Source organism: Pseudomonas sp. zfem001, from assembly GCF_032621725.1.
GTDB lineage: Bacteria > Pseudomonadota > Gammaproteobacteria > Pseudomonadales > Pseudomonadaceae > Aquipseudomonas > Aquipseudomonas sediminis.
The window spans coordinates 54323-164783 of sequence record NZ_JAVYJI010000006.1; the positions used below are offsets into that span (position 1 = coordinate 54323).

Here is a 110461-nt window from a genome sequence, read left to right on the forward strand (position 1 = left end):
AGCAGGTCGAGGTCATTCATGTTCAGGCGCACGCCATTGGGGTCCAGTCGCGCCAGGGTCAGAAGTTGGGCGACCACGCGGGTGGCACGGTCGACGCCGCTACCCAGCTGTTTCAGCGCTTCTTCGCGGTCACCGGGGTCCGGCGCTTCCAGGGCGTTCTGCGCGTGGATGCGCAGCACCGCCAGCGGCGTGCGCAATTCGTGCGCGGCATCGGCGATGAAGCGCTTTTCCTGCTCGAGCAACTGGTTGACCTGCATCAGCAGGCGATTAAGTGCGGCGGCCATCGGCTCCAGTTCGTTGGGCAAGGGCGGGAAGACCAGCGGCGCCAGGTTGTCCGGCGCACGGCCGCGGATGGCATCGGCCATGCGCTTGAGCGGATACAGGCTCCAACCCACGGTCAGCCACAGCAGCAGGCCGACGATGGGCAGGCCGATCAGCAGCGGTTGCAGGCTGCGTCGGGCGATCTTGCCGATCAACTCGCCGCGTACGTCCTCGCGCTCGCCCGCCAGTACCCAGTGGTAGTCGCGGCTGTCATGCAGGACGAACACCCGCCAGTTGTGCTCGCCGATGGTCAGGTTGTGGTAACCGATCAGGTAGCGAGCCAGCTGCGCCAGGCGTTCGCGCATCGGTTGGTCATCATTGGGCAGAGCCAGGCCGAGCTGTTGGATCATGTCGTTGAGCAGGCCGGGCGGCGCGCTGGCAGACTGGAACAGCAGCTCGCCATCGTCGTCGAGCATCTGGAAGGCCAGCTTGCCTTCGTACTCGTGGCCGAACAGGTTCTCCGGATTGCGCGAGCTGTGCAGCAGCAGGGCTTCGTCGAGTACTGCCTGCATCTCACGGCGCTCGGTCTCGCTGAGGTCGTGGCGTACCAAGCCCATGAGCAGGCGGGCGGTCTGCGCCAGCTGCGCATCGAACAGCTCGCGTACTTCATGCACCGAGTCGTTGTAGATCTTGTGGCTGATCAACCCAAAGCTGGCCGCTACCAGCAGTAGCAGCAGGGCGAGCAGACGGGTGCGGATGGAGCCGAAAGTTTTCAGCAACCTCATTTGTCCACCAGATAACCGACGCCGCGTACCGTGCGGATCAGTTCCGGGAAGAATTTCTTGCGTAGGTGGTGCACGTGCACTTCCAGGGCGTTGCTTTCCACTTCCTCATCCCAGCCGTAAAGCGCCTGTTGCAGCTTGTCGCGGGTCAGTACGCGACCGGGCTGGATCAGCAACTCGTGCAGCAAAAGGAATTCCTTGCGCGGCAGGTTGATGGTCTGGCCTTGGTATTCGACCACCTGGCTGGCCGGGTCGAGGCTGATGCCGCGGTACTCCAGCGCCGGTTGCGGGCGCTGGAAACTGCGTCGTAGCAAGGCACGCAGGCGGGCCTTGAGTTCGGCGACGTCGAAAGGTTTGATCAGGTAGTCGTCGGCACCGGCATCGAGGCCAGCGATACGGTCGCTGGTGGCATCGCGTGCGGTCAGTATCAGCACCGGCACCGGATTGGCCGCGGCGCGCAGGTGCTTGAGCACCTGCAAGCCGTCCATGCGCGGCAGGCCAAGGTCGAGAATGGCCAGCTCGAAACTCTCGTGGCTCAGCGCATGCAGCGCGCTGGCGCCATCTTGCAGCCAGTCCACGGTGTAGCCTTCGGGTTTCAGTGCGGTGCGAATGCCTTCGCCCAGGGCCTGATCGTCTTCGACGAGAAGAATGCGCATGGCAACTCCTGTAGGGATGCGTCCGAGTTACTGGAGTTTACTCTCGACTTGCCGCAAAAGCGCCGTGGCTTCTGCGCGGCGGCCCTTGTCAGCCAGTTCGCGGCCAGGACGATCCTTGGCGGCCAGGGCTTTCTCCAGGGCTGCGCGGGATTCCTCGTAGCGTTTCTGCCGTTGCAGGAAGTCGCCATAGAAGTAATTCGGGTCGAGACCGTCCGGGTTGATGGCCAGGGCCTGGGTAAGCATCTTCTCGGCCTTCTCGTCATCGCCGAAACCGATCGGCCAACCCGGAACCTGGTAGTACAGGCTACCGAGGCTGGTGTAGGCCGAGCCGGCCAGGGCTTGCGGATCGATGGCCAGGGCCTGTTCCAGGCTGGCCTTGGCTTCCTTGACCAGGCCCAGGGCGCCGAGGCCACCTTTGGCGCCAGCCTCGGTGCTGAGGATGATGCCGCGCCAGATCAACAGCTCAGCTGCCTTGGGCTCGCTGACCAGGGCCGCGTCGGCTTGCGTGACGAGCTTGGCGAAGGCCTCTTCACGCTGCTTCTCCGGCGTCTGGTAGTTGATCTCTGCCCAACGTGTCTGCAACTGATGCAACTGAGCTTGGCCGTTGTCACTGAGGGCGAAGGCGGGCAGGGCGGTGAAACCGAGGGCGGCGATGATCAGGGTGCGAAATGCGTTCACGGGAAATCTCCTCAGTGCTTGTGGCGGGCAAAGCGTTGAATGATCGGCAACTGCTTGCGCAGGGCCTGGTCGACCACGCGTGGCAGCAGGCCGTTGAGGCGCACGAACAGGCGTTCCGGCCAGCCCAGGTGACGTTCCTCCTGCTCGCGGCGGATGGTATCGAGCAGTTCCTCGGCCACCTGCGCGGGGTCGTCCATGGCCACGCCAAGCTCATCGTTCATCGCCACCACGCTGGGGGCGTTCATCGACGTGCGGGTGGCGCGCGGTGCGAAGTAGAGGACGCGTACGTGAGTGTCGGCCAGTTCGCGGCGCAGCGCCTCGGAGAAGCCGCGCACGGCGAACTTGCTGGCGCAGTAGGCGGCAAAGCCGGGGTAGCCGATGGCGCCGAAGGTGGAGCCGACGTTGATCACCAGCGCACGCCGTTGCGCGCGCAGCAATGGCAGCAGACGTTGGGTCAGCTGCAGCGTGGCGGTGACGTTGAGGCCGATCAGCTCGGCGATCTGCTGCTCGTCCTGCTGGTCGAGCAGGCCGAAGCGGTTGACCCCGGCGGCGTTGATCAGGCAGTTCAGCCCACCGAAGTTCTGCGCCGCGGCGACCAGTGCATCACGGCCGCTGCGGGTGGCGATGTCGGCCTGCACCAACTGTACGTTCTGCGGGAAGCGTTGCAGCAGCGGTTGCAGGGGCTCCAGGCGACGGCCCACCAGCAGCAGATGGGCACCCTCGCTGGCCAGACGATGCGCCAGGGCCAAGCCGATGCCGCCACTGGCACCGGTGAGCAGGGCACGGCAATCCGTCGGTTGCATGACCTTACTCCTCGCTCGACAGCGGCAAGCTGCGGAACATGTCGCCATACAGGCGGTAGACGACCTTGGCGGTGTGCACCACGGCAGCCTTGTCATCGTCGTTGTCCAGCTGGTTCATCAGCTTCTTGAAGAACTCTATGTGCTCCAGGTCCAGGCTGCCGTGGGAGTTGAGGTAGCTGAAGGCCTTGTTCGGCAGTTGCAGCTTGTCCTGAATGATGCCGGCGGCCTGGGTGGCCAGGGCGATGCTGGTGCCTTCGAGCACGTTGACCATGCCGAAGAAGCTCACCGGGTTGTGCCGCGCGATGCGGTCGTAGACATAGGCCACCATCAATTCGGTGGACATGTGCGGCGTGCCATGGCGCACCGCTTCTTTATCGGCACCACAGGCGGCGATGTCGTTGAGGATCCACTCCTGGTGGCCGGTTTCCTCCTCGATGTACTCGGCGATGGCCTCGCGCAGCCATTCCAGACGTTCCGGCAGGCGCGCACCGCAGGCCATCAACAGCGGCACGGTGTGCTTGACGTGGTGGTAGGCCTCGGTAAGGAAGGCGATGTAGCTGCGCAGGGCGACCTGGCCGGTCATGGCCTGCTGGATGATCGGTGCGCCGAGCAGGTAGTTGCGCTCGGCTTGGGTCTGGGTCAGCAGGGATTCGTAGAGGCTCATGCGTGTACTCCTTCTGCCACCAGGTCATGGATGGCGCTTTGGTAATGGTTGAACAGGGCAGCGCGGCGCAGGCGGCCATTGGCTGTAGCCAGGTCATTGCTCGCGCTGAAAGGGGCATCGGCGCGCAACCAGTGGTGCACGCGGGCGTAGTCCGGCAGGCCGTGATTGACGGCGTCCACGGCTTCCTGCAACTGCGCATCAGGGGTATTGGCGAAGCGCGGCACCAGCACCGCGACGTTGGCCGGCAACGCCTCGCCGTGCAGCCAGGCCTGGGCGATGGGCAGCTGTTGCACCAGCTCGGACTCGACCCATTCCGGGTTGACGTTGCGCCCGAAGGCGGTGATGAACTGATGCTTCTTGCGCCCGTGCAGTACCAGGAAACCGTGCTCGAGATGACCGAGATCGCCGGTGCCCAACCATTCGCCTTGCGGCGCCGGTTCACCGAGGTAGCCAAGCATGCGGGCGCCCTTGACCAGAACTTCGCCGTCGGCTGCCAGGCTCACCTGCAGATGGCCAAGCGGCTGGCCGGTGCTGCCGATGCGGCGCTGTTCGGGCGTGTTCAGGCACACCACCGAGGCGCATTCGGATAGCCCGTAACCTTCGAAGATCGGCAGACCTAACGCGTCAGCCCGCTCCAGCAATTGTGCGGAAACCCGCCCACCACCGACGGCTACGAAACGCAGCGAATGCGGTACCGGCAACTTGCGCTCGCTGGCGCTGACCAGCGCCAGCAGCAGTTGTGGCAACAGGATCAGGCTGTGCGGTTGAGCAGCGTGCAGCGCCTGGAGAAAGCGCGCCAGGTCGAAGCCACTGGCCCCGGTCAGGCCGATCTGCGCCATAGGCATCAGTTCCACACGCGCGCCGGCCAGCAGCGGCGCATAAACCCCGGCGATATTCTCCAGCAGGGTCGCCAGCGGCAGGATGCACAGGTGCCGCTGCACCTCGCGGCTGGCGCTGGCCTTGACCAGGCTTTCGGCCACCGCCAGTTGCGTGTCCAGGTCCAGGCACACGCCCTTGGGTTGACCGGTGGTGCCGGAGGTGTAGGTGATCTTGCAGGTGCCGGCGTGCAGCTCGGCCGGTTGCGCCACCATGCGTCGATGGATGTCGTTCTCGACGGTAGCGAAACCAGGAGCGCCGTTGCCGATCAGGCAGTCGATGCCGGCACTGTCGAGCACATGGCGCTGCTGCTCGGGGGAGAAGAACGCCGGCACCGGCACGCAGACCAGGCCAGCGTGTAGAGCCGCCAAGTCCCACAGTACCCAGTCGATGCCGTTGTCCAGGGCCAGCGCCACGCGATGGGCGCCGAGTGCCCGCAGGTGCCTGCCACGCGCCGCGACCGCGCCGAGCATTTCGGCATAGGTGAGGGTACGTTCGCCTTCGGCCAGGGCGATGTGCGTACCGAACTCACCGAGACGGTTGAAGAAGGATTCAGCTGCAGACCACATCGGGCATGTCCTCCGAGGCATACAGCGGTTGATGACCGAGACGCGGATAGGCTCCCAGTTGCAGCAGACGCTGATGGCCGCCGTGAATGTCGCCGGCCATGACCAACGGACGGTTGTCGTAGTAGCTGCCCCAGTCGGCCAGCTCCTCGCCCATGCGCGCCGGATCGGCTTCACCGAGGGCGATGGGCGTCAGGCCCAGGCGTTGGAAGCTGTTGAGCAGGGTCGGTGTACCGGTGAAGGTGACCCAGCGAAAACCCAGGGCCACCAGCAGATCGGTCAGTGCGACGATAAGCAGGCGCGCGGCGCCGGGACTGTCGGCGGCCAGGTTGCCGACCTCCACCAGCTCGCCACGGCCCGGCACGCTGTTGCCCAGGCGTGCGCCGATGGCGCTCTGGATCGGCTCGTCCAGGTAACGTTCGAGAAACAGCGGGCCGCTGTTGCCGCTGCGCACGCCCACCGCGCCGAGCAACTGACCGGTCTGGTTTTCCAGGCCGAACAGGCAAGGCATGAAGTGACGGATGCGTGCGCCGTGCTGCAGTTCGAAGCGCTGGCAGACGAACTGCTCCAGGGCAACGCGACGTGCGCTGCCGGGAGACGCCAGGTGGAGTTCGTAACTATCGCCGCGCCCGATACGGGCAACGGGACGATCATGATGCGCCCAGGGTAGTTCCATGCTCGGAACCTCGGTGATGAACCTGGGGCCAATTGTGTGAGGGGTTGGCTTAACGCTGTATTAAGCCTTTGCAGAATGTTTCGGGCTTGTGGTTTCGGCGTTGACCATCGCGGATGAATCCGCTCCTACAACGGGCTAGAGCACTGGTTCATGGCCGAACGAGCGGTTAAGGTTCGCGAGCATCAGAACTTGGCTAGCAGGGTATGCAGTGCTAGGCGCTTCAGTCTTCAACGGAGGAAGTATGACATCGACTCAGACGCAAGCGGCGCTGCGTCCCTTGCTCGCGGAGCTAGCCGAATTGATCCGTCAGGCTCGGCAACAGGCGGTTCGTGCGGTGGATGTGATTCAGGTGCAAACCTGCTGGGAAGTGGGTCGACATATCGTCGAATTCGAGCAGGGTGGGCAGGCCCGAGCCGCTTACGGCAAGAAGCTGCTGGCCAACTTGGCCAATGGGCTGACGGCTGAGTTCGGCAAGGGCTTCGACGAGCGCAACCTGCGACATATGCGCGCTTTCTATCAAGCGTTCCCGATTTGGAACGCACTGCGTTCCGAATTGAGTTGGACGCACTATCGCTCTCTGCTCAAGGTGGACAGCGACAGCGCCCGCCAGTGGTACATGAACGAGGCCGCCGCGCAGAATTGGAGCACTCGTGCGTTGGAGAGGCAGATCGGTACGCTGTATTACGAGCGCCTGCTGGCCAGCCAGGATCGCGCAGCGGTCGAACAGGAGGCGGCGAGCAACCTGCAGGCGCTGGGCAAGAGCCCACGCGAGCTCGTGCGTGACCCGGTGTTGCTGGAGTTTCTCGGCTTGCCCAATGCAGGCACCTTGCTGGAAAGCGAGCTGGAGCAGGCGCTGATCGACCAGTTGCAGCAGTTTCTGCTGGAGCTGGGCAAAGGCTTCGCTTTCGTTGGTCGGCAACAGCGCCCGAGAGCAAGGATTTCTACATCGATCTCGTGTTCTACAAATAACTGCTCAAGTGCTTCGTGATTTTCGATCTCAAACGCGGCGAGCTGACTCATCAGGACATCGGCCAGATGGACATGTATGTGCGCATGTTCGATGACCTCAAGCGCGGCCCGGAGGACGGCCCGACCGTAGGCATCATTCTCTGTGCGCAGAAGGATGCCTCGCTGGTGCGCTACTCGGTGCTGCAAGGCAGCGAGCAATTGTTCGCCAGCAAGTACAAGTTGGTATTGCCCAGCGAAGAAGAGCTTCGTGCCGAACTGGATCGAGAGCGTGCGAGGTTAGCCGAGCAGCGTGGGTTGTACTGGGTTCACTGAGCCGAGCGACTCATAGGCTTGGACCTATACGGCAAAGGCAAGGCCTCCGTGTTGTCTGAGCCTGTGTTGGCTATTTTCAGCAAACCTGCACAACCCAGTCGTTGAGGTTGTAGTAGTTGCTGATGCGCGCCACCTTGCCGTTCTTGATCTCGAAGAAAGCACCGGCCGGCAGCACGTACGTCTGGCCGTTGGCGGGTGGCAGGCCCTCGTCGTTGGCCAGGTATTCGCCGTGTACCACGAACTCGGCAGCGGCGCGGCTGCCGTCAGCGTTCTGCATCACCACGACGTCGCTCAGGCGCTCGCGGTAGCAGCGGTTCATCTTGTCCATGAAAGCGGCGAAGGTGGCCTTGCCGACCTGGCGCTCGCCCTGGTTGATGTCGTGCACCACGTCGTCTGCCAGCAGGTCGAGGAAGGCGGGCATGTCGCCGGCGTTGAAGGCGGCATAGTAGGCCTGAACCAGTTCGGTGGCGGTCATGGCTAAGTTCCTTTCGTAGCGTGGTTAGTGGTTCGTTGGCCCGCATGATAAGTTCGCCGTTTACCGCTGGTATAGCTGCCGGCGTCACCCTGTTGCTGGCGAGCGACTGCAATGGATATCCGACTGCTCCGGGGCGCGGAGATCGAACCCCATATCGACGACCTGGCGCGCCTGCGCATCCAGGTGTTCCGCGAGTTTCCCTACCTCTACGACGGCAACCTCGATTACGAGGCCGAGTACCTGGCCACCTACGTGCGCAGTGCCCATAGCCTGTGCGTGCTGGTACATGACGAGGGCCGTGTGGTCGGCGCCTCCACGGCACTGCCGCTGGCCGATGAAACCGAAGAATTCCAGCAGCCGTTCATCGCTGCGGGTTGGAGCCCGGCGCGCATCTTCTACTGCGCCGAATCGGTGGTGTTGCCGGCCTGGCGCGGGCGTGGCCTGGGCGTGCGCTTCTTCGTCGAGCGCGAGGGCCATGCACGCGCGCTAGGCGGCTTCGAATGGTGCGCCTTCTGCGCCGTGCAGCGCCCCGTCGATCATCCTCGTCGGCCTGCCGACTACCAGCCGCTGGACGCCTTCTGGGCGCGGCGTGGCTATCGCCATCACCCCGAATTGCACACCTATTACCACTGGCGCGATCTGGATGAAGCCGAGGAGTCGGCCAAACCCATGTCGTTCTGGTTGAAGGAGCTTGCTTCATGATCAAGGTCGCCGCCTGCCAATATCACATCGACTTGTTCGTCACCTGGGACGACTATGCCGAGCACCTCACCACGCTGTGTGAGGACGCAGCCGGGCAGGGCGCCGAGCTGCTGCTGCTGCCGGAATACGCCGGCCTGGTGCTGACAGGCCAGTTGCCGGAAGCCGAGCGCGGCGATCTGCACGGCTCCATCGCCGGCATACAGCCGCTGCTGTCACGCTGGCTGGAACTGTGCGAGAGCCTGGCGCGGCGGTTGAATATCTACCTGCAGCCCGGTTCGGTGGCGGTGCTGGATGATGACGGCATTTACCGCAATCGCGCTTGGCTGTTCGGTCCGGACGGCTGCCTGGGCACTCAGGACAAGCTGATCATGACCCGCTTCGAGCTGGAGCAGTGGCACATCGCAGCGGGTAACGGCCTCAAGGTGTTCGATACGGCACTGGGCAAGTTGGGCATCCTGATCTGCTACGACAACGAATTCCCCTTGCTGGCGCATACCCTGGCCGAAGCCGGGGTCGACCTGATCCTCGCGCCCAGTTGCACCGACACCGTGGCCGGTTTTCACCGCGTGCGCATCGGCGCCCAGGCCCGTGCGCTGGAGAACCAGATCGCCGTGCTGCATTCGCCTACCGTCGGCCTGGCGCCCTGGTCGCCGTCGCTGGACGAAGGCTATGGCCGCGCCTCGCTGTACGTACCATCGGACTACGGCATGCCGGCCAGCGGCATCGTCGTCGAGAGCGAGGAGCTGTGCCCCACGCGCAGCCACTGGCTGATCTGCGAACTGGATCTGGATGAAGTACGCCGCGTGCGTGAGCAGGGCCAGGTGTTCACCCGTCGTGACTGGCCACGGCAGTTCGATGACGGCCGGCTGGTGTTGCGTTGAACGCCCCGCAGGCCCTGCCTGACTCGCCCCAGGCCTCCTATCAGCGTGCGCTTGCTGCCGGCTTCGTGGTCGATGCAGCGCAGCGCCGTGCGGTCGATGCGCTGCAGTACTGTCATGAGGCTGTCGAGCGAGGCGACCGGCCCCTTGGCGTCTACCTCTGGGGGCCGGTCGGGCGTGGCAAGACCTGGCTGATGGACAGCTTCTACAACGCCTTGCGCGTGCCGGCGCGGCGGCAGCATTTCCACCACTTCATGCAATGGGTGCATCGCCGGCAGTTTCAACTCACTGGCAATGCCGACCCGCTGCGCCTGCTGGCCGAGGAGTTGGGGCGTGAGGTGCGCGTGCTGTGTTTCGACGAGCTGTTCGTCAGCGATATCGGCGATGCCATGCTGCTCGGTCGCTTGCTCAGCCTGGTGGTGGAGCAGGGCGTGGTGCTGGTGGCCACTTCCAACCAGCCACCGGATCAGCTCTACGCCGAGGGCTACAACCGCGAGCGCTTCCTCCCGGCTATCGCCGCGCTCACTGCGCACATGCAGGTGGTGGCGGTCGACGGCGAGCAGGACCACCGCCTGCATCCCGGTGCTGAGGTGCAGCGCTATTGGGTGCGGCAGCCGCAGGCGTTGGACGAGCTGTTCGCCGGTCTGAGCGAGGGGCAAACCATCAGCCGCGAGCCGATCGAGCTGGCTCACCGCCGCGTCACAGCCCTCGGTCATAGCCCGGCAGCGCTATGGTGTCGCTTCACTGATCTGTGTGAACAGCCGCTGGCCGCGCCCGACTTCATCGAACTGTGTGAGCGCTTTCCGGCCATCCTGCTCGGCGAGGTGCCATGCCTGGGTGGTGAGCAGCGTGAGGGTCGCATCGCCCGTGGCACCGAGGATGGTGCCGAACGGGTCGATGCCGGGGATCGGCAGTTGCCGGCGCTGTCGCTAAATGACGATGCGGTACGACGTTTTATCGCCCTGGTCGACGAGTGCTACGACCGCCGTGTGCCGCTGTATATAGAAGCTGAGGTAGCCCTGGATGAACTCTATATCCAGGGCTACCTCGGTTTTGCCTTCCGCCGCACCTTGAGTCGCTTGCGTGAGATGCAACTGGAGCGTTTCGGCCCCTCTGTTGACGGGATGGACTAGACCGAATCCTCTGCCGCCAGACCCGCTGGATTATCGCGAGTAGGCATGGCAAGGATCTCTGGCAGTACTTCGCGGGCGAAGACCTTGTGCAGGCGGCGCAACTCGGCCACCGGGTCGAGGTTATGGTCGACGCGGATATCCCACAGCGGATACTCCTCCTGATCGACCACGTAGATCACCGCGGAGGATTCGCCATGACGGTCGCCGCCGCAGCGGTCGCCAGCGGCCAGGGCTTCGATCAGGCGCTCGATCAGTGGGCGTTCCTCTGCGTGGCGGAAGGCTTCGGCCACGGCGTCCAGCACCTGTGGGCCGACCAGGCGATTGCCCTGCACGGAGAACTGTTCGCCGCTCAGCGAGCCGGCCCAGGGCAGGCACTTTTCACCGGTCCAGCACAGGCTGTCGCCCTGAGCGTCGATCAGCGCGCATTGGCGCAGTTCCATGCATGGATCGGTGTCTTTGAGCCGCTCCAGCACTTCCTTAGCCGACAATCCTTGACGCAGTAGCGCCAGTCCATCCAGACCCAGATAGGGGTTGACCTGCGCCTGGGTGGCTACCGCTCCTGCACCGGCGGCAGCATGGCTGAGCAGTTTGCCGACGGCGGGCATGGCAGTGGCCGCTGCGACGCCGAACTGTCCGCTGCGCGGGCAGCGGGCAACGATGGAAAAGGTCATGGCAACTCCTTGGCGGTTTCCCGGTTAGGCCGCGCCTGGTCAGGTATCGTTCCGCTTGCCTGCCGCTCGCGGCCTTTGCCAGATGGCTGTCAGCGTCATCTAATGGGCGTTGTTAACGGTCTGCAATGAGGAAACTGCCGATGATCCTTGGTCAGACGCTCGCCCAGTGGCGTGCGCAATACCCGCTGCTCGACGAGCTGATCGCCCTGCGTGAAACCAGCTGGTTCAACCCTGCCGTGGCACCTGTCAGCGAGGCGCTGGGCGATGTGGGCTTGAACGCAGCAGGCGTGGCCGATGCCAGCGCCCGTCTCGCGCGTTTCGCGCCTTATCTGGCTCGCGCGTTCCCGCAGACGGCCGCCAGCGGCGGGGTTATCGAGTCGGACATCCTGCCCCTGCCGCAGATGCGCAAGTTGCTTCGCGAAGAGGCCCAGGCAGACGGCGAGATCGGCGCCCTGTGGCTCAAGCGTGACAGCCATCTGCCCATTTCCGGCTCGATCAAGGCCCGCGGCGGTATCTACGAGGTGCTCAAGCATGCCGAGGACCTGGCACTGGCCGCCGGGCTGCTGAGCCTCGACGACGATTACGCCTGCCTCGACAGCGAAGAGATGCGCGCCTTCTTCGGTGGCTATCAGGTAGCTGTCGGCTCTACCGGCAACCTGGGGTTGTCCATCGGCATCATCAGCGCGCGGTTGGGTTTCCAGGCCACGGTGCACATGTCCGCCGATGCGCGCCAATGGAAGAAGGACAAGTTGCGTGCCCATGGTGTGACGGTGGTCGAGTACGCCAGCGATTACAGTGTTGCGGTGGAGCAGGGGCGCCGCCAGGCCGAGGCCGATCCGCGCTGCCACTTCGTCGATGACGAAAATTCCAGGCACCTGTTCCTCGGCTACGCGGTGGCCGGTGAGCGTCTCAAGCAGCAACTGGCGACAGCCGGTGTGGTGGTTGATGCCGAGCATCCGCTGTTCGTCTACCTGCCCTGTGGCGTGGGCGGTGGACCGGGTGGCGTGGCCTTCGGCCTGAAGCTGGCCTTCGGCGACGCGGTGCACTGCCTGTTCGCCGAGCCGACCCATTCACCGTGCATGCTGCTCGGCGTGCATACCGGACGGCATGAAGAATTGGCGGTTCAGGATTTCGGTATCGACAACCGCACGGCTGCCGACGGACTGGCCGTGGGGCGACCATCTGGCTTCGTCGGCCGCGCCATGCAGCGCCTGATCGATGGCTATTACACGGTCAGTGATGAGCAGCTGTTCCGTTACCTGGCACTGCTTGAGCGCGCTGAAGGTCAGCGCCTCGAACCTTCGGCCCTGGCCGGTATGCCGGGTGTGCTGCGGGTGTTGGGCGAGCAGCAGGGCTATCGTTCGCGCATCGACCTGACGCCTCAGCGCCTGGCGCGGTCCACCCACCTGGTATGGGCGACCGGCGGCAGCATGGTGCCGGAAGCGGAGATGGATCATTACCTGGCGCGTGGCAGGCAGCTGCTGCAGGACGTCTAAAAACGCAGAAGCCCGGCACTTGGCCGGGCTTCTGCTTTGCAGCGTCGACGCTTATTTCACTTCCACTGCCAGGCTTTCGGCGATCTTCTTGTTCCAGATCGCCGGGCCGGTGATGTGTACCGATTCGCCGTTACTGTCGACAGCCACGGTAACGGGCATGTCTTTCACGTCGAACTCGTAGATCGCTTCCATGCCCAGTTCGGCGAATGCCAGCACCTTGGACTTCTTGATTGCCTGGGCCACCAGATAGGCAGCGCCGCCGACGGCCATCAGGTACACGGCCTTGTTGTCCTTGATCGCTTCGATGGCGGTCGGGCCGCGCTCGGATTTGCCGATCATGCCCAGCAGGCCAGTCTGCTCGAGGATCTGCCGGGTGAACTTGTCCATCCGCGTGGCGGTGGTCGGGCCAGCCGGGCCTACCACTTCGTCACCGATCGGATCGACCGGGCCCACGTAATAGATGAAGCGGCCTTTCAGATCGACCGGCAGCTGTTCACCCTTGTTGAGCATCTCGACCATGCGCTTGTGTGCGGCGTCGCGGCCAGTGAGCATCTTGCCGTTGAGCAGGATGGTCTCGCCCGGTTTCCAGCTCTGTACGTCTTCCGGGGTGAGGGTGTCGAGGTCGACGCGACGCGCGCTCGGGCCGGCTTCCCAGACGATTTCCGGGTAGGCGTCCAGATCCGGTGCTTCCAACTCGGCCGGGCCGGAGCCGTCGAGCACGAAGTGGGCGTGACGGGTGGCGGCGCAGTTGGGGATCATGCACACCGGCAGCGAAGCTGCGTGGGTCGGGTAATCCATGATCTTCACGTCGAGCACGGTGGTTAGGCCGCCCAGGCCCTGGGCGCCGATGCCCAGTTGGTTGACCTTCTCGAACAGCTCCAGGCGGATCTCTTCGATGCGGTTCTGCGGGCCACGGGCCTGCAGTTCGTGGATGTCGATGTGCTCCATGAGCACTTCCTTGGCCATCACAGCAGCCTTCTCGGCGGTACCGCCGATGCCGATGCCGAGCATGCCGGGCGGGCACCAGCCGGCGCCCATGGTCGGCACGGTCTTGAGCACCCAGTCGACGATCGAGTCGGACGGGTTGAGCATGGCCATCTTCGACTTGTTCTCGGAACCGCCGCCCTTGGCCGCGACGTCCACTTCCACCTTGTCGCCAGGGACGATGGAGTAGTGGATGACTGCCGGGGTGTTGTCCTTGGTGTTCTTGCGGGCACCGGCCGGGTCGGCCAGGATCGAGGCGCGCAGGACGTTCTCGGGCAGGTTGTAGGCGCGACGCACGCCCTCGTTGATCATGTCGTCGACGCTCATGGTGGCGCCGTCCCAGCGCACATCCATACCGACCTTGATGAACACGGTGACGATGCCGGTGTCCTGGCAAATGGGGCGGTGGCCGGTGGCACACATGCGCGAGTTGATCAGGATCTGCGCCATGGAGTCCTTGGCGGCCGGCGACTCTTCCTTCAGGTAGGCCTCGTGCATCGCCTGGATGAAGTCGACGGGGTGGTAATAGGAGATGAACTGCAGTGCGTCGGCAACGCTCTGAATCAGGTCGTCCTGCTTGATCACGGTCATTGGGGCGCTCCTCTATCAGGGAACATCAACAAGGAAGCGCCGGACAAGACCCGGCGCAACGGTGGAAGGGCAGCTCTGAAAATTATCTTTGATATTTTTCAGAGCTGCCCAAAAAGGCGCGGCAGTATACCGCAGCCAGCCGTGACGGGCACAGCAGCCAAAGGTCGATGGCAAGCCCAGTGGGCGGTTATCGGGCGTTTGCAGGACGACCTCGGTTTTGGCTTTCTGCGTCGCTCTGCCTCCTGCTTCCATTCGGTCGTGGCTTGTCAGCGTTACTTGAAAATTGGCAGGACGCCAGCCTGGTCACATGCTCATTCGCCGCTTGTAACGTCGAGCATGCCTGTGAGCGTTTTCGATCGTTCTTTCTTGCGCAGACTGGCTCGCCGCGATTTTAGGCGGCCCCCTACTGCGGCCTAGGTTTTTCGTGATCACAGGGGTAGAGTACGGCCAGATGCCAGTATGGGATGGAGCCCATGAGCTCAACGACTCGCCGGGGAACGCAACGCAGCCTGCAGAGCCTCCTGCTCAAACGCTTCGCCATGGCCTTCGCTACTTACGCGATGATGGCGCTCGTCTGCTGGTTCGCTGTATTCAATGGCCTTTTCATCGGTGAGATCAGTAACGCCGTCTGGTTGACCTTGGGCGTGTTCGGCAGCCAATTGGTGTTTCTCTGGCTGTTTCTGTCCGGCCGCAACCTGCGATGTGAAGATCCCAGCCTGACCGAAGCCCAGGTACTGGTGGCGCTGGCCTGGCAGCCACCGGTGCTGGCGTTGTTCGACAGCGCGCGCGGCGTGATGATGGTCTTCTACGTACTGATTCTGCTGTTCGGCGTGTTCCAGCTGCCGCCGCGGGTGTTCGTGCGTTGCGCCGCGTTCGCTTTCTTCGGTTTCACTGCGATGATATTGGTCGAGGCCTACCGCATGCAGTTGGTGGACCCGAGCATGGCCTGGCTACAGGTTTGGGTGCTGTTCATCCTGCTGGTCTGGCTATGTCTGTTCTCCAGCTACGTGCAGGTCATGCGCAAACGCATGCGCCAACGCCGCTTCGCCCTGCAAGCGCACCAGGACACCCTGCGTGGGATGATGCGCCAGCTTGAGGACCTGGTCGCCACCGATGAGCTCACCGGCCTGTTCAATCGTCGTCATTTCCTGCGTCTGGCCACCCGCGAACTGGGGCATCTGGACCACGGGCGGCATCACGGTCTGGCGCTGATCGACCTGGACCATTTCAAGCGAATCAACGATGCTCATGGCCATGCTGCGGGCGATCGGGTGCTGCAAACCTTCGCCGCTGTGGCCCGTGCCTGTCTGCGTGACGGCGACATCATTGCCCGCTATGGCGGTGAGGAATTCGTGCTGCTATTGCCCAATACCGATGCTGATCAGTTCACCGCCTGCTGCGAGCGCTTGCGCGAAGCCTTCGCCAAGGCCGAGCCAGTGGGCGTGAAGGTCGATAATCTGAGCCTCTCCGCCGGCATGACACTGTTGGTCGCCGGTGACGATCTCGATGAAGCGCTGCAGCGTGCCGATCAGGCGCTCTATCAGGCCAAGCGCGGCGGCCGCAATCGTTGCGACGCCAGCTGGGAGAACGCGGGTGCCTGAGCTGCGCGTCGGTGACCAGCTACTGCAAGTCGCCCAGCAAACCAACTTGCTCGATGCGTTGCTTAGCGGCGGTGTGGCGGTGCCCTACAGCTGTCGTGCCGGCTGCTGCCATGCTTGCCTTGTGCGTTGCATCGCTGGCGAACCGCTGGATCGTCAGCCTGAGGCACTGGCGGTCGACAAGCGCGCCGAGGGCTGGCGCCTGGCCTGCCAGTGCCAGGTGATCGAGGATCTGCAGGTAGAGCCCTTCGACCCGCAGCGTGACGGCCTGTCAGCCAAGGTGCTCGCACTGGACTGGCCCAGCCCGCAGGTTTTGCGCCTGCGCTTGCAGCCGGCCAAACCACTGCGCTATCGCCCCGGCCAGCACCTGCTGCTTTGGAATGAGCAGGGTGTAGCGCGTCCTTATTCGTTGGCCAGCTTGCCGGGTGAGGACGACTGGCTGGAGTTTCACATCGACTGCCGCCTGCCCGGCGCGTTCTGCGATGCTGCGCGGCGCTTGCAGGTTGGCGACACGCTGCGGCTCGGCGAGCTGCGCGGTGGTGCTCTGCATTACGACGCCGATTGGCAGGCGCGACCAATATGGTTGCTTGCCGCCGGTACGGGGCTGGCGCCGTTGTACGGGGTCTTGCGTGACGCGCTGCGTCAGGAGCACCAGGGCGTCATCCGCCTGCTGCACGTGGCGCATGAGCCGGCCGAGCATTATCTGGCGCACGAACTTCAGGCACTGGCTGCGCAGCACGCCAACCTGCAGGTGGAACTGGTGACGGCGGCGCAGTTGCCGGCTGCTTTGGCCGAACTGCGCCTTGTTTCGCGGCAAACCCTCGCCTTACTCTGCGGCCATCCCTTGACGGTCGACAGCTTCGCGCGGCGCCTCTACATGGCCGGTTTGCCACGCAGTCAGATGCTCGCCGACGTCTTTCTCACTCGCGCATAGGCTGTGCCGGGCCGGTCAGGCCTGGCGCCGGTGCGTATGACGCATCCATTGGAGCCGTGGCATGAGCGAGCACCTGCATATCGAGCGCGACGGCGGTCTGTTGACCCTGCGCATGCACCGTCCGGACAAGAAGAATGCGCTGACCCGCGCCATGTACGCCGGCATGGCCGAGGTGCTGGACGAGGCCGAGCGCGACCCGAGCGTGCGCGTGGTGTTACTCACTGGTGGTGAGGCGTGTTTCACCAGCGGTAACGATGTCGCCGACTTCATTCAGGCGCCGCCCACCGGCCTGAACAGCGAAGTGTTCCAGTTCATGCGCGCGCTGTTCGAATTCAGCAAACCGGTGGTCGCCGCAGTGGCTGGTCCGGCGGTGGGCATTGGTACCACCTTGCTGCTGCATTGCGATCTGGTCTACGTCAGCCGTGATGCGCAGTTGAAAATGCCCTTCGTCAATCTTGGCTTGTGCCCCGAGTATGGCTCCAGCCTGATTCTGCCTCGCTTGCTGGGGCATGCACGCGCCGCCGAACTGCTGTTGCTCGGCCAGTCCTTCACGGGGGAGCAGGCCGCGATCTGGGGTATCGCCAACCAGGCACTGGACGACGGCGCCGCGACGCTGGGCAAAGCGCGTGAGATGGCACTGCGTTTTCTCCAGCTGGCACCCTCAGCTGTCACCGACAGCAAACGCTTGATGCGCGCGCCGGATCGCGAGCAGCTGCGCCAGGTGATCGAGGAGGAGGGGGCGTTGTTCGGGCAGCGCCTGCGTTCGCCAGAGGCTATCGAGGCGCTGACGGCCTTCATGCAGCGCAGAAAGCCGGATTTCTCTCGGTTTGCCTGATTTATTCCCAAGGCGGTTCGAGCAGGCGCTGCTGGAGAAACTCGCAAAGCGCCACGACCTTGCGTGACGCCCGCCGGGAGCGCGGGTACATGGCATAGATGGAGTAAGGTTTGGGCCGCGCCTGAGGCAGTATCTCGACCAGCGAGCCGTCTTTCAGATGCTGGTGGACCAGGAAGCTTGGCAGCAGCGCCAGACCCTGGCCGGCCAGCACCAGTTCGCGCATGACTTCGCCGTTGTTGCTGGAAAACCGTCCGCGTGGTGCCACGTTCGCCAGTTCGCCTTGCTCATCGTCGTTTTCGAAGGACCAGAATTGCCGTGAAGCGACGTTGCTGTAGCCGATGCAGTCGTGCTCGCGCAGCGCGTCGACATCCTCTGGCGTACCTTGTCGTTGCAGGTACTCCGGGCTGGCGCAGAGTATCCGGGCGCTGCTGGCGAGCTTGCGGGCGATCAGCGCGCTGTCACCGATGCGTGAGATCCGTACACAGAGGTCATACCCTTCGCGCTCGAAATCGCTGATGCGATCCTCTAGATACAGGCTGACTTCCAGCTGTGGATGCAGACGCATGAATTCGGCGATCAGCGGCGCCAGCCAGAGCGTGCCGAAACTCATCGGCGCCAGCATGTTCAGGCGCCCGCACAGACCACTGTCATTGAAGGCTGCCGCCTCGGCTGCTTCGCTCAGTTCCAGCAGTGCCTGCTTGGCCTGCTGGTAGAAGGCCAGGCCAGTGTCGGTCGGCGTGACCTTGCGGGTGGAACGATGCAGCAGATTGCTACCTAGACGTTGTTCCAGATCGCTCAAACGCTTGCTGACCACCGACTTGGATAGCGCCAGGTCTTCCGCTGCCCGGCTTACGCCACCCAGTTCCACCACGCGCAGATAGGTTTCGATTTCCTGCAGATCAAGCTTCATATGCGGGTGTCCCATCGATTCGATGAGGTGAGGGTAATGCCTTCGCCGCGGTTTTTTGTTCGGTTTTTTCGAAAAGCTATTTTCCCTCTGCGCGGTCGATTGTCAGCGGCCTTGGCCACTAGGCTGAGCGTCCTTCGAGATTGCAATGGTCTCGAGGTTCAGCCTCATCACCGTACAGGAGTTTTCCCATGGCTTTCACTTACAAGCGTTTGGACAAGGACGATGCCGTCGTATTGTTGATCGATCACCAGGCCGGTTTGCTCTCGCTGGTACGCGACTATTCGCCCGACGAGTTCAAGAACAACGTCATGGCGCTGGCGGATATCGCCAAGTTCTTCAAGCTGCCGACCATTCTTACCACCAGCTTCGAAACCGGGCCGAACGGGCCGATCGTGCCGGAGCTAAAGGCCATGTTTCCCGACGCGCCCTATATCGCTCGTCCGGGGCAGATCAACGCCTGGGATAACGAGGACTTCGTCAACGCGATCAAGGCCACTGGGCGCAAGCAACTGATCATTGCTGGTGTGGTTACCGACGTTTGTGTGGCATTTCCCACTCTCTCCGCACTGGAGGCTGGTTATGACGTATTCGTGGTGACGGACGCTTCCGGCACCTTCAACACCGCGGTGCGCGATGCTGCCTTGGCGCGTATGGCTCATGCCGGTGCCCAACTGCTCAACTGGTTCAGCGTCGGTGGCGAACTGCATCGTGACTGGCGTAACGATGTCGAGGGGTTCGGCGGCATTCTTGGTGGTCACCTGCCGGCATACGCCAACCTGATCCAGAGCTACAACCAGAAGTGAAACGAGGCTGCTGAAACGCAAAAGGCCGCTCGATGAGCGGCCTTTTGCGTTCAAGGGTGGATCACACCATCTGATCGCCGACGTGGAGGATCTTCATGGTGTTGGTGCCGCCGGTACCGTGGTAGCTGTCGCCCTTGGTCAGGATGACCCAGTCGCCCGGCTCGACCACGCCGCGCTTGAGCAACTCGTCCACCGCCGCCTGGCTGACCTTGTTCGCTGGCAGCGAGGCCGGGTCGAACGGCACGGTGTAGACGCCACGGAACAGTGCCACGCGGGCCTGGGCTTCACGGTGCGGGGTGAAGGCGAAGATCGGGATCGACGAGCGGATACGCGACATGATCAACGGGCTGTAGCCACTCTCGGTGAGGCTGATGATTGCCTTGACGCCCGGGAAGTGGTTGGCGGTGTACATGGTGGCCAGGGCGATGCTTTCGTCGCAGCGCTCGAAGGTGCGGCCCAGGCGGTGGCTGGACTGCTTGCTGGTCGGGTGTTTCTCTGCGCCGAGGCACACGCGTGCCATGGCTTGCACGGCTTCTACCGGGTATTCGCCGGCAGCGCTCTCGGCCGACAGCATCACTGCGTCGGTGTAGTCCAGCGCGGCGTTGGCCACGTCGGAGACTTCGGCGCGAGTCGGCATCGGGCTGTGGATCATCGATTCCATCATCTGCGTGGCGGTGATCACTGCTTTGTTCAGGCGACGGGCGTGGGCGATGATCTTCTTCTGGATGCCGACCAGCTCGGCGTCGCCGATTTCCACGGCCAGGTCGCCACGGGCGACCATCACCGCGTCACTGGCGCGGATCAGGCCGTCCAGCGCTTCGTCATCGGCCACGGCTTCGGCGCGCTCGATCTTGGCCACCAGCCAGGCGGTGCCGCCGGCTTCGGTGAGCAGGCGACGGGCGTAGTCCATGTCGGCGGCATCACGCGGGAAGGACACAGCCAGGTAATCCAGGTCCATTTCGGCGGCGACCTTGATGTCGGCCTTGTCTTTCTCGGTCAGCGCTGGCGCAGTCAGGCCGCCGCCACGGCGGTTTATGCCCTTGTTGTCCGACAGCGGGCCGCCGATCAGTACGCGGCAGTGCAGCTCGTCGGCGCCCTTGAGTTCGACGCGCATGACCACGCGGCCGTCGTCGAGCAGCAGTTCGTCACCGACATCGCAGTCCTGGATCAGCGCCGGGTAGTCGATGCCGACCACTTCCTGGGTGCCGGCCGTGCGCGAGTGGCTGGAGGAGAGGCGGAACAGGTCGCCGTCCTTGAGCTCGATACGCTTGTTCTCGAACTTGGCGATGCGGATTTTCGGGCCTTGCAGGTCGCCGAGCAGGGCGACATGGCGGCCGTGCTTGGCGGCCAGCTCACGAACCAGGGCGGCGCGCGCCTTGTGGTCGTCCGGCGTGCCGTGGGAGAAGTTCAGACGGGCCACGTCGAGACCGGCGAGGATCAGTTGCTCCAGCACTTCCGGCGAGCTGCTGGCCGGGCCCAGGGTGGCGACGATTTTGGTGCGGCGAAAGGTCATGCACGAACTCCCTAGTGAACTATGACCGGGAGGCTACTACGGCGTCGGGCTGTAGTCATTGTTCCTGTGCACTACCCTTTGCGCTCCGGTTTGATCACCAGCAGATCGCACTCGACGCGTTCCAGCACCAGCTCTGCGGTGTGGCCGATCAGCAGGCTGTCCAGATGGCCGCGGGCGATGGCGCCCATTACCAGCAGGCCGATATTGTGCTCACGCACGAAACGCGGGATGACTTCCTCGGCAAAACCTTCCTGCAGGTGGGTTTGCGCTCTATCGATGGCGTGCTGGGCGATCAGCTTGTCGAAGGCCTCGCGATGTTCTCGGCTGCACTGGATCACGTAGTCTTCATATTCCTGCGCTACCTCGGCGTCGAACAGCAGCGAGCGTGGCAGCGGTGCCTGCGCGTGCAGGTACTCAGCTTGCAGGCCAAGCGCAGCCTGCAGAGCCTGGCTGGTGCGAATCAATTGATGATCGAGGGCGGCAGGTTTATCGGCACTGTGCAGCGGGTCGAGTGCAGCGCACAGGCGTTTGCCGCGAGATTCGGCGTCGTGCACCAGCCACAGCGGCACCGGACAGCGGCGGATCAGCTGCCAGCTGGTATCACTGAATAGCAGACGGCGCAGCGCACTGCTGGGATAGGTCGATTTAAACAGGATGTCCGGTTGCAGCACCGCGACGCGGGAAAGTATCTCCTCGTGGCGGCGTTTGCCCCAGCGCACATCCACTTCGATCTGGAGTCCTTCAGCGCTCAGGTGGGCGACGCTGGTACGCAGTGCCTCGCAGCTTTGCCGCAAGATGGTTTCGCGGGCGCGGTCGAACAGGCGGCTGTCCAGCAGGCCGCTTTCCAGGCTCGGGTGATACTCGACCTGCAGCAAGAGCAGGGCGGCGCCGGTCTCGCGCGCCACTTCGACGGCCCGCTGCAGGGCCGGTTGTTGCTGGTGTTCGGCGTCGATGACGACCATCAGCCGTTGCAGTTTCATGGCAGTGTCCTCACCTGGAGTCTGTGCCTGCATTACAGGCCATGTTCAGGCGAGCGGCATTGATATGGATCAGCGATTTGGCGCTGGTTCGAGAGGGCGAGTGGTCGTGGCGCTGGCGCGGACAAAAAGGTGAGGCAATGGCGTCATGCGGGGCGTTTCCAGAACAACTATCGCTGTTCAGTTTTTCCCTCGGCTGTCGATACACTGCTCATTGGAGGAATTGCCCATGCGTACCCTGATCATTCTGGCCGTGGCTCTGGTTGCCACGGGCTGTACCCGCGTCTCGCTCGACCATCATCTGAACAACGCCTACCGCGCCTACAACGAAGGTGATTGTGCGCAGGTCGCGCTGGAGCTGTCGCAGGCCGAGCGCAAGAGCCGCTCGCGCAATTACCTGCAGCCGGAGATTTCCCTGTTGCGCGGTCAGTGCCTGGAGCGCGAGAGCCTGTTCGTCGATGCCGCGCAGACTTACCAGTTCATCATCACGCGCTATCCGGCCAGCGAGTACGCCTACCGCGCCCGCGCGCGTCTGCAGACGCTGGAACAGCTGGGGCATCACAGCCCGGCGCCGGCGGCCAAGGTCAGCCCGGCCACACTCTGAGCCTTCGGTCGTTCGGCGTTCTTCAGGGGCGCGTGGCGGTATAAGCTGGCGTATGTCACTCATGGAGGATGAACATGCGCTACTGGTTGTTGATTGCTGCACTGCTGCCCACGCTGGTCACGGCGGAAATCTATCGCTGGACGGACGAGCAGGGGCGGGTGCATTTCGGCCAGAGGCCCGTTGCCGGGGCTGAAACCGTGCAGGTGAAGCCGCAGGTGATCGAGCGCGACGAACACACGCGTGAGCGTGAGGAGCGCCGTCAGCGTTTCTACGATGCGCGGCGTGAAGAGCAACAGCAGGCGGCGGCGACAGCAGCTGCGCAGCGCGAAGAGCGGGCCAGTGAATGCCGTGATCTGCGCCGACACCTGGCGCAGATGCCGGAGGGCTTTCGCTACTATCGCGAAGGCGCCGGCGGCGAGCGCATCTACTACAGTGATGAAGAAACCGACACCGCTCGTCGCCAGTTGCGCGAGCGGATAGCCCAACGCTGTTCTTGAGGGTGGTTAAGTGGTCGTAGTAGGGCCATACTCAAGTCCCTTTGTAGCGATTTGCCACTATGCGTAGCCAGCGCCGAATCGAACGCCATCAGTTGCCCTACTACCTGAAGGTGTTCAATCGCATTACCGACAAACCGATGGGCTCCATCGGCAATGTCTCCCTCGACGGTCTGATGCTGATCAGTCAGTTGCCGATGCTGGTGGGCGCACGCTTCGACATGCGCCTGAAGATTCCAGGCCAGCATGGCATGCATTTCATCGACTTCTCCGCCAACTGTCAGTGGTGCCGTGAAGACGTCAATCCCGGTGTCTACGATTCCGGCTTCGCTCTGGTGGCGCCACCTGCCGATTACGTCGAGATGATCGACGCGCTGCGTTACTACTTTAGCTTTCACAGCCTGGCGGCGTCTGCCTGATATTTCGCTGGTTCGAGGTTGTCGTACGCGGCGGCGTCAATGCATCGCTGGCGCACGTGCCAGGCTGCGCAAGCGCTGGCTCAACTGCAGGCGCAAACCTTCCTCCTCGCAGAACAGCAGCGCGTGCTCAATGTCATAGCGCTCACCCTGTGGGCAATCCAGTTGCCGATAGACGTCCGCCCGAGCCAGATGATCGACCAGGTTGGGCGGGCCGAGCTGCAGGACGCGCTCGGCATCCTTGAGCGCTGCTTCCGGGGCATCGTGCTGCATGTGCAGCAGGCGCAGGTTGCGCGACAGGCGTCGCAGCATGTCAGCGGCGTCGGCTGTCTGCAGGTGCACCGCGCTGAGTTCGACATCCGGGCCCAGCTGGCGATAGAGCTGATCACGGCAGTCGCGGGTGTACAGGCGGCGTCCGCCGCAAGGGTCGAGCAGGTGATCGGCGCCAGGTACACGGAGCATGAAGTGACCAGGGAAATTCACGCCCTGGAGTGGAATATCCAGGCGGCGCGCCAACTCCAGTGCAATCAACGCCAGGGGCAGCGGTTGGCCGCGTCGGCGGCGTAGCACTTCATGCAGCAGGGCATGGCGCGGTCGTGTCACGCCTTCGTCGTCTTCCTGATAGTCGAGTTCTGCCAGTCGGCGCAGCAGCGGCTGTGCCAATTCGCGAGCGGGCAGGGCGGGTAACCCGGCGCTGACCTGCAGTAACAAACTGTGCAGGTCGCTCAGTATCTGCGCGGGCTGAAGCTGATCATCGTGTTCGGCAGCGATCCACAGAGCCGCCTCGAACAGGGCGGGAGGGTCGCGTTGCAGGCACTGCAGGCAGGCTTGGCGTGGGCTCATCGCATTCTCCGCTGACTTCTGCTCTTTTAGCTCCTGGCAAGGTCGTCGTCCAGTGTGGCTCTCCTATACTGAGGCCTGAAGTCCAACCGGGAGCTCGCCCATGTTCAGCATGATGGAAGCCGCCCGCCTCGAGGCCCTGCATCTGGCCGAGGATCCGGCCAGCGGTCTCAAGGCCGTTATCGCCATTCACAACACCCGTTTCGGGCCAGCGCTTGGCGGTTGTCGCTACCTACCCTATGCCGATGAACAAAGCGCCATTGGCGATGCCATCCGCCTTGCCCAGGGTATGAGCTACAAGGCGGCGTTGGCTGGGATCGATCACGGTGGCGGCAAGGCGGTGATCATCCGCCCGGCTCATCTGCAAAGCCGCGCCGCGCTGTTCGAAGCCTTCGGCCGTTTTATCGAAACCCTCAATGGCCGTTACATCACCGCCATCGACAGTGGCACTTCCAGCGCCGACATGGATTGCATCGCCCAGTACACCCATCACGCTACCAGTACGACCAGCGAGGGTGATCCGTCACCGCACACCGCCTTGGGTGTGTTCGCGGGCATCCGCGCTACCGCCCAGGCGCGTCTTGGCAGCGATGATCTGGAAGGGCTGCGAGTCGCTGTTCAGGGGCTGGGCAATGTCGGTTTCGCCCTGGCCGAATCGCTGCATGCCGCGGGCGTGGAACTGTTGGTGAGCGACCTCGATGCCGGGCGTGTGCAACTGGCCGTCGAGCAACTGGGGGCGCATCCGATTACCAGCGATGCGTTACTCACCACGCCCTGCGACATTCTCGCGCCCTGTGGCCTGGGTGGTGTGCTGAATGCGCAGACGGTTGCCCATCTGCGTTGCGCTGCGGTGGCTGGAGCGGCCAACAATCAGCTGGCAAGCCCTGAAGTGGCCGATCAGCTGGAAGCTCGCGGGATTCTCTATGCACCGGATTACGTGCTCAATGCAGGAGGGCTGATCTACGTGGCGCTGCGTCATCGCGGCGAGGAACTAGCGGCGATCACTGCGCACCTGGCGCAGATCAGCCGGCGCCTCACCGAAATCTACGCCCATGCCCAGGCTGAAAAACGATCCCCGGCGCGAGTCGCTGACTACCTGGCAGAGGGCCTGCTTTATCGCACCTAGCGGTTGCCGAGCCCGTTCAAACTGCGGGAGCGCGAAGGTAATCAGTAGGCGGCGCCTGGTCGAACTGATGGGTGCACGGTGCAGCGACCTGCGGCAACGCTGCACTTGGCGCTACATGCGAGCTCGATTAGCGTGGTGGAAGGAGGTTCACCATGGACTATTTCATTATCGTCGTCACCACCACCGCAGGCCTGTACTTTCACTGGTGGCTGTTTCGCCGCATTCGTCAGTGGAGTGATCGCGATCTGGCGCTTTCTCTTGCCGAAGGCGATGAGCGCAAACGCCAGTACATGCTCGAGCAACTGCTCCGTGCGCGACGTGAGGGCATCAAGCGACGAGATTTGCCAGCCTGGCTGGAGCAAGCTGCGATGCACTATCCAGTCAGCGATGCCTGACGCGCCAGGCCCTGCGCAGGGCGCGCGGGGCCTGTGAGCTCGGTCATTCGCTGGCTGCGTCGGCCTCGAGTTCGTCAAGTGCGTCTGGCTGGCTCTTGAACGCCTTGGCGAAGACGTCGCGATTCTTGGCCATGAAAATACCCAGCTCCTCGCCCTGTTCCTCGCTCAAGGACGGCACCGCCTTGTGCAGAACCTCACTCAGGCGCTCGGCCAGCTCCAGCATCTTGTCGTAACGATCGGCTTCGGCCTTATCCATAAACAAACGCTCCGGATCGCGACTGCTGCGGTACACCACTTCGACGGCCATTCATCACCTCGTCTGCCTTCATACGTGTCGATCAGTAATTAACTGGTTTTTTGTACAGTGTTTGCGAGAATAAAGGACTCGCTTCTCTTTTGCCAGCATTGGGCTTGATGGGCAGCTTAGATGACTCGATTTGCAGCTGCATTCAGCGGCTGGCGGCGTTTGGTTTTCTGCTATGGCCAACGGCAGAATCAGGTACGTTTGTACAATTATTGTATATGTTGAGTCTGCTTCGGATTCTTTATCAAACGTTTTGCGGGGCGGCGCTTGTGCAGCTGTTTGGTGGACATCTATAGTCACTGCAGGCGCATGGTATCGGCCTTTGCAGTGCCCAATCATGAGGTGTTCACCGTGAACTCAGTCGGTCGTGTAGAGCGCAAGTTGCTCGCGCTGGTGGCACTGTTTTACTTGAGCCTGATGCTGCTCATTGGAGCAATCTGGGGGAGTCAGGCCAGCCTCTCCAGCGGTCGGGATGTACAAGATCTGTATCGATCTCTGTACCGGCTCTCCTCACTGCTTTCGATGCTCCAAGATGCCGAGATTGGTCAGCGCGGCTATTTACTCACGAGCGACCCTCAGTACCTCGAACCTTATGAGCGGGCCACCGAACAACTGGACGAGCACCTGTCATTGCTTGTTGAAAGCCATATCCTAAGGGCTTACAAGCCTGATATTGACGCTATCACCAGACTCAGCCAGCTCAAGCGCAGCGAACTGGCACAGACCATAGCCGTGCGCAGAGAGCAGGGACAGAGCGCTGTACAGCGGACGCTGGATGAGGACGTCGGTAAGCTCTACATGGATGAAATGCGTTTACGCATCGGCAATATCGAACGTGGCGTAAAGGCTTCCCTTGCCGAACAGAAAGCGGATCTGGAGTGGCGTTCGTATCTGGCGCTATGGGGTGGCGGTGGCGGTGCATTGTTGATGCTCGGCCTGCTCACGCTGCTGTTTGTCGACTTACGTCGTGACCTTAGTGAGCGCGCCGAGTTGCTCGAGCGACTGGCCTTCGAGTCGCAGCACGACAGTCTCACCCAGATACCCAATCGACGAGCCTTCAACGAGACGCTGGATCAGGCTTTGGCGCTCGCAAGGCGCGGAGAGCGCCAGGTGGCGTTGCTCTATCTCGATCTCGATGGCTTCAAGCCGATTAACGATCAGTATGGCCATGCTGCTGGAGACGCGACACTCAAGGCAGTGGTTGCACGGTGGCAGGGTTTGATGCGTGAAGGTGAAGTGTTGGCACGGCTGGGCGGGGACGAGTTCGCAATCATTGCGGCAGGTGATGCAGATGCTGTCGAACGCCTGGCACGGCGTCTGATCGAGGCGCTTGATACGCCTTTGCTGGAGCACTTTCCCGAGGTGCGGGTGGGCGTCAGCGTTGGTCTGGCGCGTTATGCCGAACATGGCGAAGATCGCCGCCGGCTTATCGCGGCGGCCGATACGGCCATGTATCGCGCCAAGGAAGCGGGCAAGCACTGCTTCGCCTGGCCTGAATCGCGTCAGCCGGTGCTGGCGGTAGTCTGAGCGGCCTGTGTCTTTCCGTCACATCCCCGCATCATCCTCAAGTTGGTGTTTTTCCTGCATGCTCGTCGGTGTGCATCCATGTCGGATGCACGGGGTGATGTTGGTTTGGGGAGAAGTGACACGATGAATTGGGCGGAACGTCTGCGAACGGGCATGCATGGCCTGGCGGAATCCTTGGGTAATCTGCTGATGGAGGCCTTCCATTACCTGGCGCTGTTCGCCATTGGTGCGATCACGGCCTGGGCGGGGGTGATGACCTTTATCGGCATGCTGGAGAAGGGACACATCACGGTCGATGACATCCTGCTGCTGTTCATCTACCTGGAATTGGCAGCGATGGTGGGGATCTATTTCAAGACCAACCACATGCCGATTCGCTTCATGATCTATGTGGCGATCACCGCATTGACCCGTTTGCTGATTTCCGACATTTCCCACACCCACAAGCCGAGCTGGGGTGTGGTGATGGTGTCGGGGGCGATCCTGCTGCTGGCGCTGGCGATCCTGGTGGTGCGTTACGCCTCGTCACGCTTTCCGGCCGTGGCCGGCCCGCACCCCCGCAACAAGGCGCGTAACCGTGCGGATGCCGAGTCCGAGCGTGACGATACGTCTGATTGATCTGAGGTGGATGACACTCGTTTCATCCGCCATTACTGGCGTGATGGCGGATCATTGAGGTGAGGTGTCAATCGAGCGGTGCAAACAGCGCCGCCAAGTCTTCCTCATCCAGCTTCCACTGGCCCTGGCTGCCGCCGTCCAGCACGCCTTTGGCCAGGCTGGCCTTGGCCTGCTGCAGTTGCTGGATCTTTTCTTCGACGCTGCCGCGGGCGATCAACTTGTAGACGAACACTGGTTTGTCCTGGCCGATACGGTAGGCGCGGTCACTGGCCTGGGCTTCGGCGGCCGGGTTCCACCAGGGGTCGAAGTGGATCACGGTGTCGGCGGCGGTCAGGTTGAGGCCGCTGCCGCCGGCCTTGAGGCTGATCAGGAACACCGGAAACTCTCCCGCCTGGAAGCGCTGTACCGGTGTGCGTCGGTCCTGGGTGCTGCCGGTCAGCTTGGCGTAGGCGATCTTGCGGGCCTGCAGCTCTGCCTCGATCAACGCCAGCATCGAGGTGAACTGAGAGAACAGCAGCACGCGGCGGCCTTCGTCGACCAGTTCCTGAAGCATATCCAGAAGGGCGCTGAGCTTGCCGGAATCGTTTGCGCCCAACTCGCCGTTATCCTCTCCGAGCAGGCGCAGATCGCAGCAGCTTTGGCGCAGGCGCAGCAGCGCCTCAAGGATGACGATATGGCTGCGTGCCAGGCCCTGGCGGGTGATTTCCTCGCGTACCTTCTGGTCCATCGCCAGGCGCAGGGTCTCGTAGCGGTCGCGCTGCAGCTGGGTCAGCTCGACCCATTGGGTGATCTCGGTCTTCGGCGGCAGTTCGCTGGCTACCTGTTCCTTGTTGCGGCGCAGCAGGAAGGGGCGGATGCGCCCGTTCAGATGTGCGAGGCGATGGCCGTCGCCGCGTTTCTCGATGGGCGTGCGGTAGTCGCGGGTGAAGGCCTTGGCGTCGCCGAGCCAGCCGGGCATGAGGAAGTGGAACAGTGACCACAGCTCGCCCAGGTGGTTTTCCAGCGGCGTGCCGGTCAGGCACAGGCGCAGCTCGGCCTGTATCTGAGCCGCTGCGGTGGCGGCCTTGCTGCGCGGGTTCTTGATGTTCTGCGCTTCGTCGAGGATCAGCAGGCGGTAGCGGTGTTGATTCAGCGCCTTGAGGTCGCGTGGCAGCAGGGCGTAGGTGGTCAGGATCAGGTCGTGCTCGGTGATCTCATCGAACAGCGCTTTGCGCTTGCCCCCATGCAGTGCCAGTACGCGCAACTGCGGGGTGAAGCGCGCCGCTTCGTCCTGCCAGTTGGGAATCAAGCTGGTGGGCATGACGATCAGCGCGGGCTTGTCGAGACGACCCGCCTGTTTCTCGCAGAGGACATGCGCCAGGGTCTGCAGGGTCTTGCCCAGGCCCATGTCGTCGGCCAGCACGCCACCGACGCGCAGCTCGGCCAGGGTCTGCATCCAGTTCAGGCCCTGCAGCTGATAGCTGCGCAGTTCGGCCTGCAAGTCCGCGGGTGGTGAGACTTCACGCACTGCCAGACTCTGCAGGCGTTGTGCGAAACCGCGCAGTTCATCGCCGCCTTGCCAGCTGAGTTCAGGACCCTGCGCCAGTTCGGCCAGGCGCGCGGCGTCGGCGCGACCCAGGCGCAGCGGCAGGTGGTCTTCGCCGGGGTCGCGGAAATACAGCTCGCCGAGTGTGGCCAACAATGGCTTGAGGCGGGCGAAGGGCAGAGCGATGCGTTTGCCGCTTTGCGGCAGGTTGACCAGCAGGCGATCTTCGTCGGCGCGCTGGGCCAGTGCCTCGGGCGCCAGCAGCCAGGGCGTGCGGCGAATGGCCTGGAGCAGGATCGGCAGCAGGCTCAGGCGCTGCCCTTCGACTTCGATGCCCAGCTCCAGATCGAACCAGTTCTGCTGCGGGTCTTCCTCGACCTCGGCATACCAGTCATCGACCTCGGTGAGGTTGTACTGGAAGTCGGGGCGCATGTGGATCTGCCAGCCTTCTGCGCGCAATTGCGGCAGTTGCTGCTGGACGAAATCCAGCCAGTCGCGCTCGCGCTCCAGCTCGAACGGCTCGCCAGCTTCGGCCGGTAGCGCCTCGCTCTGGCGCAGGGCTACCTGCAGACCGAGGCTTTCCAAGCGTTTGCGCAGCGTGGCTTCGGCTGCGCCGTCACGGATCAGGCGCAGGTTGGTTTGCTCATCCAGGCGCTTGACCAAGTCCTTGGCCGGCTTGCCGAAGACCTTGTGCCCGGCATAGTCGAAGGCCAGCGCGGCGCGGTGCTGGGTTTGTTCCTGCATGCGTCCCTTGCGTGCGTCGAAATGCACGCGTACCTGGCTGCCGAGGCTGAGGACGGCGGTGGGGGCGATACCTTCGAGGCGCGTTTCGGCCAGCTCCTTGTCCAGTACGATGATGTCCGACAGGTCGCTGCCGGCGCGCTGCTGAGCTTCAAGGGTGAGGAGGGCGGCAACCACGTGCTTGCAGTTGAAGCCGACCGGGCAGTTGCAGTGGCCGGTCACGCTCCATTTGCGCCCATAAGGATGCAGCGTGATGCGCTGCTGGTAGGTCTGCCCACCTGAGCCTCGGCAATTGGCGAGCAGGCTGTGGTCCTTGAGACTGAGCAGTTTGCTGCGTTTTTCTTCGGCGTAGCCGATGCCACGGCGCAGGTCGCCCGCGCCGAATTCGGAACGCCAGTCTTCCTGGCGTAACAGGTGGATATCCAGAGGCATCAGCGAAGCCTCGTGGCGAAAAGGAATGGGCGCATGACTGGGCCGTGGCAATGCAAAGCCGCAGATTTTCGCATAGCCGCGTGACGATTAGCAGGCGTGGTGCAGAGATTGCCGACGGCAGGGCGGGTGGCGGCTTTCTCCCGCCCTACACGAACGCAGCACGGTACTGTCTGGGCGTTGCACCCAATGCCTGGCGAAAACGGTTGCTGAAATGGCTGGCGCTGGCGAAGCCGCAGGCCAATGCCACCTCGCTCAGAGCAGGGGCTGGCCGACGTAGCATCTTGCAGGCACGCGCCAGACGCCGAGCCAGCACGTAACGATGAGGTGGCAGGCCAAAGCTGCTCTGGAACATGCGCGCGAAGTAGTATTCCGACAGCGCGCAGAGTGCGGCCAGTTGGCTCAGCGGTAGCGGCGTGTCCAGGTGCTGCTCGATGAACTCGCGTACACGTCGGCGTTGCAGCGGTGCCAGGCCGCCCTTTAGGCGCAGGCCCTGGCGCAGGCCAACCTGGTTGAGCAAGGCGTGGTCGAGTAGTTGGTGCGCCAGGCTGCTGGCCAGCAGGCGTTCGCCCGGCTCCTGCCAGTCGAGGGTGCACAGCTGGCGAAAGCGCGCGGACTGTTCGGCGTCTTCGAGGAAGGTCGCTTCTTCCAGTTGCAGGCTGCGCGGCTCGCGATCGAGCAGGGCGACCGCGCCAAGGGCGAATTGCTCCTGCTCTATATAGAGGTGGGCAAGCTGAATCTCGCCATTGATGATCCAGGCCGACTGGTGTTCGGCCGGCAGAATGCACAGTTTGTCTGGCGCACCCTTGTTGCCGGGCTGCTCGCGGCGAAAGGTGCCAGTGCCGCCGCTGAGGTAGCACGACAGCGTGTGATGGCTGGGGGCAAGGTAGTCACGCGCATCATGAGCGTTGCTCCAGCGGGCCACTGCCATGCCGTTGCCCAGCTCGGCCATCGCGTGTAGCCGAGCGTTGGGCGAGCGGCTCATGCTCTGGAATACCTGCAGATGTTCGAATTGCGCCATCACCTTCTCCCGAATGCAGCCATGCTACGCCTGCCAGTAGGCAAAACCAGAGGCGAAGAAAAAAATGCGCAAGTTTGTGAAATTCTGGGGTCGTAATTTCTGGAACGCCTTTCAATGGTGCTTAAGTTTTTTTGCGCCAACTCGCGGCGCGGCACGAGGACTCGGAGTATCGTGGTGGCCATTCAAACAATGATTCGCATCCCGGTGCCGCTCCCGATGAAATACCTGCGTCAGTTCGCTCTTGCCTCTGCCTTGATCACCCCCAGCCTGCTGGTTGCTGCGCCTTCGATTGATGACAAATCGGCCTTCATCGCCGACCTGGTAGGTCGCATGACCCTTGAGGAAAAGGTCGGCCAATTGCGCCTGATCAGCATCGGCGGCGACATGCCGCGTGAGCGCATCCGCGAGGAGATGGCGGCGGGTCGCATCGGCGCCACCTTCAACTCGGTGGTGCGACCGGAGAATCGCCCGATGCAGGAGGCTGCCCTGCGTAGCCGCCTGGGCATCCCGGTGTTCTTCGCCTACGACATCATCCATGGTCATCGCACTACCTTTCCCATCGGCCTGGGCCTGGCGTCCAGCTGGGACATTCCAGCCATCGAGAACAGCGCCCGGATCGCGGCTTTCGAAGCCAGTGCCGATGGCCTGGACATGACCTTCGCGCCGACCGTCGACATCTCCCGCGATCCACGCTGGGGACGCACTTCCGAGGGCTTCGGCGAAGACCCCTACCTGGTTTCTCGTATCGCCACGGCCATGGTGCAAGGCTTCCAAGGCAAGGACCCCAGCGATCCGCAACGCATCATGGCCAGCGTCAAGCACTTCGCCCTGTACGGCGCGGTGGAGGGCGGGCGCGACTACAACGTGGTCGACATGAGCCCGATGCGCATGTATCAGGACTACCTGCCGCCTTATCGCGCCGCCATCGATGCTGGCGCCGGCGGGGTGATGGTGGCGCTGAACGCCATCAATGGCGTGCCAGCTTCGGCCAATACCTGGCTGCTGCGTGATCTGCTGCGCCGCGACTGGGGCTTCAAGGGTGTGGCGCTCAGCGACCATGGCGCGATCACCGAACTGCTACGCCATGGTGTGGCTGCCGATGGCCGAGAGGCGGCAAAACTGGCCGTCACGGCAGGTGTTGGGATGAGCATGGCCGACACGCTCTACGATCAGGAACTGCCAGCGCTGGTGCGCAGCGGCGCGGTACCACAGAGCGTGCTGGATGAGGCCGTTACCCATGTGCTGAACACCAAGTACGACCTCGGCCTGTTCCACGATCCGTTCCGCCGTATCGGCCGCGCCGAGGACGATCCCGCCGACGTCAATGCCGAAAGCCGGCTGCACCGCGCGGATGCGCGGGCCATGGCGCGTGACTCCCTGGTGCTGCTGGAAAACCACGGCGATACGCTGCCCCTGAGCAAGAAGACCACCGTCGCGTTGATCGGTCCGCTGGCCGACTCGCCGGTGGACATGCTCGGCAGTTGGTCAGCGGTGGGCGTGGCGGAGCAGGCGGTGACCCTGCGCAAGGGCATGGAAGCGGCGCTCAACGGGCAGGGCAAGCTGCTCTACGCCGTTGGCGCCAACGTCACCGACGATGCCCATGTGATCAATTACCTCAATCAGCTCAACTGGGATCGCCCGGAAGTCGTGCTGGACAAGCGCACCCCGCAGGCGATGCTGGAGGAGGCGGTGCGTGTGGCTTCCCAGGCCGACGTCATCGTTGCCGCCGTGGGCGAAGCGCGCGGTATGTCCCACGAGTCGTCCAGTCGCACCCGGTTGGACCTGCCGGACAGCCAGCAGGCGCTGTTGCGCGCACTCAAGGCCACCGGCAAACCGCTGGTACTGGTGCTGATGAACGGTCGGCCGCTGGCGCTGGGCTGGGAGAAGGAAAACGCCGATGCGATGCTGGAGACCTGGTACAGCGGTATAGAGGGTGGCAACGCCATCGCCGATGTGCTGTTCGGTGAGCACAACCCCGCCGGCAAACTACCGATCACCTTTCCGCGTTCGGTCGGGCAGATTCCTACCTACTACAATCATCTGCGCCTAGGCCGCCCATACACGCCCGGCACGCCTGGCAACTATACCTCGCAGTATTTCGAAGAGCCCAACGGTCCGCTGTATCCGTTCGGCTATGGTTTGAGCTACAGCGATTTCCAGCTGTCGGCGCCGAAGCTGTCTGCCGAGCGCATGGCGCCGGGCGAGAAGATTCGCGTCAGCGTCACGCTTAAGAACGCCGGGCCAAGGGCTGGCTCCACTGTCGTGCAGCTGTATCTGCACGACGAGGCCGCCTCGGTGATCCGTCCGGTGAAGGAACTCAAGGATTTTCGCAGGGTCAAGCTTGGGGCAGGCGAGACACGCGAGCTGAGTTTCGAGATCGACGAAGCCATGCTGCGTTTCTACAACGCCAGCCTGCAGCATGTCAGCGAGCCAGGTGCCTTCCGTGTCCAGCTAGGGCTGGATTCGGAGAGCGTGCAGGAGGCGCGTTTCGAATTGTTGCCACGCCAATGAGGGTGTGGCCCTAGGAGGCGAAAATATACTCGCTCGAGCACCTGTGCCGGACTTCACGATCTGGTAATAATGCGCAGAAAGAATCCGCGCATGCGGAGACGTCACCGTTCGGTTGGCTGTCTGCATTGTGCTCGCGCTGTATTTGTACCATTCGCCCGTTTTTAACTCTCTGCAGCGGCCGCCCCCGGGCTTGCCGCTGCTTGTCAGTACGTGTTGCCCTGGAGGCTGTGTGTCGATGAGTCGTTGTTCTGGAGCCCGTATGGGCAAGGCCGGCAAGCTGGCCCTTTGTGTGCTCCCCCTGCTGTTCGCTGCCCAGGGCTGGGCCTTCGATCTGGATGATGTGGCGGTAAAGGCCAAGGCGCTTGCTGCCGAACGCTACAATGCGCCGCAAAGCAATCTGCCGGCTGCGCTGCGCGAATTGCCGTTCGCTGGCTATCAGAAGGTGCGCTTCCTTGAGGAAAAAGCACATTGGGCTGATGGCAAGACGCCGTTCCGGCTGTACTTCTTCCACCAGGGCATGCACTTCGATGTGCCGGTGAAGATCAACGAAGTGACCGCCGAAGGCACCCAGGAAATCAAGTACGACCCGTCGATGTTCGACTTCGGCGATCTCAATCTGAACCCGGATGACCTCAAGGATCTCGGTTTTGCCGGCTTCAAGGTGATCAACGAGATCAACACCAACGGTCGGCACGATGAGGTGATGAGCGTGCTGGGCGCCAGTTACTTCCGCATCGTCGGCAAAGGGCAGGTGTTCGGTCTTTCCGCGCGCGGTCTGGCTATCGACACCGCGCTGCCATCGGGCGAAGAGTTCCCGCGTTTCAGCGAGTTCTGGATCGAGAAGCCGCAGCCCGATCGCCGCAGCTTGGTGATCTACGCACTGCTCGACTCGCCGCGCGCCACCGGCGCTTACCGCATGGAAATCAAACCGGGGCGCGACAGCGTGCTCGAGGTGCAATCGAAGGTCTACCTGCGTGAGAACGTCGAAAAGCTCGGCATCGCGCCGCTGACCAGCATGTACCTGTTCGGTGCCAACCAGCCCTGGCCGCGCCCGAATTACCGCCCGCAACTGCATGACTCCGATGGTCTGGCCATCCATGCCGGCAATGGCGAGTGGATCTGGCGTCCGCTGAACAACCCGCAGCGCCTCAACGTCAGCAGCTATCGTATCGACAACCCACGTGGCTTCGGCCTGATGCAGCGTGGTCGCGACTTCAACCAGTATCAGGATCTCGACGACCGCTACGAACTGCGCCCAAGCGGCTGGGTGGAAACCGTCGGCGATTGGGGCACCGGTCATGTCGAACTGGTGGAGATCCCCACGCCGGATGAAACCAACGACAACATCGTCGCCCTTTGGCGCCCCGAGAAGCTACCGGCACCGGGCGAGTCGCTGGATGTGGCCTATCGCCTACACTTCAGCCGTGACGACGCCAAACTGCACGATCCGCAACTGGCCATGGTCAGCCAGACCCGGCTGTCGGAGGGTGATATCAAGCAGGCCAACCTGATTCGTCAGGCCGATGGCAGTACCGCGCTGGTGGTTGATTTCGTTGGTGAGGAATTGGCCAAGCGTTCGTCTGATGCGGCGCCGAGTGTGCAGGTCAGCGTCGATGGCAACGCCGAACTGCTGGAAGACAGCCTGCGTTACAACCCGGTCAGCAACGGCTGGCGTTTGACCCTGCGGATCAAGGTCAAGAACCCGGCGCAGCCGGTGGAGATGCGCGCTGCCCTGGTCGAGGACGGCAAGCCCTTGTCGGAAACCTGGAGCTATCAGCTGCCTTCCCATGAATAACACTCTAGACCCTACGCAAATCCAGGAGTATCTGGGAGAACTGCCGCTCGATCATGAGCGGCAGCAGGCCTTGGCTGATCGCGTCGAAGAGGAGGGCGGCGATCTTGCGACACTGCATCGCGCCCTGCACGAGGACGATCAGCTAGCGACCGAGCCCCAGGAGGAAACCCGCGAGATGCTCGACTCGGTGCCAGCCCGCCTGGCATTGGGCTGGCCGGATGCGCTCGAGCGCGGTTGCCGTATCGTCCAGGATCATCAGGGCCGTCCGACCATCGATTCGACGCCGCCGATCAAGCGCACGCGCATGGTGCCGGAGCCTTGGCAGATCAACATCCTCGATCGTGGCTGGCGCCGTCTGAAAGGCGAGAAACCTGCGCCGCGGCCGCGTACGCGTGAGAGCGAAGACTTCGCCGAAGAACGTTGGCGGCATGTTGCGGCGGTGCGCCGAACCGCGCTGCTGGTGCTGATGATCACGCAGACGGTGGTCGCCACCTGGTACATGAAGTCGGTGCTGCCTTATCAGGGCTGGTCGCTGGTCGATCTTGGCCTAGTGTTCGACCAGCCGCTGCGCGAGTCAGCGCGGCAGATCCTGCCGTACGTGGTGCAGACCAGTATCCTGGCACTGTTCGCCCTGCTGTTCTGCTGGGTGTCGATGGGGTTCTGGACCGCGCTGATGGGCTTCTTCCAACTGCTCAAGGGGCGTGATCGCTATAGCATCTCCGCGAGCAGCTGCGGTGATGAGCCGATCTCGCCACGGGCGCGTACCGCGCTGGTGATGCCGATCGCCAACGAACACGTGCCGCGCGTGTTCGCCGGCCTGCGCGCGACGTTCGAATCGCTCAAGGCTACCGGGCAACTCGATCATTTCGACTTCTTCGTTCTCAGTGACAGCAACGACCCGGATATCTGCGTGGCCGAACAACAGGCCTGGATGGAGTTGTGCCGCGAAGTGGAAGGCTTCGGCCATATCTTCTACCGCCGCCGTCGGCGTCGGGTGAAGCGCAAGAGCGGCAACATCGACGACTTCTGCCGGCGCTGGGGCAGCAACTACCGCTACATGGTAGTACTCGATGCCGACAGCGTGATGAGCGGCGATTGCCTGACCCGCCTGGTGCGCCTGATGGAGGCCAACCCCGGGGCTGGCATCATCCAGACCGCACCCAAGGCATCGGGCATGGACACCCTGTATGCGCGCCTGCAACAGTTTGCTACCAGCGTCTACGGACCGCTATTCACCGCAGGGCTCAACTTCTGGCAGCTGGGTGAATCGCACTACTGGGGCCACAACGCGATCATTCGGGTCAAACCCTTCATCGAGCACTGCGCTTTGGCGCCCTTGCCGGGCACTGGCTCTTTCGCTGGCGCGATCCTCTCCCACGACTTCGTCGAAGCCGCGTTGATGCGCCGTGCCGGTTGGGGCGTGTGGATCGCCTACGACCTGCCGGGCAGTTATGAAGAGCTGCCACCGAACCTGCTCGACGAGCTCAAGCGCGATCGCCGCTGGTGCCACGGCAACCTGATGAACTTCCGGCTGTTTCTGGTGCGTGGCATGCACGCCGTGCATCGCGTGGTGTTCCTCACCGGCGTCATGTCCTACTTGTCGGCGCCGCTGTGGCTGTTGTTCCTGGTGCTGTCGACCTGTCTGCTGGCGATCCATACGCTGATGGTGCCGGAGTACTTCCTGCAGCCCAACCAGCTCTACCCGTTGTGGCCGCGCTGGCAACCCGAAGAGGCCGTGGCGCTGTTCTCGGCGACCATGACGCTGCTGTTCCTGCCCAAGCTGCTCAGTGTGCTGCTGATCTGGATCAAGGGTGCGGAAGCCTACGGTGGTCGTACGCGGGTGCTGCTTTCGATGCTCCTGGAGGCCTCCTGCTCGGTGCTGCTCGCACCTGTGCGCATGCTGTTCCACAGCCTGTTCGTCACCGCTGCTTTCCTCGGCTGGTCGGTGCAGTGGAACTCGCCGCAGCGTGTGGATGACTCGACCCCCTGGAGCGAAGCGTTCCGTCGTCACGGCACCCAGGTGCTGATCGGTATCAGCTGGACGGCACTGGTGGCCTGGCTCAACCCGGACTTCCTCTGGTGGCTGGCGCCTATCGTGGTGTCGCTGGTGCTGTCGCCTGTGGTGTCGGTGCTGACCAGTCGTACCGCGCCAGGATTGGCAGCGCGGCGCAGCAAGCTGTTTCTGATACCGGAGGAGCACAAGGTGCCAGTGGAGCTGAGCAACACCTCCGAGTACGAGCAACTGAACAGTTCGCGTGCGCTGCGCAAGGGCTTCCTGCGTGCCGTGGTCGATCCGCTGTACAACGCTCTGGTCTGCGCAATGGCCCGGGCCCGCCATGCCAAGGTGGTGGCCGCCGCCGAAGCGCTGCGCGAAGCGCGTATCGAGGAAATCCTCAGCGCCGGGCCTGAGGGCAAGGTCGAGGCAACCCGCTGGCGTCTGCTCAACGATCCTGACGGCATGGCGCGCCTGCATGCGCGCATCTGGCAGGAACCGCAATATCACGCCTGGCGCGAAGCGTTGCGCGACGCCTGATCATCACCGCAGGCTTCAGTCTCGACTGGAGCCTGCGGTGATGCCTTTCTGACATCCCTGCTAACATCTCTTCTGATCATGACGCCTGCTGGCGCGGCACCATTGGCTCTGGAACGGGTCTTTGGCTCAGCTGGCGGCATGAGGCCGCAGAGATTTCATCATGACACTGGAGAGGAAGCACCATGTCGAATCTGCATGATTCCGCGCAGCGCTACGGTGCTGTTACGCGCTGGCTGCACTGGGGGATGGCGGTACTGCTGGGCTGGCAATTCTTGACCGTACTGGCGCACACCCTGATAGAAGAAAGCGCCTTGGATAAATTCCTCTGGGGCACGCACAAGGCGACGGGGCTGTTGCTCATGGTGCTGGTGGTGCTGCGCCTGCTCTGGGCGCTGTACAGCAGCAGCCGTCGGCCTGCGCCAGTCAGCACGCTGGCACGTTTCGGCCATCGGGCATTATACGGTCTGCTGTTCGTGATCCCCTTTATCGCTCTGCTGCGCCAGTACGGCTCAGGCCGGGAGTTCGTCGCCTTCGGCATGACCATCATGCCGGGGTTCAGTGACGGCAAGATCGATTGGATGATCGCGCCCGCCAGCTTGCTGCACGGCAATCTGGGCTGGCTGTTGTTGTTCATGGTGATTGGTCATGCGGCGATGGCCTTCGTCCATCGCCGTCAGGGCGGTGAAGACGTATTGGCCCGTATGATCGGTCGTTGATCTGGCTACATATAGCGAATGTCTTACACACCGTGGCGGTAAGCGTCGCTTTTGCCCTGTCGGTCCGGGCAGTAATCTACACACATCCCCTGCAGCGATGGAGCGCTGAGGATCAAGGAAGATGACCAGGCCAAGATGGCTACCGACAGGATGTCGGATGGTTGGGAGGAAACCCGCTTCGGCGGGTTTTTTGTTGCCTACGATTTTTATACTGTGCCGGCGTCTTCACTTCTCCTTGCCGATGAATGCCAGCAGCGCGAGCAGCGGCAGGCCTGCCGCCAGCAACGCCGTGCCTGACCAACCGAAGCGTTCGTAGATCGGGCTGGCCAGTGCCGAGCCGATGGCGCCACCGACGAAGATGCTGGTCATGTACAGCGCATTGAGCCGCGCGCGGCTCTGCGGCTCGAGGGCGTAGATGCTGCGTTGACCCAGCACCATGCTCATCTGCACCGCGAAATCCAGCATGATGGCGGTGACGACCAGGCCGATCCAGCCCAGCCCGGCATTGAGCAGATTGGGGGCAAAGGCCAGTGGCGCGAGGATCAGCGCCACCAGGCTGGCGCGCCAGGTATGGCCGGCATCGGCCAGGCGTCCGGCGATAGGCGCTGCAACCGCGCCGATGGCGCCGGCAAGGGCGAACAGGGCGATGTCCTGCTGGCTCAAACCGAGGTGGCGCGACAGCTCCAGCGGCGCCACTGTCCAGAACAGACTGAAGCTGGCGAACATCAGGCCCTGATAAAGCGCGCGGCGACGCAGTGTCGGGTAGCGGCGCAGCAGGTGGACGAGCGATGCCAACAGTTGCCCGTAGCTGGCGCGGTGGCTGGGGGCGTGGCGCGGGATGGTGGTGGCGATCACCAGTGTAATCAGCAGCATCAGGGCGGCAGCCATCAGGTAGACCGCGCGCCAACCGAATTCACCGGCTACCAGACTGGCCAGCGGCCGCGCCAGCAGGATGCCCAGCAACAGGCCGCTCATGATGTTGCCCACCACGCGGCCACGGCTGGCTTCCGGTGCCAGGTTGGCCGCCAGGGGAATCAGCATCTGTACCGAAACCGAGCTGAGACCGATCAGCAGTGCCAGGCCAAGAAACACATCCGGCTGACTCGCGAAGGCCGCCGCCAACAGGCAGAGAAGCGCTGCCGCGGTGGTGATCAGCATCAGCCGACGGCTTTCCAGCAGGTCAGCCAGGGGTACCAGAAACAACAGACCGAGGGCATAGCCGATCTGCGTCAGCGAAACGATCAGGCTGGCGCGCTCGGCGCTGAGGCCGACGTCCGGGGCGATCAGCTCGATGATCGGCTGGGCGTAATAGAGGTTGGCGACGATGGCGCCGCAGCAAAGGGCGAACAGCAGCACCAGTGCCTGCGGCAGGGCTGGCGACTCGCTCGTCAGTGAGGAGGTCTGGCTAGTCATGATGAATCTCGATGAGAGGAAACGACAGGCGCAAGGTTAGGCAGCTAACGCCTGGCGGAGAATCCATCGAGCCGGCAACGCTGCGTTGCGCGCCATGCAAAAGCTCTCAGCCTTGCAGCAATCCCTGGAGAAACTCGCTGAACGCGGCGATGCGCTTCGAACCCCGATGGTTCGGCAGGTAAAGCAGGTGAATAGTGCCTTCGTGCGGGCCGGGTGCGACTTCGTAGTCGGGCAGCAGGCGTTGCAGCTTGCCACTGTCCACATCGTCGCGTACCAGCCAGTCCGACAGCAGAGCGATACCCTGACCATCCAGCGCGGCCTGACGCAGGATATCGGCGTTGTTGCTGCGCAGGCGTCCGCTGACCGGCACCTGCACGGTCGTTCCCTCCTGCTCGAAGCGCCAGTAGTGCGCCGGGCTGCCGTAGTCGTACTGCAGGCAGGCGTGCGCCTGCAGTGTGTCCGGATGGTCGATGGGCGAGGTGCGAGCCAGATAATGTGGACTCGCTACCAGCCAGCGGCGAAAGCTGCCGACACGCTGACTGACCACGTCGTCGCTGACGATGGAAGAACCCAGGCGCAGCGCCAGGTCGACCCGTTCGCTGAGCAGGTCGACCACTTCGTCGGTCACGCGCAGGGTCAGCTCCAGTTGCGGGTGGCGCTCCAGCAGTTCGCCCAGGCGTGGGGCGATGATGCGCCGAGCGAACTCCACCGGCACGCTTACCGCCAGACGACCACGCACCTCTTCGCCGTTGTCGGTCACGGCGGCATCGGCCTCGTCGAGTGCGTCGAGGATGGCCAGGGCACGTTCGAAATACTCGCGTCCGGCCTCGCTGACGCTGATCTGCCGTGTGTTGCGGTTGAGCAGCACGCAGCCCAGCTCCTGTTCCAGGGCGTTGACCGCGCGGGTCACCGACGAGGTGGCCAGGCCCAACTGCCGCGCCGCAGCGGAAAAACCACCGCAGCGAACGGTGGCGACGAAGGTGCGCAGAGCCAGCAGTTTGTCCATGGGAACGCCTGAAGTGCCGATCAGCCTGAAGCTTGCGCGATTGGCCGGCTCGCTGCCAAGCACTGCGTGGCGCCCTGGGCCTTGCGCGTGTACCACAGTACACGGCTCACGCCACGGGTGATGGCCACGTAGGCCAGGCGCCGGGCTTCGTCCTGCATGGCCTGGTCGTAGCTGCCAGCGAAGAAGCCACAATGGGCGTAGAGCGCGTTGCGCAGCGGGTGTTTATCCGTCGGCAGGCAGTCGTCGAGGATGATCGCCACCTCGGCCTGCAGACCCTTGGCGCGGTGGATGGTCAGGGTTTTTACCGGCAGCGCCTTGTCCAGATGCGCGCGCACCTGCTGCAGCGGCTCGTTGCGTCGGCTGAGCAGCAGCACAGCGGTGCGATCGGCGTTGGGGCGTTGGCTGACGTGCTGGCACTGCGCGCTGATTTCCTTGAGCAGCGCCGGCAGGCCGCTGGCCAGGTTGAAGCGCTGGATCAGCCTGACGCCATGGTCGCCCGGCTGCATTGCCTTGGCCGCGACGCAGGTCTTGGCCTGCTTGCTGTGTACCTCGGCCAGCACTTTCTCACCGTCGCGGATCACCGGCTCGATGCTGCGGTAGTTGGTGCCCAGCAGCAGGGTGGTGCTTTTGCCGCGTCCACGGCTGGGGAAGTGGCGGTCGAAGTCGATGAACAGCTCCGGCGAGCTGCCGCGCCAGCCGTAGATCGACTGCCAGTCGTCGCCGATGGCCATCAGGCTGATGCGTTCGCCCGCCGCGTGCAGGCGGCGATGCACGGCCTGCAGCCACAGCACGATCTGCGGCGAGATGTCCTGGAATTCGTCGATCAGCAGGTGGCTCAGGGCAAGCAGGGCGGGGCCGGGTTTTCCATTGTCGGCGTTTTGCAGTCGCTCGCTCAGCTGCGCGAACGCGCCGTTGAAGCTGATCAAGCCCTTGCTCTGTAGCTGCGCGCTGAAGTGCTGGTGAAAGCGCTGCATGGCCTCGATGAAATCACGCTCGCGGGGCGCGCAGCCCAAGGCCTTCACGTCCAGGCGCTCGAGACGAATCCCCAGGCTCTCGGCGAAGCCGATCTGCCCGTGTAGCAGCTCGAACAGCGGTAGGGCAGCGAATTCACCGGGCAGTTTGCAGGCGTCCAGTGGTGCCTTGGCCTTGCTTTGTGGCGGCTCCTCGGGCGGCGGCAGCTTGAGCAGGCGGTGAGTCAGGGCGCGAAAACGGGCGTCCTCCGCGTAGGCGTTTTGGTAGGCCTGCTTGAGCAGGCGCTGCTGCGCGGGACGCAGGCGTCCGCCGGCGAGCGGGTTGTCCGGTTCGTCGCTGGGATCGTCCAGTTGCTCGAACCAGCGCGGGTTGCCCAGGCTTTCCTTGGCCAACGTCGCCATGGCGGCGTGGAAGGTGCGCACGCATTGGCGCGCATCGTGCGGGTAGTGCCAGAAGTCGAGCAGGCGTTGCAGTCGCTCGCGCAGCTCGTGGCAGGAGGCGTTGGTGAAGGAGATCACCGTCAGGCGTTTCGGCTCGACCTCCAGGTGGCAGAGCAGGAACACCACGCGCAGTACCAGGGTGCTCGACTTGCCCGAGCCGGCGCCGGCGAAGATGCGCGCCAGCGGGGCGCGGCAGAAGATCATCGCCCACTGTTCGTCCGACGGTGCACCGATCAGCCCGGCGCTCACCGCTTGGGCCACGCGCTCACGCATGGCCTGTACCTGGGCGTCTTCGATCTTAAGCCGAGTGGCGGGGTAGATGCCGGCGGGGCCAGGCTTGCCGCTGGCGGCCTTGCGAGTGCCGGCTTTCTTGTTGCCGGCGGACTTCTTCTTGCTCTGCTTGCGTATGGGCTTGCGCGGTTGCGCGGCTTCGCGCTCGGCACGCAGATAGGCGGTGGTGCGGGGGAAGTAGCGGGCTAGGGCGCTGGACAGCAGTTGTTTGTAGCGCGCGACGGCGGAAAGCATGCGGTGAGAATTACCTGACAGATAAAGTCCGCATGATAAAGCCTGCAGCGCGATGGCAGGCAGTGATGGCGCAGCGATAAATGCGCAACTTTGTGCAAGCGCCTGGCGCATATCGCTTCCAGACTGTGCTCAGTCTTGGGAGATTCTCGATGAACCTGTCGCTTTACCTGCTGACCGTACTGATCTGGGGCACGACCTGGATCGCCATCAAATTTCAGATGGGCGAGGTGGCCGTCGCCGCCTCCATCGCCTATCGCTTCGCCCTGGCCTCAGCAGTGCTGTTCGCCATGCTCTGGTTCAGCGGCCGCCTGCAGCCGCTGGATCGCCGTGGCCAGGGCATTTGCCTGGTGCAGGGGCTGTGCCTGTTCTGCCTCAACTTTCTGTGCTTCTACACCGCCAGCCAGTGGATACCCAGTGGCCTGATCGCGGTGATCTTCTCCACTGCCACGCTGTGGAACGCGATCAATGCACGGTTGTTCTTCAAGCAGCGCATCGCCGCCAACGTGTTGCTCGGTGGCGCGCTGGGGCTGGTCGGCCTTGGCTTGCTGTTCTGGCCGGAGCTGGCCGGGCACGAAGCCAGCCGCGAGAGCCTGATTGGTATCGGTCTGGCAGTGCTCGGCACCTTGTTCTTCTCGGCTGGCAACATGCTCTCCAGCTTGCAGCAGAAGGCCGGCCTCAAACCGCTGACCACCAACGCCTGGGGCATGCTCTATGGCGCGCTGATGCTGGTGGGCATCTGCCTGGTCAGCGGTACGCCGTTCGCCTTCGAGTGGAACGCGCGCTACGTCGGCTCGCTGCTGTACCTGGCGATTCCCGGCTCGGTGATCGGCTTCACTGCCTACCTGACCCTGGTCGGGCGCATGGGCCCGGAGCGCGCGGCCTATTGCACGGTGCTGTTCCCGGTAGTGGCGCTGAACATCTCGGTGTTCCTTGAGGGCTACCAATGGACGACCCCGGCGCTGCTCGGCCTGGGTTTGGTGATGCTGGGTAATGTGCTGGTGTTTCGCAAACCCAAACCGGTGCTTGCTGAGGCCAGAGCCTAAGTGCGGCCAACCCGGTAAGGTGCGCCGTGCGCACCGTCGATCAGCTCCCGCGAATCAGCTTGCGCAGCATAAAGCGATTGGGATGGCTGGCCTCCGCTACCTCGCGTGGCACTGGCAGCGGCTCGTCCTCTAGCCAGGCGGCGATCAGCTCGCCTGACAGTGGCGCGGTGATCAAGCCACGTGAGCCGTGGCCACTGTTGATGTATAGGCCGTGCAGCCAGGGGCAGGGGGCATCCGGCACCTGGCGGGCGTCCTTGGCCAGTACCGCATAGGTCTCGGTAAAGGCTTCGGCATCAGCCAGCGGCCCGACTATCGGCAGGTAGTCGGGGCTGGTGCAGCGGAACGCGGCGCGGCCTTTCAGCGTTGCGGGGTCGACATGCTCGGCCTGCAGGCGCTCGGCCAGGTCAGTGGATATCTCCCGAAGTAGCTCCAGGTTGCCGGCGTGCTCGGCGACGCTGGGCGTGAGGTCGTAGCTGTGGAAATCGAAGCTGGCGCCCAGAGTGTGTTCGCCTTCGCGCGGTGGGGCGACGTAGCCTTCGGCGCAGACCACGGTGCGCAATTGACTGCTGAGCGAGTTGGCCGGCAGGCGGCTGATCTGCCCGCGAATGCGCTTGAGCGGCAGGTTGGTATCCGGCAGCAGGCGGGAAATTTCAGCGGCACAAGCCAATACCAGTACCGGTGCTTCGGCCAGTACGCCGCTCTGCCCGTCGACGTGCCAGCGATCATTGTGCCGACTTAGGCTCAGCGCCTCCTGATAGGGACGTAGCTCGATCAGCGGGTGTTGCACCAATTGCCGGCACAGCGCCGGCGGGTGCACCCAGCCAGCATCCGGGTAGAACAGGCCGCCGGCCGGTAGGCCGATGCCGGCCTGCTGCTCGGCTTCATCCTTCGTTAGCGCATGCAGCAGATCATTCGGGAAGGCCGCAGCCAGCTTGCTCTGGCGCTCGGCTTCCTTGGTGTCGAAGGCCAGTTGCAGCACGCCGCAGGCATCCCAATCGACGCCACGCTGCAGGCGTTCGAGCAGGCGGCGGGTGTGGCCGAAGCCGGCGACGATCAGCTGCGACAGTGCGGTGCCGTGAGCCGACAGTTTCAGGTAGAGCACGCCCTGGGGATTGCCGGATGCCTCGCGGGCAACATCGTCATGCCGCTCCAGCACAGTCACGCGCCAGCCGCGCGCGGCCAGGCTGGCGGCCGTGGCGCAGCCGGCCAGGCCGGCGCCGATCACCACTGCGTGTTTTTCCTGAAGGCGAGCGGGGCGGGCGAACCAGGGCTTGCCGATAGTTTGCGGCCCACCGATGAACTGCCCTTTAGCCACCTCCCATTTCTTGCCCAGGCCGGGCACGCGTTTCATCTTGAAGCCGGCTTCATTCAGTGCGCGCCGTACCCGGCCGGCGCTGGAAAATGTGCCGATGGTGGTGCCGGGGGCCGACAGGCGCGCCAGTTCGGCGAACAGCTCGGGTGTCCACATCTCAGGGTTCTTCGCCGGGTTGAAACCGTCGAGAAACCAGGCGTCGATGCGCGCATCCAGTTGCGGCAATTGCTCCATCACGTCGCCGATCAACAGCGTCAGCACCACCCGACCACCGGCCAACAGCAGGCGCTGGAACCCGGGGTGAATGGCGCGGTATTGAGTCAGCAGTTCTGCGCTGAACGGTGCCAGCTCTGGCCACAGGGCCATTGCGCGCTGCAGGTCGTCGTGATGCAGCGGATATTTTTCGACACTGACGAAGTGCAGGCGCGCGTCAGCGGGCGCCTGTTGCTCGAACAACTGCCAGGCGCAGAGGAAATTCAGCCCGGTGCCGAAACCCGTCTCGCCGACGTTCAGGCATTCGCCGTCGGCGAGAGCGGCGAAACGCGCTGCCAGCTCGTTGTTGGCGAGGAAGACGTAACGCGTCTCTTCCAGGCCGTTTTCCTGGGAGAAATAGATGTCGCCGTAGCTGCGCGACAGAGGCTGGCCGCGCTCGTCCCAGTCGAGCTGGGCGTGATGGGTGTCTGACATGGCTGGGGTCCGCTGGATCGTCCGGCGATTCTACCGTGCACAGGTGCCATGGCGCTGGTGTCAGCGGGCAAAGCATTGGATGTTCCGTTAGGCTGTGAGGATCATTCCAGGGAGGTTGCTTTATGTTCGAGTCCGCCGAAATCGGCCGCAGTATCGACAAGGCCACGTTCGAGGCCGAAGAGCCGGCGCTGCGCGAGGCGCTGCTGGAGGCGCAGTACGAGCTCAAGCAGCAGGCGCGTTTTCCGGTGATCGTGCTGATCAACGGCGTCGAGGGCGCCGGCAAGGGCGAGACGGTGAAACTGCTCAACGAGTGGATGGACCCGCGGCTGATCCAGGTCAGCACCTTCGATATCCAGACCGATGAAGAACTGGCGCGGCCGCCGGCCTGGCGTTACTGGCGCCAACTGCCGCCGAAAGGGCGTATGGGCGTGTTCTTCGGCAACTGGTACAGCCAGATGCTGCAGGGCAGGGTGCACGGCAAGTTCAAGGACGCGGTGCTGGACCAGGCCATCGATGGCGCCGAGCGCCTGGAACGCATGCTCTGCGATGAAGGCGCGCTGATCTTCAAGTTCTGGTTTCACCTGTCCAAGCAGCACATGAAGGCTCGACTGGAGGCGCTCAAGGACGATCCGCTGCACAGTTGGCGCATCAGCCCGCTGGACTGGCAGCAATCGAAGACCTACGACAAGTTCGTGCGCTACGGCGAGCGCGTGCTGCGCCGCACCAGCCGCGATTACGCGCCCTGGTACGTGGTCGAGGGCGTCGATCACTATTACCGCAGCCTCACCGTCGGGCGCATCCTGCTCGAAGGCTTGCAGGCAGCATTGGCTAATCCGCAACGCACCCAGCTGCAACCGCATGCCGCGCCGCTGGTTTCCAGCCTGGACAATCGCGGCTTGCTGGCCAGCCTGGATATGACCCAGGCCCTGAGCAAGGACGACTACAAGGAGCAACTGGCTACCGAGCAGGCGCGTCTGTCCGGGCTGATGCGTGACAAACGCATGCGCAAGCACGCGCTGATCGCGGCATTCGAAGGCAACGATGCCGCCGGCAAGGGCGGCGCCATCCGTCGTGTCACCGGCGCGCTCGATCCGCGCCAGTACCGCATCGTGCCGGTGGCGGCGCCGACCGAGGAAGAGCGCGCTCAGCCCTATCTATGGCGCTTCTGGCGGCACATTCCGGCGCGCGGTAAGTTCACCATCTTCGACCGCAGCTGGTATGGCCGTGTGTTGGTGGAGCGGGTCGAGGGCTTCTGCAGCCAGGCCGACTGGCTGCGCGCCTACGGCGAGATCAACGATTTCGAGGAGCAACTGGCCAATGCCGGAGTGATCCTGGTGAAGTTCTGGCTGGCCATCGACCAGCAGACGCAGCTGGAGCGCTTCAATGAGCGCGAGGAGATTCCGTTCAAGCGCTTCAAGATCACTGAAGAAGATTGGCGCAACCGTGACAAGTGGGACGACTACGCCGACGCTGTGGGCGACATGGTCGACCGCACCAGCACCGAGATCGCGCCCTGGACGCTGATCGAGGCCAACGACAAGCGCTTCGCCCGGGTCAAGGTGCTGCGCACCATCAATGAGGCCATCGAGGCGGCGTTCGCCAGGGATTGAAGCGTTAATCGCGGCTAAAGCCGCTCCTACGAGTCGTCGCCATCGGCAGGAACGTGGGAGCGGCTTCAGCCGCGATGCTTTTGTATCGTTCCCGGTGGCGCCGACATCGTCCCGTATACGCCAGATCAATGATGGTCGCACCCGGGGATCGGCTGGATTTATCTTCACGCCATTCGCCATCCAATAACAACGAGGTGCGTCATGCGTGAAGTGGTGATCGTCGATAGCGTCCGGACTGGCCTGGCCAAGTCTTTCCGCGGCAAGTTCAATATGACCCGGCCAGACGACATGGCCGCTCACTGCGTTGATTCGCTGCTGGTGCGTAACGGCATCGACCCGAAGCTGGTCGATGACTGCATCGTCGGTGCCGGCTCCAACGAGGGCGCGCAGGGCATGAACATCGGTCGCAATGTCGCCGTGCTATCGCGACTGGGCAATCCGGTGGCGGGTATGACCCTCAACCGCTTCTGCTCCTCGGGCCTGCAGGCCATCGCCATCGCTGCCAACCAGGTGGCATCCGGCTGCAGCGACATCATCGTCGCTGGCGGTGTCGAGTCCATCACCATGACCCTGAAAAGCATGAACATGGACAACCTGTTCAACCCGCTGCTGCAAAAGGACAACCCCGGCATCTACTACCCCATGGGCAAGACTGCCGAGATCGTCGCCAACCGCTACGGCATCACCCGCGAAGCACAGGACGCCTACGCCCTGCAAAGCCAGCAGCGCACCGCGCGGGCTCAGGCCGAAGGCCTGTTCGCCGATGAAATAGTGCCGATGACGGTGAAGTATCAGCTCGAAGACAAGGCCACCGGCGAGAAGAAGATCGTCGACGGTGTGGTGGAGGCCGATGACTGCAACCGCCCGGATACCACCATCGAATCCCTGGCCAAGCTGCAACCGGCATTCGACCCGGCTGGTAGCGTGACGGCCGGCAACGCCTCGCAGCTTTCCGACGGCGCTTCCATGACCCTGGTGATGAGCCTGGAAAAAGCGCTGGAGCTGGGCCTGACGCCCAAGGCCTATTTCCGCGGTTTCACCGTGGCCGGTTGCGAGCCGGACGAGATGGGCATCGGCCCGGTGTTCTCGGTGCCCAAGCTGCTCAAGGTTAAGGGCCTGAGTGTGACCGACATCGACCTGTGGGAGCTCAACGAGGCGTTCTCTTCGCAGTGCCTGTACTGCCGCGATACGCTCGGGATCGACAACGATAAGTACAACGTCAACGGCGGTTCCATCTCCATCGGCCACCCGTTTGGCATGACCGGCTCGCGCCAGGTCGGCCATCTGGTGCGTGAGCTGCAGCGCCGCGAACTGCGCTACGGCATCGTCACCATGTGCGTTGGCGGCGGCATGGGTGCCACGGGGCTGTTCGAGGCGTATCGCGGCTAAACGTAGGGTGCGCTGTGCGCACCGGGTGGTTTCCCGGTTGTTGGCGGTGCGCACGGCGCACCCTACGGTTTGAACGATGCGCTGTTTATACTCGCGCTCTGCCCAGTGGACGGAGCGCCTGCCGATGCCCTTTGCCGAAAACCTCATCGCCTTCACCTTGGCTGCCACGCTGCTGACCCTGACGCCGGGGATCGACACGGCGCTGGTGTTCGTACCGCTGCGGTCGAGGGTCGGCAGCAGGCGTTTCGTGCCTCGCTTGGCATCAATGCCGGCTGCCTGCTCTGGGGCGCGGCGGTGGCTTTCGGCCTCGGCGCGCTGCTGGCGGTTTCCGAATTCGGCTACAACCTCCTCAAGTATTGCGGTGCGGCGTATCTGGCCTGGCTCGGGCTGAACATGCTGCTGCGCCCGCGTACCTCGCTGGCGCCTGCTCAGGCGAGTGATACCACTGGCGCCAACTGGTTCCTGCGTGGCCTGTTGGGCAATGTGCTCAACCCCAAGGTAGGGATTTTCTACGTGTCTTTTCTGCCGCAGTTCATTCCGCAGGGGCAGCCGCTGATCGCCTGGACATTCGGTCTGGTGGGCATCCATGTGGCGCTCAGCCTGGTCTGGGCGCTTTTGCTGATCGGCGCTACCCAGCCGCTCGGCCACTGGCTGCGGCGTACGGCGGTGATCAAATGGATGGATCGCAGCACGGGGCTTATCTTCGTCCTCTTCGCCGCGCGTCTGGCCTTGAGCCGGCGCTGAGTCCGGACGTGGCCTCGTCATGAGGTACGCTGCGTCGGTGTAACAGAAAACCAGGCGGTGACGATGGATCGGTTTCAGGAAATGAGGGTGCTGCTGGCAGTGACCGAGGCCGAAAGCTTCGCCGGTGGCGCCAAGCTGCTGGGCATTTCGCCGCCTAGCGTGACCCGCGCCGTCGCGGCGCTGGAAGCGCGCCTCGGCACGCTGTTGCTGGCGCGCAGCACGCGCAGCCTGCGTTTGACCGAGGCCGGCCAGCGTTATGTCGAGGACTGTCGACGCATCCTGCTGGAGCTGGAAGAAGCCGAGGAACTGGCCGCCGGTGGCAGTGTGCGCCCGCGTGGACGACTCACCGTGACGGCGCCGGTGATGTTCGGTGAGCTGTTCCTGATTCCACGCATCGCCCAGTACCTCGACACCCACCCGGATGTGGAGGTCAATGCGCTGCTGGTCGACCGCGTGGTGAACATGATGGAGGAGGGCATCGACGTGGCCGTGCGCATCGGCTCGCTGCCCGAGGGCGATCACCCTGCATTGCAGGTCGGGCAGATTCGCCCGGTGGTGTGCGCCTCACCAGATTTTCTCGACCGCGTCGGGCGTCCGCGCCACCCGGATGAGCTGCGCGATTCGCCCATCGTCATGTCCAGCGCCAGCACCCTGCTGTCGCACTGGCAGTTCGTCGGCGCCGACGGTCCGTTCGGCTTCATGCCGCAGCCGCGCTTCACTGTCAGCTCCAACCAGGCGGCGATCAGTGTAGCGCGGTTGGGCTGGGGTTATACCCGCGTGCTGTCCTACCAGGTGGCCGCTGCGGTGGCGCGCGGCGAGATCGAACTGGTACTCGAAGCGTTCGAGCCACCCGCCTTGCCGGTACACATCATTCACCAGGGCGGCCGCCAGGTGTCGGCCAAGGTGCGTACGTTCGTCGACCACTGCGCCGCCAGTTTTCGCGCCGATCCAGCGCTGCGCGCGGCCGGAGCCGCGCCTGTGTCATGAGTCATCACCGCGAGATGCAGGTCTTCCTCGTCGTGGCCCAGGCGGGCAGCCTGGCCGCTGCTGCTCGCCAGTTGCAGCTGTCGCAGGCCACGGTGATGCGTACCGTAGCTGCGCTGGAAAGTCGTCTGGACAGCACCTTGCTACTGCGCGGGCCACGCGGTGTGAGCCTGAGCGCGGCGGGTGCGACTTTCGCCGATAGCTGTCAGCGCATCCTGCAGCGGGTTGAGGAGGCCGAGCGCTCGGTGGCCGGCCTGCATGCCAGCCCCGTCGGACAACTGAACCTGGCCCTGCCGCTATTGATGACGCATCAGGTGCTGACCCCCATCGCAGTCGACTACCTGGAGGCATTTCCCGAGGTGAGCCTGGCTACCTTGGCGCGCGAGGAGCCGCCCAGGTTGCTGGAGGAGGGCATCGACCTGGCCGTGGTGGTCGGCCATCTGCCCAGTTCGTCCGGCTTTGCCGTGCCGCTGGGATGGGCGCGACCGCTGGTCTGTGCGACACCTGACTATCTGCAGCGCTGGGGCTGGCCCGCAAGTCCGCAAGCCCTGCATGTGCACCGCACCATTGGCCGCTCTTCGACCGGTCATGCGGGGGAATGGCGTTTTGCGGACGGTGCGGTGAAGCTCGCGCCGCGATTGACCTGCAGCACGCCGCAGGCTGCGATCCGCGCAGCGCTCGCCGGTTTTGGCCTGACCCGCTGCCTGAGCTACGAGGCCTATCAGGAGTTGCAGAGTGGGCAGTTGCAGGCGGTGCTGGAAAGCTTCGCCGCAGCGCCTTTGCCGGTGCAGCTGTATTACCGCGAAGGACGCCGGGCGGCAGGACGGGTACGTAGCTTCCTCGACTTTGCCGTGCCGCGCCTGCGTGCTCATCCGGCGTTTCAGGCCTGACGTGAGAAAATTGCAGAAAGTGAAATAGTGGATTGTTCTTTGTGGTGATTCTTATCGAGATTGGATGAGGCCAACATGGCCCCATCGTCGCGAAGGTCAGTCGTCTCGCGGTGACCTTATCCAATCACGCTCGAAGGAGTCATCGCCATGTCCCGTCCCGCCATCAAGCTGTACAACTTCCCGCGCTCCGGCCATGCCCACCGTGCCGAGCTGATGCTCTCGCTGCTGCAATTGCCCACCGAGCTGATCTTCGTCGACCTGGCCAAGGGCGAGCACAAGACCCCCGAGTTCCTTGCCCTCAACCCCTTCGGCCAGGTACCGGCGATCGATGACGGCGGCACCATCATCAGCGACTCCAACGCCATCCTCGTCTACCTGGCCAAACGTTACGGCAACGACGACTGGCTGCCGCAGGAGCCTGCTGCTGCTGCCCGCGTGCAGCGCTGGTTGTCGGTGGCCGCCGGTTTGGTAGCGTTCGGCCCCGCAGCTGCGCGCCTCGTCACCGTATTCGGCTACTCGTTCAACACCGAAGAAGTGATCAATCGCGCCCATGCGCTGTTCACCGTGATGGAAGGCGAGCTGGGCGAAACCCCATTCCTCACCGGCGACAAGCCGAGCATCGCCGATGTCGCCAACTACTCCTACATTGCCCACGCGCCGGAGGGCAACGTCTCGCTGGAACCCTATCCGAACATCCGCGCCTGGCTGGCACGCATCGAGGCACTGCCGGGTTTCGTACCGATGCCGCGTACCGCCGCCGGTCTGCAAGCCTGAGTCGCAGGGCGCCTCTAAAAACTACCTGCGTTGCCATCACTGCGTTAAAAACGAGCTCAAACTGCTCATTTACAGCACGTAAACTCCGCGTTTTCGCTTGTTTTTGCCTTGCGCTGGCTGCCTCGCCTACGTTTTTAGAAGCGCCCTACAGCCGCTGCCGGGATCACTCGGCAGCTTCTTGCGTGGAGGACAGAACATGCAACAGCTCCCCAGCCATCGGCACTCGCCCTGGCATGCCGGTGAAAAGCAACTGCAGGAAAAGGTCGGCGTCGGCGAACGCATGGAAGTGCTCGGACAGAAGGTGATCCGCGACTACATGCCGGATCAGCATCGCGAGTTCTACCATCAGTTGCCGTTCATGATCGCGGGTGCTGTGGATGGCGCAGGCCAGCCCTGGGCCACGTTGATCGAGGGCGAGGAGGGTTTCGTCACCTCGTCCGATCCACGTCAGCTGTCGTTCGACTTGGCCGCCATGGCGCTCGACCCGCTCGATCCGGCCACTGCCGGCCTGGGCAGCGGCGAGGCCATCGGCCTGCTTGGCATCGAGCTGCATTCGCGGCGGCGCAATCGCATCAACGGGCATATTCATCAGGCCTCGGCACAGCGTCTGGACGTCACCGTGGAGCATTCCTTCGGCAATTGCCCGCAGTACATCCAGCTGCGCCATTACCGCCGCGTACCTGAGCGGGGCATCGAGCGCCTGGCAGCGACCGAACTGGATGCGCGTACTGCCGAGATGATCCGTAGCGCTGACACCTTCTTCGTCGCCAGTTACGTCGAGCATGCCGATGGCCGCCGCTCGGTGGACGTCTCGCACCGGGGCGGTCGCGCTGGCTTCGTGCGGGTAGAGGGCAATCGCCTGACCATTCCCGACTACGCCGGCAACCTGTTCTTCAACACCCTGGGCAACCTCAGCGTCAATCCGCGCGCCGGCCTGCTGTTCGTCGACTTCGCCACGGGTGACGTGCTGCAACTGGGCGGACGCGCCAAAATCCTTCTCGACAGCCCGCTGATCAACCTCTTCGAGGGTGCCGAACGGCTATGGACCCTCGACGTCGAGCAGGTGGTGCTGCGTCCGGCCGCGACCTCATTGCGTTGGGCCTTCGAGGAATATGCACCGACCAGCCTGATGACCGGCACCTGGGCAGAAACCGATGCGCGCCTGCGCGAGCGTGAGCAGCGCAACAAGTGGCAGCGCTGGCGCGTGCAGCATCAGCAGCAGGAGAGCGCCGATATCCGCTCGTTCGTGCTGGCGCCGGAGCAGGGCGTCGCACCGCGCTTCGCCGCCGGTCAGCACCTGCCCATTCGCATCACCACTGTTACGGGTGAAACCCTGCTGCGTACCTACAGCCTGTCGAGTGCTCCATCGGACGGTCAGTTGCGCATCAGCGTCAAGGCGCAGGGTGTTGTCTCGCGGCACCTGCACGAACAGCTTCAGGTTGGCGATGTGCTGGAAGTGCGTCCGCCACTGGGCAGCTTCACCCTCAACAGTGACACTCATCGGCCGCTGGTGTTGATCGGTGCCGGTGTCGGTATCACGCCGCTGCTGTCGATGCTGCGCGAGCAGGTGGCGCTGGGGCAGGGCAAGCGCATCCATTTCTTCCAGGGGGCACGGACGCTGAGCGACCTGCCGTTCCAGGTCGAGCTGCGCGAGTTGGTGCAACGTGCTGATGGCCTGCTGCGCGTGCATCGTGCCCTCAGTGCACCGGAGCAGGACGCAGTGCTCGGACGCGACTATGAGCAGCATGGACGCATCGGGCTGGAGCAGATCAAGGCGGCGCTGTCGTTCGACGATTACGATTTCTACCTGTGCGGCCCGGCCGCCTTTACCCAGGCGATCTACGATGGCTTGCGCGATCTGAACATCGACGATGCACGCATCCATGCCGAGGCGTTCGGCCCCTCGACCCTGACGCGTCGTACGGACGGGCAGGTGACTGCTTTCGTGCAGCCGCCGGCTGCGACCGAGCCGGTACCGGTGTACTTCACCACTTCGGCCAAGGAAGCACGCTGGATGCCGGAGGGTGGCAGCCTGCTGGAACTGGCAGAAAGCCGGGGCCTGACGCCAGAGTTCAGCTGCCGTGGCGGTTCCTGCGGCACCTGCAAGACGCGACTGATCAGCGGGCAGGTGCATTACCCGAACCCGCCAGCCGAGTTGCCGGAAGGCGATGGCGTGCTGATCTGCTGCGCGGTGCCGGCGCAGGGCGAGCCATTGCAGCTGGATCTCTAGGCTTGTTAGGCCCCGTAGCTCTGGATGCAGGTGCGATTGCGACCTTCGCTCTTGGCGCGATAGAGCTGTTCGTCGGCCCATTGCAGATGCTGCTCCAGGCTGGACGTTGAGGTCGGCAGACGGGTCGCGGCGCCGATGGACAGGCTGACTCTGTCGGCTACGTCTGAGGCAAGGTGTTCGATATCGAGACGTGCAATGGCTGAGTGCAACTGCTCGGCTACGGTCAGAGCACCGGCTTCGTCGGTATCGGGCAGCAGTACGGCGAACTCCTCGCCGCCGAAGCGTCCGAGTAGGTCGTGAGGACGGCGTAAGCTGCCATTCAGGGCCTGAGCGACGTCGCGCAGGCACTGGTCGCCACGCATATGACCGTAGAGGTCGTTGTACTTCTTGAAGTAGTCGACGTCGATCATCAGCAGTGACAGTGGGCGCTGCTCGCGCAAGGCGTGTGCACGGATCGACTCGAAGTGCTCGTCGAAACTGCGCCGGTTTGGGATACCGGTCAGGCCATCGAGCATGGCCATCTCGCGCAGCAAGTCACTCTGCAATTTCAGTTTAAGGTGATTCATCACGCGGGCGCGCACCACCACCGAATGGAACGGCTTGCGGATGTAGTCCACTGCGCCCAGCTCGAAACCAATGGTTTCGTCGTCCTCATGATCCTTGCCGGTAACGAAGATCACCGGGATCTGGCTGGTCTCCGCTGCGGCCTTCAGGCGTCTACAGACTTCATGGCCGTCCATGTCGGCCATGATCACATCGAGCAGGATCAGATCCGGGGCGAGGTCACGGCTCATCGCCAGTGCCTGTTCCCCGCCAGTGCCTGTTCCCCGCTGGTGGCCATGTACACGTCACAATCGTTGCGAAACAACTCGTGCAGCAATCGGATGTTCAACGGCTGATCGTCGACGATTAGCAGTTTAGGACGTTTGTGCAGGTAGGGTTTCAGTCGCTCCAAATCAATCCCCTTCTAGCGATTGGTGTAATACATGAAGCAAGTACTGCGCGCGCTGGAAGTCCAGTGCGTCGATCGCCTGACGGATAGCCTCGAAGTCACTGCGTAGCGTGTCCGGTATCTGCGTAGCCAGGTTTTTCACTGATTCGAGGGCATTCAGGTTGCCCTCCTGCAGTTGCACGTTAAGCGCTTGCAGGGCCGTCGTCCACTGCAAGTCAGCGGCTGCAACAGTAACGGTTTGCTGCGTCATGGCGGTGGACGTGGCGACGGCGAACATCGCCTGCAGACGCTCGCAACTGTCGCGCAGTTGCTGACGTGCTTCATCCAACCAGGCGCCGTCCTCATGAAATGGCCTGGCATCCTCGGCGATCTGCTTTTCCAAGTCGGCGAAGTGCATCGAGAGCTGCTTGGCGCCGATGGTCCCGGAACTGCCCTTGAGGCTATGTAGGCTCCTGAGCATGGCGTTGGTATCACCGTGCTGCTGATGCCCCCGCAACTGATCCAGTTGCTGATGCAGATCGGCAGGAAAGATCTCCAGCATTGAGCGCAACAGCGTAAGGTTTCCGCCGAACCGCCTGAGAATGGCGGTTTGATCCTCGATTGGCTCGCCCACCGCGATGGTGCTGGGTTGTGTAGTTTCCAGGCCGCACCATTGGCGAATCACCGCCACCAGCTTTTCGATGTCGATCGGTTTACCGACATGATCGTTCATACCGGCCGCCAGGCACTGATCACGGTCGGTATTGGAGGCGTTGGCGGTCATGGCGATGATGGGTTGCAACTGGTGCGCTGGATGCAGGCGAATACGCCGGGTAGCTTCCAGACCGTCAATATCCGGCATCTGGATGTCCATCAGGATGGCGTCGAAGGGCGGCTGTGCGGTTTGCGCCAGTTGCACACCTTCCAGTCCACCTTCAGCGAGGCTGACGTCAGCGCCTTCGCCTGCCAGCAGTTCGCTCGCGACCTGGCGGTTAAGCGCGTTGTCCTCGACCACCAGCAAGCGCAAACCCAGCAGACGCTGTCCCAGTTTGTAGCCCGGCACCGGCGTTTCGTCGCTGAGGCCATGGCGCGCCTGGAGGATGCAGGCCACCAACTGGCGCGGCGTGACCGGCTTGGTGAGGAAGCCGGCAAACGGGGCGTCAGCCTCGCCGTAGCGATCGGCCAACACCTCGCGGCCATGAGCGGTGATCATGATCACCGTCGGCGGCGGGCGCTGCGGCGTGGCGCTCTCGCGTATCCGCTGTGCGACTTCCAGGCCGTCCATCCCCGGCATCCGCCAGTCCAGCAGGACGATGTCGTAGGGTTGCTGTGCCTGCTGCACACGCAGCAGAGCGTCGTCGCCGCTGTCCGCGGTTTCGGCATGCCAGCCCAGGTCGAAGATTGTCTGCTGCAGCAATTTCCGCGCGATCATATTGTCGTCGACGATCAGCAGGCGTAGTTGCTGTTGCTCGTCACGCGCGTACCTCAGCGCGTCGGTGCCGTCGCGCACGCCCAGCTCGAGGTCGAACCAGAAGCGACTGCCGACGCCGAGCTCGCTTTCCACGTGCAGGGTGCCGCCCATCAGTTCCACCAGTCGTTTGCATATCACCAGGCCCAGCCCGGTGCCGCCGTAACGGCGGGTGGTAGAGGCTTCCGCTTGGGTGAAACCGTCGAAAATACGTTGCAACTGGTCCTCGCTGATACCGATGCCGGTGTCACTCACGGCGACGCGCAGCTTGACCTGATCGGCTATACGCTGCAGCTGGTGCAGGCTAACTATCACCTGGCCGCTGTGGCTGAATTTCAGGGCGTTGCCGGCCAGGTTGATCAGCACCTGCTGCAGACGCAGGCTGTCGCCCAGTAGCACCGAGGGCAGGGCGGTATCGACGTCGAACATGACCTCGATATCCTTGTCGCCCTGGTTGCCCGCCAGTACCACGGCCAGATTACGCAGCATGGGCTCCAGTTCGAGGTCGTGCAGGTCCAGCTGTAGTTTGCCGGCCTCGATCTTCGAGTAATCGAGAATGTCGTTGAGCAGGCCTAGCAGGGCGTGCGCGGCGCTCTGCGCCTTGAGCACATAGTCGAGCTGGCGCGCATTGAGTTCGGTGGCCTGTACCAGCTGCAGCATGCCCAGCACGGCATTCATCGGTGTGCGAATTTCGTGGCTCATGTTGGCCAGGAAGGCACTCTTGGCCGCGCTGGCGGCGTCGGCTTGTTCCTTGGCATGGCGCAGGCCGGCTTCGAGCTGCAGTTGCGCGGTGATATCGCGGTTGATCCCGGTGATTTTCACCGGATTGCCCTGCTGGTCGCGCTCGACGTGTGCCCCGGGCTGGATGTACAGCACCTGGCCATCGGGCCTTACGATGCGGAAGACGCCGTCGAACGTGCCCCTGCCGGCGATCAGGTCGCGCAGATTCGCCTCGGTGGCCGGTTGGTCTTCAGGGTGAATGCGGTCGTGCCAAAGGCGGTACTCCAGCCCTTGTTCACGCAATTCGAGCGGATAGTCGTAAAGCTCGAACATCCGCTCGTTCCAATGCAGTAGGTTGTCGACGGGGGCCCAGGACCAGATCCCCAGTTCTGCCACCCGTGCCGCCATCGAAACCTGGTCATGGGCGGCCAGGGCCTCGCGGCGCAGGCGTACTTCCTTGGAGAGATCCAGGGCGATCCCCAGGTAGCCGGCGACATTCCCATTCTCATCGCGCATGGCGTTAACCAGCAGGGTCACCGAACGCAGTGAGCCATCCTTGCGCACGTAGGTCCATTCACGGCTATCCGCTTGTTCCAGTTCCGACTTGTGCACAAACACGCGGAAGCCGTTGATCGGCTGAGCGTACTCCTGGCTGAGCTCCTCGCTGTATGCCTGAATCTCTTCGGGCAGGTGGAACATGGCGGGGGTCTGCAGGCCTACGACTTCCTTGGCGTCATAGCCCAGCAGGCGCTCGGCACCACGATTGAACACGCGGATGACCCCCTCGAGATCGGTGGCGATGATGGACACCTCGGACGCTGACTGCAGCACGTTGTTGAGCAGAAGATTGAGCTTGCGCAGTTCCTGGGTTCGTTCGCTGACCTGCTCTTCAAGGTTGGCATTGAGTTCCAGAATGCGGGCTTCGGCGGCCTTCTGTGCAGAAATGTCGCGCACGGTCTTCGACAGACCGATCAGGTTGCCGGTACCGTCGAACAACGGGGATATCGAGATGGACACGTCGACCAGTTGACCATCTTTGCGACTACGCTGAGTGTCGAAGTTTTCCACTTCCCGCTGCGCGGCGATGTACTGCAACGATCTCTGCTCTTCGTGGCGCAGATTCTCTGGAATAGTCAGCCCGAGCAGGTTTTTACCCAGGGTTTCCGCTGCGCTGTAGCCAAAGATACGCTCGGCGCCACGGTTCCAGCTCAGCACTCTTCCGTCGAGATCCTGGCCGATGATGCCGTCGCTCGAGCTTTCCACGATAGCCGCCGAGCGTGCTTGCTCCGTGAGGATTTGTCGGTGGCGCTGACGGCTCACCTGAATCACGCTCATCAGCACTGCCAACAGCAGGCTGAGCAGGGTTCCGGTCAGTGCTGCCATTTGTGGGGAAAGCAGGTTGAGTTGATTGATGAACTCATCCTGCGCATGCAACTCAATCTGCCAGCGTCGTCCGAACACCTCCCGCGTGAGCGCGTGACTGGCGATTTCATCCGTGAATTCTGATTGCGCGTGGTAGCCGAAGAAACCCTGCGGTTGCGTAGCATCGGTGATATCGCTCAACTGCAGGTGCAGACCGTCCCGGTCGAGTTGCAGGCCCTGCATAACCTCCTCTGTGAGCAGGGGCGCGTAACTCCAGCCAATACCCTGAGCCATGCGCGCCTCGACCGTGCTGGGCGTGACCGCACCGCGATAGATGGGCAACAGGATCAGGAAGGACTGCAACGGGCTACCGGTGGCCTGAACCAGAGTAATAGGGCCAGATATCCGCACTTCGCCACTGGCCATGGCGGCCATCGCGGCGCTACTGCGGTTGTGTTCCGAGGCGATGTCGAGCCCTACGGCCTGCCGGTTTCTCTCCACCGGTTCGATGTATTGGATGACGAAGCGCTCGCCATCGTGAGGGATGAACTGGCGGATCTGGAAGTCTGGCATTCCGTCGGCGCGAGCTAGGGCGAGGAAGCTGTCCTGCTGCTGCTCGGGCACCCGGCGAATGAAGCCGAAGCCACGCGCGCCCGGGAATTCGAGGTCGACATCACGCGTCAGGCTGTAGATGCGAAAGCCCTCGCGGGTAATGCCGTGCTCGCCACTCGCCAGCACGGCACCGCGTGCACCGCGTAGGCCGTACTGGTACAGCTCGATGCGCTGGAGCACTGTGTCCGCGGCTCGTTCGGTAGCCTCGACCAGAGCCTGGTCCACCTTTTGCTGGTTGCTTTGTTGCAACACGACGGTAGTCAGTAAGGTGGCGGTCATGCTGGCCGCGAACGTTAACAGGACGATCAGCCGCACAACGTTGGTTTCCTTTGGCTCATTGGTGCTCGCAGACAGTTGTCAGACCCATGAAGGTACACAACTGCTCGAAAGGCATGGGTCGACAGTAATGAAAGCCCTGCATCAACTCGCAGCCCAAGGCGAGCAACTGTCTTGACTGTTTTTCGCTTTCCACTCCTTCGGCCACCAACTCCAGACCCAGAGCCTGGCCCATGCGCACGATGGCTTCGATGATGGCCGCGTCACTGTGGTCAGTGAGCATGTCCCGAACGAAGCTCTGATCGATCTTAAGCACGTCGATGGGTAACTTCTTTAAGTAGGAAAGGCTCGAATAGCCGGTACCGAAATCGTCGATGGCGATGCGTACGCCCATTTCTTTCAAGGCCTCAAGTAGCCGGCGTGCTTGCTCGACGTCGCGTGCGAGCACGCCCTCGGTGATTTCCAGCTCGAGCAGTTCGGGCGGCAGCCCCGTGTCATGGAGCACCTTCTTGATCATGTCGAGGAAGGATTCTTCGCGAAATTGCACCATCGAGATATTGACGCCGACGCAGAGACGCTGGCCCATGTCGAGCAACTGCTTGGCGTCGCTGCAGGCCTTGTGCAGCACCTGCTTGCCGATTGGCACGATCAGCCCGGTCTCTTCGGCCAACGGGATGAACGCCGCTGGCGAGATCAACTCACCCTCGTCTCGGCGCCAGCGAATCAGCGCCTCCATGCCGCAGCTGCGCTCGTCACGGACGTCGAAGCGCAGTTGGTAGAACACCTCGAAGACGCCCGACTCAAGGGCGCTGCGCATATGGCTCTCCAGCAGGTGGCGGGCTCGGGCCTGGCTTTCGATGCTCTGGGAAAAGAAGCGGTAGCGATTTCGGCCTTCCTGCTTGGCCTGGTACATCGCGGCATCGGCCTGACGATAGAGGGCTTCGAGGTCCGTGCCATCGACAGGGAATATGCTGATGCCGACACAGGCGGTGACATCGTAGCGATTGCCGGCGATGCTCATGGGCAAGGCGATGATCTGCAGCAGACGCTCGACATAGTCACTGATGGTCTCCGAGCGCTGTACATCGTTCACCAGAATCACGAATTCATCCCCACCCTGGCGGCTGACGGTGTCCACCTGGCGTGACGTGTCATTCAGGCGTCGGCCGACTTCCTTGAGGATAAGGTCGCCCACGGAGTGCCCCAATGAGTCGTTGATGCCCTTGAAATTGTCCAGGTCGAGCAACAGCAGGGCGAGACTGGCACCGTTGCGCCGGGCCTTCTGCAGCATCTGCTCTGCCCGATCACGCAACAGCATGCGATTGGGCAGGCCGGTAAGTGCATCGAAGTAGGCCAGACGCTTGGCCTCGGTGCGCAGATTGAGGTGGGCGCGGACGTGGGCTCGGGCTACCGGGATGCTTAGCGGCTTCTGGATGAAATCGATGCCGCCTTGATCCAGCGCCTGGATTTCGTTCTCCGTCTGCGTATGGGCGCTCACGAAAAGAATCGCTGCATCGCACAGCTTGGCGTCGGCCTTGATCAGGCGGCATAGCTCGAAGCCGCTCATGCCGGGCATCTCGATATCTAGCAGTACCACGTCGGGCCTGCAGAACCGCGCCACTTCCAGCGCCATGCGACCATCGTTGGCAATATGCACCTGTGCCAGCTCGCCAACGGCCTCCTGCAAAATCCTGACGTCGGTGGGTTGATCGTCGACGATCAGAACCACGGGCGTGGGATCGAATCGATTTTCATACATCACTGCACCCCGGAAATCCCCTTTCCCGGAGGTGAGATTAGCCCAGCTGCGCCAGAGTGGCGGTCGTCTCGATTACCTTTATGTCAGATCCTCGAAAGATGTCGCCGGCGCCGCGGTCGCCAGGAGTCGCTCGGGGAGCGGAACGACCTCGTCGCAAGCTGCTGCCGTTTCGCAGGAAACGGCAGCAGCCTGTGCTCATCCTTGCGGTTGTGCGTCTTCAAGTACTTTGCGGTAGGCATCGGCTTCGTCCTGGGACGGGAAAATACCGACCAGCTCTCCATTCTGAATCACATCCCAGGCCACCAACCCCATGGCACGGGCTTCACGGGAAAGATGTTCGCTGTCACGTTCGTGCACGATCACGTTCATGCTTGTCTCCTCGTAATACGAATGCGGCTAAATGTCGCAGTTCGTTTATACGCCTCGTTAGCAAGCTTATTAAACCGGGGATTTTGCAAAGGACTGTTCCTTTAATGCAACGAACGGCGTGATTTTCGTTTGGTCGTTTCCTCTCCGGGACGTTTTGAATTATCTTGAAATATTTGGCGGTGATCTGGCACCGAAACACTGTTACCGGTCACCCTGAATTACTGACGCCCATACTGCTGGCGATACTGCGCAGGTGTCAGCCCGGTCAGTGCCTTGAACATGCGCCGCAGATTGGCCGGGCTGCTGAAACCCAGTTCAGCGCTCAAGGTACTTAGCGGCGACGAGGTCATGGCCAGGCGTTCGCTGAGTTGGTAGAGCTTGATGCGCCGCGCATAGCTCGCCACTGGCTCTCCGGTTTGCGCGCTTACCTTGCGCGCCAGGGTGCGTTCGGACATCGCCAATTGCTCGGCCAGCGCCTGCACCGTCAGTTGCTCGGCAGGCGTTTGCTCGATCAGTGCATGCAGGCGGCGTAATAGGCCCACGGGCTGCTGCATCAGGCTGGCGCCCTGAAACGCACTGTGCGGGACGGCCGGACGGGGCAGCACCATCAGCTGACTGATGTCTCTGAAGGACTGCTCACTGAGGTGTCGCTCGATCACTCCCTGAGCGATGGGCAAGTAGCCGTTCACCCCGGATGCAGTGGCTACGCCCACGGCGAACACGCAACTGCTTTCGCTCTGCCAGCGCACCCGCGCGAAGCGTTCACGCATCGCATCCGCCAGCCACCAGGTCACCGTTGCCGCCTGGCCGTTCAAGCGGCCGCTGGCCGCAAGCAGGCCAACGCCGGTGCAGTAACTCCATAGCTGCACGCGTTTACCGACGGACGACAGCGCTTTGATCAGCGCGACATTGTCAGCCAGCACTGCCTCTGCCTGCTCCGCCGACTCGGCCCAGAAGCCCGGAATCAGCAAAGCATCGAATTCACGCGGATCGAGCGCGGCGCTCGCCTGCAGGCTCATCCCATGGGCGCATGCCACTGGCCCGGCACGCTGGGCGATATAGCGAGCCTCGAACAGTTGTCGTCCACTTCGGCGATTGGCCGCGTGCAGCAGGTCGGCGAAGGCGAACAGCCCGGCCGGCATGCAATCGGGATACAGCAGCAAACCAACGCGCATGAGTGGATGGCCTGAAATGAATCGAAGATGTCCAATACTGCCATTATTGCCCTGAAGCCGGATAGGCAGCATGGGCCCCTCAGAACTCGAGGGCTTTTCATGAAGATTCAGCAGCTGCGTAACGCCACCATCATCGTCGAGTTCGGCCAGCACCGCGTTCTGGTCGACCCCATGTTGGCTCGCCAAGGCGCCTTGCCACCGCTGCGGTTGTTCGGCGCCCGTCAGCGTAATCCGCTGGTCGAGCTGCCAGTCAGTGCTCGCACCGACTTGGAGTCGGTCACCCACTGCCTGATCACTCATTGCCAGAAAGGCCATTTCGATCATCTGGATCGTGCAGGCGTGAGATGGCTGCGCGAACGCAAGATTCCGGTGATCTGCACGCCACATGATGTGGACTACCTGGCGCAGCGCGGCCTGAACGTCCGGCCGCTATTGCCGGAACATGAATTCCCCGGTCCGTTTCTCGGCGGGCTTATCCGCACCATCCGCTGCACCCATGGCCGGGGTCTGGTGGGGCGCCTGATGGAGCACGGTGTGGGTTTTCTGATCGAGATACCGGGCGAGCCAAGCCTTTATCTGGCCGGCGATACCCTGCTCACCGACGAGGTGCGCGCCTGTGTACGCGAGCACCGTCCAGCCATCAGCGTGGTACCGGCAGGTGGGGCGCGTTTCGACCTGGGTAGCGACATCATCATGGGTGTCGACGAGGTGATCGAGTTCGCCCGCTTGAGTGGCAAGGTAGTCATTGCCAATCACCTGGAAGCCATCAGCCACTGCCCGGTCAGCCGTGTGGGCTTGGCCGAGGCCGCTGCCCGTGCGCAGGTCGAGTTGCTGATACCGCAGGATGGTGAGGTGCTGGAGTTTTGAACTCGCCAGGCCGCGTTTGTGCAGTCGCCAGGCCAGCAAGTGATTAGTCCGTTTTCATCTGCTGGACAATTCTTGCCGTATCCCTGCCCGGTGATACGCCGAACTCGCGGGTGTATTCCCGGCCAAATTGGGTCGGGCTCTCGTAGCCCACCTCATGCGCTGCGGCGGTCACGCTACGACCAGCTGTAAGCAGGAGTGTGCGTGCTTGCAGCAGGCGGATCTGCTTTTGGTATTGCAGTGGGCTGAGCGCAGTGACGCTTTTGAAGTGTCGGTGGAAGGCCGACACGCTCATGGCGGAGCGTGCGGCCAGTTCGTGTATACGCAGCGGCTGGGCGTAGTCCTGGCGGATTCGCTGAATCGCCGTATTGATCCGAGCCAGTGCGCTATCGGGAGAGACGATGTCGTGCAACATCCAGCCCATCGGTCCCTGCAGCACGCGATAGAGAATCTCGCGTTCGTAGGCTGGGGCGAGTGCAGCGATTTCTTCTGGACGTTGCATCAGACGCAGCATGCGCACCCAGGCGTCCAGTAATTCGCGGGTTACCTTGGCAACGGAGAAGGCCTTGTGCTCCTGGTCTCGCCTGAGAGGATCAGGCAGATCGTACAGCAGGTCGGCAATGACCTTGGCATCGAGTGACAGGGCGACTGCCAGATAAGGCGCGCCGGATTCATCGGCATGTACGCGCCCCGCAGCGGGTAGGTCTACAGACATCACAAAATAGGTAGCGGGGTCGTAGTGCAGCGTCTTGCCGCCAATGGATATCGACTTGCTGCCGCGCAGTATCAGGTTGACCATGGGGTCGTAGACCGCTGCCAACTGGTGCTCGGGTATTTCGCCCTGAACCATGGCTACGCGCGGAATACCCGTATCAGTGCGTCGATTCTCGGCGTGAGCGGTAAGTTGGCGTAGTTCTTCGAGCTGATCATTCATGCCGCCATTTGAGCCTGGCTTGATTGTATTCACAAGACAAAAGCAGAAATAGGCTGGAATCTGCCAGTAATGGTTGGGTGCTATCCGAGCCAGTTCCCTATCGTTTGCGCATCCAAACGAGGGAGCTATCGAGATGAACACAGTCGTCATTACAGGTGGAAGTCGAGGCATCGGTGCCAGCACGGCAATCGAATGCGCCCGTCGCGGCCTGGGTGTGATCCTGACTTACAACGGACACCCACAGCGTGCTGCCGATGTTGTTGAGCAGATACAGGCTGAAGGTGGCAGCGCTGTGGCGTTGAAACTCGACGTCAGTGCGATGGACAGCTTTCAGGCATTTCGCGATGAGGTGGTGGGTGTCCTGGCCCGCAAGTTTCAAGCAGGTGAACTGGTGGGGTTGGTCAACAACGCCGGCTATGGACTGTTCAACCCTATCGAGAGCGTCACCCAGGCGCAATTCGACGGCCTGCTGAACGTGCATCTGAAGGGACCATTTTTCTTGACGCAAACCCTGCTGCCTTTGCTGCAGGAGGGGGCAAGCATCGTCAACGTCACCAGTGCAACCACCCGCGTGGCGACAGTAGGCGTCGCGCCTTATGCCGCCTTCAAGGCAGGGCTGGAGGTGCTCACGCGCTATATGGCCAAAGAGTTCGGTGAACGCCGCATTCGCGTCAACGCCGTTTCCCCGGGGCCTGTGCGTACTGAATTGGGCGGTGGAATGAACGCAGAGTTCGAGGCCTTGCTCGCGGGTCAGACAGCCCTGGGACGCATCGGCGAACCTGAGGAGGTCGCACGTGTTATCGCCATGTTGCTGACAGCCGACGGCGCTTGGATCAATGGCCAGTCCATCGAAGTGGCTGGCGGTTACATCATCTGAACGGAGTGGCGAAATGCTCGATCATATTTTTCTTTCGGTGAAGGACGTCGATGCTGCGGTGTGGTTCTACTCACAGGTACTGGCTCCGCTCGGTATCCGTAACCGGCTCGATTACGACGGTAAGAGCGGCCCGTCTGGGCATCCTGATCTCAAGGGCTTCGGTGCAGATGGGCGAATGTTTTTCTGGCTGCGCGAGGGCGCGGTCGACAACCGGGCCGTGCATGTCGGTTTCGTTGCTGATAGCCGGGATGCTGTCGATGCTGCATACGCTGCCGCGTTGGCCGCAGGCGCCAAGGACGCCGGCGCGCCTGGTGCTCGACTGCACTACGACCCTCGCTACTACGCCGCCAATGTCCGTGATCTGGATGGCTATAGCCTGGAGTTCGTCTACAAGAGTTGGCAACACGGGCATTGATCGAGAGAGGCGCACAAATGATCGCTGGGATCGAGCGGCGCTAGAAAATCCATGAAGGAGGACGTATCGATGAGCATTCTTGACCATGTCGAACTCGCCGTGAGGGATGCTGCGGCGTCCTGTCGATTCTACGAACTTGCCCTGGCTCCCTTAGGTATGAAGAGAATCATCACCGTAGGCCCCGAACGCACTCGCACCGGTGGAACCAGGCATGGGCTCGGTGTGGATGGCTACCCTTGCCTCTGGCTTCACGATAAGGAAGAGCCAGGCAAAGGCAGCCACATCGCTTTTAAGGTCGACGAGCGAGCACTGGTCGATGCCTTTCATCGCGAGGCGCTGAGGGCAGGTGGTCGTGATAACGGTGTACCTGGCATCAGGCACCGCTATCACGATCATTACTACGCCGCTTATGTCTTAGACCCCGACGGTATCAACGTCGAGGTCGTTTGCCAGAAACCTGAATAGACGTACTGCTCGGTTGTCCTTCAGCTCGCCTGTCGCCGCGCCATCCAGCGCCGATATTGGCGAGTGCGGAAGATGTCTTTCACCTGCTGCGTCACCAGTGCCCACAGTGGGGATACGCCGGGCTGGGAGTCCCGGCCCTGGCTAAGCTGGTGCAACTGGTACTTGACCACTGCCATGTTCGCCAGCGAGGCCAGTACCTTGTTATTCCAGGTGATTGGCGGCAACTGAGGGGCACTGCCAAGGCCGAGCTGCCAGTCGCGTGGCAGGTTCGGGGCGATTGCCAGAGCCGTGCCGATGCCGACCATCTCGATGCCGCTATCCATCACCTGCTGTGCAACCGGTGCACGGCGGATGCCACCGGTGACCATGATCGGCATGCTCGCCACGGCGCGAATCTCACGGGCGAATTCCAGAAAGTAGGCTTCGCGCGCCAAGGTGCGGCCGTCGCGAGCCTGGCCCTGCATGGCTGGCGCCTCGTAGCTACCGCCGGACAACTCGACCAGATCTACGCCCTGGCCGTCGAGCAGGCGCACCACCTGCTGCGCGTCCTCGGCGCAGAAGCCGCCGCGCTGGAAGTCCGCCGAGTTGAGCTTGACTGCCACGGCGAAGCTCGGCGACACCACCGCGCGCACCGCCTTGACGATCTCCAGCAGCAGGCGCGCACGGTTCTCCAGCGAGCCACCCCACTGGTCACTGCGCTGATTGCTCAGCGGAGACAGAAACTGGCTGAGCAGATAGCCATGCGCAGCGTGGATTTCCACCCCGGTAAAGCCGGCCTGCTCGCCCAACTGCGCGGCGCGAGCGAAGCGTTCGATCACTTCTTCAATAACCGCCGGAGTCATTTCCTGCGGCGTGGCGAAACGCTTGGACAGATTGCCCAGCTCCAGCGCTACGGCCGAAGGCGCCCAGGTCGGCTGGCCCAGGTTGGCTTGCATCTGCCGGCCGGGATGGTTGATCTGCAGCCAGAATTGCGCGCCTCGAGCACGGCCGACGCGTGCCCAACGCTCGAAGCGGGCCAGTGGCGCGTCGTCTTCCAGTACCACGCCGCCGGGGCCGGTCATGGCGCGGCTATCGACCATCACGTTGCCGCTGATCAGCAGACCCGCTCCACCCTCGGCCCAGGCCTGGTAGAGGCGCAACAGGCGCTCGGACGGCGCGTGGTCGGTGTCGGCCATGTTCTCTTCCATCGCCGCCTTGGCGAGGCGATTGGGAAGGGTCGAGCCGCTGGGCAGGACAAGGGGATCGAACAGGTTCATGGGCGCTTTCTCGACTAAAGGTGCAGCGACCTTAACTTTAAAGTTCACTTTAATGTCAATGGGTTTCGCATGCGACGATTAAGCGTGGCCTTGCTACCAAGGCTTTTCGTAGGAGCCAGCGTGCTGGCGATGCTCTGTGCTTTCGGGCAGATCGCCGGCAAGCCGGCTCCTACGGATATGGCGAGCACTTGCTCATTTCTTCACGCGCTTTGCTGTCTCGCTCGGCTCGCCCAGGTTCATCTTCGACAGCACTCGCTTGGCGTTGCTGGCGCAGTCGAGGTCGTCCGGTTTGCTTTCAATTTCATCGATCAGAGCCAGCAGGTGCGTCTTGCTCTGCGCCAGGCGCTGTTCCAGTGCCTCGATGTCTTTCACTTTTGCTTGCAGGGTGTCGAGCAGCTTGCCGTGTTGCCATTGCGTCAGATCCTGCGGCAGCAGGGTGCGCAGTTCATCCAGGCTGAAGCCGGCTTGCTGAGCCGTGGTGATCAGATTGAGCACCAGCACGGCTTGTTCCGGGTAGCTGCGATAGCCGTTGGCCTGGCGCTCCACCAGCTTGAGCAGGCCGATGCTTTCGTAGAAGCGGATGCGTGAGGCTGCAAGGCCGGTGCGCTGCGCCAGTTCGCCGATTTTCATCCAGACAGTGCTCCTCTCGCAGCAAGTGACCCTGAAACAATGCGTCACTTTAGCCACCGGGCCTGCCCACGCAACACCTTATCGCTCCGGCAAGGGTGTTGCGTGTTCGCCCTGTCACGAGCGCCTGGCGACTCAATGACCCGCTGAAACACCTTGGTCGATGGCCATGTCGGCACCAGTGATCGAGCGTGCACCAGGCTGGCAGAGGAAGAACGCCAGCTCCGCCACTTCCTCCGGTTGGATGAAACGCGCTTGCTCGCCCTGCGGGTACTTCGCCAGCAGCTCGCGGTAGTAAGCGTTCGGGTCGCCATTGCCGTAACGCTCGGCCTGGAATTTGAGCATGGGTGTGTCGATATCGCCGGGCGAAACCGCATTGCAACGCACGCCGTAGGGCGCCAAGTCCAGAGCCAGCGCCTTGGTCAGTAGGGTGAGGCCGCCCTTGCTGGCGCAATAGGCGGCCGCATTCGGGTTGCCCTGGCGCCCTGCATCGCTGGAGATATTGACGATGGCGCCGCGCGTTTCACGCAAGTGCGGGATAGCCGCCGCGCAGATGAAGAAACTGGCCTTGAGGTTGACGTCCAGCACCAGGTCGAAATCCTCCTCGCTGAAGGATTCCACCGGCCCCTCGCGCCACACGCCTGCCGCATTGATCACCGCATCGAGCTGCCCGGCCGCTTCGATTGCCGCACTTACCACCGCGCTGCAGGCAGCAGGTGTACGAATGTCCGCTGCCAGGCTGCCGACGAGCGCGTGACGTTTGCTCAGTTCGGCCAGGCCAGCGGCGTTGGCATCGGTGGCGAACACCTGCCAGCCGCCGGCCAGAAAACGTGCGACCAGCGCACTGCCTACACCACCGGCCGCGCCAGTGATCAGTAACACAGGGTCCACCGTTGATTTCGACTTCATGGCGCCTTGTTCTCGATCAGGCAATTGCCGCCGTCGACCACCAGGGTTTCGCCGGTTATGTAACTGGCTTCAGGCGACGCGAGGAAGGCTACGGCAGAGGCGACCTCATCAGGGCGTCCTGCGCGACCTACCGGCACATAGGCCGCGGCGCGCTGCTCTTGCTGTGTGCTCGATCCGGTGGCAATCCAGCCCGGCGCCACGGTGTTGACCGTGATGCCGTGACGGGCAACCTCCAGTGCCAGCCCCATGTTCAAGCCCACCATGCCGGCCTTGGCTGCGCTGTAGGCCGCTTCGCCCGGGTTGCCGCCCCGCGTGCCGGTGGTGGAGCCGATATGAATGACCCGGCCGTGACCGCGTGCCTGCATGCCGGGCAGCAGCGCACGGGTGAGGAGGAAGGCACTTGTCAGGTTGCGTGCGATCGACAGGTTCCACATCTCCAGGCTCATGCTGGAGACCTCCGCGAACGGCTCGGGACTGCCTTGCATGGCCATGCCGGCATTGTTGACCAGAATGTCGACACGTCCCCACAGCCCTTCGGCCCATGCGGCGAACGCCTGCACACCCGCTTCATCGGTGAGATCGACTGCTTTGCCCTTTGCTTCGTAACCTTCGGCGCGCAGCTCGGCGACGCGTTGTTCGATGCGCGCACTGCTGGCTGTGACGATCAGCTTTGCCCCGGCCGCGCCCAGACGCCTGGCGATGGCCATGCCGATGCCGTGTTCGCTACCCGCGCCGCTGACCAGCGCGACCTGATCTTTCCAACTCTGAGCCATGACTTCGTTCCTCTTGCTGTTGCAGACAAGTGGAAGTTAGGTTGGTTTATCTGATAAACAAAGACGATCGTTATCAGGAAAACTGACAATAGCCATGGTGTTCACCAGCGAAACCCTGCACGTTTTTCTTGCCGTACTCGATGCGGGCTCGTTTTCTGCCGCTGCTCGCCGGCTGGGCCGTGTGCCTTCGGCCGTGAGTATGGTGATTGCCCAGCTCGAGGCGGAGCTGGACCTGGAGTTGTTTGACCGCAGCACGCGCAAGGCGCTACCCACCGAGGCAGCGTTGGCCCTGGAGCCACAGGCGCGCCAGGTTGTCAGCCAGCTCAACAGGCTCGATGCCCAGGCGCTGCAACTGCATCAGGGCCTGGAAAAGCGCCTGATCATCGCCATGGCTCCGGAACTGCAGACCGGCATGTGGAGCCAGCCGCTGGTCGACCTGGCGGAGGAATTCCCCTTGCTGGAGATTGAGGTGCGTTCCGCGTCACAGGCCGAGGCCGTGCGCCTGATACACGAGGGCAGCGCTCACCTGGCGCTGGTGTTCGAGCGCCCCGGCATCGATGAGCGCGAACACTTTCTCGAGGCTGGCAGCCAGTTGCTGGTGGCGGTGGCCGCGCCGGACTATCTGAAGGAGCTGGATGGGCGGAGGATGAACGATGCACGGCAGATCGTCGTCGCCGCAGGTTCGCCTTCGGCGACCGATCCACAGGTGATCCTCTCGCACCGGGTGTGGCTTACCGATAGCCACCTGGCCACCTTGAATCTGGTGCAGGCAGGGCTCGGCTGGGCGTACCTGCCTGTGCCCCTGGTCACTACGCTGATTGCCTCGGGCAGCTTGCAGGAAGTGAAGTTCGACAACATGGCCAGCCAGTTGCGGCTCTGGGTCGATATCGTCTGGAACAGTGGCCGGCCACTTGGATTGGGTGCCCGACGTTACCTTGAGCTGATACGGGAGCGGATACAGGCGCAGCCGCCCCGAGGTTAGAACCAACAGACAAGTGCTCGCGGCGATACGAGCATTTGTCTGATCACATGGTGTACTGCTTGGCGGTCAGATCGTCTGCCCGCCGGATACCTCGATGCGTTGAGCATTGACCCAGCGATTCTCCTCACCGAGCAGGCTGGCGATCATCGGGCCGATATCGTCCGGCACGCCCACCCGGCCAAGCGCTGTCATATCCGCGAACACCTTGTTCAGGTCCGGCATGTCGCGTACGGCGCCGCCGAGAAAATCCGTCTCGATCGCGCCGGGGGCCACGGTATTGACTGCGATACCCCGGCTGCCCAGTTCCTTGGCCAGGTAGACGCTCAGCACCTCGACCGCCCCTTTGACGGCCGAGTAGGCCGCAAAGCCCGGGTAGGCGATGCGTGTCAGCCCAGAAGAGATATTGACGATACGAGCGCCGTCGGCCATCAGCGGCAGCAGCGCCTGGGTGAGGAAGAACACCCCTTTGAAGTGTACGTTCACCAGTGCGTCGAACTGCGCCTCGGAGGTCTCGGCAATCGAAGCCATGTCCCCGTGCCCGGCGTTGTTGACCAGATGATCGAAACTGTCGCGCTGCCAGGTGTCGCGTAGCGCCTGGCGCAGACGCTCCACGAAGGCAGGGAAGGTGGTGACGTTGCCGGCATCGAGTTGCAGCGCGACGGCTTTGCGCCCCAGTGCTTCGACTTCGGCGACCACGGCCAGCGCGGCATCGGCCTGGCTGTGATAGGTGACGACGACATCGCTACCCTGGCGAGCGATATTCAGGGCGGTATTACGGCCGAGGCCACGGCTGGAGCCAGTTACGATGGCGATCTTGGTCATGGTAAAAACCTCTGTGTGGTGAAGGGGTTTTCATTGTGTGGCCGTGGGGTAACCCCGTCCTTACCGAAACCTCGACGCTTTTTGCCTATTTCTCCAAGGGTGAACAACGTGCCCATGACCCGTCTCAGGAAGCATTGATGAGCACAACGCTGCTGGAGGTCGTTCGCGGCTATCTGGATCAACATGCCGATGCCAATGGCCTTGCCCAAACGCCCATTCCAGGGCTGACCATTATCCGTACGCTCCAGCCCAGCGGGCTGGATTACGCGATTACCCGGCCTCTTGCCTGCCTCGTTCTACAGGGCGGCAAGCAGGTCATGATGGGGGCTCGCACGTTCACCTTCAGCGCGGGTGACTCCTTGTTGATCACCGCCGATGTACCGACAGTCAGTCAGATCATCGACGCGAGTCCCGATGTCCCGTACATCTCGCTGGTGATCGACCTCGATCCTGCACTGCTCACCGAGTTGATGGAGGAGATGAAGGCTGCTCCGAGTGCGGACGAGGCGCCGATAAAGATCGAGCCGACCGACAGCGAAGTGGCCGAAGCTGCGCTGCGCCTGATGCGTCTACTGGATCGCCCAGCTTCGGCTGCGGTGCTGCATGCCTCACTGGTGCGTGAACTGCACTATTGGTTGTTGGCCGGGCGTCACGGCTCGGCAATTAGCCGCCTGGGCTGGCCGGACGGCCATGCGCAACGCATCGCGCGGGCAGTGAAGGTGCTGCGCACCGAGTTCACCCGGCCGCTGCCGGTGGAGCACCTGGCGTCCGTGGCCGGCATGAGCACCTCATCCTTTCACCAGCACTTTCGCAATCAGACGTCGCTGACGCCGCTGCAATTCCAGAAACAGCTGCGCTTGATCGAGGCGCGTCGCCTGATGCTGGGGGAGGGCGTCACCGCCAGCAGTGCGGCGTTCGCGGTAGGTTACGAAAGTGTGTCTCAGTTCAGCCGAGAGTATCGTCGGCTGTTCGGACTGCCGCCGGCGAGAGACGCCAGTGTTGCCTGCTGACACGGGGATTCGCCTTGCTCACACCTGCCTCAAGGCAAAATCCGCAGGCTCGAAGCGCTCGCTCGCGTCCATGCGAATCCCCCGCAGGCTGCGCGTCTCCAGATAGGATGCGTACAGAGGTTCGGCAAAGTAGCTGATCAGGATCGAGCGACGCCGCATGCCGAGCCGGTTCAGGCTGCCGGCGTGCACCAGGTCCACATCGAACACCAGGATATCGCCGGCCGCACCCGCAAGCTGCACTGAGCGGGACTCGTCGTTTAAATCAATTGGTGGTTCGCCCGGTTGTGGGCGATGGCTGCTCGGGACGAAGCGGGTGGCGCCGTTGCCCGGGCCATAGTCATCGAAGTAGACCATGGCGTTGGCGATATCGCCGGGGCGCTGCGCCGACAGATCGCGATGCAGTCGCTGATGACCGCCTCCAGCCAGTGGCTCGCGGCCCTCCACCTGCGCGAGGAAGAAACGTTCGCCGATCAACTCGCCGACCACTGCCAGCAGTTGCGGCAGGCGGCACACGGCCTGAATCATGGCATCGTCATCCAGCAGTGAGTGATGCCAATCGGCGCCGCGCGGTACCGGCCACTGATCCGAGGGGGTGATGCCTGCATCGAACACGCTGCACAACCGATCCAGCCACCTGACAGGAACCGCCTGGCGCCGCAACGCATAGCCGTCGTGGTGGAGTTGTGCGCGGTCCGTCATGGCCAGGCTCCCATCATCACATGCATCCCGAAGAAAACAGGTGGAAGCCAAAGAGGCAAGCCTGTTCTTCAATGCATGACTCGCCGTCTGCAAATTCAGCCGCAGGCCATGACCAAGACTGCATACAATAGCGCCTGAACTTTCCGCGCCATGCACATGGCTGTACCGAACGAGGAACGCCCCATGGCCTCCCCAGACAAACAGAAGAAGCGCGCCCAGCGGGCCAAGACCAAGGCCAAGCAGAACCGCATGGGCAAGCCCAAGGCGCAGGCCAATGTCGTCCACCCGATTCTCGCCAATCCGTTGATCAACGAGCCGTTCGATGATGTCGAGATCGACCTGAGCACCTTCGATTTCAAGGACATCGAGGAAAACGGCTTCGACCCCGCGCACTTCGATGACCTGTTCCAGGCGATGAAAGCCGGCGAGGGCATCAGCCTGCTTGCCCTGTGCCTGATATTCCTGCAATACCCGGTGCTGGAACTGGTGGTCGCCGAGGAGTCGGAAGAGGCCGCGACCGATTTCATGATGGGCCTGCTGATCGTCTACCGTGGCATCTTCCACGATGAAGACGAAGACGCCGCGATCGCCTGGATCGGCAGCGACGCCTTCCAGAGCGCCTATAACGAAGCGTCGCTGATCCTGCAGAAGAAGAACGCCTCACGCTGAGCGCCCCTCGTTTGCTCTCTCGGCCCTGTATCGCTCAGGGCCAGTCGCTAACCACTCATCCCGGCCCGCTGGCGTGTTGCATTGCGGCTGCCTAGCAGTGCCGGTAGTTCGAGCAGCAAGGCCAGCAGCACTGCGCCAATCGCGACCGTGAACAGCAGGCGATAGTCCTCCTGACTGGCGGAGAACAGCGCCGAATAGGCATAACCGGCCAGCGCCTGGAAGGTGGCGAAGGAGATGGTGGCGCGGCTCCAGGTGGCGTTCTGCCGGGCATGGCCCTCCACCAGTTGATGCACGCGCGCCAACGCCAGCGGCACGATGCCGGGTGGGAAGGAGCCGATCACCAACACGGCGGCGCCGAGCACATGCAGGTCACGACTTTCCACCAGTACGGCAAGGGCCATGGCCTGTATCAGCAGGACCAGGCGTATCGCGGCGCGGGCACCCAGGTGGTCGGCCAGGTAACCGTATACCACCGGGCCGACGATGGCACCGACGCCATACAGCGTCCAGATCAACGCACCGCTGTGGCTCCCTGCGCCCAGGCCGCGACTGATGTAATCGACCAGAAACATCATCGGCGCCACCAGGCTGGTCGCCATCAGCGCGTACTGCGCGAACAACAAACGCACGCCACCTGTGCTCTGCGCTGGCGCATGCGGGTTGGTGGGTTGCGGAGCGTGGGCTAGGTCGTCTGGCCAGCCGCGCCAACTGCTCAGCGTCAGCAGCAGGGCGACCACGGCCAGGCCGATCCAGGTGGTTGCCAGGCCTTGAGCCAGCAGTACCGGCACCAGTGTGCCGGAGCCGGCGATGCCCAGGCCCAGACCGAGAAAGATCGCGCCGCTGGCCAGCCCGCGTCGACCTGCTGCGACATGCGGCAGGATGCTGCTGGCGGCCAGCACCATGATCACGCCACCGGCAATGCCCGATAGCAAACGCCAGGAGAAGAACCAGGCCACCGACAGCGGCCAGGCGCAGGCGAGAAACGCCAGGCTGACCAGTAGCATCATCGCCCGCAATACGCTGGCGCTGGAATGACGCGCGGCCAGCGGCCGGCCGATCAGCGCACCGATGAGATAGCCGGCCAGATTGGCGGCGCCCAGGTAGACCACTGCCGAGGCGGAAAACCAGTGCGCCTCGATCAGCGATGGGATCAACGGGGTGTAGGCGAAGCGGGCCAGGCCGATGCCCACCAGGCTGGCGCACAGGCCAGCCCAGATCGGCATCCACAGCGAGCCCTGTGTGTGGCTGTTCATGATCGTCCCCTGAGCGTCCGGCGGACGCCATCGAATGAGATGGCACGATCATAGGAGGCTTGACTGAAGAAATAACGCAGCGATATTAACGTTCACTAATGCAAAAATGCATCAGAGAGAGCCTGCGATGAACTGGGACGATGCCCGCGTATTTCTTGCCCTGTGCCGTGAACAGACCTTGCGCGGTGCGGCTCGTGTGCTGGCCGTGGATCAGGCCACGGTCGGTCGCCGGCTCGCCTCGCTGGAGCAGTCCCTCGATGCCACCCTGTTTCTGCGCACGTCAGCCGGCTACAGCCTGACCAGTGCGGGAGAGCAGGCGATGAGGGCGGCGCAGGACATGGAGGCGGCGGCAGCCGATCTGCAGCGCCGCATTCTCGGCATGGACGAGCGTATGAGCGGTGAAGTGCGCATCACTACAACCGACTCCTTCGCCGTCGACTTCATCATGCCGGCCATTGCTGCGCTGCGCCTCGAACACCCTGGCATCGAGGTCAAGCTGCATGCTTCAACGCAATTGCTCAACCTCAACAAGCGCGAGGCGGATATCGCCGTGCGCAACCTCAAGCCGGACAACCCCGAACTGATCGTGCGTCGGCTCGCTTGTTGGAGCAGCGCCGCCTTCGCCTCGGCGGACTATGTCGCCGCGCGCGGCATACCCGAGCCGGGCGCTGCCTTCGCCGGGCACGACCTGGTGCTCTATCAGCCCTATCTGGACAGTGGGCGCGAGGTCACACTTGGCGCCGAGCCGATCACCCACGGGCGTATCGCCATGACCTGTACTTCGAGCTTGATGGTGCGCCGCGCACTGGCTGCCGGCATCGGCATTGGCGAGGTGCCGCTGCCCTTGGGTCTGCGCGACGGTCTGGTGCGGCTATGGGCGGATCGCGAACACGCGCCCTATGACATCTGGCTGGTCACCCATCGGGACGTACGCCACACCGCGCGGGCTCGGGCAGTGATCGATGCCATCGTCGCTGCCTTCGGTGCGCTTTGACGACACGCCTCGCGTGCAGGCATCAGCCCTTGAGCGCCGCCTCGATTCTGGCGATGTCGATCTTGCTCATGGTCATCATCGCCTCGAAGGCGCGCTTGGCCGCCGCGCAGGAAAGGGCGCTGTTGCCGGCCTCCAGTACCCAGGCATCAGTGCCACCAGCGACCAGTGCGGCATTACCGGCTGCGTCGGCGGGGCGAGCTTGTCGAACTTTCTGATGCCCTACGCCACCTTGCCGTCTACCTCGGTCGCTGCCGATTCCATCCATTTGATCTGCTCTTCGTCGATGCTGAAGAAGTCCGCTCCCAAGGTAACCTGATCGGCCAGTTGAGCCACCTGATCTGCCCCACCTTTCCCTGTGCGTTGGAGAGTCAGGCGCTGTCGTGGATGAAAAGTTGCCGGGCGCCGGGTCTCTCGAATCTCTACCGTTGGATGAAATACAGCTCGGCTCAACTCACCCAGCGCTGCCGCGCCCAGCCACTCAAGCCATCGACCGCCAGCACCAGCAGCAACATGGCCAGGATCACCGTGGCCGCCTGAGCTTCCTGGAACAGGCTGAGCGACACGTAGAGCATCTGCCCCAGGCCGCCGGCGCCGACGAAGCCGAGCACGCTGGCCATGCGGATGTTGTTCTCCCAGCGGTACAGGGTGTAGGCCACCAGTTGCGGCCAGACGCCGGGCAGGGTGCCGTAGCAGAAGGCGAGCATGCGTCCGCCGCCGCTTTCGCGGATGGCGTCGGCTGGTTCGCGTGGGGTGTTTTCCAGGGCTTCGGCGAACAGGCGGCCGAGTACGCCGGCGGTGTGCAGGGCCAGGGCCAGGGTGCCGGCGTTGGGGCCGAGGCCGGCGGCCAGCACCATCAGCGCCGCCCAAACCAGTTCGGGGATGGCGCGCAGGGCGTTGAGCAGCAGGCGTGTGAGATGCAGGGCGACACCGCCGAAGCGTCCGGCGGCCGGCAGCGCCAGGGCCAGGCCGAGCAGGGCGGCGAGCAGGGTGCCGATGGCGGACATGGCCAGGGTTTCCAGCGCGCCACGGCCGATGGCCTGCAAGTGTGCGGCCGAGAAGTCCGGCTGCAGGAAGCCGCTGGCGTACTTGCCCATCTGCGCCAGGCTGTCGCCGGCGACCAGGGCGCCGAGGTCGATGCCCAGATAGATGAACGAGGCAGCCACCGCGCCGAGAATGGCAGCGAGCAGGACCACATTGCCGGCTCTCATATCAGCCTCGCGCGCAGCAGGCGACTGAACTGGTCGGCCAGCAGTACCAGCAAGAGGAAGGTGAGCAGCATGCTGGCCACTTCACCGCCGGCGAACATGCGCAGCGACAGGTCTATCTGCTGGCCTAACCCACCAGCGCCGACGAAGCCCATCACCACCGAGGCGCGAATGGCGCATTCCCAGCGGTACACGGTGTAGGAGAGCATTTCCCCGGCGGCATTGGGCAGCACGCCGTAGGCGAAGGCGCTCAGGCGGTTGCTGCCGGCACCCAGTAGTGCGCGGGCGGGGCGGGCATCGACCGATTCGAAGATTTCCGCATACACCTTACCCAGCATGCCGGCGTAGGTGATGGCGATGGCCAGCACGCCGGCGGTGGGGCCGAGGCCGACGGCGCGGACGAACAGCAGCGCCCAGACGATTTCCGGCACGCTGCGCAGGAAGATCAGCAGGCCGCGCACCGGCCAGCGCGCCAGGTTCGCCCACCAGGCCGGGCGGCCACCACGGTGCACGGCCGACAGCGACAGCGCACGGCTGGCCAGCAGCGCGGTGGGTATGGCGATCAGCAGCGCCAGGCTCATGCCGGCGGTGGCGATGGCCAGGGTTTCCAAGGTGGCGCGGCCGAGCAGGGTGAGGAATTCGCCATCATGCGCGGGCGGCCAGAAGCCGGCGAGGAAGTTGCCCATGGCGCGGGTGTTGTCGCCATCGACCAGCACGGCCAGGTCCAGCTCGCTCAGGCTCAGGCCAGGCCACAGCAACAGTAGCGCCAGTACGGTGATCAGCAGGCGCGGCAGGGCGGCGGGGTCGCGTGGGACGGTGTTCAGCATCGCGGTATGTGTGTCGGTTGCGGCGACACGGGCGAACTGGGCGTGGCCTGCAGTTGCTCGTTGGCGTACAGGGCTTGCAGCTGGGCGGGCTGCACCTGCTCGGTCGGCAGGTCGAAGGCAATGCGTCCGTCGCGAATACCGATCACCCGAGGGAAGTGCGCCAGGGCCAGATCGACGGCATGCAGGCTGGCCAGCAGGGTCATGCCACGTTCGGCAGCCTCGCGGTTGAGTACGGCCAGGGTGTGGCCGGCCAGTACCGGGTCCATGGCCGAGACCGGTTCGTCGGCGAGAATCAATTCGGGCGCCTGGTACAGCACGCGAGCGATGCCGACGCGCTGCAACTGACCGCCGGAAAGCTGATCGCAACGCTGGTAGAGCTGGTCGGCGATGTCCAGCCGCGCCAGGGCGGCCTGGGCGCCGCTGACATCCAGCGGATGCAGCAGGTTGAGCAGGCCTTTGACCACTGACCACTGGCCAAGCTTGCCGGCCAGCACGGCGGTGACCACGCGCTGGCGCGGCGGCAGCGGCGGTGCCTGGTGGATCAGCCCGATACGTGCACGCAGGCGTTGGCGCTGGCGGGAAGCCAGGCGCCAGGGGTTGTGCTGCAGCAGGTCGAGCTCGCCGCGCGTGGGTTGCAGGCTGGTGGCCAGCAGGCGCAGCAGGGTGGTCTTGCCGGCGCCCGAGGGGCCGATGATTGCCACTCGTTCACCAGGGCTGACCTCGAGATCGATATTTTCCAGCGCGACCTTGCCGTTGGCGTGGGCCAGGCCCACGCCACGCAGGGCGATGCTCACTTCAATAGGCCAGCGGCGCGAGCGGCTTCTTCAATGCCTTCGTAGTTCTCGGGCGTGGTTTCGATAAAGCGGCTGGCAGCCTGCAGGTCGAGAATCGCCTTCTGCTCCGGCTTGGCCGGGTCGAGGGCGAGGAAGGCGGTCTTGATCTTCTCCTGCAGCGCCGGGTCGAGGTTGCCGCGCACCGTCCAGTTGTAGTCGTAGTAGGTGGGGGTGGTGGCGAAGACCTTGACCTTGTCGGTATCGATCTTCTTGGCGTCCACCAGCTTCTGCCACACCGAGGCGTTGAGCACGCCGGCGTCGGCCTTGCCGGCCTGGACCCAGGCTGCAGTAGCGTCGTGAGCACCGGAGTAGGCCACGCGGCTGAAGAAGTCTTCCGGCTTGATGCCGTCCTGCAGCATGAAGTAGCGCGGCATCAGGCTGCCGGAGGTGGAGGACACGGAGCCGAAGGCGAAGGTCTTGCCCTTGAGATCCTGCAGGGATTTGACCGCCGGATCGGCAGTGATGAACTTGCTGGTGAACTCGGCATCCTGCTCGCGCTGCACCAGCGGCACAGCGTTGCCCGTTTTCAGGCGCGCCTGCACGAAAGTGAAACCGCCCAGCCAGGCCATGTCGATACGGTCGGCGGCCAGTGCTTCGACCACCGCGGCGTAGTCAGCCACCGGCACGAACTCAACCTTCATGCCCAGTTCCCGTTCCAGGTAGGCACCCAACGGTTTGAACTTGCGCAGCAGCTCGGTGGGCGCCTCGTCAGGGATGGCCGAAACCTTGAGAACGTCGGCGGCGACAACGGAAAAGGACAGGGTCAAGCCGGCGGCCAGGGCCAGGATATGTTTGAACATGAAGATTCTCCGGTTCAATGGCGGAAAAGGTTCGCAGTGGCGCAGGTGCGCCTGCTGAGGGTAGTCGAGACGCGGGCGATTATAGGGGCGAGCTGGTTAAAGAACAGCTTTGCTAGAATCCGCGCCTTGTTTCCGATTTGCCGAGAGCGATGCCATGAGCGAGCCGATCCGATTGACCCAGTACAGCCACGGTGCAGGTTGCGGCTGCAAGATTTCTCCCAAGGTGCTGGACGTGATCCTGGCGGGCAGCGGCGCGCAGAACCTCGATCCACGGCTGTGGGTCGGCAATGCCTCGCGCGACGACGCTGCGGTCTATGCGCTCGATGAAGAGCGCGGCGTAGTTTCCACGACTGATTTCTTCATGCCCATCGTCGATGACCCCTTCGACTTCGGCCGCATCGCCGCCACTAACGCCATCAGCGACATCTACGCCATGGGCGGCGAGCCGCTGATGGCCATCGCCATTCTCGGCTGGCCGGTCAACGTTCTTGCTCCGGAGGTCGCCCGCGAGGTGATCCGCGGCGGCCGCGCGGTCTGCGATGCGGCTGGCATACCGCTGGCAGGTGGCCACTCGATCGATGCGCCAGAGCCAATCTTCGGACTGGCGGTGACTGGCGTAGTGGATAAACGACACATGAAACGCAATGACACGGCCTCGGCTGGCTGCAAGCTGTATCTGACCAAGCCGCTGGGCATCGGTATCCTGACTACCGCCGAGAAGAAGGCCAAGCTGCGCGAGCAGGATGTGGGGCTGGCGCGAGACTGGATGTGCACCCTGAACAAGCCGGGTAGTCGTTTCGGCAAGCTCGCCGGGGTGCAGGCGATGACCGACGTAACCGGTTTTGGCCTGCTCGGCCACTTGGTGGAGATGGCCGAAGGCGCCGGGCTGACTGCCCAGTTGGACTATGCGAGCGTGCCATGCCTGCCAGGCGTCGAGCATTACCTGGCCGAGGGCTGCGTACCGGGCGGTACGCTGCGCAACTTCGACAGCTATGGTGAGAAGATCGCGCCGATCAGCGAAGTGCAACGCAACCTGCTGTGTGATCCACAGACCAGTGGCGGTTTGCTGGTGGCAGTGGCCCCTGAGGGCGAGGCGCAGTTTTTGTCCGTGGCGGCCGAGCATGGCCTGGATCTTGCGCCCATTGGCCGGATGATCGAGCGACAGCGTTACGCGGTAGAGGTGGCCTGATGCGCGACAACACCGCCGACTATCGCGAGCTTTTTCTCAATGACGCGCCGATGATGGATATGCGTGCTCCGGTGGAGTACACCAAGGGCGCCTTCCTCAATAGCACCAGTCTGCCGCTGATGACCGATATCGAGCGGCAAAAGGTCGGCACCTGCTACAAGCAGAAGGGTCAGCAGGCCGCCATCGAGTTGGGCCACCAGCTGGTTTCCGGCAAGGTCAAAGCGCAACGGATCGAGGCATGGGCCGCCTTCGCGAATGCCCATCCTGATGGCTACCTGTACTGTTTTCGCGGTGGTTTGCGCTCGCAGATCGTCCAGCAGTGGCTGAAGGATGCAGGCATCGATTATCCGAGGGTGATCGGTGGCTACAAGGCGATGCGTACGTTCCTGATCGAAACGCTGGAACAGGCCGTGGCCGAGTGCGATTTCGTCATCGTCGGTGGCATGACCGGCACCGGCAAGACCGAAGTGGTGGCGCGCCTGGCCAATAGTATCGATCTTGAAGGGCACGCCAACCATCGGGGCTCCAGCTTTGGCAAGCGCGCCACCAGCCAGCCCTCGCAGATCGATTTCGAAAACCGCCTGGCGGTAGATCTGCTCAAGCGCCGTGCCCGCGGCCAACAGCAGTTCGTGCTGGAGGACGAGAGCCGTCTGATTGGCACCTGCTCGTTGCCCCGGCCACTGCATCTGGGGATGCAGCAATACCCGATGGTCTGGCTCGAGGACAGTTTCGAGAAACGTGTCGAGCGTATTCTTGGTGATTATGTGATCGATCTGGCGGCCGAGTTTCTCGCCGTACATGGCCAGGAGCAGGGCTTCGAGCGCTTCGCCGAACGCCTGTTGCAGAGCCTGGACAACATCCAGCGGCGCCTGGGTGGCGAGCGTCATGCACGTCTGCGCGGCCTGATGCAGGAAGCGCTGGACGCGCAGCGCAGCACGGGGTCGGTCGAGCTGCATCGGGGCTGGATCGAAAGCCTGTTGAGGGAGTACTACGACCCCATGTATGCCTATCAGCGCGACAGCAAGGCCTCGCGGGTGGAATTCAGTGGCGATGCCGATGCGCTCGTCGATTATCTGGCCGAGCGTTCAATGAATCGCTGACGCGGCTTGCCGAATATGTCTAACCGCATTTCAAGAATGGAGTTTTAGATGAGCACCTCCCTGCCCGCCATCGCCTTCGCTGGTATTGGCCTGATGGGCCTGCCGATGACCCGCCGCCTGCTTGCTGCCGGCTACCCGCTGACCCTCTGGAATCGCACGCCGGACAAATGCACGTCGCTGCTCGAGCAGGGTGCGCATCGTGTGGAGAACCCCGCCGATCTGTGCCGCGATGCCAATGTGGTGATGCTGTGCCTGGCCAATACCGAGGTGGTACGCGAGGTGGTGTTCGGTCCGGGTGGGATCGTCGAAGGGGCAAGGCCGGGGCAATTGCTCGTGGATTTCTCCAGCCTGGAGCCGGCTGCTACCCGTGAGATGGCCGCTGAGCTGGAAGCGCGCACCGGTATGCGCTGGGTGGATGCGCCGGTTTCCGGCGGTACGCCAGGGGCCGAGGCCGGCACCTTGGCGATCATGGCCGGTGGTCGCGAAGAAGACGTGGAGCGCGTGCGCCCGATTCTCGCGCACCTGGGCCAGCGCCTGACGCGCATGGGCGAGGTGGGCGCGGGGCAGGTGACCAAGGTATGCAACCAGATGATCGTCGCCTGTAACGCCCTGGTGATCGCCGAAGTGGTGGCGTTGGCCGAGCGCTCCGGCGTCGATGCCAGCCTGATCGCTCCAGCACTGGCCGGTGGTTTCGCCGACTCCAAACCGCTGCAGATTCTGGCGCCGCAGATGGCTGCCAGCCAGTTCGAACCGATCAAGTGGCACGTGCGCACGCTGCTCAAGGACCTCGATACGGCGGTCAAATTATCCCGCGAGCAGGGCAGCGCCACGCCCATGAGCGGCTTGGCGGCACAGTTGATGCGCCTGCACGGCAGCCAGGGCAATCTGGAGCGCGACCCGGCCACCCTGGTGGAAATGTTGCGGGAGCAATGCCCATGAAGATCGCTGCCAACCTGTCCATGCTGTTCACCGAGCTGCCACTGCGCGAGCGTGTACTGGCGGCGATGACGGCGGGTTTCGAGGGTGTGGAAATTCAGTTCCCCTACGAATTGCCAGCGGTCGCCCTGAAAGAGGTGCTGGAGTTGACCGCGTTGCCGTTGGTGCTGATCAACGTGCCGGCGGGCGATCTGATGACCGGCGGTCCCGGTCTGGCCAGCGTGCCGGCGCGACAGGTGGAGTTCGACACCGCGCTGCAGGAGGCGCTGACCTACGCCGCCATGGTGCGCCCGGCCTGCATCAACGTGCTGCCCGGCCGCCTGGCTGAAGGCGTGAGCCGCGAGCAGGCGCTGGATTGCCTGGCCACCAACCTGCGCAAGAGCGCCGAGGCTTTCGCGGCGTTGGGCATTCGCGTGCTGGTGGAGGCGATCAACCCCATCGACATGCCAGGTTTCCTGATCAATACGCCGGAGGATCTGGATACGCTGCTGCGCGCGGTGGATCACCCGAATCTGGCGGCGCAGTACGACCTCTACCACATGGCGCGCCAGGGAATCGATGTGGCGGCAGGCATGCGCCTGCTGGCTGGGCGCATCGGCCATGTGCAGTTCGCCGATGTGCCGGGGCGTGGTGCGCCGGGTACGGGGGAATTGGCCTTTCCGGCGCTGCTGGGCGCGTTACGTGACAGTGGTTACAGCGGTTGGCTGGGCGCCGAGTACAAACCGGGCGAGGTGGGCACGCAGGCCAGCCTCGGCTGGTTGGCGCAGTGGCAGCAGCGTACGTAGGGGTGCGCTGTGCGCACCGCGATTCGCATGGTTGTCGGCTGGATCGGTAATCGGTAATCGGTGTTTGGCACGGTGCGCATGGCGCACCCTAAGGCGTATCGACGTATCGACGTATCGACGTATCGGCGTATCGCGGTTCGGGTAGGGTGCGCCGCGCGCACCGGATGTTTGCCTCCAGATCCTAGAACCGCGTGCCGACCCGTTCCAGCGGCCGGTAATGCGGTGGGAAGAGGGCGACGATTTCCTCCAGCGGTACTGGTTTGCTGAACAGATAACCCTGCACCTGATCGCAGTCGCGCTCCTGCAGGAACGCCAGCTGTTCGGCGGTTTCCACGCCTTCGGCAACGACCTTCAGGTGCAGGGCGTGGGCCATGGCGATGATGGCGTGGACGATCTCGCGGTCCTGACTGGAGTGGGCGACGTCCTGGATGAAGGAACGGTCGACCTTCAGCGTATCCAGTGGTAAGCGGCGCAGGTAGGCGAGCGAGGAATAGCCGGTGCCGAAGTCGTCGATGGACAGGCTGACGCCCAGCGCGCGAATGTTTTCCAGCAGGCCGATGGCGCGGTTGATGTTGCTCAGCAGCGCGCTCTCGGTCACCTCCAGTTCCAGGCAGTGAGCGGGGCAACGGGTTGCATTCAACAACTGCTCGATGCGCCCGGGTAGTTGATCGTTGGCCAGGTTCAGGGCCGAGCAGTTGACCGCGATCTTCAGCCCGGGATAGCCCATCTGATCAAGGCTGTTGAGGTCCAGGCAGGCGCGGCGCAGCACCCAGTTGTCGAGCACGTCGATGAAACCGTTGGCCTCGGCGATGCCAATGAAGCGTTCAGGGGTAAGCAGGCCATGCTGCGGGTGATGCCAGCGCACCAGGGCTTCGAGCTTGCTCAGCTCGCCGCTGCGCAGATCGATGATCGGCTGGTAGTAGAGAATCAGCCCGTCGTCCTGTTGCAACGCCTGGCGCAGGTCTTCTTCAAGTTGCAGCTCGTACGAGGCTTTCTGCTTCAGGTGCGGGTTGAAGAAGTGCACCACATTGCGGCCGCTGCCTTTGGATTGATACAGCGCCAGATCGGCATGTTTGAGTAGTTCGTCGGCGCTGGTGCCGTCCTGTGGGAACAGGCTGATGCCGACGCTGGTGGTCATCACGATCTTGCGCCCGGCCAGGCCAATCGGCTCCTTCATGTGCTCCAGCATGCGCGCGGCCAGGGCGCGTGGGTCGGCGGTGCTGTCGAGGCTGGCGACCACGCAGAACTCGTCGCCGCCGAAGCGCGCGATGATGTCGCGTTCACGCAACGCGCTACGGATGCGCTGTGCCACCACGCGCAGCAGTTCGTCGCCGGCATCGTGGCCAAGGCTGTCGTTGATGCGCTTGAAGTGATCGACGTCGAGAAACATCACCGCCAGGCTGCGGCCGGTCACCGCGTGCTCCTCCAGGGTGGCAGCGAATACCCGGTTGAAGCCGCGGCGGTTGAGCAGCTCGGTCAGTGGGTCAAAATGCGCCACTTGCTCCAGCGAGGCCTTGGCCTGATCGAGCTGCACCAGCAAGGTGTTGACCCGCTGCAGGTCGCGCTCCTTGTCGTCGAGCTTGCGCCCGATCCAGGCCGCGGCCAGGCTCAGGCTGAGAATCAGCAGGGTGATGGAGGCGACGATCAGCACCAGTTGCACGCTGTTGTCGGCGCTGCGCAATTGCAGTGCAGTACCGTCCGGCACCACCAGGTTGAGCGCAGCCATGCCGGTGTAGTGCATCGAGGCGATGGCGGCGCCCATCACCAGCGCTGCCGAATATTTCATCCAGCGCTGTCGACGCGGCGAGCCGTGGCGTACGTAACGGTTGAGCAGCAGCGCGGCGAAGCTTGCGCTGATGGCGATCACGATGGACAGGGTGAACAGGCCGCCGTGGTAGTAGGCCTGGGCATCCGAGCGGATCGCCGCCATACCGCTGTAGTGCATGGCGCTGATACCCAGGCCGATGATGCTGGCGGCCAGCAGCTGTCGGCTCAGGCCGGGGCGCGGCATGACCATGTAATAAACGGCGAGAAGGGCAGCGGCCAGGGCCACCAATAGCGACAGCACCGTGGTGGCAAGGTCGTAGCGAATGGCGACAGGCGCCTGGAACGCCAGCATGCCGATGAAGTGCATGGACCAGATGGCACCCGCCAGGCACAGCCCGCCGAGCAGGCCCCAGACTTGGCGCATGCTGCGCCGTTGCACCTGATCGAGGTGCTTGGTGATGGTCAGCGTGCTGAGGCTGCCAACGCTGGCGATGACGTAGGACAGTGCCACGAGCCAGGGATCGTGTTCGCAATTGAGCAGGAGTTGGCCCTGCTCGGGTAGATCTGCAAGAAAGCGGATCGAGAGTCCGTCCATAGTCACCCCGCTTGGCGGCGGCTAGCGTGCCCTGTTCAGTGAAGCACAGGCACGTCCGTACCGCCTATTTTCCATAGTCGTTGAGCGAGATCACCCGCGTTTTGCCGATGCGATGACGGTAGATCTCGCGCAGGTACTTGATCGCGTGTTTGACGCTTTCGCGCGACAGGCGGATGTCGTTGATCGAGACGAATTTTTCGGCGTCGTGGATCAGCTCGCGGTACTTCTTCTCGTACATCGGTTTGATCGCATACCAGTTGGTATCGAGGATCTTCGCCGGGTCTTCGTGCTCGTTGAGCATGGCGTCGAGCTGCGCCTCGTTGAAGCGCTCGGAGACGATGAAATCGAGCATGGCATCGTCCAGGCTGTCGTCGAAGCGATACTGGTCACGGGCGAAGCAGCGCTTGATGTAGGCGACGATCAGGGTCAAAAAGTCGTCCGACAGGCACGGGCTCTTGACGATCAGGGTGGTCAGCGACAGGTTCGCCGAGGCGCCTATCACCAGCGCATAGCGCTTGAGCGTGGTGTTGGGGAAGAGGTTGTTGAGGTGGGTCTTGAGGCGGTTCAGGTCCATGTAGGACAGCTTGTAGTCCTTGGGCAACGAGACGATCGACACCACCGAGGAGCAGTTCTTGAAGAAGTGCAGATCGCTCAGTTGGGTGGCGTCGTAGCCGCTGGACTTGTATTGCTCCAGCGCCTGGCGATAGCGCTTGGATTCGATCGGCAGCAGGCTGATGCCCTCGATGGCCTGGGTGACCTTGTTGAAATGCGGCAGGTCGATGGAGCGGAAGAACAGGTCGTCGATGTTCAGCCGTGGCGGGCTTTGTTCCTTGTCCAGTACGCGGAATTTTTCCGAGAGCTGGACATGCTGTTCGGGCACCACGGATTCGGCATAGGCGACGGCAACCGGACCGGCCAGGCTCATGAACAGGTCATTGGCGTCGAGGCGGATGGTCTCGCCGATGTCGATGCCAGCACGGCGAAAGTAATTCTGGTCGTAGTCGCTGGTCACTGCCTGGGCGGTGAGAATGTTGAAGATCTGCTGCGAGATGTACTGGTTGGCGTGGCGCTCCATGGCGGTCACGTCGATGTTGTGGATGCTGCCGTCACCGCTTTCTTCGGCGTAGCGCATGATGTCGTTGGAGATCAGCATCATGGCGTTCCACGGGCGGATACGACGCATCACGCTTTCGGCGCTGCTCTGCTCGTTGTCGAAGTTGTAGGAGAAGTCCCATTCCTCAGCCAGGTACTTGCACAGCAGGCGCCCGGCGTTGATGTGCAAGGCCTCTGACATCTCACTGCGCTGGTCGGAGATGTTCGGCAGGATGCAGATGCCGCTGGTGAATATCGGTTCGAAGACGAAGCCTCCGCGTTCAGCTTCGCCGTCTTCCGGCGTCTTGCTGTCGAAGGTCTTGCTCATGTAGGCGAACTGCTGCGCCAGGCCGAACTCCGAGGCCATGCCCGAGCCGGTGCCGCCGCCAGCACTGAAAATGTAGAAGTACAGCCGCGACTGGTTGGCCTTGATGCCGCAGGAGTCGATCAGGTAGCTGTGGATGAACTTCCAGTCTTCGTTGGAGAAACGCTGGGTGTCCTTGTTGAGGATGATCTTGGCCAGGTACTGGCCGAGGATCGGTGCGTTGCCGGCGCCACCGGCGTGCACCTCGGACAGGTCCATGATCTTCATCTTGCTGTAGTCGTCGAGAAAACCGCTCATCTCGCCCTTGCGCGAGAAGCGGATGCGCCCGGCGATGTCCTTGTCCAGGTCGCCGAGCATCACCAGCGGCTCGATGAGGAATACAGGCTTGCTGCGCTTGCTCGGGGTGCGCAGCAGGTTGCTGCGAATCCAGCGGCTGGGGCGCGAGGCCTGTTCGATGGCGGCGGTGGCTTCGCTGTGAAACTCTTCCAGATAGAACTGCCGCGCGTTGTAGACCAGCGAGGCGACGTCCAAGGCGATGTTCGAGCCGCAGCGGCCAAGGCCGATCAGGCACACCGAAGGAAATTGCTGGATACGGCTCGACTCGCCCTCGTCCAGTGGTTCAGCCAGCGGGAAGACCATGTTGCGCAGGCCGTCGAGGTTATCGAGGATGCGTTCGATATCGCGTTCGGTGAAATATAGATACTGCTCGCCGGTTTCACTCAACACCGGCAGCGCGGGCGGCGCCAGCAGGTTATCGGCAATATCGGCCAGGGTGGCTTCCTTGGCGGGGGCTACGGCGTCTTTTTTTGTTTTCATCGGTGACAGTCCGGGCGAGTCAGTGGGGTGTTGGCTATTGGCTATAAAATGACCAACCCCATTGGTTCTAGCACGGAAAAAAGCACTTTGCCTTATTACCGCTGGATATTAGGCAGATTGGCATCCAGCGCCATCGATTTGCATAAACCAAGCAAATGGTCGCAGACAAAATCTCGCAGAGCCTCTAGATTGCGCATCACCCAGCGTTCGGTGGGTGGTGCCAAGGTAGGTGCCACCGCAGTAGGCCGCACGCGGACAACAAAAAGGAAACCTTGTCGTGCAGCCCCATCAGCAAGCCTCGAATGCCTGGCGCATTCTTTTCCTGCTTTTCCTGGCCAACCTGTTCAACTTCTTTGATCGCACCATCCCTGCCATCATCATCGAGCCGATCCGCCTGGAGTGGAGCCTGAGCGACCTGCAGCTCGGCCTGATCGGCACCGCCTTCACCATCGTTTATGCCCTGGCCGGCATTCCGCTCGGGCGCATGGCCGACACCGGAGCGCGGCGCAAGATCATGGGCTGGGGCCTGGCGGCCTGGAGCGGCCTGACCGCGCTCAACGGCATGGCCTGGAATTTCTGGAGCTTCCTGCTGATTCGCATGGGCGTCGGTATCGGCGAGGCCAGCTACGCACCAGCGGCCAATTCGTTGATCGGCGACCTGTTCCCGGCACACAAGCGCTCACGGGCCATGGGCATCTTCATGCTCGGCCTGCCGCTGGGCCTGCTGCTGGCATTCTTCACCATCGGCGCCATGGTTCAGGCCTTCGGCAGCTGGCGTGCGCCGTTTCTGATCGCTGCGGTACCGGGGTTGATCCTGGCGCTATTCCTGTTCTTCATCCGTGAGCCGGCGCGTGGTGCGGCGGAGGCCGTACGCGTCAGCAGCGCGCCGGTGGACAAGCCACTGCGCAAGGTACTGGCGATCCGCACCTTCTGGTGGCTGGTGCTGGCGGGGTTGGCGTTCAATTTTGCCTCTTATGCCTGCAACTCCTTCATGGTGCCGATGTTGCAGCGCTATTTCGGCCTGGGCCTGCAGAATGCGGCCATGGCCACCGGGGTGATCGTCGGGCTTACCGGCCTGGTCGGCCTGACGGCTGGGGGCTGGATCGCCGACAAGGTGCATCAGCGCTGGGGTAATGGCCGACTGCTGTTCGCTGCTTTCAGCATGCTGGTGGCTTGTATCTGCACTGGTTGGGCGCTAAGCGCCGGGCGGATCGAGACGGCTGTGTTCGTCGGGGTGTTCAGCCTGGGCTGGCTGTTCTCCTACAACTTCTATACCTGCGTCTACACGGCGATTCAGGACGTGATCGAGCCGCGCCTGCGGGCGACGGCCATGGCGTTGTTCTTCGCCGGTCTGTATCTGCTGGGCGGCGGTCTCGGCCCACTGGCAGTGGGTTGGCTGTCGGACCATTACGCGCAAGCGGCGATGCACGCGGCGGGTGCCAGCGAGATGAACGAGGCGTTCAAGGCCGTAGGGCTGCATGACGCCATGATCCTGATTCCGGTGGCGCTGTTTCTGACACTGCTGGCGTTGCTGCAGGCGGCGCGTTGCTTCCAGCGTGATGCTCTGCGCATGCGTGAGGGGCTGGCTGCTGCTGTGGCGTGATGGTTAGGCGGTGCGCAAGGCACACCCCACGGTTTCGGCGTGAAGCCGTAGGGTGGATGTCGCTTTTTACATCCGCCAGAGCGGTGGATCGGTAAAGCGTGATCCACCCAACGGTGCTGCGGAGGTAGGGTGCGCCATGCGCACCCATTGCTGCAAACTTCAGGGCACCAGCAGAATCTTGCCATCACGCTCGCCGCTGGCGGCAGCGGCTACGGCGTCCTTGATGTGCTCCAGGTCATAAGTCGCCGCGACGCGGGTCTTCAGTTTGCCGCTGGCGATCAGTTGCACCAGCTCGCCGAACACCTTCATCTGTTGCGCCGGGTTGGCCTGCTGGAACCATTTGGCCAGCCAGAAACCGCGTAGGGTCACGTCACGGAACACGAAGGAGGCCGGCGATACCTGGCAGGCCTGGCCGCTCATCATGCCGTAGTTCACCAGCACGCCGCCGTTGGCCAGGGCCGCTGCCAGGTTGTCGGTGCTGACGCCGCCGACGGCATCGATACCCAGGCGAACTTCAGCGCCGCCCGTTGCTGCGCGCACGCGTTTGGCCAGGTCCGGGCCATCGACCAGCACCAGGTCACCGCCCTCGGCCTCGACACCGGCAATTGCCGAATCACGGCGCACCACGTTGATGGTCTTGAAACCGCGCAGTTTGGCCAGCTGGATCAGGTAGCTGCCGACACCCGAGTTGGCGGCGTTCTGGATCACCCAATCGCCTGGCTTGAGGTCGACGAACTCGCTGAGCAGCAGCGAGGCGGTGGGCGGGTTGACGGTGAGCATTGCCAGTTGCAGTGGGTCGGCATCCGGCAGCGGGATGAGTTTCTCGGCCGGGGCGTTCAGGGCCGTGACCCAGGTACCGCAGCCGACCGGCAGCAGCACGGTCTGGCCGACCTTGAAGTTGCTGACGCCTTCACCGAGCGCCTCGACCTTGCCCACGCCTTCGTTACCGCCCACGGCCGGCAGTGGCGGCAGCATGCCGTAGGCGCCGGTCAGGGTCAGTACGTCGGACGGGTTGATCGGTGCAGCCAATACCTTGACCCGCACCTGCCCGGCAGCGGGTTCCGGCAACTGCAGTGGCACCGCGCTGATCACGTCTTGCGGTACCGGGCCGCGCTGTTGGTATTCGGCTTTGAGCATGGTCTTGGTCTCCTGAAGGCACGCGCAAAATGCGTGCAGCCAGTCTAGCCTCGATAGGGCAAAGCGGAATGAATCAGCCGGCATCCACTCTGGTTATGACGGTGGTCAGGCGTCTATGCTCTGGCGGGTCCGATAACGAGGTAGACGATGGTCAGATGGTGGCTGGGATTGATGCTGGCGTGCCTGAGCGCGACGGTTGCGGCCGAAGTGCTGCATGTCGGCTTTGGTACGCACAAGCCGCCTTATGTCTACGAAGGCGAGCCGCGTGGCCTGGAATATGAATTGGTGGAGCGTGCCGCGCGTAACGCCGGTTTTGAAGTGACCGCCTATTACGCGCCGATAGAGCGCCTGCACCTGATGCTGCGCCGCGGTGAGATCGATGCCATCACCACTACACACGAGCGCAGTGGCGTGCAGGCCTTCTATTCGGACGTCTACATCCATTACCAGAACGTGGCAGTGGCGCTGGCCAAGCGCGGTTATCAGATCGAGCAGATCTCCGACCTCAGCCAGTACGCGGTCAGTGCCTTCCAGCGTGCGCGACTGCTGATGGGGCCGGAGTTCGAGCGCATGGCCATGAACAACCCGCGCTATCGCGAGGAGGCGCTGCAGATCAATCGCAACCGTCTGCTCTACAGCGGCCGCACCGATGTGGTGGTGGGCGACGAGCGCATCATCCGCTACCTGGATCGCGAGGTGAACGACCAGGTTGACGTCACCCAGCCACTGGCCTGGTTCGATATATTCCCGCCCACGCCGTACCGCGTCGGCTTTCGCCGGGACGAACAACGTCGGCGCTTCGACGAGGGGCTACGCCTGCTGCGTGAGTCCGGCGAATACCAGCGCATCGAGCAGCGTTACCTGACGGACTGAAACCTGAGGAAACTTTTACGGGGCTGCCACGGCTCGGGGGCTGTTGCACTATGGCCGCTTGTCTGACGCCTGGAGACGCCATGATGCCGCGCCTGAAACCCCTCGCAGCCCTCGGTCTGGTCGCCCTGTTCGGTTACCAGTACAGCTTCGCCGAAGATCGGCAACTGAACTCCGAGCTGGGGCCGCTGAACGTTCACACCGTCGCTGAAGGTCTGGCCAACCCCTGGGCCGTCGCCTTTCTACCTGAGGGGCAGGGGTATCTGGTGAGCGAACGGCCAGGCGCCTTGCGCCGGGTAAGTGCCGAGGGCGAAGTATCTGAACCACTGCGCGGCGTGCCCAAGGTGTTCGCCGTTGGCCAGGGTGGTTTGCTCGACGTGGTGTTGTCGCCGGACTTCGCCAAGGATCGCCTGGTCTATCTGTCCTACGCCGAGGAGGGCGACGGCGCCGCAGGTACGGCCGTAGGGCGCGGCAAGCTGTCGGCCGATGCCACGGCGCTGGAAGGCTTCGAGGTGATCTTCCGCCAGCAACCCAAGCTGTCCAGCGGCACGCACTTCGGCTCGCGCCTGGTGTTCGACCGTGACGGCCATCTGTTCATCGCTCTGGGCGACAACAACAATCGCCCCACCGCGCAGGACCTCGACAAGCTGCAGGGCAAGCTGGTGCGGATCTTCCCGGACGGGCGCATTCCTGAGGACAACCCCTTCACCAGCCGTGACGGCGCGCGCGAGGAAATCTGGTCCTACGGCCATCGCAATCAGCAGGGCGCGGCACTCAATCCCTGGAGTGGCCGCTTGTGGACCCATGAACACGGCCCACGTGGTGGCGACGAAATCAACATTCCCGAGGCCGGTAAGAACTACGGCTGGCCGCTGGCGACGCATGGCATCAACTATTCGATGCTGGCGATTCCCGAGGCCAAGGGCAAAACCGTGGAGGGCACCGAACCGCCGCATCATGTCTGGGAAAAGTCACCGGCCATCAGCGGCATGGCGTTCTACGATGCCGAGCGTTTCCCGGCCTGGCAGCACAGCCTGTTCATCGGCGCGCTCTCCGGTCAGGCGCTGATTCGCCTGCAACTCGACGGCGACAAGATCACCCGTGAGGAGCGGTTGCTGGAATCGCTGAACGCACGGGTACGCGACGTACGGCAGGGGCCGGACGGCTATATCTATGTGCTGACGGATGCGCCGAAAGGGCAGTTGCTGCGCCTGGGGCTGGCGAGCGAGTAAAGCAGGAGGGGGAGAGGCTGGGTGCGCATTGCGCACCCGAGGCGATCACTTCTTGCTGATGGTGATCTGGCGAGTGCCGCCGTAAGTCTGGCCGCTGACGCCCTTGGCGATCTGCTGGATCTCGCCGCCGCCCTGCAGGAAGGCAGCAATCTGCGCCTCGATGGACTCGCGGGTTTCCACGGCAGGGGCGGGTTTGCTGACTTTGCTGGAGGAGGACTTCACGCGCAGGGTGGCCATGACCTTGATCTCTTTCAGATGGGCGGCCGGCCATTATGCCTCAAGCAGCCTCTTTCTGCTTGGTTAATCGCCATGATGAATACCATAACGCCGCGCATGGGCGGCTTTTCGCGACAATTTATGGCTTGTTTCCCAGTTACTTACGCCACCAGTCGACCGGCCGTCGATTCGCCACACCGTCAGCCCGGTCGAGGATTAACTCGGGTAGAATGGCCGGCTGTTTTGGTGAGGTGAAACGCGATGGCCTTGATTGGGCGGATGAATTCTTTGCAGGTGGTCAAGCACACCGACTTCGGTCTGTACCTGGACGGTGGTGCGGACGGCGAAATCCTCCTGCCCAAGCGCTACATCCCCAAGGACACGCCGAGCGAAGTCGAGGACTGGCTCAACGTGTTCCTCTACCTCGACAGCGAAGACAAGCTGATCGCCACCACCTTAAAACCGAAGATCCAGCTCGGTGAGTTCGCCAGCCTCAAGGTGGTGGACATCAACCGCGTCGGCCTGTTCTTCGACTGGGGCCTGCCCAAGGACCTGCTGCTGCCGCATTCCGAAGAGAAGCGCCCGCTGCAGATCGGCGACTACTGCGTGATCTACCTCTATCTGGACAAACGCACCCGCCGCCTCACCGCCACCGCGCGCCTGGATCGCCACCTGGACAAAGTGCCGGCCAACTACCAGGTCGGCCAGGAAGTCGACCTACTGGTGGTCGAGCGTACTGATCTCGGCTTCAAGGCCATCATCGACGGCAAGCACTGGGGCCTGATCCACAAGAACGAGCTGTTCAAGTTCATCCGCAGCGGTATGCGCGAGAAGGGCTACATCAAAGAGCTGCGCGCTGACGGCAAGATCAGCCTGAGCCTGCAGCCCATCGGTCATGAAGCCGCCAGCGGTCTGGCCGAGCAGATCATCGAACGCCTGCGTGCGCAGGGTGGCGTGTTGGCGCTGGGTGACAAGAGCCCGCCAGAGCTGATCTCCGAGCATTTTCGTGTCAGCAAGGGCAACTTCAAGAAGGCCATCGGTGGTCTCTACAAGCAGGGGCTGATCCGCATCCACGACGACCGCATCGAACTACTCGACAGCTGATGCTCCAGCGACTTGAGCGCGAGCGTGGCAACTCGCATAATGCCGACGTTTTCCCGCCGGTGTAGCTCAGTCGGTAGAGCAGCGCACTCGTAACGCGAAGGTCGTAGGTTCGATTCCTATCTCCGGCACCATTTCCAGCAAAGGGTCAGCTTCGGCTGACCCTTTGTCGTTTCAGGTATGAAAATTCCCTCGTGTTGTTGTCAAAGCCGGTGTGATGATGGTTTTCGGGTTTCAGGCGGGCAATGCTTGGCCCCGCTCAGATGGGAGGTACTCATGTTCGTTCGTTCGCTTGTGTTGATCCTGGCTACGATGTTGGCCGGTGCTGCGTTCGCTGATCAGCCGCAGACCATTCGCGTCATTCCCAAGAGCTACGTCAGCCCCGGTGCCAGTGGCAGCGTCTCGGGCTCGTCGAGTTATGAGCAGCACAACCTCTATGGCGGGCAGCGTCTGCCGCAGGGCAGCGTGCGTCAGGAAAGCAGCTATGGCAGCTATTCCAGCGAAACCCGTGGTGGTATTCGCCAGAGTACCGAATATCCGGGCGGGCTGATCATCGAGCGTCAGCCAGGCAGTGGCAGTTATCAGCAACAGCGCAGTCGCTGATCTATCAGGGGTTGGCGGCAGCCTTGTTCTGATCGCCCGGCGCATCGGCGATCACCGCGCGATTGCGCCCCTCGCTCTTGGCTCGATACAGGCATTCATCGGCGCGCTGCAACCAGCCTTCCCAGTGTTCACCACTGTGCAGAATGGCGCCGCCGATGGAGACGGTCACCGCGCCGCCCGGGCTCTCCAGCTCATTGGCGACTCGGCTCAGCAGGTTTTGCGCAGCGGCGCGCAGGCCCTCGGCCTCGGTATTGGGCAGCAGCAGCAGAAACTCCTCGCCGCCGAAGCGGAACAACCGGTCTTCCTTGCGTGAGCAGCGCATGATCAGCTCGACGAAGGCCACCAGCACCTGGTCGCCGACGTGATGGCCGAAGCGGTCGTTGATCTGCTTGAAATGGTCCAGATCCATCACCAACAGGCCGTAGCTGTCGCTGTGGCGGCGATGGCTGGCCATGGCGATCTTCAGTTCTTCGTTCATCGCTCGGCGGTTGCGTGCACCAGTCAGCGGGTCATGAATGGCCAGCGATTGCAGCTGGTCGCGCTGGGTGCGGGTGCGGAAGGCGAAGATGAAGCTGAGCACACTGGCCATCATGCAGGTGACCAGGAACGACACCATCTGGTAATGACTTTCGAACACGCTGCCGGGCACCAGCAGGGCGTGGCTGACCAAGCTGATCAGCACCACGGAGGTCGCCAACAGCGCCTTGCCAGGCGTGACCATGAAGAAGTTGAAGAGAATAAGCGGATAGATCCAGAACAGGCCGTTGACCCCCAGGTTGATGGCGATCAGCGTGGCGCCGACCGAGAACACGGCGGCCAGGTAGATACCGGGTTTGACCGTGTCGCGGGTGAACCAGGCGTAGAGCACGGCGAACAGCGTGGAAAAGACGATGACGGTGTCGGCGATGCCGACCAGGTAGTTGCCGTTGAGCAAGCGGTAGACGGCGTATGGGGAGATGCCGATGACGCCGAACAGACCCATCAGGGTGATGATCGACAGCTGGAAGTCATTGCGCAGGCGCTTCAGCAAACGAGCAGTCTGGGTAGCCATAGCGTTTCTTTTCGTTGTTATGGAACAAGCATGCAGAGCTTTGACCGCTAATGGCAAGGGGCATTCCTGAGCAAAGTGCCAGTATTTTTGCCCTTGGCGACAGGTTGTTCAGTGGATACGCAGCGCGATAAGTGATTTTCCGCGCTGGTAGCGGGCCAACCGTTGGGCTAACGCGGTCGGCAGGCTCTGACAGCTCTCGAAGCCCAGGCGCTGATAGAAGGTGCGCAGCTCGGGGTGACAGAACAGCCAGACTGGCTCGGGATGTAGCGCCAGGCTGCGATTGAGCAATGCTGCTGCCACGCCTTGGCGCCGTAGCGCGGGGGCGACGAACAGGCCAGTCAGCCACTGTCCTCCCGCTACAGGACGAAGGCTCAGGGCGGCGGCGATCTCGCTGGCGTTTTCCGCCACCCACAGTTCATCCCCCGCCTGGCTGCGCATCGGCGAGCGGTGGTCGCGGTAGAACTTGTCGACCAGAGGTCGCAACTGGAGGGGCAAGCGGCGAAGACGCGGTGAGGTCATGGGTTCAGATGGCGGATCTGGCGGCTTATTTAACCATCGCATTTTGGTTAACGGTTGCGCATTTACGGCGTGGCGGGCGGTGACAGCCCGTTCGCGTCGCCGCATCATGGGGAATCGCATTTTGCTCAAGGATTCGCCGCGTGTCTCAGTCCTCTCCTGTATCCGTGGTGTTCGCTGCGCAAAGCGTTGCCGGCCAGGTACGCACGCATAACGAGGATGCTCTGGTCTGCCGTCCCGATCTGGGCCTGTGGGCGCTGGCCGACGGCATGGGTGGGCACGAGCGTGGCGAGGTGGCCAGTGCCTTGGCGCTGGAGGAGCTGGTGGGCGCCGTGCAACAGGGCGAGGAGCTATTTGCAGCGGTGCATGCAGCCCACCTGGCTATCGCCGCGGCGGCGCAACCTGTTGCGGGCGAGGCGGGCATGGGCAGTACGCTGGTTGCCGTGCGCCTGGACGGACATGAGTTCGAGCTGGCCTGGGTCGGTGACAGCCGCGCCTATCGCATCGGCAGCGAACATATCGAGCAGCTCAGTCACGACCACAGCTGGGTCCAGGCCATGGTCGATGCTGGCCAGATGAGCACCGAGGAGGCGCGTGAGCACCCACGGCGTAACGTGATCGTGCAGTGCCTGGGGCAGGTTGGAGATGCACCTGATGTTGGCCTGCTACGGGTCCGACTGGCGCCGGACGAACTGCTGCTGTTGTGCAGCGACGGGCTGACTGGTGAGCTGGACGACGCCGCTATCCAGCGCTGTTGCGCTGAAGCGGCCACGCTCGAAATGATGGTCGAGCAGCTGGTGGGGCTGGCCAATAGCCATGGCGGCAGAGACAATATCAGCTGTATCGTCCTGGGCCTTGGCCCGGCTGCCGAACCCCGTGAAGCGTCGCCCCTCGGCCTGCTGCGCAAGTTGTTCAAATCCCTTAAACCCTGAGCGCAAGTCGAGCCGCATGAGCCAGACCTCCATCAGCGTACCCGGTTACAGCATTCATCACCGCCTCGGCAAAGGCGGCATGGCCGAGGTCTATCTGGCTACCGAGCAGGCGCTGCAGCGCCAGGTGGCGCTCAAGGTGCTGTTGCATCGCGAGGACGCAGCCTTCACCCAGCGCTTCATCAAGGAAGGCCATACCGTCGCCTCCCTGCAGCATCCTTCGATCATTACCATCTACCGCATCGACCAACTCGACGATGGCCGCCATTTCCTCGCCATGGAGTACCTGGCAGGCGGCGATCTGGCTCAGTACAAGGGCCAGACTCTGGAGCCGGCGCGTGCGCTGCGCATCGTCCGGCAGATCGCCAGCGCCCTGGCGCTGGTGCACGACAAGGGCCTGGTGCACCGCGACATCAAGCCGGGCAACATCCTGTTTCGCGACGATGGCACTGCGGTACTCAGCGATTTTGGCGTGGCCAAGGAGTTGCAGCTCGACAGCGAACTGACCCAGTCGGGCATAGCCGTTGGCAGCCCGGCCTACAGCAGCCCTGAGCAGGCGCAGTGTCAGACGCTGGACGCACGCAGCGACATCTACAGCCTGGGCGTGATCCTGTTGGAGATGCTCAGCGGGCATAACCCCTTTCGCGGCAGTAGCTACACCCAGACGCTGATGAACCAGTTGCAGCTGCAAGCACCGCCGCTGCCGGAGTCGCTGGGCGAATTGCAGTGGCTACTCGACCGCATGCTGGCCAAGGACCCGGAAGATCGCTTTGCCGACTGCCACGTGCTGCTGGCCAGCCTCGATGAACTGCAGGACGCCGACCAGGACCAGACCCGTCTGAGCCCGGCCGTCAGCCTGCCGCCTCGTCCACCACGGCGGCGCTGGCTGTCCTGGGCCTTGCTTGGTCTGCTGTTGCTCGGTGCGGGTAGCGCAGGCGGCTACTACTGGCAACTGCAGCAGCGCATCGCCGGGTTGCTCGTGCTCGCTGAAACGCGCCTGAGCGAGGGGAGTCTGCTGACCCCGGCGCAGGACAACGCCGACTATTACTTTCGCCAGGCACTGGCCCTGGACGAAGACAACGCCCAGGCCAGCGATGGCCTGCAGCGTGTGCTGCAGGCCCGTATCCAGCAGTATCTCGAGCTGGCCGAGCAGCGCCTTGGCGAAGGCTTGCTGGTTCTGCCCGAGGACGACAGTGCGGTGTATTACTTTCGCCAGGTGCTTGGCTGGGAGCCCGACAACCTGCTGGCCCTGGCAGGCATCAATCGCGTGGCGCAGCGTTTTATCGAGCAGAGTGAGGCGGCCTATGCGCGGCGCGAATACAACCTGGCGCTGGAGCAGATCAAACAGGGTCTCGAGGCCGAACCTGACAACGAACGGCTGCTGGCCCTTTATGACAGCCACGAGCAGCGCGTGCGTCAGGCCGCGAGCCGCCCACGCAGCGCTCAGCCAGCCCAGCAAAACCCGATCAAACGTCTGCTGAACAACCTATTCGACTGACCCGAGGCGACCACGATGCTAAGACTGCAGTTCCTGGATAACCGCCAAGCACCCATCTGGCTGACTGACGAACGCCTGACCATTGGCCAGGACAGCCGCAACCAACTGGTGCTCGGCGATGCCGGAATCGCCAGTTTCCACGCCGAGATCCGCCAGGACCACGGCTATTACTACCTGAGCGATGCGGGTCAGGGCGCAACCTGGGTCAATGATCAGCGCGTCGGTACACGCTTTCAGCTACGCGATGGTGATCGTTTACGCCTGGGCGCCGTCGAGCTGCAACTGCTCGACCCGGCGAAAAGTGCGGCCAGGCCCGAGGCCGCGGCGCCGCGCTGGTTTCTGCAGGTGATTCAAGGCGAACACCAGGGCCGCAAGTTTCACGTCCATGGCTCGATGACCTTCGGTCGTTCGAGCAAGTGCGAGCTGTGCTTCAGCGATCTGGAGCTGTCGCGCCGGCATTGCGAGTTCTTTCTCAAGGACGACGTGCTGGAGGTCAAGGACCTCGCCTCGGCCAACGGCGTGCTGGTCAACCAGCAGAAGGTCAGGACCGCCGTGCTGCAACCGGGCGATCAGTTGAAGATGGGCACGGTGACGCTGCTGGTGATCGGGCCGAAGGTCAGCGTGAGTGATGCGCCCGACGAGGATGCCACCCAGTTCATGCGAGTGGCGGACCTGCCGCCAGCTTTGGCTGCCAAGGCAGCTGGCGGCGGCGCTACGCAGATCGCCCCGGTACCACAGGCGGCACGCGTCAGCGCCAAGGCTGCGCCGGCGGCGGCCAACCCCCTGCGTGCGGCTCAGTCCCGGCCTGTACCTGTTGTCGCGCCACCTGCGGCCAGTGCGGGCAAACTGTGGCTGGGCGGTATCGTGTTGCTGCTGATCGGCGTGGGCCTTGGCGCCGTTTCGATGCGCTTGTTGGGTTGAGTTCTACGCGGCTTGGTGCGCACGGCGCACCCTACGGGTGGTTGCCGTACGGCGATGTTGGACGCGACTCTGCCGTAGGGTGCGCTATGCGCACCGAATGCTTCGAAATACGCTGAATCTCAAGCCGGTGTCAGACGCCGCCGCTCGGCGCGTATTTCCGGCAGGTCGCTGCGGCGCAGGTAGACGCGTAGCGGCTCACCAAGATTCACTCGATCATCGATGCGTTGCTCCTGCAGCCAGGTCAGACGTTGGCGATCCAGGCGCATCAGTTCGCCCTCGTCAGCGTGCCAGACGTATTCGCAGGTAGGCGTGATGGTTTCGGCTGGTACATCGAGGCCGAAGCTGTCTTCGGAGAATCGCAGCAGGTACTGCTCGGTCTTGGCGTTGAAACCGACGAAACCCTGCAGCTGGTCGGCGGCCTGGCAGATTTGGGCGGACGTGATACTCATGGCAAACCTCGTTTCCTGTGGGGTTTGCAAGCAAGGCGAATGGTTTTGTTTATCGGCGCAGCCTAATCGCTGGTGTTGTCACCCGCGTTGTCGTGGATCAAGAAACTGCCGTGAGCGGTTTTGATGCCGTGAGCGACGCTCTTACACAGACGGCAGCCGTTTCAGGGCCGGCAGCACCTGATCGCGCAGCAGTGGCGCCAGGTCGTCAGGAAGGGGGAGGGAAGTATCGAGCCAGCGCAGTTCCTCCAGCTCGGCAGCCGGTTGTACGGCGTGGGGCAGGGCGGCGCGAAAGATATCTGCCTGCACCCTGGTATTGGCCTCGTTGGCGGCGGGCGCCTGGAACTGGCCGAGTGGTTGCAGTGCGCCGGTCTGCAGTTGCAGCTCCAGCTCTTCGAGCAGCTCACGCTGAAGCGCAGACAGCGCATCTTCGCCCGGCTCGCGTTTACCGCCAGGAAGCATGAAGAATCGGGTGTTGCGCTTGCGCACGAGCAGCAGGCGACCTCGTTCGTCGAACAGGCAGGCGGCGGCAATGTGCAGGGTGGTTGGCATGGAAAAGAGGCCCGGTCAGGGCGCCCGTGGCGCCTTAGAGGCTTTTTACGATCTAGCGAGCTAGAGCCGGGCTAGGCAAAAACAGGCGAGGAAGCGGAATGTACTTTTGTACATGAGCATTCCGAGCCTGTTATTAACAACGCCCGGCCGACGCGCAGCAGATCGTAAACAGGTTCTCAGCCGGCTAGGCCGACGTAAACGTTCTGCACGTCATCGTGGCCGTCGATGGCCTCGAGGAAGGCTTCGACTTCTTCCATCTGCTCCGGCGTCAGGCTGCTTACCGGGTTCTTCGGACGGTAGCCGAGCTTGGCCGAGTTAACGGTGAAACCCTGTTCCGGCAGTGCCTTGCACACGGCGTCGAGGTCGGTCGGGTCGGTGATGAACAGGGTCGAGCCCTCGTCATCGGGCACGAAGTCCTGGGCGCCGGCTTCGATGGCCGCCAGTTCCGGGTCGGAGCCATCTTCAGTGCTGGCTTCGATCAGGCCAACGTGGTCGAAGTCCCAGCTGACCGAGCCGGATGCGCCGAGCTGACCCTTGCGGAACAGCACGCGGATTTCGGCGACGGTGCGGTTGACGTTATCGGTCAGGCACTCGACGATCACCGGCACCTGATGCGGAGCGAAGCCCTCGTACTGGGTGCGCTCGTAGTTGACCACTTCACCGGAAAGGCCCGCACCTTTCTTGATGGCGCGATCCAGAGTGTCCTTTGGCATCGAGGCTTTCTTGGCCTGGTGCACGGCCAGGCGCAGCTTGGGGTTCATGTCCGGGTCGGCGCCGTTACGCGCGGCGAGCATGATTTCCTTCACCAGCTTGCCGAAGATCTTGCCTCGGGCATTGGCGGCGGCTTCTTTGGGTTTGGCTTTCCACTGGGCGCCCATCTGGGGTCTCCTGGCCGATAGGTGAGACGGCGTCGCAGCGCGCAGGAGCGGCCGGACGATCACATAGGCTGCGGATTCTAGTGCCTTGCGGCGCTGGCGGCACGCGCAATTTCCCGGATGGTGTTTTTGCGGTGGGGATTGCCGACGCAGCGGGGCTGCGCCGGCAAGTAGGGGCTCAGGCGTTCGGCGAGTGGCTGCCGAGCAGGGTTTGGCCATGTTTCTTCTCGCGCTTGGCCATGCGTTTCTCGTGCGCCGTTTTCAGCGGCTTCTTCTTGCTTTCTTTGTGTGAATCCATGCTTTTGCTCATGGTCGTGTCTCCGGGAAGCAGGTCATTGACTGGGGGGACGCGTTCGGGTCACTGCCACCTCCTCGGCTCCTGCAGCCGACTGCATTGCGGTATCGCCTTTCAAGCATAGCTGGCGGGCAACACTCTGTTGCGAATCGTTGGCCGTCAGGGTGCCTGGTTTTTCTATGCTTGCTCTTCGTCGTCACTCGCTCGAGGAGCTCAACATGTCCCGTTTACTTCACCTTTTCGCCGTCGCGCTCGGCCTGCTTGTGCTGATGGGTGGCGCCCCGGTGCTGGTGCAGGCAGACACTTTGCGTATCGGCATCATCGGTACCGGTAATATCGGCAGTCCGTTGGCACGGCTGTGGGTCGAAGCGGGGCATGAGGTGATGATCTCTTCGCGCCATCCTGAGCGCCTGCAAGCACTGGCCGATGAGCTGGGGGAGCGCGCAAGTGTCGGCACTCCGCGTGAGGCGGCGGCATTTGGCGAGGTGATCATGTTGGCGGTGCCCTACGGCGCGACGCCGCAGGTTGGCCGTGACTACGCCAATGAGCTGGCCGGCAAGGTGGTGCTGGACGCCGGTAATCCGCGCCCTGGGCGCGACGGGGCGATGGCCGAAAAAGCGGTCGAAATGGGCGCCGGGTTGGCTTCGCAGCAGTTTCTGCCGGGCGTGCGCCTGGTGCGCGCGTTCAATGCCATCGCCGCCTACAACCTGCGCAGCCAGGCCCATCGCAGCGGCGAGAAACTGGCCATCCCGCTGGCCGCGGATGACGAGGCGGCGCTGGAAGTGGCGGCACGTCTGGTGACTGATGCTGGCTTTGACCCAGTGATAGTCGGGCCGCTGGCCAGCGCCAAGTCCTTCGATTTCAACAGCGGCGTATCGGCGCGCATGCCTACCGCTCGTGAGTTGCGCGAGCTGCTGGGGTTGCAGCCTTAGCCGGTGTCAGAGGTAACGCCAAATCAGCTGCACGCCCGCCAGCAGAATGCCCAACCGGGCGATGCGGTAGAACCACAGGTGGTTGACCCTCGATTGCAGCCATAGTCCGCTCCACACGCCCAGTGGCACGATAGGCGCGAGCATCAGGCTCAGCAGTAAATTCTCCTGAGTGAACTGACCCAGCGCGGCGTAGGGAAACAGCTTCGCCGCGTTGGTGAGCAGGAAGAACAGGTTGATGGTGGCGACGAAACGCACCTTTTCCAGTTGCTGCGGCAGCAGGTGCATCATTACCGGCGGGCCACCAGCGTGGGCGACGAAGCTGGTGAAGCCGGCCAGGCTCGACAGCAGTGTGCCGCGTCCTTTATGCAGCGGGCGGGGTGCCTGGTTGCCAACTACCAGGCCGAGCCCGACGAAGATAATGGCGATGGCGCCGATCAGCAGGCCGATGGCGCGTTCGTCGAACAAACCGAAAGTCATCGAGCCGATGGCGATGCCGATGACCGCGCCCGGCAGCATGACCTTGAGGTTGGCCGTATCCCACTTGCCCCAGTAGGCCTTCAGGCCCACCACATCGGCCAGGCAGAGAATTGGCAACATCACCGCCACCGCCTGTTTCGGCGACGTGGCCAGTGCCAGCAACGGCACGGCGATGCCGCCCAGAGCGCCACCGAAGCCGCCCTTGGACAGCCCGGTGAGAAACACTGCCGGCAAGGCGAACAGAAGGAGATCGTGCAGAGTCATGGGTTTGGCGTACCACTACAGAAGCGCGCAGGTTAGCAGTCGGCAGTGGCTGTGTGGCTTTTTTCCTCGGCCTCTGTGTCTGTCTGCTACGGGGTGAGGCTGGTCTAATGCCGGCTCACTCAACTCGAGGTTTGTGCTCATGACGCCCAAGGATCTGCTGCTGGCGCTGCTGGTGATCGTCGTCTGGGGGCTGAACTTCGTGGTCATCAAGGTCGGCCTGCACGGCATGCCGCCGATGCTGATGGGCGCCCTGCGTTTCATGCTTGCGGCGTTTCCGGCGATTCTCTTCGTGCGTCGGCCGCAGGTGCCGCTACGCTGGATGCTGGCCTATGGCATGACCATTTCCGTAGGGCAGTTTGCCTTTCTCTTCTATGCCATGTACGTCGGTATGCCGGCTGGTCTGGCGTCTCTGGTGCTGCAGTCGCAGGCGTTCTTCACCCTGTTCTTCGCCGCGCTGTTTCTCGGCGAGCGGCTGCGCGGCAGCAACCTGTTCGGCCTGCTGGTGGCGGCCAGCGGCCTGGTGTTGATCGGTCTGCAGGGCGGGCAGGCGATGACCCTGGCCGGCTTTGCCCTGACCATCGCCGCTGCCTCGATGTGGGCGCTGGGCAACGTGGTCACACGCAAGCTGGGCAAGGTCAATCTGGTCGGCCTGGTGGTCTGGGGCAGCCTGATTCCGCCCTTGCCGTTTCTGGCGTTGTCGCTATGGCTGGAAGGACCGGAGCTGATCAGCCAGTCGCTGCGTAACCTCAGCCTGGACTCGCTGCTGGTACTGGCTTACCTGGCATTCGGCGCCACCATTCTCGGTTACGGTCTCTGGAGTCGTTTGCTGTCGCGTTACCCGGCCAGCCAGGTGGCGCCGTTCTCGCTGCTGGTGCCGGTGGTGGGGATCAGCTCCTCAGCGTTGTTGCTCGACGAGCGCCTCGGCAGCCTGCAGATGGTCGGTGCGGCGCTGGTGATGGCCGGGCTGCTGATCAACGTGTGGGGCGGGCGCTTGCTCGATAGCTGGCGACAGCGCGAGCCGACGCTGCCGTAGGGTGCGCTGCGCGCCTGGCCTGAATGCCTGAAACTCTGGTGCGCACGGCGCACCCTACGGTGCAAATGCGACCCGTGTCGGCTCAGTCTTGCGGGCGTTTCTCCGGCAGGCGTTCGAGAATCTGGTCCAGACGTTGCTGGATGCGTTGGTCGATCTTCTCGTGCAGGCGCATGATTTCCAGCTCGGCGCGCAGGTTCACTTCGAAGTCCAGGCTCGCGGCCAGGCGATCCTTAGCCGCCTGACGGTTCTGGCTCATCATGATGATCGGCGCCTGGATCGCAGCCAGGGTCGACAGCATCAGGTTGAGGAAAATGTAAGGGTAGGGGTCGAAGGCCATGCCGAAGTGCGACAGCACGTCGGTGTTGAGCAGCATCCAGCCGAGCATGGTCAGTGAAAAACAGATGATGAAGGTCCATGAGCCGCCGACCGATGCGACCCTGTCGGAAAGCCTCTCGCCGAAAGATGATTGTTCATCCGACGCGTCGGCAGCATCGCGGCTGATGGGGCGACGCTGGCGAATCTGTTCGAGCACATGGCTTTCTTCCGGCTCGAGTTCGTGGATCGCCTTGCCAAGCAGATTCTGGGCGAGTTGTTGCAGTGGGTGCGAGGTGCTGTTGCTCATCGTGGCCATTCATCCGAGGCAGAGACGTCGAAGCGATGCTGAACTGCTTCAGGCGTCTTGTCATCACTGATGTTCGCCATCGACCTCGGTGCTTTCCATGCGGTTGCGGCCATTGCTCTTGGCTCTGTAAAGCGCCTGATCAGCTGCTTCGATCAACGCCAGCGCCAGTACTGAGCTGTCCTGTTGATCCAGCGTCAGGCTGGCGACGCCGGCACTGACGGTGACCCGTGCGAATGGGCTGGCTTCATGGCGCAGGTTGCGCTGCTGCAGTGCCTGCATGAAGCTCTGGGTCACGGCCTCAGCACCTTCGCCCGTGGTGTTCGGCAGGATGACTGCCAGCTCCTCGCCGCCGTAACGTGCGGCCAGATCGCCGGGGCGACGCATGCACTGCTTGAGCAGCGCCGCCACCGCACGCAGGCAGTCATCACCAGCTACATGGCCGTAGCGGTCGTTGTAGCGCTTGAACAGATCGATATCGAACAGCAGCAGTGACAACGAAGAACCGCGGCGCTGGGCTCGGCGAATCTCCACTTCCAGGGTCTGGTCGAAACTGCGGCGGTTGGCCAGGCCGGTCAAGCCGTCCTGTGAGGCGAGCACTTCCAGTCGTGAGTTGGCGTCGAGCAATTCTTCCTGGGCGCTGAGCAACTGGCGCTCGGCCCGTGAGCGGCGGCGGATGTCGAGGATCAGGCGTTGGCCGATGACGCCGACGGCTACCAGCAGCAGCAGAATCAGGCTGGCGAACAGCTCGGCATTGTGGCGCCAGGCGGCCAGGGCATCTTCGCGGCCGAGGGCGACGATGGTGATCAGCGGCAGACGATCATTGCGGCGGAAGGCATAGACACGTTCGACACCGTCGATGCGTGAGGTTTGTGCGATGGTGCCCTCACGGTGCTCGCGCAGCAGTTGCAGGATGGGCGAGTCGGACCAGTCCATGCCGACATCCTGTTCACGGAAGGGCTGGCGAAACAGGAGTTTGGCGTCGCCGGTGGAGAGGCTCATCGAGCCGTGCTCGCCGAGATCCAGGCTGCCGAAGAAGCTGAGAAAGTGCTCAACGTCCAGGGTTACCGCGACCACGCCTGCGAAGCGTCCCTGATCATCGTTCAGCCGCCGGCTGACGCTGAAGACCCAGTCACCGGTGATGCGGCTTTTGATGGTGGGGCCGATGAAAATATCGCTGGAGGGATCGTCGCGGTGGTGAACGAAGAAGGCGTGATCAGCGGCATTGGGGTTGGGTGTGGGCGATGATGTCGATGCGACCAGGCGATTGCCGTGCGAGTCATAGGCGACGATGGCATTGGCCAGTCCAAGCACTTCTGCCTGCTTTTGCAGCAAGGTCTGGAGACGCTGTGGTTCGTGCTCGGCCGCGCCGTTCTGCAGGCGATCGGTGAGCTCGATCAATACCAGTTCGGACTGCCGAATGACCCCGGCTGTGTAGTTGTCCAGCGCCTGAACCAGGTTGAGGTTGGCGACGTTCAGTTCATGCAGCGCGCGCTCACGGGAAATCCAGACCTGCCAGGCGGTGAGCAACGCCAGCGACAGGCAAATGAATACCAGCAGAATGGAGGTGAGCCGAATACCGCGTTTCATGTCCGAAACCCAGAGCCCTACTGCGTAAGTGTTGAAAAAGGCTTGGGAAAAAGAAGAGCCGCAGTAGCGGCCCTTCCGTTGCGTGTTGTCAGTCCTGGCGGCTGGTGACTTCCAGCAGGTGATAGCCGAACTGAGTCTTAACCGGGCCTTGCACCACGCCGACCGGCGCGCTGAAGACCACGGTGTCGAATTCCTTGACCATCTGGCCGGGGCCGAACGAGCCCAGATCGCCGCCGCTGCGGCCAGACGGACAAGAGGAGTTGTCTTTGGCCAGTTGGGCGAAGTCGGCACCGCCTTCGATGGCGGCTTTCAGTTCGTTGCACTTGTCTTCGCTGGCAACCAGGATGTGGCGGGCAGTGGCGCGGGCCATGGGAGTACCTCCTATCAATGAAGGTGCAGAGCCTAGCGCAATCGCCTCGACAAGCAAACGGTCGGCCGTTCGTCCATCTGTGAGGAGCCGTTTCGGCGTCTGGCTTGTCCCATCTTCTGTATGTGGGCATTTGCCCTGAACTCAGGCTTCACTGAGGAGACTTGCGGATGAACACCCTGAGCATCGACGGTTGGCGCAAGGCCGACAATGACAGCAAATCCATCCCTATCGGCACTCTGCAGTTCTATGTCAGCGAGGCGGAGCACTTGCGCCTGGAGCAGGCTGAGGAGCAACTGCAGCGCAGCGGCGTCCGGGACGCGATGATCGACGCAGACATGCAGACGCTGGAGCTGGTCATGCCGGAGGGCTTCGGCCCACTGAGTGAATGCAAATGGCGCGTCTACATCGGCGGCGAGGAAGGGCGTGGCCAGTTTCATCTGGTCGGCTACAGCGCCGAAGATGGCTGCCTGATCTACAGCAACGCGGTAATGGTCGATCTATTGGGTTGACCGCTACGGGCAAACCCTTGCCCCGGGGTGGCAAGTCCATGCCGCGACGTCGTATGAAAGCCGCGTATTTACTGGTCTGCAGCGGCTGGCCCGGAATCTGCTTTGCATGAGGCGAACGGATTTCGCGGAGGCCTCATGACCAGTATCAACAACAGCACGCCTGCCATGCTCAGCTACTACGGCAGCCAGCTCAACAATCGTTCGACTGCGACCAGCGGTGAAGCCGACGGTCAGGCCAGTCAGGATCCAGTTGCCGATTTGCGGCGTTTTGCCAAACAGGTGGTGGCGCGCAGTGAGGGCGGACTGCTGCGAGCCATGAATGGCGGCGCAGCGCAGCCCAACACTACCGTGCAGCGCACTGGCGACAGTCAGCCGACTACGCCTTCGGTGATTCAATTGCCGGACGTAACGCAGCTCGATCGCGACGATGCCGCCAAGCTGCTGGCGCAGGTACAGAAGATGGTGGATGCCGGCATGGATGGCAGCGTGCGCATCGCCGGTCACAACGGCGACAAGCAGACCGACTCGCTGGAAACCTACCGCCAGTGGCTGCAGGAAAAGGGCGGAGTCAGCATCTACGTCTGATCTGCACTCGTTCAGCCCAGAATGGGTTCTACGTCCTCTCGGGTGATCACCCTGTTACGCCCGGCGCGCTTGGCCGCGTAGGTGCGTCTGTCTGCCGCCAGCATCAGCTCGTCCAGTGATTGCCCATCCACCCCGAAACAGGCCACGCCGGCGCTCAACGTCATGTGCAGCGTGGTTTCATCCACCGTCAGCGATTGCGCAAACAGGCGTTCGCGCAGGCTTTCGGCGATTTCCCGGGCTTGCGCTGCCTTGCTGCCTGGCAGCAGCACGGCAAATTCCTCACCGCCCAGGCGGCAGAACAGATCATTGACCCGTAAACGCTGCGCCAGAACCTTGGCGAAGTGAACCAGGGCACGGTCACCGACCTCGTGGCCAAAGCGGTCGTTGAT

102 protein-coding genes, 1 tRNA gene and 3 pseudogenes (2 of these 106 cut by a window edge) are annotated in these 110461 nt (G+C 63.0%); 53 read left to right on the top strand and 53 right to left on the bottom strand.

The features are described from left to right. The 7 genes in view from RTH74_RS18780 to RTH74_RS18810 are tightly spaced (at most 27 nt apart) and all read right to left on the bottom strand, a layout consistent with a single transcriptional unit that may run on beyond the window. Window positions 1-1046 carry the 5' portion of an ATP-binding protein gene (locus RTH74_RS18780; protein ID WP_316915643.1) on the bottom strand. The gene continues 442 nt to the left of window position 1, outside the view, so 1046 of the gene's 1488 nt are visible here — the first part of the coding sequence; it begins with the start codon at window positions 1044-1046; its stop codon lies off the left edge, out of view. Further along, the gene (locus RTH74_RS18785; RefSeq protein ID WP_106734472.1) at window positions 1043-1699 is read right to left on the bottom strand and encodes a response regulator transcription factor; all 657 of its coding nucleotides are present in this window, start codon (window positions 1697-1699) and stop codon (window positions 1043-1045) included. The genes RTH74_RS18780 and RTH74_RS18785 overlap by 4 nt, the downstream gene beginning before the upstream one ends. A gap of 27 nt (window positions 1700-1726) precedes the next feature. Further along, on the bottom strand, window positions 1727-2377 hold the full coding sequence (locus RTH74_RS18790; RefSeq protein ID WP_316915644.1) for a tetratricopeptide repeat protein: 651 nt from the start codon (window positions 2375-2377) through the stop codon (window positions 1727-1729). An 11-nt stretch (window positions 2378-2388) separates the two neighbouring features. Further along, a complete protein-coding gene (locus RTH74_RS18795) occupies window positions 2389-3180 on the bottom strand; it encodes an SDR family oxidoreductase (RefSeq protein WP_279921572.1) in 792 nt (263 codons plus the stop codon). A 4-nt stretch (window positions 3181-3184) separates the two neighbouring features. Further along, window positions 3185-3844, bottom strand: coding sequence for an iron-containing redox enzyme family protein (locus RTH74_RS18800; protein ID WP_316915645.1), 660 nt, complete (start codon window positions 3842-3844; stop codon window positions 3185-3187). Continuing rightward, on the bottom strand, window positions 3841-5289 hold the full coding sequence (locus RTH74_RS18805; protein WP_316915646.1) for an AMP-binding protein: 1449 nt from the start codon (window positions 5287-5289) through the stop codon (window positions 3841-3843). The genes RTH74_RS18800 and RTH74_RS18805 overlap by 4 nt, the downstream gene beginning before the upstream one ends. Next, window positions 5273-5962, bottom strand: coding sequence for a thermostable hemolysin (locus RTH74_RS18810; RefSeq protein ID WP_316915647.1), 690 nt, complete (start codon window positions 5960-5962; stop codon window positions 5273-5275). The genes RTH74_RS18805 and RTH74_RS18810 overlap by 17 nt, the downstream gene beginning before the upstream one ends. A 241-nt stretch (window positions 5963-6203) precedes the next feature. Here RTH74_RS18810 and RTH74_RS18815 point away from each other — a divergent pair. Next, a pseudogene (locus RTH74_RS18815) lies at window positions 6204-7243 on the top strand (PDDEXK nuclease domain-containing protein). A gap of 76 nt (window positions 7244-7319) precedes the next feature. Here the strand turns inward: RTH74_RS18815 and RTH74_RS18820 are convergent. Continuing rightward, window positions 7320-7718, bottom strand: a complete 399-nt coding sequence (locus RTH74_RS18820) for a nuclear transport factor 2 family protein (protein WP_316915648.1) — start codon at window positions 7716-7718, stop codon at window positions 7320-7322. Between the two features lie 111 nt (window positions 7719-7829). Between RTH74_RS18820 and RTH74_RS18825 the strand changes: the two genes are divergently transcribed. From RTH74_RS18825 to zapE, 3 genes are read left to right on the top strand one after another with little or no spacing between them, the layout of a single operon-like run. Further along, window positions 7830-8420, top strand: a complete 591-nt coding sequence (locus tag RTH74_RS18825) for a GNAT family N-acetyltransferase (protein WP_316915649.1) — start codon at window positions 7830-7832, stop codon at window positions 8418-8420. Continuing rightward, window positions 8417-9301 carry a carbon-nitrogen hydrolase family protein gene (locus RTH74_RS18830; protein WP_316915650.1) on the top strand — a complete coding sequence of 295 codons (885 nt, stop codon included), beginning with the start codon at window positions 8417-8419 and terminating at the stop codon, window positions 9299-9301. Before RTH74_RS18825 ends, RTH74_RS18830 begins: the two co-directional genes overlap by 4 nt. Continuing rightward, entirely contained in the window at window positions 9298-10431 is a 1134-nt protein-coding gene (gene zapE / locus RTH74_RS18835; protein ID WP_316915651.1) for a cell division protein ZapE, read from the top strand. The genes RTH74_RS18830 and zapE overlap by 4 nt, the downstream gene beginning before the upstream one ends. Here zapE and RTH74_RS18840 read toward each other — a convergent pair. Continuing rightward, entirely contained in the window at window positions 10428-11102 is a 675-nt protein-coding gene (locus RTH74_RS18840; protein WP_316915652.1) for a DUF1028 domain-containing protein, read from the bottom strand. The genes zapE and RTH74_RS18840 overlap by 4 nt on opposite strands. A gap of 140 nt (window positions 11103-11242) precedes the next feature. On the opposite strand from RTH74_RS18840, the gene dsdA reads away from it, so the two are divergent. Next, the gene (dsdA, locus tag RTH74_RS18845; protein WP_316915653.1) at window positions 11243-12598 is read left to right on the top strand and encodes a D-serine ammonia-lyase; all 1356 of its coding nucleotides are present in this window, start codon (window positions 11243-11245) and stop codon (window positions 12596-12598) included. Window positions 12599-12649: 51 nt separating this feature from the next. Here the strand turns inward: dsdA and RTH74_RS18850 are convergent, their stop codons facing one another. After that, complete coding sequence (locus RTH74_RS18850) at window positions 12650-14173, bottom strand: fumarate hydratase (RefSeq protein ID WP_099525668.1); 1524 nt, start codon at window positions 14171-14173, stop codon at window positions 12650-12652. Between the two features lie 473 nt (window positions 14174-14646). On the opposite strand from RTH74_RS18850, the gene RTH74_RS18855 reads away from it, so the two are divergent. The 3 genes from RTH74_RS18855 to RTH74_RS18865 all read left to right on the top strand — a co-directional run bounded on the left by RTH74_RS18855 (window position 14647) and on the right by RTH74_RS18865 (window position 17540). Then, the gene (locus RTH74_RS18855; protein WP_316915654.1) at window positions 14647-15774 is read left to right on the top strand and encodes a GGDEF domain-containing protein; all 1128 of its coding nucleotides are present in this window, start codon (window positions 14647-14649) and stop codon (window positions 15772-15774) included. Further along, window positions 15767-16705, top strand: a complete 939-nt coding sequence (locus RTH74_RS18860; protein WP_316915655.1) for an iron-sulfur-binding ferredoxin reductase — start codon at window positions 15767-15769, stop codon at window positions 16703-16705. Before RTH74_RS18855 ends, RTH74_RS18860 begins: the two co-directional genes overlap by 8 nt. Before the next feature lie 61 nt (window positions 16706-16766). Further along, window positions 16767-17540, top strand: coding sequence for an enoyl-CoA hydratase (locus tag RTH74_RS18865; RefSeq protein ID WP_316915656.1), 774 nt, complete (start codon window positions 16767-16769; stop codon window positions 17538-17540). Window position 17541: 1 nt separating this feature from the next. Here RTH74_RS18865 and RTH74_RS18870 read toward each other — a convergent pair whose 3' ends face one another. Then, entirely contained in the window at window positions 17542-18450 is a 909-nt protein-coding gene (locus RTH74_RS18870; RefSeq protein WP_316915657.1) for a LysR family transcriptional regulator, read from the bottom strand. A gap of 188 nt (window positions 18451-18638) precedes the next feature. Here RTH74_RS18870 and ycaC point away from each other — a divergent pair, with 188 nt between their 5' ends. Then, entirely contained in the window at window positions 18639-19253 is a 615-nt protein-coding gene (ycaC, locus tag RTH74_RS18875; RefSeq protein WP_079783123.1) for an isochorismate family cysteine hydrolase YcaC, read from the top strand. 61 nt (window positions 19254-19314) lie between these two features. Here the strand turns inward: ycaC and pyk are convergent, their stop codons facing one another. After that, window positions 19315-20766 (bottom strand): pyruvate kinase, encoded by a 1452-nt coding sequence (pyk, locus tag RTH74_RS18880; protein WP_017362690.1) that lies wholly within the window; start codon window positions 20764-20766, stop codon window positions 19315-19317. 71 nt (window positions 20767-20837) lie between these two features. Beyond that, window positions 20838-21746 (bottom strand): universal stress protein, encoded by a 909-nt coding sequence (locus RTH74_RS18885; protein WP_316915658.1) that lies wholly within the window; start codon window positions 21744-21746, stop codon window positions 20838-20840. A 226-nt stretch (window positions 21747-21972) separates the two neighbouring features. Here RTH74_RS18885 and RTH74_RS18890 point away from each other — a divergent pair, with 226 nt between their 5' ends. From RTH74_RS18890 to RTH74_RS18900, 3 genes are all read left to right on the top strand, one after another. Beyond that, window positions 21973-22347 carry a tetratricopeptide repeat protein gene (locus tag RTH74_RS18890; protein WP_099525661.1) on the top strand — a complete coding sequence of 125 codons (375 nt, stop codon included), beginning with the start codon at window positions 21973-21975 and terminating at the stop codon, window positions 22345-22347. Between the two features lie 74 nt (window positions 22348-22421). Further along, window positions 22422-22844, top strand: a complete 423-nt coding sequence (locus RTH74_RS18895) for a DUF4124 domain-containing protein (protein WP_316915659.1) — start codon at window positions 22422-22424, stop codon at window positions 22842-22844. 59 nt (window positions 22845-22903) lie between these two features. After that, window positions 22904-23260, top strand: coding sequence for a PilZ domain-containing protein (locus RTH74_RS18900; RefSeq protein WP_074938394.1), 357 nt, complete (start codon window positions 22904-22906; stop codon window positions 23258-23260). A gap of 36 nt (window positions 23261-23296) precedes the next feature. Here RTH74_RS18900 and RTH74_RS18905 read toward each other — a convergent pair whose 3' ends face one another. Continuing rightward, complete coding sequence (locus RTH74_RS18905) at window positions 23297-24100, bottom strand: transglutaminase family protein (RefSeq protein ID WP_316915660.1); 804 nt, start codon at window positions 24098-24100, stop codon at window positions 23297-23299. 100 nt (window positions 24101-24200) lie between these two features. Here RTH74_RS18905 and RTH74_RS18910 point away from each other — a divergent pair, with 100 nt between their 5' ends. Both RTH74_RS18910 and RTH74_RS18915 read left to right on the top strand, forming a co-directional pair. After that, window positions 24201-25223, top strand: coding sequence for a Glu/Leu/Phe/Val dehydrogenase dimerization domain-containing protein (locus tag RTH74_RS18910; RefSeq protein WP_316915661.1), 1023 nt, complete (start codon window positions 24201-24203; stop codon window positions 25221-25223). A gap of 152 nt (window positions 25224-25375) precedes the next feature. Continuing rightward, entirely contained in the window at window positions 25376-25618 is a 243-nt protein-coding gene (locus RTH74_RS18915) for a hypothetical protein (protein ID WP_316915662.1), read from the top strand. 43 nt (window positions 25619-25661) lie between these two features. Here the strand turns inward: RTH74_RS18915 and RTH74_RS18920 are convergent, their stop codons facing one another. After that, window positions 25662-25925, bottom strand: a complete 264-nt coding sequence (locus RTH74_RS18920) for a YebG family protein (protein ID WP_099525656.1) — start codon at window positions 25923-25925, stop codon at window positions 25662-25664. A gap of 279 nt (window positions 25926-26204) precedes the next feature. Here RTH74_RS18920 and RTH74_RS18925 point away from each other — a divergent pair, with 279 nt between their 5' ends. Further along, on the top strand, window positions 26205-27449 hold the full coding sequence (locus RTH74_RS18925; protein ID WP_143507344.1) for a diguanylate cyclase domain-containing protein: 1245 nt from the start codon (window positions 26205-26207) through the stop codon (window positions 27447-27449). A gap of 123 nt (window positions 27450-27572) precedes the next feature. Next, window positions 27573-28067 (top strand): phosphate-starvation-inducible protein PsiE, encoded by a 495-nt coding sequence (locus tag RTH74_RS18930; protein ID WP_099525654.1) that lies wholly within the window; start codon window positions 27573-27575, stop codon window positions 28065-28067. Window positions 28068-28134: 67 nt separating this feature from the next. On the opposite strand, the gene RTH74_RS18935 is transcribed toward RTH74_RS18930, so the two are convergent. Beyond that, window positions 28135-30765 (bottom strand): DEAD/DEAH box helicase, encoded by a 2631-nt coding sequence (locus RTH74_RS18935; RefSeq protein ID WP_316915663.1) that lies wholly within the window; start codon window positions 30763-30765, stop codon window positions 28135-28137. A 145-nt stretch (window positions 30766-30910) separates the two neighbouring features. Beyond that, complete coding sequence (locus RTH74_RS18940) at window positions 30911-31783, bottom strand: AraC family transcriptional regulator (RefSeq protein ID WP_316915664.1); 873 nt, start codon at window positions 31781-31783, stop codon at window positions 30911-30913. A gap of 216 nt (window positions 31784-31999) precedes the next feature. Between RTH74_RS18940 and bglX the strand changes: the two genes are divergently transcribed. From bglX to RTH74_RS18960, 4 genes are all read left to right on the top strand, one after another. After that, the gene (bglX, locus tag RTH74_RS18945; RefSeq protein WP_316915872.1) at window positions 32000-34294 is read left to right on the top strand and encodes a beta-glucosidase BglX; all 2295 of its coding nucleotides are present in this window, start codon (window positions 32000-32002) and stop codon (window positions 34292-34294) included. Between the two features lie 259 nt (window positions 34295-34553). Beyond that, window positions 34554-36089, top strand: coding sequence for a glucan biosynthesis protein G (locus RTH74_RS18950; RefSeq protein ID WP_316915873.1), 1536 nt, complete (start codon window positions 34554-34556; stop codon window positions 36087-36089). After that, entirely contained in the window at window positions 36082-38622 is a 2541-nt protein-coding gene (mdoH, locus tag RTH74_RS18955) for a glucans biosynthesis glucosyltransferase MdoH (RefSeq protein ID WP_316915665.1), read from the top strand. The genes RTH74_RS18950 and mdoH overlap by 8 nt, the downstream gene beginning before the upstream one ends. 182 nt (window positions 38623-38804) lie before the next feature. Continuing rightward, window positions 38805-39338: a cytochrome b/b6 domain-containing protein gene (locus RTH74_RS18960; RefSeq protein WP_316915666.1), complete on the top strand. Its 534-nt coding sequence runs from the start codon at window positions 38805-38807 to the stop codon at window positions 39336-39338. Between the two features lie 225 nt (window positions 39339-39563). Here RTH74_RS18960 and RTH74_RS18965 read toward each other — a convergent pair whose 3' ends face one another. The 3 genes from RTH74_RS18965 to RTH74_RS18975 all read right to left on the bottom strand — a co-directional run bounded on the left by RTH74_RS18965 (window position 39564) and on the right by RTH74_RS18975 (window position 43694). Then, window positions 39564-40751: an MFS transporter gene (locus tag RTH74_RS18965; protein ID WP_316915667.1), complete on the bottom strand. Its 1188-nt coding sequence runs from the start codon at window positions 40749-40751 to the stop codon at window positions 39564-39566. Window positions 40752-40857: 106 nt separating this feature from the next. Continuing rightward, window positions 40858-41757, bottom strand: coding sequence for a LysR family transcriptional regulator (locus RTH74_RS18970; RefSeq protein ID WP_316915668.1), 900 nt, complete (start codon window positions 41755-41757; stop codon window positions 40858-40860). Window positions 41758-41777: 20 nt separating this feature from the next. Continuing rightward, entirely contained in the window at window positions 41778-43694 is a 1917-nt protein-coding gene (locus RTH74_RS18975; RefSeq protein ID WP_316915669.1) for a DEAD/DEAH box helicase, read from the bottom strand. Window positions 43695-43843: 149 nt separating this feature from the next. Here RTH74_RS18975 and RTH74_RS18980 point away from each other — a divergent pair, with 149 nt between their 5' ends. Continuing rightward, window positions 43844-44737, top strand: coding sequence for an EamA family transporter (locus RTH74_RS18980; RefSeq protein ID WP_316915670.1), 894 nt, complete (start codon window positions 43844-43846; stop codon window positions 44735-44737). A gap of 40 nt (window positions 44738-44777) precedes the next feature. On the opposite strand, the gene mnmC is transcribed toward RTH74_RS18980, so the two are convergent. Next, window positions 44778-46736, bottom strand: coding sequence for a bifunctional tRNA (5-methylaminomethyl-2-thiouridine)(34)-methyltransferase MnmD/FAD-dependent 5-carboxymethylaminomethyl-2-thiouridine(34) oxidoreductase MnmC (mnmC, locus tag RTH74_RS18985; RefSeq protein WP_316915671.1), 1959 nt, complete (start codon window positions 46734-46736; stop codon window positions 44778-44780). A 122-nt stretch (window positions 46737-46858) separates the two neighbouring features. Between mnmC and pap the strand changes: the two genes are divergently transcribed. The 7 genes and pseudogenes from pap (at window position 46859) to RTH74_RS19020 (ending at window position 55357) form a co-directional block, all read left to right on the top strand. Further along, on the top strand, window positions 46859-48346 hold the full coding sequence (pap, locus tag RTH74_RS18990) for a polyphosphate:AMP phosphotransferase (protein ID WP_125835518.1): 1488 nt from the start codon (window positions 46859-46861) through the stop codon (window positions 48344-48346). A gap of 201 nt (window positions 48347-48547) precedes the next feature. Then, complete coding sequence (locus RTH74_RS18995; protein ID WP_316915672.1) at window positions 48548-49735, top strand: thiolase family protein; 1188 nt, start codon at window positions 48548-48550, stop codon at window positions 49733-49735. Window positions 49736-49859: 124 nt separating this feature from the next. After that, window positions 49860-50479 (top strand): annotated as a pseudogene (locus RTH74_RS19000) (LysE family translocator). A gap of 63 nt (window positions 50480-50542) precedes the next feature. Beyond that, window positions 50543-51466, top strand: coding sequence for a LysR family transcriptional regulator (locus tag RTH74_RS19005; RefSeq protein WP_099525640.1), 924 nt, complete (start codon window positions 50543-50545; stop codon window positions 51464-51466). After that, on the top strand, window positions 51463-52353 hold the full coding sequence (locus RTH74_RS19010; RefSeq protein WP_099525639.1) for a LysR family transcriptional regulator: 891 nt from the start codon (window positions 51463-51465) through the stop codon (window positions 52351-52353). Before RTH74_RS19005 ends, RTH74_RS19010 begins: the two co-directional genes overlap by 4 nt. Before the next feature lie 147 nt (window positions 52354-52500). Continuing rightward, on the top strand, window positions 52501-53127 hold the full coding sequence (locus RTH74_RS19015) for a glutathione S-transferase (RefSeq protein WP_316915673.1): 627 nt from the start codon (window positions 52501-52503) through the stop codon (window positions 53125-53127). 196 nt (window positions 53128-53323) lie between these two features. Continuing rightward, window positions 53324-55357, top strand: a complete 2034-nt coding sequence (locus RTH74_RS19020) for a pyridoxamine 5'-phosphate oxidase family protein (RefSeq protein ID WP_316915674.1) — start codon at window positions 53324-53326, stop codon at window positions 55355-55357. Window positions 55358-55362: 5 nt separating this feature from the next. On the opposite strand, the gene RTH74_RS19025 is transcribed toward RTH74_RS19020, so the two are convergent. From RTH74_RS19025 to RTH74_RS19045, 5 genes are all read right to left on the bottom strand, one after another. After that, a complete protein-coding gene (locus tag RTH74_RS19025; RefSeq protein ID WP_316915675.1) occupies window positions 55363-56151 on the bottom strand; it encodes a diguanylate cyclase in 789 nt (262 codons plus the stop codon). Between the two features lie 162 nt (window positions 56152-56313). Beyond that, window positions 56314-60729: a CHASE domain-containing protein gene (locus RTH74_RS19030; RefSeq protein ID WP_316915676.1), complete on the bottom strand. Its 4416-nt coding sequence runs from the start codon at window positions 60727-60729 to the stop codon at window positions 56314-56316. 55 nt (window positions 60730-60784) lie between these two features. After that, window positions 60785-62485 (bottom strand): EAL domain-containing protein, encoded by a 1701-nt coding sequence (locus RTH74_RS19035; protein ID WP_316915677.1) that lies wholly within the window; start codon window positions 62483-62485, stop codon window positions 60785-60787. 195 nt (window positions 62486-62680) lie between these two features. Beyond that, window positions 62681-62854 carry a hypothetical protein gene (locus tag RTH74_RS19040; protein WP_166432418.1) on the bottom strand — a complete coding sequence of 58 codons (174 nt, stop codon included), beginning with the start codon at window positions 62852-62854 and terminating at the stop codon, window positions 62681-62683. A 218-nt stretch (window positions 62855-63072) separates the two neighbouring features. Next, window positions 63073-64029, bottom strand: a complete 957-nt coding sequence (locus RTH74_RS19045) for a helix-turn-helix domain-containing protein (RefSeq protein WP_316915678.1) — start codon at window positions 64027-64029, stop codon at window positions 63073-63075. A gap of 99 nt (window positions 64030-64128) precedes the next feature. Between RTH74_RS19045 and RTH74_RS19050 the strand changes: the two genes are divergently transcribed. Further along, on the top strand, window positions 64129-64896 hold the full coding sequence (locus RTH74_RS19050) for an MBL fold metallo-hydrolase (protein WP_099525633.1): 768 nt from the start codon (window positions 64129-64131) through the stop codon (window positions 64894-64896). Window positions 64897-64939: 43 nt separating this feature from the next. On the opposite strand, the gene RTH74_RS19055 is transcribed toward RTH74_RS19050, so the two are convergent. After that, window positions 64940-65827 (bottom strand): AraC family transcriptional regulator, encoded by an 888-nt coding sequence (locus RTH74_RS19055; RefSeq protein ID WP_099525632.1) that lies wholly within the window; start codon window positions 65825-65827, stop codon window positions 64940-64942. Between the two features lie 133 nt (window positions 65828-65960). Here RTH74_RS19055 and RTH74_RS19060 point away from each other — a divergent pair, with 133 nt between their 5' ends. The 3 genes from RTH74_RS19060 (at window position 65961) to RTH74_RS19070 (ending at window position 67584) form a co-directional block, all read left to right on the top strand. Next, window positions 65961-66704 carry an SDR family NAD(P)-dependent oxidoreductase gene (locus RTH74_RS19060; protein ID WP_099525631.1) on the top strand — a complete coding sequence of 248 codons (744 nt, stop codon included), beginning with the start codon at window positions 65961-65963 and terminating at the stop codon, window positions 66702-66704. Between the two features lie 13 nt (window positions 66705-66717). Next, entirely contained in the window at window positions 66718-67119 is a 402-nt protein-coding gene (locus tag RTH74_RS19065; RefSeq protein WP_099525630.1) for a VOC family protein, read from the top strand. 69 nt (window positions 67120-67188) lie between these two features. Continuing rightward, window positions 67189-67584 (top strand): VOC family protein, encoded by a 396-nt coding sequence (locus RTH74_RS19070; protein WP_316915679.1) that lies wholly within the window; start codon window positions 67189-67191, stop codon window positions 67582-67584. Between the two features lie 20 nt (window positions 67585-67604). Here the strand turns inward: RTH74_RS19070 and RTH74_RS19075 are convergent, their stop codons facing one another. The 4 genes from RTH74_RS19075 to RTH74_RS19090 form a co-directional block, all read right to left on the bottom strand. Next, a complete protein-coding gene (locus RTH74_RS19075) occupies window positions 67605-68840 on the bottom strand; it encodes an NADH:flavin oxidoreductase/NADH oxidase family protein (protein WP_316915680.1) in 1236 nt (411 codons plus the stop codon). A gap of 192 nt (window positions 68841-69032) precedes the next feature. Then, on the bottom strand, window positions 69033-69470 hold the full coding sequence (locus RTH74_RS19080) for a MerR family transcriptional regulator (RefSeq protein WP_316915681.1): 438 nt from the start codon (window positions 69468-69470) through the stop codon (window positions 69033-69035). A 132-nt stretch (window positions 69471-69602) separates the two neighbouring features. Next, the gene (locus RTH74_RS19085; protein ID WP_316915682.1) at window positions 69603-70376 is read right to left on the bottom strand and encodes an SDR family oxidoreductase; all 774 of its coding nucleotides are present in this window, start codon (window positions 70374-70376) and stop codon (window positions 69603-69605) included. Beyond that, the gene (locus RTH74_RS19090) at window positions 70373-71149 is read right to left on the bottom strand and encodes an SDR family oxidoreductase (RefSeq protein WP_316915683.1); all 777 of its coding nucleotides are present in this window, start codon (window positions 71147-71149) and stop codon (window positions 70373-70375) included. Before RTH74_RS19090 ends, RTH74_RS19085 begins: the two co-directional genes overlap by 4 nt. 94 nt (window positions 71150-71243) lie before the next feature. Here RTH74_RS19090 and RTH74_RS19095 point away from each other — a divergent pair, with 94 nt between their 5' ends. Continuing rightward, a complete protein-coding gene (locus tag RTH74_RS19095; protein WP_316915684.1) occupies window positions 71244-72131 on the top strand; it encodes a LysR family transcriptional regulator in 888 nt (295 codons plus the stop codon). 66 nt (window positions 72132-72197) lie between these two features. Here RTH74_RS19095 and RTH74_RS19100 read toward each other — a convergent pair whose 3' ends face one another. Next, a complete protein-coding gene (locus RTH74_RS19100; RefSeq protein WP_316915685.1) occupies window positions 72198-72953 on the bottom strand; it encodes an SDR family oxidoreductase in 756 nt (251 codons plus the stop codon). 137 nt (window positions 72954-73090) lie between these two features. Here RTH74_RS19100 and RTH74_RS19105 point away from each other — a divergent pair, with 137 nt between their 5' ends. Beyond that, entirely contained in the window at window positions 73091-73963 is an 873-nt protein-coding gene (locus RTH74_RS19105; RefSeq protein ID WP_316915686.1) for an AraC family transcriptional regulator, read from the top strand. A gap of 18 nt (window positions 73964-73981) precedes the next feature. Here RTH74_RS19105 and RTH74_RS19110 read toward each other — a convergent pair whose 3' ends face one another. Continuing rightward, a complete protein-coding gene (locus tag RTH74_RS19110; protein ID WP_316915687.1) occupies window positions 73982-74662 on the bottom strand; it encodes a phytanoyl-CoA dioxygenase family protein in 681 nt (226 codons plus the stop codon). 183 nt (window positions 74663-74845) lie between these two features. On the opposite strand from RTH74_RS19110, the gene RTH74_RS19115 reads away from it, so the two are divergent. After that, entirely contained in the window at window positions 74846-75331 is a 486-nt protein-coding gene (locus RTH74_RS19115) for a hypothetical protein (protein ID WP_106734525.1), read from the top strand. Between the two features lie 47 nt (window positions 75332-75378). On the opposite strand, the gene RTH74_RS19120 is transcribed toward RTH74_RS19115, so the two are convergent. After that, on the bottom strand, window positions 75379-76584 hold the full coding sequence (locus RTH74_RS19120; RefSeq protein WP_316915688.1) for a YbfB/YjiJ family MFS transporter: 1206 nt from the start codon (window positions 76582-76584) through the stop codon (window positions 75379-75381). A 127-nt stretch (window positions 76585-76711) separates the two neighbouring features. Here RTH74_RS19120 and RTH74_RS19125 point away from each other — a divergent pair, with 127 nt between their 5' ends. Then, window positions 76712-77578 carry a LysR family transcriptional regulator gene (locus tag RTH74_RS19125; RefSeq protein ID WP_316915689.1) on the top strand — a complete coding sequence of 289 codons (867 nt, stop codon included), beginning with the start codon at window positions 76712-76714 and terminating at the stop codon, window positions 77576-77578. Window positions 77579-77600: 22 nt separating this feature from the next. On the opposite strand, the pseudogene RTH74_RS19130 reads toward RTH74_RS19125, so the two are convergent. The 5 genes and pseudogenes from RTH74_RS19130 to RTH74_RS19150 form a co-directional block, all read right to left on the bottom strand. Next, window positions 77601-77684: pseudogene (locus RTH74_RS19130) on the bottom strand (VOC family protein); the annotation flags it as partial. Window positions 77685-78024: 340 nt separating this feature from the next. Further along, window positions 78025-78786, bottom strand: a complete 762-nt coding sequence (gene phnE, locus RTH74_RS19135; RefSeq protein ID WP_316915690.1) for a phosphonate ABC transporter, permease protein PhnE — start codon at window positions 78784-78786, stop codon at window positions 78025-78027. Next, complete coding sequence (locus RTH74_RS19140; RefSeq protein WP_316915691.1) at window positions 78783-79610, bottom strand: ABC transporter permease; 828 nt, start codon at window positions 79608-79610, stop codon at window positions 78783-78785. Before RTH74_RS19140 ends, phnE begins: the two co-directional genes overlap by 4 nt. Then, complete coding sequence (locus RTH74_RS19145; RefSeq protein ID WP_179544343.1) at window positions 79604-80404, bottom strand: phosphonate ABC transporter ATP-binding protein; 801 nt, start codon at window positions 80402-80404, stop codon at window positions 79604-79606. The genes RTH74_RS19140 and RTH74_RS19145 overlap by 7 nt, the downstream gene beginning before the upstream one ends. Next, window positions 80401-81243 carry a putative selenate ABC transporter substrate-binding protein gene (locus RTH74_RS19150; RefSeq protein WP_316915692.1) on the bottom strand — a complete coding sequence of 281 codons (843 nt, stop codon included), beginning with the start codon at window positions 81241-81243 and terminating at the stop codon, window positions 80401-80403. Before RTH74_RS19150 ends, RTH74_RS19145 begins: the two co-directional genes overlap by 4 nt. 154 nt (window positions 81244-81397) lie before the next feature. On the opposite strand from RTH74_RS19150, the gene selD reads away from it, so the two are divergent. From selD to RTH74_RS19170, 4 genes are read left to right on the top strand one after another with little or no spacing between them, the layout of a single operon-like run. Further along, complete coding sequence (gene selD / locus RTH74_RS19155) at window positions 81398-82432, top strand: selenide, water dikinase SelD (RefSeq protein WP_099525603.1); 1035 nt, start codon at window positions 81398-81400, stop codon at window positions 82430-82432. Continuing rightward, a complete protein-coding gene (mnmH, locus tag RTH74_RS19160; RefSeq protein WP_316915693.1) occupies window positions 82432-83532 on the top strand; it encodes a tRNA 2-selenouridine(34) synthase MnmH in 1101 nt (366 codons plus the stop codon). The genes selD and mnmH overlap by 1 nt, the downstream gene beginning before the upstream one ends. Window positions 83533-83580: 48 nt before the next feature. Beyond that, entirely contained in the window at window positions 83581-84471 is an 891-nt protein-coding gene (locus tag RTH74_RS19165; RefSeq protein ID WP_316915694.1) for an NAD(P)-dependent oxidoreductase, read from the top strand. Then, window positions 84468-85253 (top strand): TIM barrel protein, encoded by a 786-nt coding sequence (locus RTH74_RS19170; protein WP_316915695.1) that lies wholly within the window; start codon window positions 84468-84470, stop codon window positions 85251-85253. Before RTH74_RS19165 ends, RTH74_RS19170 begins: the two co-directional genes overlap by 4 nt. Before the next feature lie 181 nt (window positions 85254-85434). On the opposite strand, the gene RTH74_RS19175 is transcribed toward RTH74_RS19170, so the two are convergent. Together RTH74_RS19175 and RTH74_RS19180 are read right to left on the bottom strand one after the other, a co-directional pair. Further along, window positions 85435-87615, bottom strand: a complete 2181-nt coding sequence (locus RTH74_RS19175; RefSeq protein WP_316915696.1) for an EAL domain-containing protein — start codon at window positions 87613-87615, stop codon at window positions 85435-85437. 64 nt (window positions 87616-87679) lie between these two features. Next, entirely contained in the window at window positions 87680-89848 is a 2169-nt protein-coding gene (locus RTH74_RS19180) for a hypothetical protein (RefSeq protein ID WP_316915697.1), read from the bottom strand. 277 nt (window positions 89849-90125) lie between these two features. Here RTH74_RS19180 and RTH74_RS19185 point away from each other — a divergent pair, with 277 nt between their 5' ends. Further along, window positions 90126-91451 (top strand): MFS transporter, encoded by a 1326-nt coding sequence (locus RTH74_RS19185; RefSeq protein ID WP_316915698.1) that lies wholly within the window; start codon window positions 90126-90128, stop codon window positions 91449-91451. A gap of 159 nt (window positions 91452-91610) precedes the next feature. Here the strand turns inward: RTH74_RS19185 and RTH74_RS19190 are convergent, their stop codons facing one another. Then, a complete protein-coding gene (locus tag RTH74_RS19190; RefSeq protein ID WP_316915699.1) occupies window positions 91611-92588 on the bottom strand; it encodes a zinc-dependent alcohol dehydrogenase family protein in 978 nt (325 codons plus the stop codon). A gap of 171 nt (window positions 92589-92759) precedes the next feature. Between RTH74_RS19190 and RTH74_RS19195 the strand changes: the two genes are divergently transcribed. Beyond that, entirely contained in the window at window positions 92760-93461 is a 702-nt protein-coding gene (locus RTH74_RS19195; protein WP_179546197.1) for a substrate-binding periplasmic protein, read from the top strand. Between the two features lie 83 nt (window positions 93462-93544). Next, window positions 93545-94690 carry a PQQ-dependent sugar dehydrogenase gene (locus RTH74_RS19200; RefSeq protein ID WP_316915874.1) on the top strand — a complete coding sequence of 382 codons (1146 nt, stop codon included), beginning with the start codon at window positions 93545-93547 and terminating at the stop codon, window positions 94688-94690. A 45-nt stretch (window positions 94691-94735) separates the two neighbouring features. On the opposite strand, the gene RTH74_RS19205 is transcribed toward RTH74_RS19200, so the two are convergent. After that, on the bottom strand, window positions 94736-94927 hold the full coding sequence (locus RTH74_RS19205) for a hypothetical protein (RefSeq protein WP_003462311.1): 192 nt from the start codon (window positions 94925-94927) through the stop codon (window positions 94736-94738). Window positions 94928-95167: 240 nt separating this feature from the next. Between RTH74_RS19205 and RTH74_RS19210 the strand changes: the two genes are divergently transcribed. The 3 genes from RTH74_RS19210 (at window position 95168) to RTH74_RS19220 (ending at window position 96610) form a co-directional block, all read left to right on the top strand. Beyond that, complete coding sequence (locus RTH74_RS19210) at window positions 95168-96010, top strand: S1 RNA-binding domain-containing protein (RefSeq protein ID WP_084342003.1); 843 nt, start codon at window positions 95168-95170, stop codon at window positions 96008-96010. 55 nt (window positions 96011-96065) lie between these two features. Beyond that, window positions 96066-96141: transfer RNA gene (locus tag RTH74_RS19215), tRNA-Thr, on the top strand. A gap of 142 nt (window positions 96142-96283) precedes the next feature. Further along, window positions 96284-96610, top strand: a complete 327-nt coding sequence (locus tag RTH74_RS19220; protein WP_296230243.1) for a hypothetical protein — start codon at window positions 96284-96286, stop codon at window positions 96608-96610. A 4-nt stretch (window positions 96611-96614) separates the two neighbouring features. Here RTH74_RS19220 and RTH74_RS19225 read toward each other — a convergent pair whose 3' ends face one another. Together RTH74_RS19225 and RTH74_RS19230 are read right to left on the bottom strand one after the other, a co-directional pair. Further along, a complete protein-coding gene (locus RTH74_RS19225; protein ID WP_316915700.1) occupies window positions 96615-97661 on the bottom strand; it encodes a GGDEF domain-containing protein in 1047 nt (348 codons plus the stop codon). Between the two features lie 108 nt (window positions 97662-97769). Then, window positions 97770-98180 (bottom strand): GNAT family N-acetyltransferase, encoded by a 411-nt coding sequence (locus RTH74_RS19230; protein ID WP_316915701.1) that lies wholly within the window; start codon window positions 98178-98180, stop codon window positions 97770-97772. A 140-nt stretch (window positions 98181-98320) separates the two neighbouring features. Between RTH74_RS19230 and RTH74_RS19235 the strand changes: the two genes are divergently transcribed. Genes RTH74_RS19235 through RTH74_RS19245 form a run of 3 tightly spaced genes read left to right on the top strand, consistent with a single transcriptional unit; the run spans window position 98321 to window position 101525 of the window. Beyond that, window positions 98321-99109: a protein phosphatase 2C domain-containing protein gene (locus RTH74_RS19235; RefSeq protein WP_316915702.1), complete on the top strand. Its 789-nt coding sequence runs from the start codon at window positions 98321-98323 to the stop codon at window positions 99107-99109. A 16-nt stretch (window positions 99110-99125) separates the two neighbouring features. Beyond that, on the top strand, window positions 99126-100604 hold the full coding sequence (locus tag RTH74_RS19240; RefSeq protein WP_316915703.1) for a serine/threonine-protein kinase: 1479 nt from the start codon (window positions 99126-99128) through the stop codon (window positions 100602-100604). 15 nt (window positions 100605-100619) lie between these two features. Then, a complete protein-coding gene (locus RTH74_RS19245; RefSeq protein WP_316915704.1) occupies window positions 100620-101525 on the top strand; it encodes an FHA domain-containing protein in 906 nt (301 codons plus the stop codon). A gap of 119 nt (window positions 101526-101644) precedes the next feature. On the opposite strand, the gene RTH74_RS19250 is transcribed toward RTH74_RS19245, so the two are convergent. The 3 genes from RTH74_RS19250 to RTH74_RS19260 form a co-directional block, all read right to left on the bottom strand. After that, a complete protein-coding gene (locus tag RTH74_RS19250; RefSeq protein WP_316915705.1) occupies window positions 101645-101974 on the bottom strand; it encodes a DUF2025 family protein in 330 nt (109 codons plus the stop codon). A 141-nt stretch (window positions 101975-102115) separates the two neighbouring features. After that, window positions 102116-102523 carry an NUDIX domain-containing protein gene (locus RTH74_RS19255; RefSeq protein ID WP_316915706.1) on the bottom strand — a complete coding sequence of 136 codons (408 nt, stop codon included), beginning with the start codon at window positions 102521-102523 and terminating at the stop codon, window positions 102116-102118. A 176-nt stretch (window positions 102524-102699) separates the two neighbouring features. Further along, on the bottom strand, window positions 102700-103401 hold the full coding sequence (locus RTH74_RS19260) for a YebC/PmpR family DNA-binding transcriptional regulator (RefSeq protein WP_099525586.1): 702 nt from the start codon (window positions 103399-103401) through the stop codon (window positions 102700-102702). A 510-nt stretch (window positions 103402-103911) separates the two neighbouring features. On the opposite strand from RTH74_RS19260, the gene RTH74_RS19265 reads away from it, so the two are divergent. Then, complete coding sequence (locus tag RTH74_RS19265) at window positions 103912-104625, top strand: NAD(P)-binding domain-containing protein (protein WP_316915707.1); 714 nt, start codon at window positions 103912-103914, stop codon at window positions 104623-104625. Window positions 104626-104631: 6 nt separating this feature from the next. Here the strand turns inward: RTH74_RS19265 and RTH74_RS19270 are convergent, their stop codons facing one another. Continuing rightward, a complete protein-coding gene (locus RTH74_RS19270) occupies window positions 104632-105366 on the bottom strand; it encodes a sulfite exporter TauE/SafE family protein (protein WP_316915708.1) in 735 nt (244 codons plus the stop codon). A gap of 139 nt (window positions 105367-105505) precedes the next feature. Here RTH74_RS19270 and RTH74_RS19275 point away from each other — a divergent pair, with 139 nt between their 5' ends. Continuing rightward, complete coding sequence (locus RTH74_RS19275) at window positions 105506-106399, top strand: EamA family transporter (RefSeq protein WP_316915709.1); 894 nt, start codon at window positions 105506-105508, stop codon at window positions 106397-106399. A gap of 82 nt (window positions 106400-106481) precedes the next feature. Here RTH74_RS19275 and RTH74_RS19280 read toward each other — a convergent pair whose 3' ends face one another. The 3 genes from RTH74_RS19280 to RTH74_RS19290 form a co-directional block, all read right to left on the bottom strand. Further along, a complete protein-coding gene (locus tag RTH74_RS19280; protein WP_125880482.1) occupies window positions 106482-107021 on the bottom strand; it encodes a DUF1003 domain-containing protein in 540 nt (179 codons plus the stop codon). Window positions 107022-107084: 63 nt separating this feature from the next. After that, complete coding sequence (locus RTH74_RS19285; RefSeq protein WP_316915710.1) at window positions 107085-108608, bottom strand: sensor domain-containing diguanylate cyclase; 1524 nt, start codon at window positions 108606-108608, stop codon at window positions 107085-107087. 88 nt (window positions 108609-108696) lie between these two features. Then, window positions 108697-108978 carry a peptidylprolyl isomerase gene (locus RTH74_RS19290; RefSeq protein WP_003462270.1) on the bottom strand — a complete coding sequence of 94 codons (282 nt, stop codon included), beginning with the start codon at window positions 108976-108978 and terminating at the stop codon, window positions 108697-108699. 167 nt (window positions 108979-109145) lie between these two features. On the opposite strand from RTH74_RS19290, the gene RTH74_RS19295 reads away from it, so the two are divergent. Both RTH74_RS19295 and RTH74_RS19300 read left to right on the top strand, forming a co-directional pair. Further along, window positions 109146-109487, top strand: a complete 342-nt coding sequence (locus RTH74_RS19295) for a hypothetical protein (protein WP_106735483.1) — start codon at window positions 109146-109148, stop codon at window positions 109485-109487. A gap of 135 nt (window positions 109488-109622) precedes the next feature. Next, window positions 109623-110072 (top strand): hypothetical protein, encoded by a 450-nt coding sequence (locus tag RTH74_RS19300; protein WP_316915711.1) that lies wholly within the window; start codon window positions 109623-109625, stop codon window positions 110070-110072. An 11-nt stretch (window positions 110073-110083) separates the two neighbouring features. Here RTH74_RS19300 and RTH74_RS19305 read toward each other — a convergent pair whose 3' ends face one another. Continuing rightward, window positions 110084-110461, bottom strand: partial view of a GGDEF domain-containing protein gene (locus RTH74_RS19305; RefSeq protein WP_316915712.1) — the 3' portion only. Its footprint extends 663 nt past the window's final position; only the last 378 of its 1041 coding nucleotides appear in the window; its start codon lies off the right edge, out of view; its stop codon occupies window positions 110084-110086.

Excerpts from the sequence above, each read along its gene's own strand:
- RTH74_RS19230 (WP_316915701.1), bottom strand. The coding sequence starts at position 98,180 with ATGACCTCACCGCGTCTTCGCCGCTTGCCCCTCCAGTTGCGACCTCTG.
- RTH74_RS19270 (WP_316915708.1), bottom strand. The coding sequence starts at position 105,366 with ATGACTCTGCACGATCTCCTTCTGTTCGCCTTGCCGGCAGTGTTTCTC.
- RTH74_RS19060 (WP_099525631.1), top strand. The coding sequence starts at position 65,961 with ATGAACACAGTCGTCATTACAGGTGGAAGTCGAGGCATCGGTGCCAGC.
- RTH74_RS18855 (WP_316915654.1), top strand. The coding sequence starts at position 14,647 with ATGAGCTCAACGACTCGCCGGGGAACGCAACGCAGCCTGCAGAGCCTC.
- RTH74_RS19210 (WP_084342003.1), top strand. The coding sequence starts at position 95,168 with ATGGCCTTGATTGGGCGGATGAATTCTTTGCAGGTGGTCAAGCACACC.
- RTH74_RS19140 (WP_316915691.1), bottom strand. The coding sequence starts at position 79,610 with ATGCTGAACACCGTCCCACGCGACCCCGCCGCCCTGCCGCGCCTGCTG.
- RTH74_RS19205 (WP_003462311.1), bottom strand. The coding sequence starts at position 94,927 with ATGGCCACCCTGCGCGTGAAGTCCTCCTCCAGCAAAGTCAGCAAACCC.
- RTH74_RS18795 (WP_279921572.1), bottom strand. The coding sequence starts at position 3,180 with ATGCAACCGACGGATTGCCGTGCCCTGCTCACCGGTGCCAGTGGCGGC.
- RTH74_RS18980 (WP_316915670.1), top strand. The coding sequence starts at position 43,844 with ATGAACCTGTCGCTTTACCTGCTGACCGTACTGATCTGGGGCACGACC.
- RTH74_RS19255 (WP_316915706.1), bottom strand. The coding sequence starts at position 102,523 with ATGCCAACCACCCTGCACATTGCCGCCGCCTGCCTGTTCGACGAACGA.
- RTH74_RS18800 (WP_316915645.1), bottom strand. The coding sequence starts at position 3,844 with ATGAGCCTCTACGAATCCCTGCTGACCCAGACCCAAGCCGAGCGCAAC.
- RTH74_RS18930 (WP_099525654.1), top strand. The coding sequence starts at position 27,573 with ATGAATTGGGCGGAACGTCTGCGAACGGGCATGCATGGCCTGGCGGAA.
- RTH74_RS19150 (WP_316915692.1), bottom strand. The coding sequence starts at position 81,243 with ATGTTCAAACATATCCTGGCCCTGGCCGCCGGCTTGACCCTGTCCTTT.
- RTH74_RS18825 (WP_316915649.1), top strand. The coding sequence starts at position 7,830 with ATGGATATCCGACTGCTCCGGGGCGCGGAGATCGAACCCCATATCGAC.
- RTH74_RS19300 (WP_316915711.1), top strand. The coding sequence starts at position 109,623 with ATGACCAGTATCAACAACAGCACGCCTGCCATGCTCAGCTACTACGGC.
- RTH74_RS19035 (WP_316915677.1), bottom strand. The coding sequence starts at position 62,485 with ATGTATGAAAATCGATTCGATCCCACGCCCGTGGTTCTGATCGTCGAC.
- RTH74_RS19180 (WP_316915697.1), bottom strand. The coding sequence starts at position 89,848 with ATGAAAACAAAAAAAGACGCCGTAGCCCCCGCCAAGGAAGCCACCCTG.
- RTH74_RS19050 (WP_099525633.1), top strand. The coding sequence starts at position 64,129 with ATGAAGATTCAGCAGCTGCGTAACGCCACCATCATCGTCGAGTTCGGC.
- RTH74_RS19080 (WP_316915681.1), bottom strand. The coding sequence starts at position 69,470 with ATGAAAATCGGCGAACTGGCGCAGCGCACCGGCCTTGCAGCCTCACGC.
- RTH74_RS19025 (WP_316915675.1), bottom strand. The coding sequence starts at position 56,151 with ATGAGCCGTGACCTCGCCCCGGATCTGATCCTGCTCGATGTGATCATG.
- RTH74_RS18810 (WP_316915647.1), bottom strand. The coding sequence starts at position 5,962 with ATGGAACTACCCTGGGCGCATCATGATCGTCCCGTTGCCCGTATCGGG.
- dsdA (WP_316915653.1), top strand. The coding sequence starts at position 11,243 with ATGATCCTTGGTCAGACGCTCGCCCAGTGGCGTGCGCAATACCCGCTG.
- phnE (WP_316915690.1), bottom strand. The coding sequence starts at position 78,786 with ATGAGAGCCGGCAATGTGGTCCTGCTCGCTGCCATTCTCGGCGCGGTG.
- RTH74_RS19020 (WP_316915674.1), top strand. The coding sequence starts at position 53,324 with ATGCAACAGCTCCCCAGCCATCGGCACTCGCCCTGGCATGCCGGTGAA.
- RTH74_RS19250 (WP_316915705.1), bottom strand. The coding sequence starts at position 101,974 with ATGAGTATCACGTCCGCCCAAATCTGCCAGGCCGCCGACCAGCTGCAG.
- RTH74_RS19015 (WP_316915673.1), top strand. The coding sequence starts at position 52,501 with ATGTCCCGTCCCGCCATCAAGCTGTACAACTTCCCGCGCTCCGGCCAT.
- RTH74_RS19120 (WP_316915688.1), bottom strand. The coding sequence starts at position 76,584 with ATGAACAGCCACACACAGGGCTCGCTGTGGATGCCGATCTGGGCTGGC.
- RTH74_RS18840 (WP_316915652.1), bottom strand. The coding sequence starts at position 11,102 with ATGACCTTTTCCATCGTTGCCCGCTGCCCGCGCAGCGGACAGTTCGGC.
- RTH74_RS19090 (WP_316915683.1), bottom strand. The coding sequence starts at position 71,149 with ATGGCTCAGAGTTGGAAAGATCAGGTCGCGCTGGTCAGCGGCGCGGGT.
- RTH74_RS19105 (WP_316915686.1), top strand. The coding sequence starts at position 73,091 with ATGAGCACAACGCTGCTGGAGGTCGTTCGCGGCTATCTGGATCAACAT.
- RTH74_RS18950 (WP_316915873.1), top strand. The coding sequence starts at position 34,554 with ATGGGCAAGGCCGGCAAGCTGGCCCTTTGTGTGCTCCCCCTGCTGTTC.
- ycaC (WP_079783123.1), top strand. The coding sequence starts at position 18,639 with ATGGCTTTCACTTACAAGCGTTTGGACAAGGACGATGCCGTCGTATTG.
- RTH74_RS19095 (WP_316915684.1), top strand. The coding sequence starts at position 71,244 with ATGGTGTTCACCAGCGAAACCCTGCACGTTTTTCTTGCCGTACTCGAT.
- RTH74_RS19100 (WP_316915685.1), bottom strand. The coding sequence starts at position 72,953 with ATGACCAAGATCGCCATCGTAACTGGCTCCAGCCGTGGCCTCGGCCGT.
- RTH74_RS19220 (WP_296230243.1), top strand. The coding sequence starts at position 96,284 with ATGTTCGTTCGTTCGCTTGTGTTGATCCTGGCTACGATGTTGGCCGGT.
- RTH74_RS19245 (WP_316915704.1), top strand. The coding sequence starts at position 100,620 with ATGCTAAGACTGCAGTTCCTGGATAACCGCCAAGCACCCATCTGGCTG.
- RTH74_RS18895 (WP_316915659.1), top strand. The coding sequence starts at position 22,422 with ATGCGCTACTGGTTGTTGATTGCTGCACTGCTGCCCACGCTGGTCACG.
- RTH74_RS19260 (WP_099525586.1), bottom strand. The coding sequence starts at position 103,401 with ATGGGCGCCCAGTGGAAAGCCAAACCCAAAGAAGCCGCCGCCAATGCC.
- RTH74_RS18915 (WP_316915662.1), top strand. The coding sequence starts at position 25,376 with ATGGACTATTTCATTATCGTCGTCACCACCACCGCAGGCCTGTACTTT.
- pyk (WP_017362690.1), bottom strand. The coding sequence starts at position 20,766 with ATGACCTTTCGCCGCACCAAAATCGTCGCCACCCTGGGCCCGGCCAGC.
- RTH74_RS19030 (WP_316915676.1), bottom strand. The coding sequence starts at position 60,729 with ATGACCGCCACCTTACTGACTACCGTCGTGTTGCAACAAAGCAACCAG.
- RTH74_RS18830 (WP_316915650.1), top strand. The coding sequence starts at position 8,417 with ATGATCAAGGTCGCCGCCTGCCAATATCACATCGACTTGTTCGTCACC.
- RTH74_RS18970 (WP_316915668.1), bottom strand. The coding sequence starts at position 41,757 with ATGGACAAACTGCTGGCTCTGCGCACCTTCGTCGCCACCGTTCGCTGC.
- RTH74_RS19040 (WP_166432418.1), bottom strand. The coding sequence starts at position 62,854 with ATGAACGTGATCGTGCACGAACGTGACAGCGAACATCTTTCCCGTGAA.
- RTH74_RS18900 (WP_074938394.1), top strand. The coding sequence starts at position 22,904 with ATGCGTAGCCAGCGCCGAATCGAACGCCATCAGTTGCCCTACTACCTG.
- RTH74_RS19240 (WP_316915703.1), top strand. The coding sequence starts at position 99,126 with ATGAGCCAGACCTCCATCAGCGTACCCGGTTACAGCATTCATCACCGC.
- RTH74_RS18910 (WP_316915661.1), top strand. The coding sequence starts at position 24,201 with ATGTTCAGCATGATGGAAGCCGCCCGCCTCGAGGCCCTGCATCTGGCC.
- RTH74_RS19165 (WP_316915694.1), top strand. The coding sequence starts at position 83,581 with ATGAGCACCTCCCTGCCCGCCATCGCCTTCGCTGGTATTGGCCTGATG.
- RTH74_RS18870 (WP_316915657.1), bottom strand. The coding sequence starts at position 18,450 with ATGAAGCTTGATCTGCAGGAAATCGAAACCTATCTGCGCGTGGTGGAA.
- RTH74_RS18805 (WP_316915646.1), bottom strand. The coding sequence starts at position 5,289 with ATGTGGTCTGCAGCTGAATCCTTCTTCAACCGTCTCGGTGAGTTCGGT.
- RTH74_RS18890 (WP_099525661.1), top strand. The coding sequence starts at position 21,973 with ATGCGTACCCTGATCATTCTGGCCGTGGCTCTGGTTGCCACGGGCTGT.
- RTH74_RS18785 (WP_106734472.1), bottom strand. The coding sequence starts at position 1,699 with ATGCGCATTCTTCTCGTCGAAGACGATCAGGCCCTGGGCGAAGGCATT.
- RTH74_RS19070 (WP_316915679.1), top strand. The coding sequence starts at position 67,189 with ATGAGCATTCTTGACCATGTCGAACTCGCCGTGAGGGATGCTGCGGCG.
- selD (WP_099525603.1), top strand. The coding sequence starts at position 81,398 with ATGAGCGAGCCGATCCGATTGACCCAGTACAGCCACGGTGCAGGTTGC.
- RTH74_RS18885 (WP_316915658.1), bottom strand. The coding sequence starts at position 21,746 with ATGAAACTGCAACGGCTGATGGTCGTCATCGACGCCGAACACCAGCAA.
- RTH74_RS18935 (WP_316915663.1), bottom strand. The coding sequence starts at position 30,765 with ATGCCTCTGGATATCCACCTGTTACGCCAGGAAGACTGGCGTTCCGAA.
- RTH74_RS19275 (WP_316915709.1), top strand. The coding sequence starts at position 105,506 with ATGACGCCCAAGGATCTGCTGCTGGCGCTGCTGGTGATCGTCGTCTGG.
- RTH74_RS18965 (WP_316915667.1), bottom strand. The coding sequence starts at position 40,751 with ATGACTAGCCAGACCTCCTCACTGACGAGCGAGTCGCCAGCCCTGCCG.
- mnmH (WP_316915693.1), top strand. The coding sequence starts at position 82,432 with ATGCGCGACAACACCGCCGACTATCGCGAGCTTTTTCTCAATGACGCG.
- RTH74_RS19265 (WP_316915707.1), top strand. The coding sequence starts at position 103,912 with ATGTCCCGTTTACTTCACCTTTTCGCCGTCGCGCTCGGCCTGCTTGTG.
- RTH74_RS19195 (WP_179546197.1), top strand. The coding sequence starts at position 92,760 with ATGCTGGCGTGCCTGAGCGCGACGGTTGCGGCCGAAGTGCTGCATGTC.
- RTH74_RS19280 (WP_125880482.1), bottom strand. The coding sequence starts at position 107,021 with ATGAGCAACAGCACCTCGCACCCACTGCAACAACTCGCCCAGAATCTG.
- RTH74_RS18940 (WP_316915664.1), bottom strand. The coding sequence starts at position 31,783 with ATGGCGCAATTCGAACATCTGCAGGTATTCCAGAGCATGAGCCGCTCG.
- RTH74_RS18920 (WP_099525656.1), bottom strand. The coding sequence starts at position 25,925 with ATGGCCGTCGAAGTGGTGTACCGCAGCAGTCGCGATCCGGAGCGTTTG.
- RTH74_RS19170 (WP_316915695.1), top strand. The coding sequence starts at position 84,468 with ATGAAGATCGCTGCCAACCTGTCCATGCTGTTCACCGAGCTGCCACTG.
- RTH74_RS19075 (WP_316915680.1), bottom strand. The coding sequence starts at position 68,840 with ATGAACCTGTTCGATCCCCTTGTCCTGCCCAGCGGCTCGACCCTTCCC.
- bglX (WP_316915872.1), top strand. The coding sequence starts at position 32,000 with ATGAAATACCTGCGTCAGTTCGCTCTTGCCTCTGCCTTGATCACCCCC.
- RTH74_RS19200 (WP_316915874.1), top strand. The coding sequence starts at position 93,545 with ATGCCGCGCCTGAAACCCCTCGCAGCCCTCGGTCTGGTCGCCCTGTTC.
- RTH74_RS18850 (WP_099525668.1), bottom strand. The coding sequence starts at position 14,173 with ATGACCGTGATCAAGCAGGACGACCTGATTCAGAGCGTTGCCGACGCA.
- RTH74_RS19045 (WP_316915678.1), bottom strand. The coding sequence starts at position 64,029 with ATGCGCGTTGGTTTGCTGCTGTATCCCGATTGCATGCCGGCCGGGCTG.
- RTH74_RS18975 (WP_316915669.1), bottom strand. The coding sequence starts at position 43,694 with ATGCTTTCCGCCGTCGCGCGCTACAAACAACTGCTGTCCAGCGCCCTA.
- RTH74_RS19005 (WP_099525640.1), top strand. The coding sequence starts at position 50,543 with ATGGATCGGTTTCAGGAAATGAGGGTGCTGCTGGCAGTGACCGAGGCC.
- RTH74_RS18865 (WP_316915656.1), top strand. The coding sequence starts at position 16,767 with ATGAGCGAGCACCTGCATATCGAGCGCGACGGCGGTCTGTTGACCCTG.
- RTH74_RS19175 (WP_316915696.1), bottom strand. The coding sequence starts at position 87,615 with ATGGACGGACTCTCGATCCGCTTTCTTGCAGATCTACCCGAGCAGGGC.
- RTH74_RS19125 (WP_316915689.1), top strand. The coding sequence starts at position 76,712 with ATGAACTGGGACGATGCCCGCGTATTTCTTGCCCTGTGCCGTGAACAG.
- RTH74_RS19115 (WP_106734525.1), top strand. The coding sequence starts at position 74,846 with ATGGCCTCCCCAGACAAACAGAAGAAGCGCGCCCAGCGGGCCAAGACC.
- RTH74_RS19110 (WP_316915687.1), bottom strand. The coding sequence starts at position 74,662 with ATGACGGACCGCGCACAACTCCACCACGACGGCTATGCGTTGCGGCGC.
- RTH74_RS18960 (WP_316915666.1), top strand. The coding sequence starts at position 38,805 with ATGTCGAATCTGCATGATTCCGCGCAGCGCTACGGTGCTGTTACGCGC.
- RTH74_RS19285 (WP_316915710.1), bottom strand. The coding sequence starts at position 108,608 with ATGAAACGCGGTATTCGGCTCACCTCCATTCTGCTGGTATTCATTTGC.
- RTH74_RS19010 (WP_099525639.1), top strand. The coding sequence starts at position 51,463 with ATGAGTCATCACCGCGAGATGCAGGTCTTCCTCGTCGTGGCCCAGGCG.
- pap (WP_125835518.1), top strand. The coding sequence starts at position 46,859 with ATGTTCGAGTCCGCCGAAATCGGCCGCAGTATCGACAAGGCCACGTTC.
- RTH74_RS19290 (WP_003462270.1), bottom strand. The coding sequence starts at position 108,978 with ATGGCCCGCGCCACTGCCCGCCACATCCTGGTTGCCAGCGAAGACAAG.
- RTH74_RS18905 (WP_316915660.1), bottom strand. The coding sequence starts at position 24,100 with ATGAGCCCACGCCAAGCCTGCCTGCAGTGCCTGCAACGCGACCCTCCC.
- mnmC (WP_316915671.1), bottom strand. The coding sequence starts at position 46,736 with ATGTCAGACACCCATCACGCCCAGCTCGACTGGGACGAGCGCGGCCAG.
- RTH74_RS18995 (WP_316915672.1), top strand. The coding sequence starts at position 48,548 with ATGCGTGAAGTGGTGATCGTCGATAGCGTCCGGACTGGCCTGGCCAAG.
- RTH74_RS19295 (WP_106735483.1), top strand. The coding sequence starts at position 109,146 with ATGAACACCCTGAGCATCGACGGTTGGCGCAAGGCCGACAATGACAGC.
- RTH74_RS18820 (WP_316915648.1), bottom strand. The coding sequence starts at position 7,718 with ATGACCGCCACCGAACTGGTTCAGGCCTACTATGCCGCCTTCAACGCC.
- RTH74_RS19190 (WP_316915699.1), bottom strand. The coding sequence starts at position 92,588 with ATGCTCAAAGCCGAATACCAACAGCGCGGCCCGGTACCGCAAGACGTG.
- RTH74_RS19065 (WP_099525630.1), top strand. The coding sequence starts at position 66,718 with ATGCTCGATCATATTTTTCTTTCGGTGAAGGACGTCGATGCTGCGGTG.
- RTH74_RS19055 (WP_099525632.1), bottom strand. The coding sequence starts at position 65,827 with ATGAATGATCAGCTCGAAGAACTACGCCAACTTACCGCTCACGCCGAG.
- RTH74_RS19085 (WP_316915682.1), bottom strand. The coding sequence starts at position 70,376 with ATGAAGTCGAAATCAACGGTGGACCCTGTGTTACTGATCACTGGCGCG.
- RTH74_RS19225 (WP_316915700.1), bottom strand. The coding sequence starts at position 97,661 with ATGGCTACCCAGACTGCTCGTTTGCTGAAGCGCCTGCGCAATGACTTC.
- mdoH (WP_316915665.1), top strand. The coding sequence starts at position 36,082 with ATGAATAACACTCTAGACCCTACGCAAATCCAGGAGTATCTGGGAGAA.